Below are 101,458 nucleotides of genomic sequence, written 5' to 3' on the forward strand. Positions count from 1 at the left end.
CGGACTGCCGCGCGCATGCCGCGCGCGGTGCCCGCCACGGCCGTGCCGGCCGTGCGGTCGGCGTGCATGCAGTATGTATGTATTTATCTGAGTAATCCTGATTTACAGGACGGGTTTATCTGCTTGTCCGGCTCAGTTCAGCCGGGTACGGGTGACCTGATCACCCCTCCATCAGCTAACAGTCAATTATGGCCAGTTCCAAAACTTCCTTGCATCAGTCCTCATCTCAAGACCAGACCAAAGGTAAGGTCTCAAGGAGCATTGCCACTGCAGTGAGCGATGTGCCTGCCCATGAGCGCCAGGCTATTGTTCCTGAGGCTGAGATTCTGGACTCTGTGGACTCGCAGGTCATACACTCTGCGGCCCCTGAGGTTCTGGACGCTCATGCTGTAGAGTCAGGGGCAGTGGAGCCAGAGGCGGTGGACTCGGAGGCTGTAGATTCTGAGGCTGTTGTCTCTGGTGCTGTGGATTCTGAGGCGTCAGCGGAGCTTAGCAGTGATGAGCTGTCGCATCTGACTGTAAAGTCCAAGGGCAAGGCCGCCCGTGTGATTGATGCTCAGGTGGTTGATGATGAGGACAGAGGCGCTGACATCAATCCTTCTGTCTTTGACAGCGAGCACTTTGCCAGCGGATCTGACATTACCCTTGATGATTATGGTCGTACCATTGAAGTCAATGAGGCCGAGCGCATCAAGGACAGGCTCAATGAAAGTTTTACCGAGCAGTTTGGTACTGCAGCCTACTCAAGTGCGCTTAAAAAGCCTCGCACCGTAGCAAGTCAGGCTCAGGTTATCGAGGTCAGCGACGAAAGTGATGGCGTGCCTGGGGCAGGTGCAGCAGCTTCCGGTACTGCAGCGGCTGGCGCAGCTGGCGCCGTGCCTGCTGCGCAGACTGTGGCATCAGGTACAGCCCTGGTGCCGGCATCAACCTCACGGGCTCTAACTGTCACCACAGCCAGTGGCCATACAGAGCGTGCGGGAAGATCGGCAGGTCGCAGGTCAGCTGCAGCGCTGCCGGCCCCTGCCGGGGCTGGTGCCGGTGCGGCCCCGGCCCTGCCTGCCCCAGGTGGCAGGAGAGATGGCAGCTCTGAGGCTGCGGTGCGGGCAGCCGGGGCAGCAGGGGCATCGTCCTCAGCTTCAGCTGCTTCCGGGGCTCATGGAGACAGACGTGGTCATGAGCTCTTTGAGGGAGTGGATGTTGAGTCGCTTGCCAGCGGTCTTGATGTTCTCAAGCAGATTCGTGACATCAATGAGCGTCGTCGTAATGCTCCTCATGATGATGAGGATGATGAGGACTCAGATTATCTGGGAGCCTTTGCAGACTTTGATGATGATGGCGATGACAGCGGCCTGTCGGGCATGCACTATGTGCGTGAGGACGATCAGGGTGATGAGGACGAAGATGATGGCTATGGCTCTGCCATGGACAGCGCTGATGCCCATGATGGCTCATCTGCATCTGACCTGTCTGCAGGACGCCGCCGCTCTCATTCAACAGCAGTAGCACGCTCAGCCGGTAATATTGGTGCCTTTATCAGGGCTGCCAATATGGTGCCTATGCTCACCGAAGAGGAGGAGCGTAACCTTGCCCGCCGTCTGCGTGAGTTTGGTGATGTTGATGCAGCCCGTCAGCTGGTGACCTCCCATCTGCGCTTTGTAGTAAGCGTAGCGCGCAAGTTCACCGGCTACGGCCTGCCGCTTGCCGATCTGATTCAGGAGGGCAATATCGGCCTTATGAAGGCCGTGAAGAATTACGATCCTGATGTGGGCCGTGGTCTTGCTGCCTTTGCCTCGAGCTGGATTAAGGCTGAGATCTTCGACTATGTAATCCGTAACTGGCGTGTGGTCAAAGTTGCTACCACCAAGGCTCAGCGCAAGCTCTTTTTCAATCTGCGCAAGAGCAAGAAGCGTCTGGGCTGGCTTTCTGAAAGTGAGCGTCATGAGCTGGCTGAAGGCCTTGGTGTATCTGAAAGTGATGTGGCTGAAATGGAGGCCCGTCTGTCAGGTACCGATGTGGGCTTTGATCTTGATGAGGGCGACAGCAGCGACAAAGGCGTAGCCGTTACCCTTTCTCCTTCATCCTATCTTGAGGATGAAGACTCCAACTTCGCTCAGAAGTTTGAAAACAGCAATTACGCTGCCTGGGAGATCAAGAAATTACGTGAGGCTATGGAATCTCTGGATTCGCGCTCCCGTCATATCATCAAGCGCCGCTGGCTGGATGAGAACAAGGCCACTTTGCAGGAGCTCTCCCGTGAGCTGGGCGTTTCTATTGAACGTGTGCGCCAGCTTGAGTCCAATGCCATGAACAAGGTCAAGGCCATACTGCTAAACGAGGGCGTCAATGACGATCAGGCCACTCTGGCTCTGGAAAACCGCTCAGGCAAGGAGTCCAAAGGACGTGCCGTAGCTGCAAAGCGTACCCGCACAGCCGTCAAAAAGAGTGCTGAGGGCAAGGGCGCCTCGGCGCGCCTCAAGGCTCTGCCGCTGCGCAGCACTCGTACTGCAGCCACCGCTGCAGCTCAAAGCGAAAGCCATACTCCTAAAAAGCGTGGTCGCAAAAAGGGCAGCACCGCAGCCGCTGCGACAGCAGCTGCAGGCACAGTCCGAAGCACCCGCAAGGCCGAAAGCGCCGTATCCGGCTCCCGCAGTGCCGCTGACAGTGATAATCGCAGCACCGACAGCCGTGAATAAAAAGAACCCCGATACGCAGATGCGCATCGGGGTTCTTTTTTTGGGCCAGGCCACTGCCTGGCCATATTGCCAGGCGGCAGCCTGCGTCCGGTGCCCGGGCTGCAGGTCAGGCAGCGGCGCCATCGTTGACGCCGGTGCTGACTGTTGGCCCGGGGGCTGGTTACTTAAGCCAGCTGCTGATGTCCCAGGTGGCGCCAAGGCGCAGATCCTGGTCGTTGCTCAGGGTAAAGGTGCCCTTGTCCAGATCAGGCAGAACTTCACGGCAGGAGAATTCGCTGCCACGGCAGACAAATTCAATGAGCAGGCAAGGAGCATTTTTGCTCATCAGCTCAGCCTTGCTCTTGATCTCATCTAGGCACTCAGGACGGGTCAGGTCCTGGGCTACCTTGTGCTGGCTGCCATTGTCAGCTGTCATGACCGAGGACAGCAGTTTGTAGTCAGGATCGAGCAGATTGATGGTGCGGCCTGAACCGTAGTGAATGAGCAGAGTGGTCCTGCCATTGAGGCACAGTACGCCAATGGTGTTTACATCCTGATGTACAGGAGCATTGAGGTTGCCCTCGTGGCTGTAGATGATGATGGATGGCTCCATGACGCGGCTTGATGAGAGCTTGTCCATTACCTGACGTGATGTGGCACGAACCTGCAGATCAGCCATGATACGGATCAGATCAACACGGTTTACCACCTTCTTGTCCATGACATTGACGTTGGTGCCGTAGGCGCCATTGCAGGTCATGTAGAAGGACTCAGGCAGGCCCATCCACATCTGATCATCAATGTCAGAGGCGCGTGCAACTACAGCTGCAGGAACTGGGGCCTGAGCCTCGGTAAAGCCATACTTTTCACGCAGAGTGGCGTGCAGAGTGCTCTTGTTGAGCAGGTCTGAACAGCTTTCCCACTTATCCATGCCCCAGGTGCGCAGAGCAAGGATTTTCTCGCTCAGGCTGCCTGGCATGTGGCACAGGTTGAGGCAGCGACCAGTGGTATTGCGATAGCTCTGCTCGAGGATCAGGGCACGCTCGCCTGAGGTGATCTCAAGGCCGTCATTGAGACGTACCAGAATGCTCTGCTCGCGCTCATGGCAGCGGTAGTCGCCAGGAGTGCCACTGGCCAGATAGTGCAGCAGCGGATTTACATCCTTGAGCTGGTGGTATTCACTGTAGCGGTTGCCATCAAACATCAGACCTGGCAGGCGGGATTCCTTGAAACCGTAGTGAGTGTAGTGGAAGGCAGCATCAGGGCAGCCATCATCGTTGTACTGAATCTCAGGATATTCGCGGCTGTACCACTGCTCATCAAAATAAGGGCTGTTGCGGACAATGTCAGCAAGAGTTGCCTGATCGTACTCACCGGCGAGCAGCCTGCTTAAGGTAAGGTTCTGGTGGGAAAGGAAATTAACAGACATTTTGAGATCCCGTTATGAGTGAATAATGAGCACAAGGGCTGCCGGCAGGGCTGATTCAAACTGAACTCTGATGTGTTTGAAATTGCGGTTGCGTTCTTTAAATGAGGTCAGTACCTGTAACAGTGAGTCACAGACATCAAAAACACTGTCGGTGCTGAAATTCTGTGGACCCTGATACTTGTCCAGGGACTTTGGAATGGTAAGGGCCACAGTGTGATACTGACGGCGCAGAACCTTATGAGTCTGAGACAGGTTGAGCTGAGCGGCCACCATATCATTGAGGGTTAACTTGACCATCTGGCTCTTGCCTGTGGCAAGGTGCTCAGCCAGGGTTTCTGCAAGATAGAAATCATTGCTTGCAGCTCCCTGAGGTATGCGGTTGGCCCATGCCTGGCCCTGGGCATCAAAGTAAATAAGAGAGCGTGATGGAGCGATAACACCCTTGCGCACAGTTACTTTCTGGGCGTGGGAGGCAATAAATTCGCTTGTTAAGGTGCTCTTTAACATGGCCGGACTGGAAACCATGGCAGTGTACTTTTTGAAAGTGCTGCGGCTCATCATCAGCTCAGTGATGGCGTCACAGTCCATATCAAGAACATTTTCGGTAGTTCCTGAAGGTAAAGAAACAGTGCGGCCATAACTCTGGGACAGAAGCATGGAAAAGCCCAGAGCCAGAGTATCAGGATCAAAGCTCTTGAGGCTGATGCGCTCAAGCTCAGGCAGCTCACCGAGCAGTGCTGCACTGTCCTTGCAGTCGCGCAGCAGTGCCATGGCCAGCGGACGGGCCAGAGCAAGGTGGAAAAGCTCAAGGGCCACGAAGCTGTTTACAACGTCGGCATTGTCTTTTTCCAGAAGGGAGTTGAGATCGGACAGGCTTGAGGAGCGGGCCCTGAGTACATTGAGTACTTCGCTGTCCTGGGCATACCTGGCAATGAGGTCATTGACCGCAGACATACTGTCAATGGCATGGCTTTCCATGCTCTTGTAGTAAGGCTGCAGTACCTGATAAATAGCTGGTTTATTTAGGGAGCTGGTCATACTGTGTCTTTCACTGGCCACAGCTGCAGAGGCTGTGACTTTCACTGGCCACAGCTGCAGAGGCTGTGACTTTACTGAGGGTGGCATCACAAAGCAGGCTCAGGCCTGGGGTGCCTGGTCAGACCGGTAGCATGTGCTGATATCGGCCGCTGCTGTAGCTGCACTGATCTGCACTGCACTGAACAGCATTTAACTGTACAGCCACAGGTGCCCAGTCTTAAGGGACCTGCAGTACAGGAGGTAAGGGCAGCGTTGCTTATGCGGCCGGGGACGGCATGGCTGCCTGAATGTCTTCCATGCAGCTCAGTCCGGGCAGTCTGACTTGAAGTTTTTGATATGGCATGTGACCTGATTGTATCAGATAGCAATGTACATGGCCCATAAGAACGCCATTTGCGCACTGCAGGATGCAGACTGCTTCACAAAATCCCGTACCCCGGCACTATGAGCAGGCTTCCCCATCCTCAATGCCCCTGAGGCCGCAGACGCCGTCACGTCCTGACGCCTGGCTCCTGCCAGAGTGGAGCCGGGCGCAAGGCGCCGTGGAGCCTTGCAGTTTTGGAGTCTGGCGCAAGGCGCCGTGGAGCCGGGGTGCATAGTATAATGACCGCAGCTGTGCCGCACTTGCCTGTCATGCCTGAGGCTCTGCGGTGCCAGGCTTTTTATCTGCGTATTAACCGGGCGTATTTATGGCTCAATTCAAGATCCTTCCGACTACCTGGCTGCTCTCTCCTCTGACCTGCTTTTCCCGTAAAAGGCTGTTTGAGGAGATTTGCTCCATGGTATCAACCATTACTGATATCAGTCCCAATGTGCTGCTCAAGGCTCTCAATGAGCGTGAGGCCATGGGATCAACTGTCTGTGCCCGTGGTATCAGCATTCCTCATGCTGTGGTCGAAGATCTCGAAAGCTCTTTGATGGTACTGACCATTTTGCACGACGAGGTGTCCTATAACCCTGTGGATACAGACTATATGGGTGTGGACATGGCTCTGGCCTTTTTCATCTCTCCCAAAGATGACTATGAAACAGTGGAGCAGATGCTGCGCCTTGTCAGCAAGGAGCTGAACAATACCGAGCTTGCCAACTCCATACGCCGTGTCTGGCAGGACAATGCCAAACTGATGCTGATGATGCAGAAGCTCGATTCCCTGCTCTATCAGGAGCTCAAGGACAGTGTGGCCGAAAAGCAGTCCTCCGCTCCATCAAGTGCCACCAATGTGATCATGCAGTTTATTTCTGATGCCATTAACAACTGACGCCAGGCTGGCACAGTCGCCGCCACAGTAACATCAACAGCTGTGGCTGCAGCAGCTGCTCCAGCTGCCCTGGCTGCGGTCGCAGCGGAAATACTGGCCGGTATGGCCCATCGGGAAGCCGGTGCAGCTGTTTCCTGCCGGCCGGTACTGCCTGGGTGAGCTGCAGTGGGGCAGGCAGGGCTGGCAATTTTGGGGCAGATCGCTTTTTTAACTTACAGTGTGGGGCATATAACCTCTAATTAACCAGGCGCGCATACAATAGATATCAGTTAGAAACATGAGGTACTGATTATGAAGGGGACAAAGGTCAGACTGGTTATTATTTCCGGCCGTTCGGGCTCAGGAAAGACTGTGGCATTAAGGGCTCTTGAAGACCTTGGTTATTACTGCATCGATAATCTTCCTGTGGTCTTTTTAAAGGAGCTTACTGCCATAGCCCCTGATCGCTACCCGCGTCTTGCTGTGTCCATTGATATCCGCAATATCCCTGAGGACGACGGCTATCTGGATGACATTATTGGCGCCATCAAGATAGACCATGGCATCAAGTCCACAGTAATTTACTGCGATGCCGACGATGAGGTTCTGGTCAAGCGCTACTCTGAGACCCGCCGTCTGCACCCTCTGTCCAAAAACTCACTTTCCCTCAGTGAAGCCATTGTGCTCGAGCGTACCCGTCTGTCATCTTTAAGCGGCTACGCTGATCTGCGCATCGATACCTCAACTCTTTCCGTCCATGATTTAACCCGTGAGGTGGTAACAGCCATTTCCGGCTCCCCTCAGCGCCGTCTGGTCATGGTCTTTGAATCCTTTGGCTTTAAAAACGGCATTGCCCGTGATGCTGACTTCGTTTTTGATGCCCGCTTCCTGCCTAACCCTTACTGGGAAAAGGAGCTGCGCAATTACACCGGCCTTGATCAGCCGGTCAAAGACTTCTTTGCCCGCTATGATTCAGTGGCTGCCTATGCCGATCAGATAGAGAATCTTATTGCCTCCTGGCTTCGTGATATCGAGTCGAGCAACCGCAGCTACCTTACCGTCTCCATAGGATGCACCGGTGGCTGCCACCGCTCAGTATTTATCGCCCAGCTGCTGGCTGAGCGTTTCCACAGTCGTGGCATCAGCGTACAGGTGCGCCACCGCTCCCTGAACATCACCAGCAGCTACACAGTTGATGATGACGCCAGCTGTTCCCTTGACGGTCAGGCCCCACTGCATGGGGGCTGTTGCCCTGAGTAGCATGGGCAGCCCCGGCTCCACTGCATGGGGGCTGTTGCCCTGAGTAGCATGGGCAGCCCCGGCTCCACTGCATGGGGGCTGTTGCCCTGAGTAGCATGGCCGGCCCCTGCAGCGCAGCTTCCTTTGCCAGCGCTTTCAGGATCTCAGCCACCGGATGAGCGCAATGCATATGGTCAAAAAGCGCGCAGTTACGGGCTTTGAGCATGGATTTAACCAAAAATTAAAAAAAATTGGATTTTAGTGTTGACAGCATGGGGAGTCGACTGTAAAATGTGCATCGCTTTCAGGCACTAAGGTGTTTGCAGGCAATTTGTTTGATGAAGTTCCTCCTTAGTTCAGTCGGTAGAACGGCGGACTGTTAATCCGTATGTCGCTGGTTCAAGTCCAGTAGGAGGAGCCAAACAAACAAAGCACTTTTTATTTTGGAGTTCCTCCTTAGTTCAGTCGGTAGAACGGCGGACTGTTAATCCGTATGTCGCTGGTTCAAGTCCAGTAGGAGGAGCCAAAATAACCCCATCTGATAATCAGCCTCGAGCTGATTTTTTTGTTTTTGCGCCCTGCAAAAATAAAACAGGCCCCATCATGAGGCCATCCCCATCCTCCCCATAAGCCACCTGCTTTGCACTCCCTTTCCCCATCAAAGTCTTTCTGCCCGCAAGTCCGGGATATACCTTATTGTGCCCATTGTCTTTACACTAAGCCCAGGATCCCCGCGCTCAAGCGCTGCATCCGGCCTTATGGCCGGCCGCTGCGCGTCGCGGCAGCTGCCTGTGCGGACCGCTGCGTATGGCGGCCGCCAGGTCTGGCAAGGCCAGCTGTCCCGGCCAGCTGGCCCGGGCAGCTGAGAGCTGGCCTGGCATCAGGATGCTGTGTCTGAGCTTTGGGCCTCTTTGATGTGGCTGCGGCGCTGGTACCAGTAGAAAATAACGGTGGCGATAAAGCCGACCAGACACAGCCAGCCCTGGAAGAAGAAAGCGTTTTTGAGGTCTCCGCCATCAAGTTCGATAATGCGTCCGGCAATGACAGGGATAGCGGTCATGCCCGCTGCAAACAGAGCCTGGAACAGGCCTATGGCCGAGGATCGGCGATACTGCTCTACACCGACAATGGCCTCGCTGGTGGCTATGGAGAACACAAAGCCAAAGCTCCAGCCCAAAAAGACCTGAATGATGATGAGCAGGTAAATGTGGGTCACTATCACGGACAGGAAGCAGTAAAGTCCCAGCAGAGCCAGAGCTGAACTTACCATGAAGCCCTGAGAGATACGGGTAAAGGGAGGTTTGCCGGAGTAGTAGCTTGAGACCACATTCATAAGAATAAAGACAATGGTCATAACGCCCATTTCATAGGAGGTACCGCCAATACGCAGGGCTGCCTCATTGGAAAAGGACATGATGGTGGTCATGGTTACGCCCTGCTGAATGGAGGCCAGAAAGGCAAAGAACCAGATGCGCTTGCGTGCTGCCACCATCAGCAGGTCTTTTACCGGTGGGCGTACCTTCTGTTCATCAGGCTTCTTAAGGTGAGCACAGGCAGGATCATCTTCCTTGAGGGTAAGGGAGAGCAGCACACCAAGACCGCCGGAAATGGCCGAGCACCAGCACAGGAAATCCATGCCCATGCTTTCAAAAGCCACAGCTGAGGTAATAAAGGCCAGCATGATGCCAAAGTTATTGGCTGCAAAGAGATATCCTATCTGAGTCTGCATGCGCTCAGGGCTGACGTACTTGGTGCTCAGAAGCATAAAGCTGACCCATAGCGATGAAGCCACGCCCGAGAGTACATTGGCAATAAGAAAGCCATTGCCGGTGCTTTCCATAATACGAACCAGAGAGGCGCTGCCAGAGAAGGCGCAGCCGGCCACAATAATAAGCTTGTGACGGCCCAGCCAGTCAGCCAGCATGCCCATAGGAAAGCGCAGACTCATCTGCACGCCGCCGTAGATACCCACAATAATGCCTACGAAATCGGCAGTTACTTTCTGGGCCAGCAGATATGGTGCGGTATTAGGCACATAAATGTACTGGGCAAACCAGAACAGGGCGATGATTATCAGCAATTTGGTGTTCTGACTCATTGGAACTCCCAGATCAGAGGACAGTATCCGCAGCAGGCTCAGAGGATGACAGTGAGCATCAGAGGGCGGCATGGAAGGCATGGGAGCACCAGGATCCCTTGCCGGCAATAGCCACAATGGCCAGGCCGGGCTCAGGGCCGCATGCCATAAGGGAGGATGTAAACGTGACGGTGCTCCGGCCTGTTACTGACAGTAACAGGCCAGACAGCAGCACGCCCTGGCGCAGGCGCAGCTGATGACAGGGGCTCAAGTGCGGCTGACGCTGCAGTGAGCTGGTGCGGCTGACGACAGGGTGCGCAGGCGCAGACGTGGCTGATGCCTGTGGTGAGCTGGCACCGGCGTCTGTCAGACGGCGGCCCCTTTGCGGCGCAGGTGGCGGCGGCGCATGTAGTAGACAGCTGTGGCAATGGCACCGCCTACGGCCAGGACAGACTGGAAGAAGAAGGCCGTATCAAGTGAGGATGTTTTGGCAAAGAGGTAGCCGGCCACAATAGGAACGCCTGTCATGCCAATGGCAAACATGGACTGGAAGATACCAAGGGCTGTGGAGCGTCGGTAGCTTTCAATCTGGCTTAAGGCCTCAGATGAACACCAGGAGAACACAAAGCCGCCTGTAGTGCCCAGCAGCAGCTGGACAGGAATGAGGGCATAGACATTATCAAGCGATACCATCAGCACGCAGTACAGCGCCATACAAAGCTGGGAGGCGGTCATGAGTATGCCAGGTCCGATTCTGATGGCAAAGTGGGTTGAGGACATAAAGCATGAGGCTGTGTAGCTTGCCGTCATGGTCATGGTCATAATGCCTATCTGCCAGGCTGAGGCTCCCAGAGAGTGAGCCACCTCATTGGAAAAGGACATGGCCGTGCCCATCAGAATGCCCTGCTGGATCATGCCTATGACGGAAAAGAACCACAGTCTTCTGTTCCATGCTACATGAAGCAGATCGCTTATCCTTGGTACGCTGATGGAAGTGTCATGATGCTCTTTCAGGGTAAGGGCAAGGACAGTAGCTGCAGTGCCGCCGCATACGGAGAGCAGGCACATGAGGAACATGCCATAGTCCTGATAAAGGGCAGCTGAGGCCAGAAAGCCCAGCAAAATACCGCTGTTACAGGCAGCCAGCACATAGCCCATGCCGCGCTGGAGATTTTCCGAGGTCAGCATCTTGGTATGGAAGAGGATAAAGCACATCCACATGGAAGATGAGAAACCGGAAATGATATTGGCAATGAGGAAGCCCTCGCCTGTAGGCATGTACAGACGGATCATAGACGCCAGAGCTGCTGAGGCGCAGCCGGTAATAATCATGGGCTTGTAGACGCCTATTCTGTCAGAGAATATGCCTACAAAGATGCGGGTAAAGAAAGGAACGGCACCATAAAAGCCTACCACCAGACCTACAAAATCAGCGCTTATCTTCTGTGCCAGCAGGAAAGGGGTGGTATAAGGCACATATACGTATTGGGTAAACCAGAACAGTCCAATAATCAGCAAAAGACGAGCTGTCTGACTCATGATGACCTCTCGGGCGGCTGCCCTTATGAAGCATAGTTTGAAAATCCGCAGAAAATACGGCAGGTACCTGTTTTCAGGATGCCTAGACTAACAGCAAAATGGACAATAATCCATAGCGCTTATCATACCTTTCAATGACGCTTTATTCGTGGGCATGGATGCCCCCTTACGCATCAGGTAACGGACTGTGCAGGCGTAAAAATGGGGCAGCTGATGTGACGGGGCTGTGCGAGCCAGGCAGGCTATGAGTATTATGGCAGTCGCCGCTCGCCGCTCGCAAGGGGCAGTGCATGCTGGCGGAGGAGCTCTGGCTCAGGCACAGGCGCGGGCGGGGCTGTCGGCGCGGGAGGGACCTGAGTTTTAGATGGTGGGCAGAAACGAAAAAACCCGCCTGCGGCGGGTTCTTTCCTCGAATATCAGGAGGCGGGGCCTCCTGCTGTGTATAATGATGACTTTTTGCTGGTCCGGGATAGTTCCCGGATTTCCCGGCTGGGAAACTGTGGTCAGTCTCATCACCGCAGACATCGGTAACGGGAGTATCTGAGACCGTCCTGAAAGCTGGGCCTTACGGGGCCCTGGTGAATAACAGTGGTTGCTTTCCCTGAGAGGGTCTTTGGTACGCGGTACCCGGGGTGCTCAGCAGGGGGTTACTGTCTGTCCGCTTCAGGTGGTGGCGGTATGCCCCGTTTTCCTAATGTCCGGGACGGTGCCGCTTCAGCCATTACTCTGAGCCGGAACTGTGTTTATTCGTGCTTTTCCTTATACTTGACAAGCTGACGATCAACCTTGTCAATTAAGGCATCGATGGCTGCATACATGCTCTCATCTTCTGCTTCGGCGTGAAGTGTGCCACCAGCTACACTGAGATCGGCTTTTGCAATCTGTAAGAGCTTCTCTACAGTTAAGGTAACAGAGATGGAAGTGATAACATCGCCCTTGCGCTCGAGCTTGTTGAATTTGTCGGTGACATATTCATGAAGAGCGTCTGTGACCTTGAGTCCTACACCTTGGATGTTAATCTGCATATTTTGATCCTTAATCCAAACTTGTTGGATACCGAAAGTGAGGCTGACGTCCACCGCTGTTATCATGCCTGAGCATTAAATAGTCCAGAAAAGATATGGTTGGGTGCAGTATGAAAAAGGACTATCCGTAACAGTGGTTCCTACTGCTGGAAACTATCACTCAAAGCGAAGCTTTAAGGCAGTTGGTTGCCTGGTATTCTCCCGTAGTCGCAAAACTGTTTGAAAAATCATAGTCAGCGACGGTGATACCGCAGGCTAATGGGCTCGTCGTGCCCTGGGGGGTGTATTGCAACCTGTAAGTCCATATTAACCAAAATAAGCACCTTGTGTACAAATATGTTCGCAAGATTTGATGTATGTCTCAATATGGTCAAATTGCCTGAAACTTTTGACGAGGCCCGCAGCTGCGCCTTTTGGCTCTCAACTGTGCCTTTGATATGCCAGTTATACCAGCAGTGATAACAGGCTCAGACCAGGAAGTGCGCTCCCGTGTTTTCCTGCAAATACAGTGGTGCTCTCCAAAACAGAGCAGTCTGCACCAGTCCGGTCAGAGCAGGTGCCTGCCAGGCACAGCAGTCTGCATAGGGGGCAGGTGCCCATAGGGCAGAGCAGGCTTCATTGGTCATAGTATGTACCCATAGCCTTAGCCTGAGTATGAGCGCAGCGGGCAAAGCTGGTACAAGGGGTGGCAGCCGGATCAGGCAGCCACCAAAAACAAAGAGCGCCATAAAGGCGCTCTTTGTTTTTAGGATGGCAGGTCGGGATTTATACCAGACGCTTGCGCTGTGAGGATGAGCCAATACCCAGGGCCTCACGGTATTTGGCAATGGTACGGCGGGCTACGCAGAATCCTTTTTCCTTGAGCAGGCTGGCAATCTGGTTGTCCGAGTATGGACGGCGCGGATTTTCACTGCTGACAAGGGACTTGATCTCGGCACGGATAGCAGTTGAGGAGGCGGTACCGCCGCTTTCAGTGCTTACGTGGCTGGAGAAGAAGTACTTGAGCTCGAAAGTACCACGCATGGTGTACAGATATTTCTCTGTAGTCACACGGGAAATGGTGGACTCATGCATGGAGATTTCCTGGGCAATATCATTGAGCACCAGCGGCTCCATACGGTGTTCACCATAATCAAGGAAAGCCTTCTGATGGTCAACAATACAGCGGGCTACCTTAAGCAGAGTGTCATTACGCTTGGCCATACTCTGGATGAACCAGTTGGCCTCCTGCAGATTGGACTTGAAGAACTCCTTTTCGCGCTCATTGCGGGCATAGCAGGCAAGGGAGCGGTACTGCTCGTTAAGGCGCACACGTGGCAGAGCATCAGGGTTGAGAATAACGTCGTAATCTCCGTCCTTGTCCTTTACTACCAGCACATCAGGCACGATGTAATCAGCCTTTTCTCTGATGGCGGTGCGTCCCGGGCGTGGAGTCAGGGACACAATGACGTCATTGACCTTCTTTAAGACATCTTCCTTGACGCCCAGCTTGGAGCAAAGGGAGCGGTAATCGTGGTTGGACAGCAGATCAAGGTACTTGGAGACCACTTCATTGGCCATGCGTACCTCTTCGCTATGATCACGGGTCATCAGATCCTTGAGCTGAATGAGCAGACACTCCTGTACGGAGCGGGCGCCTACACCCAGAGGGTCGTAGTTCTGAATAAGCTTGAGGACGATATTGACGTCATCAATGGTGGCCTCTGGCCAGGTGACATTGATAAGAGCGAGCAGATCATCAAGGCTTTCAGTCAGATATCCTGAGTCATCAATACCGTCAATGATAACTTCAGCAATATAGCGGTCACGGCCCTTAAGCGGAGAGCAGTCGAGCTGCCAGGTCAGGTGATCGTGCAGATTGATCTGAGTTTCGCCCTCGTAGGCACCGTCATCGTCCATTACGGCACCCTTGCTGCGGGTGCGGGCGCTGTAATTGTCCTCACGGCTCAGATTATCAAGATTCTCCTGAGTGGAGGTGCTGCCCGGATCGATCTCAGGCATGGCAAGTTTGTCCGGCAGGTCACCGCCACCGGTATCAGTTACCTGGCTGTAATCGCCCATAGCTGCCAGATCAGCTGCCATATTATGGTCAGCAGATGAGAAGTCATCAAAATCGCCGCCACCATCGTGATCAGGAGCGTACTCGATGCTGCTGCTGCCACGCATGGTGCTGTCACTGCCCATAAGCTCATTTACCGAGGCAATTTCGCTCTTACCGTCATAGCCGGCCATGTCGATATCAGCACCCTGGAAGGAGGCATCGTCGTTGAACGGGTCATAGACCTCACTGTCGTTCTCCATGCGCTCACGCTCAGCCATGGCATCAAGAGACTCCAGGTTGGCATTGGCAATGGACTCGTCAATCTCCAGAAGGGGATTGGTTTCAACGGTCTGCTGAATCTCCTGACGCAGATCAAGAGTTGATAACTGCAGAAGACGGATAGCCTGCTGCAGCTGCGGTGTCATGGTTAAAGTATGGGTCTGGATTGCTCTTAACTGGAGCGAGTTTCTCAAACCGGCCATGGTTCTGATCCTATAAAGAGAAGTTCTTACCCAAGTAGACTTCCTGAACTTTCTTGTTGTTCAGTACTTCCTGTGCCGTACCCTGGGCAATAATTTCTCCAGCGTTCACTATATAAGCTTTGGCACATACGTCTAAAGTCTCGCGGACATTGTGGTCAGTGATGAGCACGCCAATGCCACGGTCTCTCAGGTGCTTGATAATATCTTTGATGTCGGAAATTGATATCGGGTCAACACCGGCAAAAGGCTCGTCCAGCAGGACGAATTTCGGGTTGGCTGCCAGGGCGCGGGCAATTTCCACGCGGCGGCGCTCGCCGCCTGACAGGGCCATACCTGAGCTCTTGCGGATATGCTCGATATGGAATTCTTCAAGCAGCTCGTCTACGCGCTTTTGCATTTCAAGACGACTCTGCTTTTTCTGCAGCTCCATTACACTGAGGAGATTCTCCTCAACGGTAAGTTTGCGAAAAATGGAGTTTTCCTGCGGCAGGTAACCAAGACCTGCCTGGGCTCTTTTGTGCATGGGCATGTGAGTGATATCGACGTCATCGATGGTCACATTGCCGTTTTCTGTAGAGATAATGCCCACAATGATGTAGAAAGAAGTGGTTTTACCGGCGCCATTTGGTCCAAGAAGACCGACAACACTGCCACTTTCGATGCTCAGACTTACATCATTGACCACCACACGGTCCTTGTAGGTTTTTTTGAGGTGATTGGCTTGAAGGAGACTCATAAACGACCTTTCTTGTAACAGGTTATGAGGCCCGCTGACCTTAGGCGGAGCGGGCTTTCAGGAAGGGTCCTTACTGTTTGTTCTTATCTCTGGAAAAATCAGCAGGTACGAAGGTACTTGAGACGCGTCCGCCCTGACTGTTGTTGTTTGATGCTCTCATTTTCTGAGTGCTGATATTATATTCGATACGCTCGCCTGTCATGCGCGACTCACCCTGCCAGATAGAGGCACGGCCGGCCAGAACAATGCGTGTTTCCTCAGGAATGTAGCTCAGCGTACTGGCGCGGGCTTTTATAACGCGTCCGTCATCCTGTTTCTGTTCAAAGGTGACCGGGTTGCCGTAAGCCACAATGGACTTGAGCGCCCCCTTGGGACTGCGTGTTACCTCTACCTTGTCTGCCTTGAGTTTGATTGAGCCCTGGGTGGCTTCCACGTCTCCGGAAAACAGCAGTTTATTGGCCTGAAGATCAGCACTCTGCTCTACTGACTGAACGTTGATAGGCTGAGTATGATCGCTTTTAAGAGCCCAGGCCGGGCTCAGACTTAACACGGCGGCAGCCAAAATAACCCTGCTGCTATGGGTAATAAACTGCATGAGGTCTGTCCTTGATCACAAAAGTCTTGCGGTTGAGATCCACTGAGTAGTCCGATCCTTCATTAACGAAGTTCTGACCTTTGATGGTAATTTTCGATGTCGAACTGATTACATTCTTCTCCATGTCAAAGTAGACATAGGGGGTAGTGATTTCCTTGATGGCAGCCGTAGGAAAGTTGGGCGTCATACGGATATTGCCGTGGAGTGAGGCCTTTTTGTTAAATATAACCTCTCCCTGGTCGGCCCTGAGCTGCCAGCCCTGGGAGACATTGTTCTTCTCGTTATTGTAGAAAAAGCCTATAAGACCGGTGGTCCTTACCAGATCACGGTTTTTGTAAAAACTTACACTGTGGGCAAATATGCTGTGGGTAATAGTACCCTTGTCCGTGTATACCTCGGCAGTGAAGTCACGGGCTTCGAAGGTAGGGTAGCGTACCTGAATTTCGGCATTGCTCAGCTGTCCTGTCAGTGCTGAGTAGCGGTACATGAGTCCGGCTACAATGGACAGCAGGGCGGCAATGATAATAGATCTGAGAGTAACGCTCATTGATGCTGCTCCTGGAGTACAGGTAAAGAACAGAAAAACAGGAGCTGTAAGGTGAGCTGCACGGCAAATGGGACATGGCCCGCATAAAAATGGGCTCCTTATGATAACCGACCGTGATTTTCAGTCTCATCCTCGTGATATGACAGGATGGTTCATATTTCTCCAACAGGTCACTATTCTAGCTAAATTTGACAAATTTTTGGCCCAGAATTTGCCTTAATTTGGGAAATAAAATTGACCCCACCATGCCTGAAATTCATCTAAACACGATAAATATCAGCTTTAATGCGATTTTTTGAACTTGCTGATACTTGATCCTCATCACCTTTTCTTTATGCTCTTTTCAGGCTCAAAACCCCACCCAACTCGTCATACGACTTCAATTTTGCTCCTGTAAGAGCTTTTGAATTGTGTTTTTATGCTTCCGAAAATAACAAAAGGGGGACGTTATGCTAACGTCCCCCTTTTGTATTGTATCTGCACCTGCAGAACCCTTAGCCCTTAGCCCGCAGCCTCAGCTGCACCGGCTGCCCTGGGGCCGCAGTCGCTGAGCAGCCGGTACCGATGCAGGAGCAAGACCGGCAGGCAGTGCTGCAGGTGTTTACTGGGCTGTGGGTTTGTCATCGCCTGTTTTGCCCAGCAGCAGGTCTGGACGGCCGTCAGTGCCCACATGGCCCTGAGCCATCAAAATGAGATCGCACAGCTCGCGGGCGGCACCCTTGCCACCACGGCGTGTCAGTCTGATATCGGCTTTACAGAGCATGTAGTGATAGCCATCTGACGGGCTGGCACTGATGGCGGCATTATCAAACAGAGGAATATCGTTGATATCGTCGCCCATAACGGCTGTCTGCAGGGAGCTGAGGCCGGTTTTTTCCCAGATCTGAGCCAGAGCTGTGGCCTTGTCATGAGAGCCCTGAATGATGTGGGCAATGCGCAGCTCACGGGCACGACGCTCGGTAAGAGGAGAGTTGCGTCCGGTAATGATGGCAACCTCAATGCCTGCCTTATTGAGCAGGGCTATACCCATACCGTCCTGACAGTTGAAGCATTTGAGCTCATTTTCACCGCGATCAAGGAAAATGCCGCCTTCGGTCAGGGTTCCGTCGACATCAAATACTACCAGTCTGATGTTCTTAAGTCTGGCAGCCACGGAGGCATCAATGGTCTGATAGAAGGTAACCAGCGGAGCCTGCTCAGTGCAGTTGTCTCCAGCATTACAGCATTCTTTACTCATCAGTCAGTCTCCTTACTTACATTTCAGGCCGGCCTTATGGCCGACGGGCAACAAAAAGCCATGTTCAGGCTCTGCATGCTGCCGGCCGCCACCTGCGCGGCCATGGCAGCTGCCAGCAGTACTTGCTCATCATGGCCGGCAGAGCTGGCGTGCAGCATGACGTTCGCGCCGCAGAGCTGGCGCATCATTGCAGGCGGACAGCTGGGGGCGCAGTGCCAGCGCAGCAGGGCAGCTGAGCCAGCTGGCGTCCGGAGGATTAGACCAGTCCTGCGCGCAGCAGATCGTGCATGTTAAAGGCGCCAGTTACACGGCCATCTTCATCGAGCACTATCATGGCAGAAATCTTTTTCTGCTGCATGATGTTCAGAGCATCGGCAGCCAGGCAGTCAGGGGCAACGCTTACGCCGCCGTGAGTCATTACGGCGCTGAGGCTGTCATGAACTGACACTTCCTTTTCCAGGGTACGGCGCAGATCGCCGTCGGTATAAACGCCCTTGAAGTGCATGTCCTCATCTACCACGGCTACCACACCAAGGTTCTTGGCTGTCATTTCCAGCAATGCTTCCTTGATGGTGACCTTTTCTGAGCACACTGGTATTTCATCGCCTGTGTGCATGATGTCACGGCAGCGAACCAGAAGACGGCGGCCCAGTGCACCGCCTGGGTGGGACATGGCAAAATCTCTTTCAGTAAAGCCACGGGCCTCGAGCAGGGCAATGGCCAGAGCGTCACCAATGGCAAGTTCAGCTGTAGAGCTTGAGGTAGGAGCAAGGTTTAAAGGACAGGCTTCCTTGCTTACGTGGGCATTAAGGGCCACATCAGCGGCACGGGCCAGGGATGATTCCATCTTTCCGGTAATGGCGATAAGTGGAATGCTGCGACGGCGCAGCAGAGGGATCATCAGCTTGAGCTCTGAACCTTCACCTGAGTTGGAGATAGCGATAACCACATCGCTGTCGCCAATCATGCCAAGGTCGCCGTGAGCGGCTTCGCCAGCCTGAACAAAGAATGACTGGGTGCCTGTTGAAGCCATGGTAGAGGCTATCTTGGTGGCAATATGACCTGATTTGCCCACACCGGTTAAAATCACCTTGCCTTTGCAGTTGATCAGCAGTTCGCAGGCTTTGACAAAGCTGTCATCAATTGATGGTACCAGCTCCAGAATGGCTTCAGCCTCTTCTTTCAGCACCCTTTGACCAGCCTTAATACAAGTCTCTTTAAACATGACTTCCGCCTCAAATTAAAATGCTCATGCCGGGAATACATTTTATCGCCCCGGGTTTATAATGCTAAGCTTTGTCCGTCCGGAAGTCTCTGCCACCGTCCGGAAGCGCCCCATTATAATATTCACAGAATTAACTGTGGCCTTAAATGAGTAATATAGCCGCAAACAGACATCAAATAACAAGGCTGCTCTGCTGATGTCAACAGCAGCTTTATCCCAGGTTCCAGCCGCATTTTGTGCGCTATAATCGCAGCCCACGAACCGGGCTTACATCAACAGATTGCGTAATACTGCTCATTATGCGCATAAGGCCACCAGCCCACCAGCCCGTCAGACCAAACATCAAGAGGACCATAAATCAGGCTGAAAGGCCAAAGGTCCTCAAAGGCTCATAAAGCCGCAAGGCTGTAAGCCATGAGCCATAAGCCATAAGCCATAAGCCACAAGCAATCATGCCATCAATACTATGGCCCATATGCTCAGGTCTGTTCTCGATGAGCTTAATATAGACGTGAGTCTTATTCTTACCCCAGAATCAGGGCTGTATACTTGCTGCAGACCTGACAGCGGCCACAGTCAAGTACGGCACGGCCCGGGACCACATACACAAAACTTTTGCTCATACATTTCTGACTCAGCCAATATCAGCAAAGCAACGACGTACAGACTGCACGCTGAGATTATGACTGAGAACAATGCAGAATACATGGCAGCAAATGAGGACGGGCCTTAAGACACAATTGCAGACTGTGCGCTGTGCCTGATGCAGAGCATCAGACTGTCTGTCAGAGCTGAGTGCACAGAGGTGCATGCATTTCAGACCATATTGTTCTGTCATGATTTTTGGCTAAAGCTGTATTTTCGGTTTTGTAAAGGATTTTTTATATTTCAAACTGATGCCCCCTCGTGCGACATGCGTTGCGCAGCTGTGCTCGCAACAGTGCGCACTGAATATGGCATGCAATATAAGGCGCACTGCTGACAGCAATGGTACTGTGAAGCGCTGTCAGTGTGCTTGCCGGCGGCTTTTTGGGGCATGGCTGCCGGGTTTTGATTATCAGATTTTCCGGGAGTATTCCCGGTTTGTATGGTCTCTTTGAAAAGAGGAGACTGATTGATATAAGTCTTCCTGCCAGGGCTCATGAGTCTGCCTCATGGTGCAGATCTGTTTGTGAGTATGCAGGACAGTTGCGTGGAAAGCATTATGCTGGATATCAAAGGTGATGCACGTAAGGAAAGTGCCGGGGACGTTCTGATAGATGTCCAGGACGTGCACTTTTCCTATGGTGGACGCAAGATCTACAGGGGCATGTCTCTTACCGTTCCCCGGGGAAAAATCACCGCTATTCTGGGACCTTCAGGTACCGGTAAGACTACTTTGCTGCGTCTTATCGGCGGCCAGCTGCGCCCTGACAGCGGCACTATTCACTTTGACGGAATTGACGTTCACAAGCTGGTGCGCAGTGAGCTTTATGAGCTGCGCAAGCGCATGAGTATGCTTTTTCAGAGCGGTGCACTCTTTACCGATCTCAATGTTTTTGAAAATGTTGCCTTCCCGCTGCGCGAGCATACCAGGCTTCCAGAGGTTCTCATTCACGATCTGGTGATGATGAAGCTTGAGGCTGTAGGTCTGCGTGGTGCTGCTTATTTCTCACCAAATGAGCTTTCAGGTGGTATGGCCCGCCGTGCTGCTCTGGCCCGTTCCATTGCTCTTGACCCTGATCTCATCATGTACGATGAGCCTTTTGTGGGTCAGGATCCGATCACCATGGCTGTTCTGGTCAAGCTTATAGCTGAACTCAACGCCTCTCTGGGTCTGACCTCCATCATCGTTACTCATGATGTCCAGGAGGTGCTTTCCATAGCCCATAATGTTGTGATTGTGGCTGACGGTCGTGTTATCGGCTCAGGTACCCCTGATGAGGTGCGCAACAGCTCTGATCCAAAGGTGGTTCAGTTCATTAACGGTGATTACGATGGCCCTTATGCCTTTAATCTCAAGGCTGAAAAGGATTATTTAGAGGATCTGTAATGTTCACTTTTGTAGGTCAGCTTGGCCGGTATGCGATTTCCAAGGTCACCTCTCTTGGTCGCTCCACAATCATGATGTACCACGCTCTGGTAGGTAAGCCTGATTTTGCCAAGCACTTTCCCCTGCTTATCAAGCAGATCTATTTTGTAGGCGTGCAGTCCATTGTCATTATCCTGGTATCAGGTCTTTTTATCGGCATGGTGCTGGGCCTGCAGGGCTTTAACATCCTGAAGGACTTCATGGCCACCAGTTCGCTGGGCCCTCTGGTAGCTCTGGCTATTATCCGTGAGCTTGGTCCTGTGGTAACAGCCCTGCTCTTTGCTGGTCGTGCCGGATCTGCGCTGACCGCTGAAATTGGTCAGCTCAAGGCATCCGAGCAGCTGTCCTCCATGGAGATGATGGCTGTTGACCCGTTGCGTCGTATTATTTCCACCCGTTTCTGGGCCGGTGTTATTTCCATGCCGCTGCTGTCTATTCTTTTCTGTCTGGTAGGCATTTATGGCGGCAAGCTGGTCGGTGTTGACTGGCTGGGTCTTGATGACGGTACTTACTGGTCAGGTATGCAGGCATCCGTAGATCTCTTTGATGATCTGGGCTGCATGATGATCAAGTCAGTAATTTTCTCCATAGCCTGTGTATGGATTGCACTGTTTAACGGCTATGACTCCCGCCCTACTTCCGAGGGTATTTCCAGCGCCACTACGGCAACAGTAGTTCAGTCTTCCCTGGCTGTGCTGGGACTGGACTTCGTTCTTACCGCCCTGATGTTCTAAGGGCCAAAAGTTTTCTGTAATTCATGTTTCCCGGGGTTAACCGGGCAACCTGAGGTATTTTTAGATGAAATTTAGCAAGATTGAGTTTGGCGTTGGCCTTTTCATGGTGCTGGGCATCTGTGCTGCCGTAGTCATGTCCTTACGTGTTGCCGGTCTGGTGCTGGACAGTTCTTCAGACACTTATACCGTTCAGGCAAAGTTCGACAATATCGGCTCTTTGAAGTTACGTGCACCGGTACGTATTGGCGGTGTAGTTATTGGCCGTGTTGACGGTATTTCCCTTGATAAGGAAGACCTGGTTCCTGTTGTGACCATGTCCATTCAGAAGCGCTATGACAACCTGTCCTCCGAGTCCAAGGCCTCCATTCTGACCTCCGGTATTATCGGCGAGCAGTACATTGCCATTGCTCCGGGATTCTATGATGAAGAGCTGGGCTCCACCTACCTCAAGGACGGTGATTTCATTACCGATACCGGCTCTGCCGTAGTGCTTGAGGATCTGATTTCCAAGTTCCTGTACAACAGCAGCGTAGCTGATGCTGCCGACGCTGAGGATAAGGCCGGTGCCTCAGGTGATGACGATGCTGAGGGCGCCGCTGAGGAAGCTGCCCAGACTCAGGCTGCTGTGGACGCTGCCGACAGCGTTGACGCAGACGCCTAATCCCGTCAGCCGCAGCCGCTGCTGCAGCAGCCACATGGCAGCAGCAGCCGTAAGGCGGCCGCTGCCTGCAGCAACTGCCACCTTTGACAGCCGTGCTGCGTGGCTGCGTACAGCCGTTTTTAAAGTCAGTCACCGGACAATTACCAGGCGCAAATGCTCAGTCAATCCCTTAAATGAGCCATGCCGCGCATCCTGTCCGGGACAATTTCCAGCTAAGTTTTCTCTGATAACCTGATACTGTCAGCAAGCCTGACAGCTATGCGAGGACCCGCCAATGAAAAAGTTTTTAGCCGCTGCCGTCCTGATGATGGCATCTGTATTTGCAGTCAGCTCCGTTCAGGCTGCCGATGTGGATCTTAAGGATCCATACAAGATGGTAACTGCCGTCGCTGATAACGCTTTCCAGAAGCTCAAGGCCAACAAGGACAAGATTTCTGACGTCAAGTTCCGCAAGGATCTGGTACGTAACGATCTGCTCCCTTATGTTGATACCCGTTATGCCGGTTTCAAGGTAATGGGCACCAATCTCAAGAAGGCCTCTGCTGCTGAGCGTGATGCCTTTGTTGACGCTTTTGCCGAGTACATCGTTGCTTCTTTTGCCGAGGCTCTGGCAATGTACAACAATCAGGATCTCGTAGCTCCTGAGTACAAGAAGGTTTCTGATTCTGCTACCCAGGTTAATGCCAAGTTCCTCATTCGTGAGGCAGGCAAGAAGGATCTGGAGCTGGTATTCAAGCTGCGCAAGAACACCAAGACCGGTGAGTGGCGTGCCTTTGACCTCGTATCTGAGGGTATCTCCATGCTGACCGCCAAGGAAAACGAGCTTTCCCCTCTTATCCGTGAGCGTGGCATCAAGGCCGTTACCGACCTTATCAACAAGCACAACCAGACCGGCAGCACCGAAGCTATCAAGTAAGCCTGTCTTATGGTCCTGTGCCTGAAAAAGACCCCTATCTCAGCCCTGTTCCGGCAGCGCCTGTAAGCGACAGGAGTATGCCGGTTCAGGGCTGAGCCCTGTTCAGGTGCTGTCAGGTTCAACTGCCGATACGTCCCGGAACAGGGGCATTACCTCAGCCGCCTGCCATGGAGCAATTAACAGCAAACTGTTCACGTTAACCTCACAGAGTGCAGGAGAAGCAGGCAAGTGCGGGGAATGCAGATTATTTCGTTATCTTTGCGTAATGTTGAATATGTCTATTGATGTAAAGAAAATGACCCACGTTGAAGTGGCTCAGCTGTGGGAGCAGCGCTCTGAGATTTTCAAGAGCAGTGAAATTGATCTCAGGGATAATCAGGAGATTGATTCTTCAGGAATCGCCTTTCTGGTTCAGTGGGCCAAGAGCAATGGCAACAGGCTTACTGTCTACAATGCCTCAGAAAATGTGAAGTCACTGATTAAGACTTTCAAGCTCAGCCCTTTATTTGTTATTGCTGAGCGCTGATATTAAGTTGTTCTGACAGCTGTACTGCATTGCCCGGTAAAGCAGTCCGTGCAGTGCAGGCAGGTCCTGATGTACTCAGGGCAGAGCGCCACACAATGGCGCATGGAAATCACAATCCTGGCACGGGCCAGGATTTTTTTTGTCATAAAATTCCGGACTTTCAGGTCTATTATGTAGCACAGATTATCAGGTGCCTGATATTGATAAGAATCAGGGACCATGGCCTTAACTCAAAACAATGCGCATTGGCGGGAGAAAAACATGAGCAGGGAAGAAAAGCTGCAGGACCATGAGTCTGCAAGTCCTGACAGGACTGTACCACCGGCACAGGATGCTGCATCATCGCAGCGCACCGGCTCCGCCGCAGCTGCAGCCTCCGTAAGCGCAGCCGCTGCAGAACCAGCTCCGGCCGCTTCCACCTCCGCCGCACCAGCCCAGGCACAATCCGCCGCACCGGCTGCAGAACCAGCCCAGGCACAATCCGCCGCATCGGCTGCAGAACCAGCCCAGGCACAATCCGCCGCATCGGCTGCAGAACCAGCCCTGGCACAATCCGCCGCACCGGCTGCAACGGCAGCTGCTCCTGCCACCATGACTGCCGGACAGCGCATCATGCGCCTTATCAAGCTCAATATCCTCTTTATCTCCATCAGCCTGGGCCTGAGCACCTACTTCATCTTCCACTATGTGAGCTTTTTACAGCCCATCAAATACCCGATCAAACACTTCTTTGACGGACTGGTGCCATATCTGATTTTTACCCTGCTGTTTCTGGCCTTTTCCAAGGTGGAGCTGCGTCGTATGAAGCCGCGCCGCTGGCATCTTGTCCTGATTACTTTTCAGATAGGTGTGCCTTTCCTGACTGCTCTGTTGATGGTTTACTGGCCAGAGGGTGAGGCAAAGTATCGTCTGGAGCTTGAGGGTATTATTGTCTGTGTTATCACTCCTACAGCAGCTGCTGCCGCAGTTATCACCGGCAAGCTCGGAGGTGATGAGTCATCACTGACCACCTATACCCTGCTTAGCAATCTGGGCGCAGCTGTTGGTATACCTCTGATCTTTCCTCTTATCTCAGCCAATGCCCAGAATGGCTTTTTCCAGGAGTTCATGATCATCATGAACCGTGTTTTCCCTCTGATTGTTCTGCCTCTGATTCTGGCTCAGGGAATACGCTATCTGGTAAAGCCACTCAATACCTTTATCTGTACCCGTCTTCGTGAGTTTAACTTCTATCTGTGGGCCTTTACCCTCAGTACCATTTCAGCAACTGCCATCTCAAATATGATGAACTCAGGTCAGAGCTCTGAAACTCTGACCAACCTTGCCCTGGTGGGACTGGTCTTCACAGCCATACAGTTTGCTTTTGGCAAACTCACAGGCCATCTTGAGGGCCAGCGCATTACCGCAGGTCAGGCTCTGGGCCAGAAGAACATGGTGATAGGCATATGGATCACCCTGGCCTATCTGACCCCTGCTGCATCCATTGCTCCGGGCTGCTATATCCTCTGGCAGAATGTGGTTAACTCCTGGCAGCTGTACTGGCGTGAGTCACGCAAGCTTACTTACACCGACAAAATGTAGCGCATGCCCAAGTCCATAGCCATGCCCCTGCCATGCCCAGGCACATGGCCATGACCATTGCCCTGACCATGGCTGTCCGCGTCGCAATGCCTCGCGCGGTGCTGGGTGCTGATGCAAAAGAAAAAGGGATGACCTGACGGTCATCCCTTTTTTGTATGCTCATAACAGCGCAGTGCTGAATTTATTTGGTGTCTTCTTCAGTGAGCTTGTCGAGCTCGGCTGCGGCTTTGGCAGCAGCGTCTGCTGCGTTTTCATTTTCAAAGATGTCAGCAGCGCAGAAGTTGAAGTTCTTGTCCTGCTGGAGTGGCAGCAGAGCCAGAGCAATATTGTTCTGCTTTAAAGATGGAGCCCAGTCCTTTTTAAACAGGGCCAGAGGAAGCTCTACCATCTCGTACTTGCCCTGGTAGTCATCTGGTGCGTTTTCCAGATAGTACTCAACAAAACGTGGGTGGCACCAGACAGGCAGGAAAATGTGAGGGGTATTGCTGTCATCGCCTTCATCTGGCTGATCTTCAAACATCAGTGGCATGCCCTCATCGCCCTTTTCCTTTAACAGGTAGAGAGTAGCCTGCTCCTGGCAGTGCTTCAGACAGAAAAACTGGCGGTAGTCATCATCAAGAGTTAAGACAGCGTTATACATTTGCTCGGTCAGTTCTAACATCTCTAAACCTCTGAAAGAAGAAGTAACACATGTCAGCCTCTGACATAAAGTGCAGGGCTGGAGCCTGGCAGGTCCGTGAACTCACGGACGGAAAAACAGTGCCCATTATACTTAAGCGGCGAAAAAATTATGACTGTGCGGTGAAAGTTCCCCTGATTCTTTACAGAAAGACCATAAATTCGCTGCCGTTGTGGTGTCCGTTTTGTAAAGCGAAATCAGCGGTATGTTGGAGCCGGCTGCAGTAGTGAAATATTCAAATATGCATGATTTTATGTACGCCTCCTGGACACATCGCAGGTGAGCCTACGTTCCTTTTCTGTCAGAATGAAAAGCTGATGAAATAAGGCTTTTCAAATATTTCAACTGTGCCTCTCATGTATTAATACAAGTAAATATGGACCTGTTTTAAGCAAAATTTGTCGCATCTAGTCTGATTGTGATTTTGCATGTTTTTAATATGTTTATATTTCGATTACGCTACATTGATAAGCAATGTAATCGCCCGTTGATCCCAATGACAGTTGATTCCATGGGTACAAAAGCTCACGTGCAATCACTTTAACTATGCGAAATTTGAAGTAGAAAAAAGGACCTGATCATGGCTGTATATGTAAATACCAATGTGAGCTCACTCAACGGACGTCGCTATCTCAATAATGTCCAGAATCAGCTGACTACTACCTATCAAAGACTCTCTTCCGGCCTGAGAATTAACAGTGCCAAGGACGACGCAGCAGGCCTCCAGATCAGCTCCCGTCTGACCACTCAGATTAATGGCCTCAACCAGGGTAACCGTAACGCTTCTGACGGTATCGCTTTTGCCCAGACTGCTGAGGGTGCCATGGACGAAATCACCGGCATGCTTCAGAAGATCCGTACTCTGGCAGTTCAGGCCAGCAACGGCACCAATACCACCGAAGACCGTCAGGCTCTTGGTAAGGAAGCTACTGCTCTGGCTCAGGAAATCACCCGTATTGCCAAGCAGACCACCTTTGGTGGCAAGTCCATTCTCGACGGTGCCGGCGCCACTGCCATGCTGTCAAAGTCTGGTAATGCTAAAAACAATGAAATTGGTACACTGGTATTACAGGTAGGTGCAAACAAGGGTGATACCATCCAGTTTGACGTTAACAGCATGAAGTTCTCCCATATTCTTTCTATGGGAAACGTTGTTGAAGCAGATCGTAAGGGATTCTGGTCTGCAGCTAACGGCGGTCTGATTTCATTTGACAGCGTAACTGAGGTTCAGAAAGCCATTACTGCTATGGACAAGATGATTGGCGCTGTAGACTCTCAGCGTGCTGGCCTGGGCGCTATCCAAAATCGTTTGGAGAGTTCCATTAGAAACCAGGCAAACGTTTCCGCCAACCAGGCTGATGCCCGCAGCCGTATTCGTGACGCAGACTTCGCCGAAGAGTCTGCCAACCTGTCCCAGCAGTCCATCATTCAGCAGGCTGCTTCTTCCATGCTGATGCAGGCTAACACCCGCCCACAGCTCGGTCTGTCACTGTTAGGCTAATCTTTCGTACAGAATAATGTATGAGGCTGCTCGCAGGAGTAGCCATAAAAAGGCCCTCAGGCATTTTGCCTTAGGGCCTTTTTGTTTCTGATGCGCTTATGTTCTGACCTGGCATGCACAGATCTGCTATGAGCTTGCGAGATACTTGGATGGTAAGAATCAGTAAATATACGGTATTTGTTAAAGAGTTTGTTATATCTATTGCGTTCTGTATTGTTGCATGTTTATAACTTTTTTATATTTGCTATTATCCATCTATGTGTCATGTTCATAAGCCCGTTGATTCTTAATGACAGTTGATTCCATGGGTACAAAAGCTCACGTGTAATCACTTCACTAAGCGAAATTTGAATTAGAAAAAAGGATCTGATTATGGCTGTATATGTAAATACCAATGTGAGCTCACTCAATGGACGTCGCTATCTCAATAATGTCCAGAATCAGCTGACTACAACCTATCAAAGACTCTCTTCCGGCCTGAGAATTAACAGTGCCAAGGATGACGCAGCAGGCCTCCAGATCAGCTCCCGTCTGACCACTCAGATTAATGGCCTCAACCAGGGTAACCGCAACTCCTCTGACGGTATTGCTTTTGCCCAGACTGCTGAAGGTGCCATGGACGAAATCACCGGCATGCTTCAGAAGATGCGTACCCTTGCAGTTCAGGCTCGTAATGGCACTAATACCCTTGATGATCGTAATGCTCTTGCTAAAGAGGCATCATCTCTTGCTCAGGAAATCACCCGTATTGCCAAGCAGACTAAGTTTGGTGGCTCTCTGATCCTTGATGGTGCTGGTGCAAACTCTATTCTTACTAAGGGTGGTACTGCTCAGCAGGGTGTAGATCATATTGGTAAGTTGACCCTGCAAGTTGGCGCAAACAAGGGCGATACTATCAGTTTTGATGTACAAGCCATGAAGTTTTCTCAAATTGCATCTGCTGCTAATGTCAATAAAGGCAATGCTCTTGAGAAGTTCTGGAGTAAAGGTCAGAACAATGGCCCAACAAGAATTTCTTTCTCTGATGTAGCTAATGTTGACATCGCAATCGAATCTCTTGACAAGATGATTGGTGCTGTTGATGCAACCCGTGCTGGCCTGGGCGCTATCCAAAACCGTTTGGAGAGCTCTATTCGCAACCAGGCAAATGTTTCTGCCAATCAGGCTGATGCCCGTAGCCGTATTCGTGATGCAGACTTCGCCGAAGAGTCTGCCAACCTGTCTCAGCAGTCCATCATTCAGCAGGCAGCTACCTCTATGCTGATGCAGGCTAACACCCGCCCACAGCTTGGTCTGTCACTTCTTGGCTAAGGATTAATCACGTATTCATGGGAGACATGATGATGTCGATCTCCCTACATGTACTTGATCAAGAATTAAGATTTAAGAGGTACAACCATGGCTGTATATGTAAATACCAACATCAGCTCACTCAACGGACGTCGCTATCTCAATAATGTCCAGAATCAGCTGACTACTACCTATCAAAGACTCTCGTCCGGCCTGAGAATTAACAGTGCAAAGGACGATGCAGCTGGTCTGCAGATCAGCTCACGTCTGACCACTCAGATTAATGGCCTCAACCAGGGTAACCGCAATGCCTCGGACGGTATTGCTCTGGCTCAGACTGTTGAAGGCGCCATGGACGAAGTCACAGGTATGCTTCAGAAGATCCGTACCCTGGCTGTCCAGTCCGCTAACGGCACCAATACAGCTGAGGACCGTGCTGCACTTAACAAGGAAGCAAACGCACTGGCCCAAGAGATTAACCGTATTGCCGGCCAGACCAAGTTTGGTGGTAAGACCGTCCTCGATGGCGCAGGCAACGGCGACGACATCTACGGCGCTCCAGCAGCTGGCGGTGGTCCGGGTGCTGGTGGTGGTAAATCTGATAAGGGCACTTTAACTCTGCAGGTAGGCGCTAATAAAGGCGATACTGTCAGCTTTGAAGTGAATTCAATGCGTTTCTCTGCAATCGCTCAGCTTGCAGGCGTCCAGGCAAAACTGACAGAGTTCTATGACAAGACTACTCAGTCAGTCAAAATCAGTACTGCTGAGAATGCTAACAAGCTCCTCGAAAATATTGATAAGCTCATTGGCGCAGTCGATGGTCAGCGTGCCGGCTTAGGCGCTATCCAAAACCGTTTGGAGAGCTCTATTCGCAACCAGGCCAACGTTTCTGCCAACCAGGCTGATGCCCGTAGCCGTATTCGTGACGCAGACTTCGCCGAAGAGTCTGCCAACCTGTCCCAGCAGTCCATCATTCAGCAGGCTGCTACCTCCATGCTCATGCAGGCCAACACCCGTCCACAGCTTGGTCTGTCACTTCTTGGCTAAGGATTCATCACGTACTCATGGGAGACATGATTAGGCCGCTCTCCTTACAGATACTTGATATCCAGGATTAAGATTTAAGAGGTACAACCATGGCTGTATATGTAAATACAAACATCAGCTCACTTAACGGACGTCGCTATCTCAATAATGTCCAGAATCAGCTTACTACTACCTATCAAAGACTCTCCTCTGGCCTGAGAATTAACAGTGCAAAGGATGATGCTGCAGGTCTGCAGATAAGCTCCCGTCTGACCACTCAGATAAATGGCCTTAACCAGGGCAACCGCAATGCCTCTGACGGTATTGCCCTTGCTCAGACTGTTGAAGGCGCCATGGACGAAGTCACCGGTATGCTTCAGAAGATTCGTACCCTGGCTGTTCAGTCTGCTAACGGCACTAACACCGCTGAAGACCGTGCTGCTCTTAACAAGGAAGCAAACGCACTGGCTCAGGAGATTAACCGTATTGCCGGCCAGACCAAGTTTGGTGGTAAGACCGTCCTCGACGGTGCAGGCAATGGCGACGACATCTACGGTGCTCCTCCAGCTGCTGGCGGTGCGGGTAATAAAACTGAGAAGGGTACCTTAACTCTGCAGGTAGGCGCAAATAAGGGTGATACTATCAGCTTTGAAGTTAATTCAATGCGTTTCTCTGCAATTGCTGTTCTTGCAGGTGTTAAAGACAAACTTGATGATTTCTACGCCAAGGACAAGCAGGCAATTAAAATCAGTACTGCTGAGAATGCCAACAAGCTCCTTGAGCATATTGATAAGCTCATAGGCGCTGTCGATGCTCAGCGTGCAGGCCTGGGCGCTATACAAAACAGATTAGAGAGCTCTGTTCGCAACCAGGCAAACGTTTCCGCCAACCAGGCTGATGCCCGCAGCAGAATTCGTGACGCAGACTTTGCCGAAGAGTCTGCCAACCTGTCCCAGCAGTCCATCATTCAGCAGGCTGCTACCTCCATGCTGATGCAGGCTAACACCCGTCCTCAGCTGGGTCTGTCACTGTTAGGCTAATCATTCATACAGAATAATGTATGAGGTCGCTCTCAAGGAGTGGCAATAAAAAGGCCCTCAGGCATTTTGCCTGAGGGCCTTTTTGTCACTGCATGGTGTATTTACATAAGTTTTATAAAGCATTGTTATACAAAGCCGATCTGAATTAGCGTTGCTAACTTATAGGTTTGCATCATTTTATGAATGAGTCCGAGATACGTTGCTGGCGAGCTGAAGCGCCTGTACTACAGCTGAGAAAGCTTATGTAATAAGGCTTTCCATGATGAGCGATAAGTACTGTAACTGTATGATCGTTCGTGAGTGTGCAGTGATTACAATAGATGTAGTCATATCTATTGTGCTCTAAATATGTTCGTGTTTATAACTTTTTTACATTTGTCTTTTTCTGCATGGACGGCATGGTTGTAAGCCCGTTAATTTATATGACAGTGAATTCCATGGGTATAAAGCTCACGTGCAATCACTTCACTATGCGAAATTTGAAGTAGAAAAAGGATCTAATCATGGCAGTATACGTAAATACCAATGTGAGCTCACTCAACGGACGTCGCTATCTTAATAATGTCCAGAATCAGCTGACTACCACATATCAAAGACTCTCTTCTGGTCTGAGAATTAACTCTGCCAAAGACGATGCAGCAGGCCTCCAGATCAGCTCCCGTCTGACCACTCAGATTAATGGCCTCAACCAGGGTAACCGCAATGCCTCTGACGGTATCGCTTTTGCCCAGACTGCCGAAGGTGCCATGGACGAAATCACCGGCATGCTGCAGAAGATCCGTACTCTGGCAGTTCAGGCCAGCAACGGCACCAATACATTAGAGGACCGTCAGGCTCTCGGTAAGGAGGCTACTGCTCTTGCCAAAGAGATTACGCGTATTGCTCAGCAGACTACTTTTGGTGGCAAGTCTATTCTTGACGGTGCTGGCGCAAACTCTATTCTTACCAAGGGCAATAAGGGTCAGCAACAAGTAGAGTATATTGGTAAATTAACTCTGCAGGTAGGCGCTAACAAAGGCGATACCATTGACTTTAATGTCAATGCCATGAAGTTCTCCCAAATTCTGTCAATGGGTGGTGTTGAGCCAGGTGGTAATGATGCTAAAGCATTCTGGTCAAAGACTGGCGGTGGCTTAATTTCCTTTGATAAGGTAGATGGTGCTCAGAAAGCAATCGAGATTTTGGACAAGATGATTGGCGCAGTTGACGGCCAGAGAGCTGGCCTGGGCGCTATCCAAAACCGTTTGGAGAGCTCCATTAGAAACCAGGCTAACGTTTCTGCCAACCAGGCTGATGCCCGCAGCCGTATTCGTGACGCAGACTTCGCTGAAGAGTCTGCCAACCTGTCCCAGCAGTCCATCATTCAGCAGGCTGCTACCTCCATGCTGATGCAGGCTAACACCCGTCCACAGCTTGGCCTGTCACTGTTAGGCTAATCTTTCGTACAGAATAATGTATGAGGCTGCTTTTTGAAGTGGCCATACAAAAGGCCCTCAGGCATTTTGCCTGAGGGTCTTTTTGCTGCAGCTCAGACATCCTGTTAAAGGAGTGGTTGAGCTTCATTCGTCTGATAGTGCTTATTCAGCCTTTTTGCGGGAGCGGCTGCCTGTTCTGGTTTTGGTTTTTGTCTTGCTCTCATTAACCTTAGCTGCTGCTTCATCATTTGCTGCAGTTTCCGCAGCATCGCTCTTCTTGCGGGTGCGGCGGACCTGCTTTTCAGCTTGCTCATCCTCAAGCTCCACAGCTGTCTTTACTTTCTTTCCAGACAGGGAGGTCTTCTTGCGGGGGCTGGCAGCTTTCTTTGCTTTAGCTGGAGCTGATGTTGCAGCTGCAGCTGCTGCGTCATCAGTATCTGAAGCTGCGGCATCTGAGGCGACTGCTTCTAAGGCGACTGCATCTGCAGAGGGCTCAGTAGCCTTGGATGCTGGTGCCTTGGATGCTGGTGCCTTGGATGCAGGGGACCTGGAGGCGGCGGCCTGGGCTGTGGTGGTGAATGCGGCCATGGCTTCCTGGTCGGCCATGGTGCCAGCCTTTTCCAGAATAGGCCTTAGGAACTGTCCGGTGAAGGACTGGCTCTGGCCGGCAACTGTTTCAGGAGTGCCGGTGGCAATGATCTGGCCACCGCCGCTGCCGCCCTCAGGGCCAATATCAATCAGGTAGTCAGCGCATTTGATGACATCAAGGTTGTGCTCAATCACGATAACGGTATTGCCGTCATCACGCAGGCGCAGCAGCATGTCCAGCAGCTGGCGTACATCGTGGAAGTGCAGGCCTGTGGTTGGCTCATCGAGCACATATAGTGTGTTCCTGGTTGAGACGCGGGAGAGTTCCTTGGCAAGCTTGATACGCTGAGCCTCACCGCCCGAGAAGGTCAATGCTGACTGACCAAGAGTGATATAGGAAAGACCGACATCCATAAGGGCCTGAAGCTTGCGCTTAATGCGTGGGATAGCCTCAAAGAAGGTGTAGGCCTCCTCCACTGTCATATTAAGCACTTCGCTGATGTTCTTGCCCTTGTAGGTGACCTCAAGTGTTTCACGGTTATAGCGCTTACCCTGGCAGTGCTCACACTGTACGTAGACATCAGGCAGGAAGTGCATTTCTACACGAATGGTACCATCGCCCTGACAGGCCTCACAGCGGCCGCCTTTGACGTTAAAAGAGAAGCGTCCTGCACTGTAGCCACGTGCTCTTGAGGTTTCAGTCTGAGCAAAGAGCTCACGTATGGAGGTGAAGAGATCGATATAGGTTGCCGGATTGGATCGCGGAGTACGGCCAATAGGGCTCTGGTCTATACAGATAAGCTTGTCAAAGTTCTCAAGGCCGGTGATTTCCTCACAGCCAAAACCGCTGTCCGGATCATCAACTCCAGTATTGCGGATATGAGCAGCAACTGCAGGCACCAGGGTGTCGTTAACCAGTGTTGATTTGCCTGATCCTGATACACCTGTGACTACAGTAAAACAGCCGGCCGGGAAAGATGCGGTGACGTTTTTGAGATTGTTGCCTTTACAGCCGCTGAGGGTCAGCCAGCCTTTAGGAGCATGACGGCGTCGTGGTACGGCAATGCTTTTGCGTCCATTGAGATAATCTGCAGTAAGGGAATCAGGACACTTCATAATATGTTCTGGAGAGCCTGCAGTTACAATGTTACCGCCATGGACACCGGCGCCTGGACCGATATCAATAATGTAATCAGCCTGTCTTATGGCATCTTCATCATGCTCTACCACAATGACGCTGTTGCCCAGATCACGAAGTCTCATCAGAGCATTGAGCAGGCGCTGATTGTCGCGCTGATGCAGGCCAATGCTTGGCTCATCAAGTACATACATAACGCCGGTAAGTCCTGCGCCAATCTGGCTGGCAAGACGGATACGCTGGGCTTCACCACCTGAAAGAGTGTCAGCCGATCGGGCCAGATTAAGATAGCCAAGACCTACATTCTTAAGGAACATGAGGCGCTCGCGAACCTCTTTTAAAATACGCTCTGCAATCTGACCATCCTGAACACCAAGGTTTAGCTCAGAAAAGAACTCATGGCACTGACTGATGGACATCTCATTGATTTCAGGCAGAGATTTACCGCCTACAAAGACATTGCAGTATTCCTTTTTCAGACGGGCACCATGACACTCAGGACAGATACGGGCTGTCATCAGACTCTGCAGCTGGCTCTGATATGACTCAGAGTCACTTTCACGTGCCTGGCGCTCAAAATAGTGGATTACACCCATAAAGCTGTGGCCATTGAGTGGCTCACCAGCTGTCTGTGCAGACTGTGAAGAGGCGGCATTCTCCCTGTTACTATCACCCTTAGCCTGAGAGCTGGTGCCGTTAATGCCTCCTGAACTCTTTCCTGAGGTGCCGTAGAGCACCAGTTCCTGATGGCGGCGTGGCAGATCCTTAAAGGGAGCGTAGATATCAATGCCCCAGGCATCGCAGGCAGGAACGAGCAGACGGTAGAAAGACCAGGAACGCTTATCCCAGAGGGCAATGGCGCCTTCTTCAATGGACTTTTCCGGATCCGGTACAACTTTGCTCTCTGAAAATACCATCAGCTTGCCCAGACCATCGCAGCATGGACAGGCTCCGTGAGGGCTGTTGAAGGAGAAGTTACGAGGCTCAAGTTCAGAAATAGAGTAGCCACACTCAGGGCATGAGTACATGGATGAGAGCAGTACTTCATCTTCAGGACGGTGGTCGTCCATCGGTACTACCATGGCAAGACCGTTGGCAGTCTTAAGGGCTGTTTCAAATGATTCTGCAATACGCTGCTTAACATCAGGTCTGACCTTGAAACGGTCGACCACTACCTCAATAGTGTGCTTGATGTGCAGCTTGAGATCAGGAGGATCGCTTAAGTCGCAGATCTCACCGTCAACACGGGCGCGAACAAAACCCTGCTGGGATAGCTCAGCAAAGAGCTGACGGTACTCACCCTTACGTCCTCTTACCACCGGAGCCATAATCATGAGTTTGGTGCCCTCTGGCCAGGCAAGGGTCTGGTCTACCATTTCTGAAACAGTCTGAGCCTTGAGCACTGTGCCGTGCTCCGGACAACGTGCCTGACCAATGCGGGCAAAGAGCAGACGCAGATAATCGTTGATTTCGGTGATGGTACCTACAGTAGAGCGGGGATTATGCGAGGTTGATTTCTGCTCAATGGAAATGGCAGGTGACAGACCATCAATAGAGTCCACGTCAGGCTTGTCCATAAGCTGCAGGAACTGACGGGCGTAAGAGGAAAGTGACTCCACATAGCGGCGCTGACCTTCGGCATAAAGGGTATCAAAAGCAAGAGATGACTTGCCTGATCCTGACAGACCCGTGATAACGCAGAGCTGATCACGCGGTATGGAAACAGTAAGGTTCTTAAGATTGTGGGTGCGGGCTCCGCGAACAACTATTTTGTCCATATGTTCTACCTGTCAGGTAATTAAAGGCCCTGAAAAAGGCCGTCACTGCCATAGTAAGCACAGCAACTGCCCTTTCGGGCTTAAGGATGATGCCGTGTATGCGGTTAGTAATTTTAGGGCAAATATCATAAGGTATTGCATCCCTGGCAATACAGCTGATCAAAAAATGGCAGAGATACCTCTTTTCAGTATTGATTCAGGCGTAAGCGTCCAAAGCTGATGCTAAGAATGATTCATCAATGATGGGCCCAAAATGATGAATGCTTCATAATCAGGCATTCAAGCTGGATGCATGCGGGAGCGGCCATAGCCACCAGGAACGGTGCGGGAGCGGCCATAGCCACCAGGAACGGTGCGGGAGCGGCTATAGCAACCTGGAACGGTGCGGGAGCGGCCGTGGCAATATGCATTCATTTATGCAAGTTAGTCTTGGGCAACCTGGATGCGTCAGGTATGAATACCTGGGATGTCGGGAAGTGCCTGGAGAAAGACCAGGGGTTGCAATTAAGGATTTTCCAAAATGGGTATGACTTTGGCTGAGCAGGATTGAATTATGCCTTATAAAGCTTGAATTTAAGGGATTTGACGTTAAAAAGATCCTGCTTTTTATCCCATGATATCCAGATTTGCCAGCTGTTTTTTGTCAAAAGCTTGCGCTAATATTGTTGCACGTTTGGCGGCCGCTCAACTGTCTTTACAGCTGTTGAAGACCAGTGTCAAAGCTTAACTTTGAGGCTCATCAGGACAGGTACTTCTGATGTACTTGTCGTCAGCTCTGCAGCAGCCGGACGTTTCCTTGGATAAGGAAGTGTTTCCTGGTTGTGCTGTATACAGCCGCCCGTTTGTAATCGCGCCTGTCAGGTGCTAAAAAAGGACATTCCCTATGGCAAAAAGTCTTAACAAAGTCATGATTATCGGCTACACCGCTGATGAGCCTACGATTCGTACTTTCCCAAGCGGAGGCAAGGTTGCTCATGTGACAATAGTAACCAATGAGTCCGTTCAGAACCGTGACACCGGTCAGTGGGAAGAAATTCCTGAGTGGCACCGTGTTACTTTCTGGAACAAGAGTGCCGACAGCATTGAGCGTTATGTCAACAAGGGCAAGCGCATGTATGTTGAAGGCCGCCTGAAAACCTCTTCTTACGTCGATAAGACTACCGGTACCAAGCGCTACTCTACTGAAATTATTGCCAATAATTTCCTTTTCCTCGACGGTGGCCGTCGTGATGATGGTCAGGGGGGCTATAACGGTGGCGGTCAGTATGGCGGTGGCCAGTACGGCGGCGGTCAGTATGGTGGCGGCGGCTACAATAATGGCGGCCAGTATGGATCCCAGGGCGGATATGGTCAGAACCGCGCTCAGTCAGCCAATCCTTATGGCAATGAGTGGGGGCAGGATCAGGGAGGCGGAATGCAGCCTCAGGGGCCAGCTTCTCAGGGCTATGACAGCTTCGGTGGCGGCCAGCAAGCTCCGGCTGCTTCCCCATATGGCGCTCCATCTCAGCCAGCTGAGCCACCCTACCAGCCATATAATGCAGGTTACGCTGCTGTAGCCGGTGCAGCAGCTGCTGCAGGCGGTGCTGCGGCAGGTGCAGCTCCAGCCTCACCTTATGGTGCCCCATCAGGATCTTCATATGATGCTCCAGCAGGATCTCCTTATGCTGCACCAGCTGCCGACGGCGGTGTTCCACCAGCAGGTCCTGCTGGTGCTGCTCCAGCTGCCCCTGGTATGGAAACTGGCGGTGGTGAAGAAGATATTCCGTTTTAATAATCACTGTCTGACACACTGTTCAGACTTGCTGTAAAGACATAAATCGCCCTCAGCAGAACGCAATGCTGTTCTCTGAGGGCTTTTCTCGTCTGCTGTTCTGGAGTCTTTTTAACAAATGGCTTAAGCCCAGGCACTTTTTTGAGAGTATCTCTGCATCCGTGACCATATTCAGCTTTGGTGCTGTGCAATTGAAACAGCCTCTGTCACTAAGTCCTGCCTTATCTAATTCTCCACTCCCATCCCTCCCAAAGCCATCTCACCCCATCCAATCCCATCTGCCCCATACCATATCACCCCATCCCATCTCACCCCATTCAATCCCATCTGACCCATACCATCTCATATCGCACCATTCCATCTCCTCATCATTGTATGGCTGATGCTTTTCGTATCTGTCGAGGGGGTACTAATAAATTTCTTGTTATAAATATTGTGTTGTGATGTGCGACTCTTGCAGGATGATGATGGTTCGGCAGGGCTGTGCGCGCGGGCCTGGTGGAGACAGCTGTTATTTGGCGGGCTTATATTGTCATGTATAAATGTTCTACGCTCAGACAGTAGCAAGAGCGGCGCCTGTGCACCAGTTCAGCAAGCATTTTTATGTTTGTCGGTGCAAATGCGATAAATAAGCGGTAAGAATTATGAGTCATGCCCGCTATCTATTGTCAAATTTGTTGTGATAGTGCTAAGATCTTTGGTATTGCTAATATAGGGTCCAAGTGCCCCTGCAGCACGGATTTTTTATTAAATACCGTGCCTGTGTGCACCGACACTTCGCTGCAGAAAAGCACTGTGCCAGCAATGCCCGGAAGCTGATGTTTATGGGCGTGACTGCACGCGTGTGCTATACTTTGCAACTGCACCTGATCTTAATAAGTATGTGTAAGGTCGCTGATTATGGGCCTCCTGTCGGAGGGTGAGTTTTCAGCAGATATTACACAGCTGCATTTCAGTTCAGGGTGCGGCCTTTTTCTCATGAACACATCTGGTGGTGAGTACAGCCTCAGGCTGATATGTGCACCAGAGCACATCGAAGATGTGTGCAGATATGCCCGCAAGGGTGGTGATCTGGATGCCCGCTGGTTCGGGATGCTGGGAGGGAGAATATGGCTGGTGCCTGGGTGAAGTAATACAGGGTCATATGCATATGCCGGTACTGCAGGTATTGGCAAAGGGCACGACCAGCCCTGCCTGGAAGGAGCGCAAAGCACTTTCTGGCTCAATCCCGCAAGGGAATGTCGAATAAGTAAAACCTAAAGTAGATTGAAAGCATTCTTTGCTCAGCCTGACTCAAAGCAGTTTCAGTCTGAATGCGCTCATGCCTGAAAGCACAGAGCATGGAGCCGGCAGAGAGCTTTTTATTCCGGATGCATCAGGTACTTATGTCTCCTGACTGCCGCCCGTTTATCCGTCATCATGATGCTGTTTGCAGACAGTTTGCTGCAGTGCATCTGCTCCGCATGGGATCGCGCAAGATGCGGAATGGTTTTACGGAACTGAATTTATCTGTGAAAAATGCTGCTTTAATCCGGCCTTATATATGAGCTGGTGTCCGGCAAGGTTCTGCTCGAGGGACGAACCTGCATCGCAGTTGGTGTAACCTTTCGTCTGTTTCATTTTATGAAGTGGATATGTGGTTAATGACGGATGTGGAGATTTGGGCTCGTCAGACAGCGTTCAGGATGGTACGGCCATGAACAATGGACGGAAACAGGGCATGAAACAGGGAATTTATCGGATCCGGAAACCTTTCTGGTACTTGCAGGTCTGAAAGAGATCAGACACAGCTTGCAGATTGCAGAGCTTACAGGTACGTGTTGAGAGAACAACCGGTCGCCAGAGGTGTACATATGAGGCTGATCCTCACGAAGTAAAAGCCGCTTGCCCGCACATGTTATGCCTGCTGACAGAAATGTATGTGCAGAAGATGGAACTGGCTGTTGCATTCACCTGAGTGCAGATGCACAGCTCTACCGTTAGGAAGGGACGTGTTGAGGCCACCTTGCACTGTATCTGCCGGCAGCTGATGCTGCTGTGTATATGCAATGAAAGGAAGCCGCAGACTGCAGTTTAACTGTGGTATCCGTCAGCCGAGGTTCACTTGTATAACTTCTGATGCCGTATTGCCCGGTCTTCCAGGCTTTACGGCAACACGGAAAGCCATCAATACGAGGATTATTATTCAGAGGTTCACACCTGCCATGCTTGCGCATGGGGGACAATACAGCACAGCTTTAATCTTTATATATCTGTCCCACGTTGAGGTGAGCGACAGCTGCCCTGAAGGGCGAAATTCGATAAATCCGGCCTTTTAAAAATATTTTTTTAAGGTGCAGGCACCCTTTTATCGTATGAAATCCTAAAGTGTCTCCTGACAAGGCCATAAGGTCAAAAAGTTCGGGATCGGCGCTCGGATTTTTGTGTGTCCTGAGAACAACAAAACTCTTAGGTCTCACAGCTGTGTAAAGAGAACTTCTGTCTGTTATTCCAGACCCTGAATCTTCTGCACTGACTGTTCAGGCAGTTTCTCCTGTCAAGGGTTTCTCTCCCTGTAATTTCAAATCAATTCCGGCATAGCCAACTATCTTTCGATTTACCGGCCCAAGGTTTACACAAATGTTTAAAAAACTTCGCGCCATGTTCTCCAACGATCTCTCCATTGATCTTGGAACCGCAAACACACTGGTTTACGTTAAAAACAAGGGTATCGTTCTCAACGAACCTTCAGTAGTCGCCGTACGATTCGACAAGAACAGCGGTGCTCAGCGCAAAGTTGAAGCCGTAGGCAAAAGTGCCAAGGGCATGCTCGGTAAGAATCCTGACAATATCGAAGTAGTACGTCCAATGAAGGACGGTGTTATTGCCGACTTCCAGTACACCGCCATCATGCTCCAGCGCTTTATTGACAAGGTGCTGACCGGCTCTCACTTCTTCCCGTTCAAGCCTTCTCCACGTGTTCTGGTATGCGTACCATGTGGTGCTACTCAGGTTGAGCGTCGTGCTATTCGTGAGTCCGTTGAAGGTGCCGGTGCTTCTGAAGTATTCCTGATTACTGAGCCAATGGCTGCTGCCATCGGCGCCGGTCTGCCTGTATCTGAGGCTGCCGGTTCCATGATCGTTGATATTGGTGGTGGTACTACTGAGGTTGCCATTATCTCCCTCAACGGTGTGGTTTACTCAAGCTCAGTACGTATTGGTGGTGACCGTTTCGATCAGGCCATTATCAACTATGTACGTAACACCAAGCGTTACGAAATTGGTGAGGCAACTGCCGAGCAGGTCAAAATCGACATCGGTTCGGCCTATGCTGAGCAGGAAGTTCACGAGAAGGAAGTAAGAGGCCGTTCCGTTGTAGAAGGCGTACCTCGTTCCTTTACCCTGAACACCAACGAGATTCTTGAGGCATTAAGTGATCCTATCAAGGGCATCGTATCTGCCGTTCGTGTAGCTCTTGAGAAGTCTCCACCAGAGCTGGCTGCCGATATCGCCGAGCGTGGCATGATGCTCTCAGGCGGTGGCGCCCTGCTGCATAATCTCGACAAGCTGCTGCGTGAGGAGACTGGTATTCCGGTTATCGTTGCTGACGATCCTCTCACCTGCGTAGCCCGTGGTGGTGGTCGTGCTCTTGAGATGTACGACGCTCAGGACAATGAGATTTTCGACTAGGCCATGTATTTCAGGCAGTTAGCTGCCTGACAGTGATGTTGGGTACATCCTGCCGTGCCTTAAAAGCAAAAAGCCCGACCTGATTTTGTTAGGTTGGGCTGTTTTGTTTGATCGTACTGTATATGAGTTACGGTTAAGTGCGGGACAGGAGTGCGCTCAGGCATACAGCTGATACTGAGTTACAGGTAAGATCAGATCTGCTTTTCATAAAGCTTTTGTCTGATCCTGAGGGCATATATGCCCCGATCCTGATGGCATATATGCACTGTCCTAAAGGCATGCAGGTGCCGATCCCTGGGGACTGCATGCACTGATTTTCAGGCCATGCAGGCACTGAACCTCAGGGCCGCTCAATCCTCAGTGCAGGCATGCACCTGTCCTCAAGTTGCGCATCCGTAGCCGCAATTCAGCTTATCGCTGTTTCAGCTTGCCGCAGATACTTGAGAAAGCCGGTTTAAGATGCTTAAGTCTGGGCCATGGCTGGCCTCGCTCGGGTGTCATGCTGTATCGCAGGTCACAGCCCTGACATCGTTGGGCTATCATGCCAGCCTCCTTCGGTCACTACGCTGTCAGCGCTCAGTTATCACTCAGACCATCAGTCAGATTGCGGAATTTTCAGCCCCCACAGAGGTGGATAATTTGAACAGAGCAGAAACTCCGACCTTGTTTATCACCATGCGTTTCCTGCTGGTAATGGTGCTTTCAATTGTGCTCATCTTTCTTGATGTGCGCATGAAGTTGCTCAGTGATTTCCGCTACTACATTGAAACCGCACTCTATCCTGTTCTGGTCTTTGCTGAGGCCCCGCAGACAGTATCTGAAGCTGTTTCCACCCAGATTAAGACCCGTGCTGACCTCATTGAGGAGAATGAGCGCCTGTCCAATGAGAACTATCTGCAGCGCGTGGATATCATGCGTCTTCAGACTCTGGAGCAGGAAAACGCTGCCATGCGCAAGCTGCTCAACTCCCCTGTCCAGTCCAGCTCCCGCCGCATGTTTGCTGAGGTGATCAGCGTCGACAGTGACCCTTATCTGCAGCGTATTGTAGTTAACCGTGGCACCAGCAGTGGTGTCTATGAGGGCATGCCTGTAATTACCGATGAGGGCCTTGTAGGTCAGGTGGTAAGTGTGGCCTATGCCAGTTCCCGTGTACTGCTCTTTTCTGATCCTTCCAGTGCCATTCCTGTGGTTAATATCCGCAATCAGGTTCGCTCCATTGTCTCAGGTACAGGTATGCACGATGAGCTCATCATCGATAACATGCCACGTTCCGTAGATATCAAGGAAGGCGATCTGCTGGTAACCTCAGGCCTTGGTGGCATTTATCCTGAGGGATACCCTGTAGCCATTGTCAGCTCTGTTGGATTCTCCGATGATCAGCCTTTTGCTCAGATCAAGGCAAGACCGGTAGTAGACAGTGACAAGATCCGTTATGTGCTGATGTACTTCTATCAGACCAGTCAGAACAAGGACACTGAGGAGCTTCAGCCTAAGGAGCAGACTGACAGCAAGCGCAAGCTCAGACAGGAACGCATCAGACGTCTTATCGACAGTCTTACCGATGTGGACCGTACTACAGGATACCGCCCGGCTGAGAAGAAAAATGACAGCAAACAGCAGCTGGGAATGCTTTATAAAACTAAAAGGTTTACTGTTGAGCACAGAGTGCATGACAGTATGAATGATTCTGCATCTGGTCTGTACAGCGGACTTGTGCATATGGCACTACCTGGCCATGCTGCAGGGCAGGGGCATTATTTCTTAAGTGAAGGCAAGACTGCTTCTGTGATGGGTATTTCACCAATGGACAATAGTATTGTGGAGGTTGGTCGTGGCCGCTAATAAAAAGGTCAGTTACCGCAGCTCCTACATGCTGTTCTTTCCGCTGGTTTTCGTCATGATGATCCTGGAAATCATGCGTCTTCCGGCCATCATCGCCGCTTACCGCCCTGATTTTACCGGCATGCTGCTTATATTCTTTGCCGTAGCCGATCCACGTCGCATCAATGTAGGTGCTGCATGGCTCACCGGTCTGGCAGTTGATCTTCTTACCGGCGCACCGCTTGGCATCAACGGTCTGGTACTGGCCTTACAGGTTTACATCATAGTAGCTCACTTCAAGACCTTTTCCACCTTCCTTATCTGGCAGCAGATGCTGGTTATAGGCCTGGTGAACTTCCTCAGTAATGTATGCGTAAACTGGTTTGGTCATCTTATTGGTCAGGGCAGCTACGGCACCAATTTCGCCTGGCAGACTCTGATTACCATACTTACCTGGCCGCTCATGTGTATCTTCTTCAGAATGCTCTGGGATCGCCTGCGCATTTCAAGCTTTACTACCCGCTCAGAGCAGGAGCTGTAGTTTAAGTTTCAGTGCCTGATTTATGAGCAGCTCCTGTCATGGAGAGCATCCACGTGAGTATTAACTTCGGGGCTCAAACTTAGCTGCAAGCTGAGCTTATCAGGCGGCCATTGATATGGGCTCACATGGTGATCGCGTCAGGTGCTCATTGACATGGGCTCACATGCTGAGCGCGTCAGGTGCTCATTGACATGGGCTCACATGCTGAGCACGTCAGGTGCTCATTGACATGGGCTCACATGGTGAGCGCGTCAGGTGCTCATTGACATGGGCTCACATGGTGAGCGGTAAAGTTGGGCACGTCCGGCTGACATTCTTTATGATAATGCGTGGTGATTTTGCATACACTGCCGGGCCGGATGTTCACAGCTGCGCTAAGAGATTTGTACAAGGCAGTCACTTGCCTGCCTTTACAGGCAGGTGATTGGCTGCTTTGATCTGTCTGCCGGATCCAGATAACTGTTAAAACGGATTTACAAATGTCCAAAACCCATGATTTGATTCTTGCCTCCAGTTCCCCACGTCGTAAGGACTTTATCAGCAAGCTGGGCCTGAGCTTTGAAATTATCAAGCCTGATGCTGATGAAAGTGTCATCATAGGTGAGAAGGCAAGCGATTATGTAAAGCGTATTGCTGCAGACAAGGCTCATATCGTTTCCGAGCTGCACCCTGATGAGGTGGTTCTGGCAGCTGATACTGTAGTGGTATGCGATGATCGCATTATTGGCAAGCCATCCAGCCGTGATGATGCCCGTAAGATCCTGCGCATGCTATCAGGACGTACCCATGAGGTCATGACTGCCGTATGCATCATGCGTGGACATGAGGTAAGTGAGATTTTTGAATCTACTCGTGTGACTTTTGCTCAGCTTAGCGATGAGTTAATTAACACCTATGTAGATTCAGGTGAGTGTGATGACAAGTCAGGTGCCTATGCAGTACAGGGTATTGGCTCCATGCTCATTGAAAAAGTAGAAGGTTCTGTAAGCTCTGTGGTCGGTCTGCCTGTATGTCAGGTACGTATCGCCCTGGAGAAATTTGGTATTTTCCCACGCACTGTGGCAGCTGAATAAAGTGCCTGCAGCTGAATACAGCAAGCTGGCTGGCAGTAATGTATGCATGCTGCTGCCTGCTGTCTGCTGCCTTATGTCTGCTGAGTCCTGACTGCAGGCAGCGCAGTCTCTGTGTTTGAGCTCTGTACATTCAGTTTTATAAAGCGTCATTCATGGTGCTGTCTTTTATAGCAGGCAGCCTTGCGATGTGGCGCCTGTGGTATGCATCTGCAGTGAGTTGTAACCTGCGGGGCACATGTGGTCCTGTGTTATGACTGGCACATATCAGGTACAAAGTGGGCAAAGTGCAGCCCCTGAGGTTAAAAAGATGGATAATTTAGCTTTTGTTAAAGAATATCTGCTGAAAAAGGCCGGAATTGATGATGCTTTCCTGGCTGAAAGTCTGGCTGTCCTGCAGGAGCGCAAGCTTGATTTTGGCGATATCTTCTTTGAACACACTGTAAGTGAATCTTTCTATCTTGAAGAAGGTATTGTCAAAGATGGCAGCTACCGCATCTCTTCAGGTGTAGGCGTACGTGGTCTGAGCGGCGAAAAGACCGGCTTTGCTTTTTCTGATGTCATTGAGAAAAACGCCATTCTTGATGCCTGTCGTGCAGCCCGAACCATCAGCAATGGCCACAGCATGTCGCCTGTCGGCATCAATCTCACTCCAAATCACCTGCGTCCTCTTTATGTTCAGGATAATCCGCTGGAGTCATTTACCCGTGATCAGAAAATTGCACTGATGAACCGTGCCAATGAAGTTGCCCGCAGTGCCGATCCACGAGTAGATCAGGTTGAAATCAGCCTTGGTCAGGTACACAGACTGATGCTGGTAGCCAATACCGACGGCTCTGTCAGTGCTGACGTCAAGCCTGTAGTTCAGTTCAATGTCAACGTGGTCATGAAAAAGGGAGACCGTCTCGAGGCAGGCAGCTCAGCCATGGGCGGTGCCTGGCTTATGGACGAGCTGACACGCGATAACGCTTTTGAAAAGGTAGCCCTTGATGCTGTCCGTATGGCCTCAGTAAATATGGATGCCATTCCGGCTCCAGCCGGAACCATGCCGGTAGTTCTGGGTGCAGGCTGGCCAGCCGTGCTGATTCACGAGGCTGTAGGTCATGGCCTGGAGGGTGATGGCAATTACAACCGCACCTCTGCATACTGGGACAAGATGGGACAGAAAGTAGCATCAGATGTCTGTACCATCATTGATGACGGTACCATTGAGGGCCGTCGCGGCTCGCAGAGCTGTGATGATGAGGGTACTGCCAGTGCTCACAATGTGCTTATTGAAAATGGTGTACTCAGGTCCTTCATGCACGATCGCCGCAGCGCCATGCTCATGAATGTAAGCCCTACTGGTAATGGTCGTCGTCAGAACTACTCCAGTCTGACCATCCCGCGTATGACCAACACCTACATGATGCCAGGCCAGTACAAAAAAGAAGAGCTTATTGAGTCCATCGATCGTGGTATTTATGCCGTAAACTTCAGTGGCGGTCAGGTTGATACCACCTCAGGACGTTTTGTGTTCTCAGCCTCTGAGGCCTACCTGGTAGAAAAGGGCCGAATTGTTGCCCCAATCAAGGGTGCCACCCTGATTGGTACCGGCTCAGAGACCATGAAGAAAGTTTGCATGGTAGCTGATGATCTGGAGTTTGACCGTGGTATTGGCTGGTGCGGCAAGGCCGGTCAGAGCGTACGCGTAGGCATTGGTCAGCCTACCATCAAGATCAGCGATATCACCGTAGGCGGATCCAACGCCGAATAATCAGGTCTGACAGCTGGCCTCAAGTAACGACATCACCCCCACGCTGCCCGCATTCCCGCTTTGAGCACAGGCAGCTACAGCGGCAGGGCCGCCCCATGCGGCGCAGCCCCGTGCGGTGCTCCCCATGTGGCGAGGCTGGCTGCATGAGGCACGCATGATGCGAGAGACAGGCTGCATGAGGCGCGCATGATGCGCGAGACAGGCATAATGCCTTACTGTGGTGATGCCCCCATACCGATTAAGTGATGAATCCCGAGAGGAATACAATGGCAGTACAGGAGCATTTTGAGGGTTTTGATACTGAGCCGGATGAGCTCAGTCGCTCTGCCCATAAGCGTGAAGCCCAGGCTATCAGAAAGCTGGCCGATCGTATCGCCCAGCTTGGCGATCAGGCCTTTTCCCGTCTGAGCTTTCCTGATGAAGAGGTCAAGGAAGCCTTTGTAAAGGCCCGTTCCCTGCGCCGTAATTCTGATGAGCGCCGTCGTCAGCTGCAGTTTGCAGCCAAGCTGATGCGTTCATTTGGTCATGAAGAGCTTGAAAGTCAGCTTGAGGGCATGAACAATACCTCAAGTGTAGACCCACGTGCCATGCGCCTTGAAATGCTGCGCGAGTTCCTGATTCATGGCGGCATCAAGGGCGTTAATGCCATGGTTGAGCTTATTCCGTCCATCGACCGCAACAAGCTGCGTACCCTGGTAAAGCGTGCTCATGACGAGCTGTCATCAACTCTGCCAGATCGTCCTGCAGCCCGCGCTCTGTATCAGTTTATCAAGGCTGAGACAGCCCGCGCCGGTGTTGAAATTCCTGACACCATGCTCCGCGCCAGGAGCAACGGCTCATAATTTTTGAGCCGCTGTTGCCACAGAATTAACGCTTTCTAAAACAGGAAAGTTTGCATTTCATGGGGCGCCCTGGAATGAGGCATTCCTTTTTATGCACGCGCTCATGTCAGTGACATGTACCCATGTCAGAGGCGTAGCTCATTTCCGGGACGTGGGCTCATGTCAGAGGTGTAGCTCATTTCCGGGATGTGGACTCATGTCTGAGGCGGGGCCCATGTCCTGGACATGGACTAATGTCCTGATTATGTGGTAATGCCCATGGCGGTGCAGTGGGCTGTGGTGCCCATTATGGAAAGTGCTTTCCATAATGGTAAGTAGAGATTTATTTCTGGAAGTAATTTTCATACCTGGAAGTAACGGACAGTTCTCAGGTTACAAACCTGTCAGCAGCTAGAAGAGATTTTTCCCATGTCATATTTTGCTCAGTTGAAACAGCATCAGCAGCGTTATGAGGAACTGGCAGTCAAGGCTGTAGAAATGGCCCGTGCCCGTGGTGCTGATGAGGTCCGCATCAAGATCAGTGCCGGTAAGGGACTTGATATCTCCTCCCGTCACTGTGAGATTGAAAACATCGAGTTCAATCAGATGCAGGGAATGGGTGTCAGCGTCTTTAAGGACAAGCATGCCGGCAGTGCTACTACCAGTGATTTCTCTGAGGAGAGCATTTCTGCTGCTGTCGACTCTGCTCTCAATCTGTGTGAGTACACCTCACGTGATGAGTGTTCCGGCCTTTGTGAGGATTCTGATCTCTACAAGGGTGATATGGACCTGGAGATGCTTTATGAGCTTGAAGAGGAGCCTGATGAGATTGCCCGTCGTGCGGTAAACCTGGACAAGATGGGTGCTGACAGTGCTGAGCGTCTTCGTGAAAAGGGCCTTAAAGAGTCCGATGGCAGCTCCTGGGGCATGATCTATACCTTAAGAACTCTGGCTACCTCCCAGGGATTCTGCCGCTCTTCCATTGACTCTGATTTCTCCAAGTATCTGTCTCTGGTAGGTGAGCGTGATGGTGTCATGCAGCGCTCAGCCGGCTATTACAGCGGCATTAATCCAGCCCTTGAGTGGTCTGATGAGAAGGTGCTTGATGAGGCTGTTACCAGAACTCTCAACAAGCTCGGTGCCCGCAAGGTCAAGACCGGTCGTTACACCGTTATCCTTTCTGAAAGTGCTGCCAACTCTCTTATCAGCAACTTCATCAGTGCTGCCAGCGGCATGCTCATTTACCAGAACTCATCCTTCCTCAAGGACATGCTCAATGAGCGTATCTTCCCTGAGTTCCTGAGCATTTACGAGGATCCGTGGATTAAGGGCGGTATTGCTTCTGCTGCCTTTGACAGCGAAGGTGTAGCTACCCGTCCGCTTAACATTGTTACAGACGGTGTGCTCAGAGAGTATTTCATCGACTCCTACTCAGCCCGCAAGCTCAAGATGGCCTGCAATGGTCATAATGACCCATGCTATAACCTCTTTATCAATGCTGATGATGCTCACACCTGCTCTCTTGAGGAGATGATGAAGCAGGCCGGCAGTGGTCTGGTTATCAACACTCTTATGGGGCAGGGTGTAAACATGGTCAACGGTAACTTAAGCCGTGGTGCCAGTGGTTTCTATTTTGAAAATGGCGAGCGCGTTCATGCTGTAGACGAGATCACTATTGCCGGTAATCTCAAGGATATCTTCGCCTCCATTGCCATGATTGGTACCGATCGCGATGAGCGTCGCCGCATTCAGACCGGTTCCATCATGCTCCCTGAAATCACCGTTTCAGGTATCTAAGGAACAGCCCGTGCGCCGGCCGGCAGCCAGCGCGGCGGCAACCGCACCTGGCAGGCCACATCTGCCGCGCTGCAGCCGCAGCGGACAGGACCATGATGGCACCATGTGCAAAGATGAAAAAAGGGACAGCGCATCAAGGCGCTGTCCCTTTTTTTCATCACAGCCCGAGATAAATCCCGGGAAGTGTCATTACTTGAGGGTAATGATGGACTTGCCGGTCATCTCGGCTGGAATCTCCATGCCCATGAGGTAAAGCATGGTAGGAGCGATATCGCACAGACGGCCACCCTCACGCATTTCAGCGGCACGGCCCATGTAGATAAATGGAACTGGCAGGTTAGTGTGGGCGGTAAATGGCTGACCTGTAACCTCGTCCTTCATCTTCTCGCAGTTGCCGTGGTCAGCAGTGATAAGGCACTCGCCGCCTACCTTCTTGAGGGACTCAACTACGCGGCCAATGCAGTGATCAACGGCCTCAACAGCCTTGATGGCAGCCTCGTAAACGCCGGTGTGACCAACCATGTCGCCGTTAGGGTAGTTACAGATAACTACGTCGTACTTGCCAGACTCAATGGCCTCACAGAGCTTGTCGGTAAGCTCGGTGGAGCTCATCTCAGGCTGCAGGTCGTAGGTGGCAACAGCAGGGCTCTTAACCAGGATGCGATCCTCACCTGGGAATACGGTCTCAACACCACCGTTGAAGAAGAAGGTGACGTGAGCGTACTTCTCGGTCTCGGAGATACGCAGCTGAGTTTTGTCGTGAGAGGACAGCCACTCGCCCAGGGTGTTCTTGAGGGACTCTGGTGGGAAGGCACAGGCAGTCTTGATATCAGCAGCATACTGGGTCAGCATGACAAAGCTGGAGAACTTAGGAGTGTGCTTGCGTGCAAAGCCGTCAAAGTCAGGGTTAATGAAGGTGCGGGTCAGCTGACGGGCACGGTCGGCACGGAAGTTCATGAAGATCATGGCGTCGCCGTCTTCAATAACCACCTTCTCGCCAATTACGGAAGCCTTTACGAACTCGTCGTTCTCATCACGGGCGTAAGCAGCCTCGATGGCATCCTTGATGGTTGGGAAGGATGGGAACTGGCTGATACCCTGGGTAATAACGTCATAGGCCTGCTCTACACGGTCCCAGCGGTTGTCACGGTCCATGGCGAAGTAACGGCCTACTACGGTAGCAAAACGGCCCTTGCCAAGCTCTTTGAAGAGGTCTTCAAACTTGCCAATGAACTCCAGAGCTGAACGTGGAGCAACGTCACGGCCGTCGAGGAACGGATGGAAATAGATCTTCTCAGCACCGCGCTGGGCAGCCAGACGGATCATGGCAAGGATGTGGTCTTCATGGCTGTGTACGCCACCTGGGGACATAAGGCCCATGATGTGAACGGCCTTACCGGCAGCAACAGCCTTGTCTACGGCATCACATAAAACCTGGTTCTTGTAGAACTCGCCGTCCTCAATGGCCTTACCGATACGGGTCAGCTCCTGATAAACGATGCGGCCGGCACCGATATTGGTGTGACCTACTTCGGAGTTACCCATCTGACCGTCAGGCAGACCTACATCGACGCCGGAGGCAGCGATGTCAACATGAGCGTAATCAGCGCACAGGCCATCAAGTACAGGGGTCTTGGCATTGGTAACAGCGTTGAAATTGTTATCTGGGTTTTCACCCCATCCGTCCATGATAATAAGGGCAAGAGTCTTCTTTTGTGCCATTTTTAATATCTCTACCTAAACTTGATCTCTGACCAGTTCAACCATGACCCGCTCTGACTCTGCAAGCTGTTATGCAGAGTATAACCGTTGCCCTGGGCAACAGCTTCGCGCTCCCCGGGAGCAGCAGGTTCCGGCTGGATTTTCGGTACGGCTGCATGCCTGGGGCCTTGCCCAAAGCTCTGCAGCATCCTGATAAAGGGCTGTACCTGAGACTGAAAAGCCTTATGTCTGGTCGGATTTGCCAATGTGAAGTTCACACACACACAACTCAGCTCCTGATGGCGGCCATCAGGACCTGATATCAGAACTGCATAGCAGTGTATGCTGATGGATAATTTTATCAGAAAAGCACCCTGAATGGCTTAAATTTGACGCTTGCAGGCAAATATAGTTGGTCATGCAGCCATATGAAAATATCCTGATTTTTCCGCCCGCAAACTGACTTTTTACTGTCTTTTCAGTCCTGTCCCAGCCCGCTCTTTTCAACATCTATAAAGATATGACTAAGACCATAGAGCGCCCCCCGGTGTTGAGTCACTCAACATATTTGCAGTAAACCCCTCCCGCCCTGTCTTACCCTTCTACCATACTTCGATCACCTGGCTCCACCCGGCAGGCATCGTCCTCAGGCGCCACCGCCGTGCACTGCTACCCGTACTGACACACCAGGCAGTGCAGCACAGCCAGCCCCAGTCCCATTAAGCCTCTGTCCCGTTATGCCCCAGTCCAGGGCTGACGGCGCTCAGAGCTGTCTGACAGTTGCCTGGCGTCAGGCAGCTCTGGCAGTGCAGCTGCGACAGTCAGGATGGCTGACTGTGAGTGCTGCTGTGGCGGAGCATAATTATGATGATTTTGCTGTGACTTACTTCAAAATTCATGAGAACACTCACAAAATCACGTGGTCATGGCCTTAAATTGCGTATTTTCAGTTAAAAGCTGATAAATTGTCGGATGCGGTTGTATGAGCAGCTGTTGCTGCGATTACAGTCGCCAGCTGTCAGAAAGATTTTCCTGATAAGGGTACATTGACTTATCATAGTGCCCCAGGTCATGGAAAGCCGTGGAAATCAAAGTATTCTTAACAAAAGAATGCTTTATGCTAGAATAATCCACTATTTGCAGACCGGAGCGAAATCCGGGTGTTTTGAGGTAAAAAATCGTGGATTTCATTTCCGAGTTCATCAACGAGTTTCCTGGATTCTTTCAGCGCCACTACTTTATGGTAGGCGCATGGGCAGTTGTCTTAGTTTTGCTGATTGCAGTTCAGTTCAAGCTGTTAACTGCACGTATTCCAAAGGCCACCTCAAATCATGCTGTAACCCTGGTCAACAGACAGGAGGGTGTCTTCCTGGACATCCGCAGCGCCGAAGCCTTTAACAATGGCCATATTGCCAACGCATTACACGTAACTGCTGCCGACATCAAGGCCGGTAAGATTGCCCGTATTGAGAGCATGCGTGAACGTCCGGTAATCATCGTAGGCAAGGACAAGTTTGACAGTGAATGCTTCAACAGTGGTCGCTTCCTGAAGAAGCAGGGCTTTACTAAAGTATTTATTCTTGAGGGTGGAGTCATGGACTGGACTGCTGCCAACCTGCCTCTGTCCAAGAAGAAATAATCTAACGAATTCCAAAAAGACCAAATTTAAGGACACAAGCAATGTCAGAGAATGCAAATGAGCAGGCACAAGCCGCTGCCACTCGTCCTCTTTTCGATTTAATCCGTGTATACGCCAAGGACTCTTCCTTAGAGACCCCACACAGCCCTGTTGTTTTCCAGAGCCAGTGGAAGCCTGAGCTGCAGGTCAAGTTCGATACCAAGACCACCAAGATCGCTGATGATCAGTTCGAGGTTGCCTTACGTATCACCGTTACCTGCAACAACGAAGGCAAGACCGCTTTTATCTGTGAGGTAACTCAGGCCGGTGTCTTCTTATTACGTAACATCCCTGGCGACGCAGGTGAGTTCTTATTAGGCGGCACCGCTCCTAATATCCTCTTCCCATATGCCCGTGAGTTCATCGCCAGCCTGGTATCACGTGCTACCTTCCCTCAGTTAAACCTCGCCCCAATCAACTTTGAGGCCCTGTTCCGTGCCCGCAAGGCCCAGCAGGATGCTCAGTCTGGCGAAGCTGCCAAGGAAGAAGGCGAGGACAAGTAATTTTCCTCTGACCATACCATCAGGTATGGTTCCTGGCACATGGTCTTTTCAGGACCTGACACAACGGCGCTCCAGGTATTTGCCTGAGCGTCGTTTTGCATTATGGGCCCCTCAAAGTGGCTGGTCCCAGCCCTCCCTCAGGGCCTTTCTTGCAGAGTGCATGGCCGCCTTGCATGCTGCCAGGGCGGTCATGCTGCTCTCAGTTGCCTTTTAGCATGGGCAGAGGCCGCACTGTCAGTGCAGACCGGGCTGCATCTGACCCTTGCACCGCACCTGACACTTGCACCGCAGCTGCCCATTGCACAGCATCTGCACCTTGCACCGCAGCTGCCCATTGCACAGCATCTGCACCTTGCACCGCAGCTGTCCATTGCACAACATCTGACCCAGGCAGTGCTTTTGTGGCGGAGCGGCGCTGCTGAAATATGGGCGGCTGTCAGGGGCCTTATTGTGCTATTTTTTGTCGAATGATCTTTTTGGAGCGCCCGGCATGGCGGCAATTGACTTATACTAACCGGGCTGTGCGTACCTCTGCAGGAGTATGAATCCTGGAGGGCGTATACCAGGGTAAACCTGGCAGAATTTTCAGCCGCTGAAGTTACGGCCCTGTGGGCTTACTCAGGGCAATTTGGATTTTTCCGATATCAAACTGGAATCTATTAATGAGCAAGATCACTGTTAGTTCAGAAGCCCAGGCATATTTACTCAGCATCATTGAGAAGCAGAAGATCGATGGCCTTGCCATTCGTCTTACTGTTAACAATCCTGGTACTCCTGGTGTTGAGAGCGGTATCCTGTACTGTCCAAAAGAGTACATCACCACTAACGACCTTCACTTCAAGATGGAGGGTTTTGAGGTGGTAATGGACAGTGACATTGCTGATTTCCTCGATGAAACCGTGATTGAGCTGTCCAAGGATGATTCAGGTGAGGATCTGCTGACCCTGCACGCTCCAAACCTCAAGCGCAAGCTGCTGGGCGACGATGCTTCCTTAAAGGATCAGGTAGCCTACTACATTGAGCGCTTTGTCAGCCCTTCACTGGCAGGCCATGGCGGTGCTGTAAAGCTTGTCGAGCTTACCGATGACGGCATTGCCCGCGTTGAGTTCTCCGGCGGCTGCAACGGCTGCTCCCTCGTTGGTGCCACCCTGCACGACGGTATTGAAAAGCAGCTCAAGGTTGCCTTCCCTGGCCAGATTAACGGCGTAGAAGACGCTACCGACCACACCAAGACCGAAGAGAGCTTTGCTTAAGTTCTGACTTCGTTTCTGGTCAGTTATCTGACTGGACACCGTACCGGTTTCAGGCATGGAGCCGACGATGCGGTCCTTGCGGCAGCCTCATCATGCTGCATTTAAGAAAAAGGGCATGTCACAAAGTGACATGCCCTTTTTCTATTGCTGCTGTCTTCAGCCTCTATTCGGTGGTGATCTGGCGGCTTAGCAGATCATAGGCGGCCTGAGGGCCTGGTTTGTGATTAATAAGCACCTCATAGAGCTCAAAACAGATAGGCATTTCAACCTGGAGTCTGCGGGCCAGATCTGCAACTACGCTGACCATGTGACAGCCCTCTACTACCTGTCCTATTTCTCTGAGGGCCTCATCTATTTTCATGCCTTTGCCCAGCATATAGCCCAGACGGCGGTTACGGGACTGATTGTCAGTACAGGTAAGCATGAGATCGCCCAGTCCCGACAGGCCCATAAAGCCCCGTTCGCTGGCACCCAGAGCCGTACCCAGACGAATTATTTCAGCAAGGCCACGGGAAATAAGAGCGGTACGGGCATTGGCACCAAAACCCAGACCATCGGACATGCCTGCACCAATGGCAATTACATTCTTTACGGCGCCGCCCAGCTGCAGCGCGGTCAGATCATGGCTCTTGTATACACGGAAGGTCTTGGTATGCATGAGCTGACACAGCTCTGTAACGAAATTTTCATCATTGCCGGCACAGGCTATGGCGGTAGGCATGCCTGAGGCCAGCTCTTTGGCAAAGGTAGGTCCTGACAGTGAGGCAATAGGCAGGACAGGGTAATCAGGTGAGGTCATATGTTTAATGATGACCTTGGAGAGCAGCTCTCCTGAGCTGTCCAGGCCCTTGGTGGCCCATGCAAGGCGCTGATGGGGCTGCCAGAAAGGTTTGATTGCCTGAAGGGTGTCGACAAAGGCACTTGATGGCACGACCAGCAGCACATCGCGGGCAAAGCTCAGTGCCTCCTGCAGTGAGGCTGTGACATGCAGACTTTCAGGAAAGGTAATGCCAGGAAGATAGCGCTCATTCTGGCGCGACTGCTCCATGTGACTGGCCTTTTGCCCGTCACGGGCATGCAGCATGACCGGAAATCCTTTGGAAGCGACAGCCATGGCAAGGGCGGTTCCGTAGGATCCCGCGCCAATGACGGTCAGTGCTTGCGATAGGTGCATAAAATGCCTCTTGATTTGTTTGAAGTTACCGTAGCTGTAAGACCGGCCGGCAGCACCGCCGCTGCCCCATCCCCATGAGCCTGAACAGTACGGCTTATGGCAGCGGCTACAGGGCCTTGATGCCATGATGCCATGATGCCATGATGCCATGAGGCCATGCCTGCCACGTTGCTCATGCTGTCAGCAGCGCATTGCGGTGACAGTATTGCTCTTTGAGGGCAGTCATGCCCTTTAAGGGCTGCGATGCCTGCTGTGTCAGCCCAGATGCGGCTACGCTGTCCTGTGCTGCGGCACTGTGCCTGTACACAGGGCGCTGATCATGGTTCTCACATGCTCCGGTTGCAGCTGCGCCGCCTTTGGTGCTGCACTATTTTAGCGGCAAAGTTTACAAGTCCATACAAAAGGCCGCGCTTTTGTGCGCACCGTCCTGCATCTGAGGTTGTGCTGCCCCATAAAGGCACGGTCTTACTGACTGTGCTCAGTTGCAAAATGCCTGTTGCTGTTGCGTCTTTTTAGACGCACTCAGGTGAAGCGGGCTGAGCAGGCTGCGCAGGTGGTCAATATTGACCGGAGGCTCAGGCGGGGTGGGTGGGGCGTTTTGCAGCGCTTTGTTCAGCAGGCTGGATTGTGGCGCGCAAAGAGTTATTTAGATGTATACATGATGGTTTATGAGCATCAATATGAGGCTGTCCTGTATCCAGGTGGTATGACATCCAGGGGATATAAGGCAACTGTCATACATGTGCAATTTTCATCAAGGGCTGCCCGGCAGGCCTCTGAGCAGCTGTAGTTTATGGGGTAAGTTTCAGGTGGTGGGACGGGATGCCTGAGGGCTGAAATTGCGCTGTGGCGCGGCATTGGGTCGACTGTGAAGAGACGTGGTCGGGAGGCTGATGTCGGCAGCGCGATCCGGCTTTGGGTATGTATCTTGGTATTTGCCTGGACAAAATACGCAAACCCTGCACAGATTTGGGGTCTTTTATTTTTCAAATAAGATGATCAAGTTCTATCAATTAAGGATTTTTTTAGGCTAAAATAGCTTTGGTTCAAAAGTATTGTTAGAAATGGCTTCTAACACTCATTCGTGGAGAAAAAAATGAGCTTAATTGAAAGTTTAGCCAAGTACGGTATCACCGGTGCTACCGAGATTGTCCACAACCCATCTCACGAGACTCTGTTTGCTGAGGAGACCAAGGACTCCTTACAGGGCTTTGAGAAGGGTGTTGTCACCGAGATGGGTGCAGTCAACGTAATGACTGGTATCTACACTGGCCGCTCTCCAAAGGATAAGTTCATTGTAAAGAACGAGGCCTCCAAGGAAATCTGGTGGACCTCTGACGAGTTCAAGAATGACAACAAGCCTGTAACTGAAGAAGCCTGGGCCCAGTTAAAGTCCCTGGCTGGCAAGGAGCTCTCCAACAAGCGTTTATTCGTTGTTGATCTCTTCTGCGGCGCCAACGAGAACACCCGTCTGAAGATCCGTTTCGTTATGGAAGTAGCTTGGCAGGCTCACTTTGTTACCAACATGTTCATCCGTCCTACCGAGGAAGAGTTAAAGAACTTCGAGCCTGACTTCGTTGTTCTGAACGCCTCCAAGACCAAGGTTGAGAACTACAAGGAGCTGGGCCTCAACTCCGAGACCGCCGTTGTATTCAACCTTGCTGAGAAGATGCAGGTCATCATCAACACCTGGTACGGTGGTGAGATGAAGAAGGGCATGTTCTCCATGATGAACTTCTACCTCCCATTAAAGGGCATTGCTGCCATGCACTGCTCCGCCAACACCGATCTCGAAGGCCAGAACACTGCCATCTTCTTCGGTCTGTCCGGCACTGGTAAGACCACCCTGTCCACCGATCCTAAGCGTCTGTTAATCGGCGACGACGAGCACGGCTGGGATGACGACGGCGTATTCAACTTCGAAGGCGGCTGCTATGCCAAGGTTATCAACCTCTCCAAGGAGAATGAGCCTGACATCTGGGGTGCCATCAAGCGCAACGCCTTATTAGAGAACGTAACTGTTGATGCTTCCGGCAAGATTGACTTCAGCGACAAGTCCGTAACCGAGAACACCCGTGTTTCTTACCCAATCTACCACATCAACAACATCGTTAAGCCAGTTTCCAAGGCTCCAGCTGCCAAGCGTGTAATCTTCTTATCCGCTGACGCTTTCGGTGTATTACCACCAGTATCCATCCTCTCCAAGGAGCAGACCAAGTACTACTTCCTCTCCGGCTTCACCGCCAAGTTAGCTGGTACTGAGCGTGGTATTACCGAGCCTACCCCAACCTTCTCCTCCTGCTTCGGTGCTGCTTTCTTAACCTTACCTCCAACCAAGTACGCTGAAGTTCTGGTTAAGAGAATGGAAGCTTCCGGCGCTAAGGCTTACCTCGTTAACACCGGCTGGAACGGCAGTGGCAAGCGTATCTCCATTAAGGATACCCGTGGCATCATCGACGCCATCCTCGACGGCTCTATCGATACCGCTTCTACCGCTACCATTCCTTACTTCAACTTCACCGTACCTACCGAGCTCAAGGGTGTTGATACCAAGATTCTGGATCCACGTAACACCTACGCTGATGCCTCTGAGTGGGAAGTTAAGGCCAAGGATCTGGCTGAGCGCTTCCAGAAGAACTTCAAGAAGTTCGAGAGCCTCGGTGGCGACCTGGTTAAGGCCGGCCCACAGCTCTAATCTGCTTTCAGCTTAGTCAGGGGCTGCAACCTCTGATACTTTGAAAGTTAAGATAAAAAAAGCCCGGGAGACTTTGTTTCCCGGGCTTTTTTTATCTCTGATTTCCGCGCACAGACACCTGCAGGCCTCCAGGGGCCCGTCCAGCCTCCACCGCAACCTCTTTCACTAGCTGTCGGCTGCTGGCCCTTTGCCCTGGCTGCCGCCGGCAGCTGCCAAATGCAGCCGCCTGTGCCATTCAGGCCCTGGATCCAGGCTAATAATCAAGACAAGCCACACGACGTTGTGCATACCCGGCACAGGCATGCTTGCAAGTGCCATCTGTTGATGATGCTGCAGTCGCACGGCGCGCCGCACAGATGCGCTGCCGGCCTATATAAAGATGCAGATGGGAGCACTGGGTCAATGGCGTGTGAACGGCGGCGCACAGGCAGGCTGGCACCTGAATGATTGTGCACAGGCAGGCCTGCATCTACATGGTTAAGTACATGCAGGCCTGCATCTGAATGCAGATAGCGGGAATGATGCTGGTGGGGATGGCAATGACAGGCTGGGGGCTTATAATGCAAGGGGCAGCTTATAACTGTAAAGCTGCGCCAGTATCCAGGTAAGCCGGAGATCTCAACCATGGCTAAAAAGCCTTACATCACTGCTCAGGGATATGAGCTTCTCAAGAAAGAACTTGACTATCTGTGGCTGGAAAAGCGCCCGGATGTAACTGCCAAAGTATCATGGGCAGCAAGTCTTGGTGACCGCTCTGAGAATGCTGATTATCAGTACAACAAGCGTCTGCTGGCTCAGATCGATCGCCGCATTCGCTATCTACGCCGTGTGCTCAATGATATTCAGGTGGTCGAGTTCAATATCCAGCAGGAAGGCAGGGTCTTTTTTGGAGCCTATGTTGAAATTGAAGCTGATGATGACGAATCCATCATGCAGATCCGCATTGTAGGTGGTGAGGAGATCTTTGGCCGCAGCAACTACATTTCGGTAGATGCCCCTATGGCAAAGGCCCTGCTGGGCAAGTCTGAGGGTGATGATGCCGTGGTACATACCCCTAAGGGCAATCGCACCTGGTATGTCAACAAAATCAGCTACAAGTGCCCTCAGTGGTTTACCGAACAGCCTCCAGTGATTAACGATCATGACACCATGGACGATGAGGATGATGCTGCCGGGGCAGAGGAGCTCAGCCCCGAGGATCTCAAGAAGCTTGAGCAAAGCTATATGAGTACCCTGGTCAAATAGCACACTGATACAGCCGTCCTGTATGACGCGGTCGCCTGCATGGGCCGCATGCCCCAGTGCGCAGGGCGTGTCCTGCAATGGCGTCGCGTGACTGTCTGTCAGACGAGGGGCCTGCACGGCAGTCATGCAACTGCCTGTCAGGATATGTGTCCGCCGCAGGAGGCATGCGAGCACCTGTCAGGATACGTGTCCGCCGCAGGAGGCAAGCGAGCACCTGTCAGGATACGTGGCCGCCGCAGGAGGCATGCGAGCACCTGTCAGGATATGTGTCCGCCGCAGGAGGCATGCGAGTACCTGTCATGATATGTGTCCGCCGCAGGAGGCATGCGAGTACCTGTCAGGATGCCTGTCCGACATATGCTTTATGCAAAGAAAAAGGCAGCCCGCCGGGGCTGCCTTTTTCTTTGTATCAGGCATCTTTTTCTACTACCTGACCGCGTTTGCTGTGAGGAATAATGCTGCCGTACTTGCGGCACAGAGCAAAGTTGATAAGACCTACAGCTGTGTTCTTGTCGCTGAAGCGCTCCAGGAAGTGCACATTCTGCTCACGAAAGCGCAGCAAAATCATGCGGGCCGGGTAGCGACGGGTAGCTGGAATCTGGTAGAAACCGGTTATAGGGTCATAGCCGGCCTTGATGTTGCCGTCAAAAGGGTTCTGGGAAGAGCCGCTTTGAGGATACTCGTGACCTTCAAAGGCATAGTCATCACCAGGATTCTCTTCACTGTAGCTGCCATCTTCAGGGTTTTCTTCCTGGTTCTGGCGACGGTGACGTCTTTTGCGGCGGCCGTCAGCGTCTACATAAATTTCATCTTCGGCGTCTGCAATACCATGCTGCTGAGCTGACAGCAGGGAGTTTTCACCATCGGTATTTCCACGGCGGTCACCAATATGAGACTGAGCCTTGGAGCCATGAGACTCATTGAGCTGAGGGATACTGGACTTTCTCTGGGTATCACGGCGTGCCTCATCTACCTCCTTTTGAAAAGGTGGCGGAGCAACGCTTACAGCAAAAGTGGAAGCTACATCCATCATAGGATATCCTCGGGGCCTTCTAACCTCAGTACAAGCAGTTGGCTGTCAAGAAATTCTGCCGTCTGGACTTTATTTTTTCAGGAATAAAACGGGCAGACTGATAAAGACACTTTAAGGTAATCAGCAGTGAAAATTCAAGTTATTTCGGTCACAGCTGAGACCTGGTCGATATTAATCACATATTTGGCGCAATATTTGGCGCAGATGCCATCACTTTTATCGATAAAAGGGTTTTGTTGCCATCACCCGTATTTTTGTCATTGCACCTTTCACATTTGAACAGGCTGGCACACAGGCAGTGCAGAGGCGCCTGCAGGGGCATCTGTACAGGCAGCGCAGGGGCAGCTGTACGGGCAGCCGTAGTGCTGTTCTCAGCTGCGCCTGCGGGATGACCCTGCGCTGCAGTCATATTCCTTTGTAAATTACGAAGCGCCATTATCCTGGAGAGCATCAATGGCGTTGCTGCAGCCTCCTGCCCTGCTGCTGCAGCAACATCTGGCCGTGCCTGCGGTCGTTGCTGTTGCCGCTGGCGCTGCCGCTGCTTGCGCAGATTTATGCGCTGCAGTCATCGTTGCTGCTGCCGCCGCCGTTGCCGCAGCCGCCGCTGGCGCTGTTGTGTGGGCTTGTGCCTGGACTGTTACGGCCGGGCATGGCGCCGGTTTCATTGTACTCATTCTGATTTGACTGACTTCTCAGCTCTGATATGTCCAGATTCTCAAGGAAAGTGGTAACTACTGATCCAAAAAGCTCCGGCTCAGTAAACATAGGGCTGTGAGATGAGTGCTGGAATACGAAACTGCTGTGGTTTGGATACTGCTCAAAGTAAGCACCCAGTGAGCATGGTACCAGAGGATCATTACGCCCAAACAGATGCAGTGACGGCACCTTAAGGTGCTCCATTGAAGGACGCTCATCAATAAAGGTAACCATGCGTATGCCGGCCATCAGCACCTCATAGGGAATATTAGGGCGGTGCTTTAAAAAAGATGCCGCATGCTGCGAAGCGCAGCTGCACTCCCCCTGCAGCGGGGAAGAGACAATCATACGGTAGAAAATATTGAGTATGCGCTTCATACGGTGCTCATTGAGCTTGGTATTGCATTTGAGCACCTTTACCGCGCTCATGCCCTTCCAGTTAGGATCGGACGGGAAGCGTGGTGAGCCGCATACTGTAACCAGAGAGCGGATAAAAGGACGTGATTTGCTCAGGGCAGCAAGCAGATTGACAGGACAGCTTGGCCCCTGACCTGCAGGTATGGATGCGCATGCGGCGCTGCCCGAGCCTCCCTGATGTTCACGTACTGCCTGCTCGGCAGCAAGGGCAGCCTGCATTACTGACGTGTGAGGTGTCTGCAGCGTGGTCAGCGGGTGATGGGCACTGAACTCATCAAGGGCGCGGATATTGGGATTGGACAGAATGCCGCTGCGAAATGAGCTGATGTTGATGCAGGGATTGTACAGAGTGCTGATGGCACGCAGAGCGTAAATGGAGCCAAATGACCATGACATCAGATCGCAGCCCATAGGCAGGGTGTTGAGCAGCAGATAGTTGGTAGCTGAAAAGTCATCAGCAATAGAGGCCAGATGACGGCTTTTGCCGTAGCCTGGCAGATCAATAAGGTAGATGTCGCGATCAGGGAACATTGAGGCCAGAGGCATCATGCATGAACTGTCACAGCCCCATCCATGAATAATGGCCAGAGGTGCTCCTCTGGTATTTCCTGCGCGGGTATAGCCCAGTCGATGCATAGGTAATCTTCCCTGTAGTGATTCCTTACGGACCTTATCAGCTCCCTGGACTCTCCAGTCCCGGCATTACCAGGTCGCCTTTGCCAGGCCGCCTTTGCCTGCAGTTGCTCAGGCAAGGTCAGCGCCTGGGGCATGAGTCAGGGGCTAAGAGATATTGTTTGCCATTGCTCTATTGCAAGGCAGACCTGGATATAAATATCACGGATTAACGCATATGCATTAGCAATGTTGTCATCTAACGTGATGCTTATCGAATTTAGATGCCATTATGGGGCGGCTGTGACCACTTGCTATGCACTCAGCACTGTTCACTCCTGCACGGAACAGGGCCTGCCCGACTGGCTGGCTCAGTACGCAGGCAGTCCGGCAGTGGCTGCAACATCCCGGCGGCTGCAGCCGGCGCATCCACAGAATGAGCTGCCGCAGGTGATTGCAGGCTGTATGCCGGGTATTGAGATGTGCTTATGGGAAAGGATAGCGTGTGCCGGGAAACTCAGGCATCACTTAAGCTTTCATCTTTTTTGCGACGGCTGCTGCGCCTTGATTTGGGAGGGGTAATCATGCTGATATCCATGCCCGGGGTGATGCGGGTCAACTCAAAGGTGGAGGGGCCGGTACGCTTTACAATGTAGTTTCTGAATGAAGGGTTTTCCTCAAGAAAACTCTCATAAAGGCGTACGTACCCAAGCCCGTCTTCAGAGTCGATGCGACCAATGGTCTTCCTGTGCCTCGAGAATGACATGCCTATTTCCTTACCGTCTTTGTTGATATGGTCAGGAACCCATACATTAAGGTAGGTGCACAGATAGAAACCTTTGCCACTTGCTACTCTGGTTATGATGGTTTTTGGCAGTGTGGGCACAGCTGTGCTTTTGTTTTTTCTGATAGCTGCCATGGCATAGTCCCCCAATAAAGCTAGGTATATCAGTCATTATACGCCCGTATGATATGTTGTGAGCAAAAAATCTGTACTGATGGATATGTATTAAAAAAAAGAGGCAGATCCCTCAGGGGATCTGCCTCTTTTTTCTCAGGCTGAACAGCCGCGTTATCAGCTTTTCAGGCTGTATCAGCAGTTTTTAGCCTTGCGGTAGTTGATGATGTCCTCAATGGAAACTACAGTCATATCGTGCAGCTGGGCAAAGGCGCAGACACGTGGCAGACGGGCCATGTCGCCATCAGGGGCGCATAACTCACAAAGTACGCCGCACTCGCCAAAGCCGGCCATACGTGCCAGATCAACAGTGGCTTCAGTATGACCTTCACGCTCCAGTACGCCATTTGGACGGGCTACCAGAGGGAACATGTGACCAGGAGCAGCAAGGTCAGAACGCTTTGCATCCTTGCGCAGAATGGTCTTGATGGTCTGAATACGGTCAGAGGCGGAAACACCGGTGGTGACATTCTCAACTGCGTCTACGGAAATAGTAAAGGCAGTACCGTAGGTAGAGGTGTTCTCGGTTACCATCATAGGCAGACCAAGCTCATCGGCACGCTCTTTCTTAAAGCATACACAGACGATACCGGAGCACTCGCGAATCATAAAGGCCATCTGCTCAACAGTCATGGTCTCTGCAGCGAATACCAGATCGCCCTCGTTTTCACGGTCTGCATTGTCAACGACTAACACGCCACGACCCTTGCGCATGGCGTTCAGAGCAGCTTCAACACGCTCGATGGAATCACTGCCGAAGCTTTGAAGTAAATTAATGGACATCTTAATATCACTATATTTGAATGGGGTTACAGCCTGAGGATAACCAGCGGCTGGCCTTGAATATGTGCACTTTTGGTTCGTTGTGCTCTCGCAGACAATTATAGGAGCTACAGTCGTGATGCGCAAACAGGCCCTGATTTTCTAAAAAAGATCCTCAAAAACAACCAGATACCTGGATATGTTGCCAGGAGCAACAGTACTTTTCGTCGACTTTATCCTCGAAAATGAGACGAAAAAGCCCCTGTGTCCTGCTGTCTGTTTGCCGCAGCACTGCTGCCGACCACTACGGCCAGCAGGCACGGCCAGCAGGCACTGCCAGCAGGCAGCGCAGAGCTGCTGGGCAGCTGGCCCATGCAGTACTGCTGCCCGGTGCAGATTAGCCCTGCAGCACGGGCCACATGCCCATGGACTGGACTTCACCTGTCATCATGTGAATGTGGTGCTGTTAGCTCAATTGTGTGACTAGAAGTTCATGCTGTCAGGCGGCTGCAAAGTTTGCCTTAGCAGCTATTTAAGCGCAAGTATCAGTTGAGCTGCCTGGGACATCTCTCGCAAATTAACTGCCTTTTCCATGGGTTGCCTGGCAGGTGAGAGTACACAGGCAGGGGACAGGTCTCCTGGCAGAAGTCAGATAAATATATGAGCTGGAGCCTGTTGGGTATGCATGAAAAAGCCCTGAGCGCAAAGTGCGGTTCAGGGCTTTTTCATGCTGCATCAGCTCCTGCAGCGCCGGGACTGCTGCATTAGCCTTGCTGATTATCTGGTGCCTGGGAAGCGACGGGCGTCGAGCATGATCTGCTTCATTTCCTTTACGGCCTGAGGCAGACCGACAAAGATAGCGCGGGCGATAATGGCATGACCGATATTGAGCTCTTCCATCTCAGGAATGGCGGCTACGGCAGCGACATTGTCGTAGGTAAGGCCGTGACCTGAGTTTACATGCAGACCGCGTGAGCTTGCGTAGGCAGCCATTTCAGTGAGAACGGCAATGTGCTCATCGCGCTCCTTGCGAGTGGTTGCATTGGCATAGGCACCGGTATGGAACTCGATATATGGGGCACCGGCGGTGACAGCAGCGTCAACCTGCTCCTTAACCGGGTCAATAAAGAGGGAAACCTCAGTACCGACTTTGGCAAGGCGCTCAACAGCCTGAGCTACACGGGAGATATCACCGGCAACATCAAGGCCGCCCTCAGTGGTAACTTCCTCACGGCGCTCAGGTACCAGACAGGCTGCCTGAGGAGCCAGAGCTACAGCAATAGCCATGACATCATCAGAGATGGCCATTTCCAGGTTGAGTTTGGTCTGGACTGTTTCACGGATAATACGCACATCGCGGTCCGTGATATGGCGACGATCTTCTCGTAAGTGGGTGGTAATGCTGTCAGCACCACCCAGCTCGGCCAGAGCACAGGCGGTAACAGGATCAGGATAGCTTACGCCACGGGCATTACGCACAGTGGCTACGTGGTCAATATTGACGCCTAAATAAATGTTGCGCATATCAAATCTCTAGATCATTACCGGAAAAGATACAGTTGCAGGAAGATATCCATGCTCTCTGGGGGCATTTGGCCGCCTGCAGCCTGCTGCAGCTGCCCTGCACAGCTGCAGCGGAGGCCAGCTGCCTGCAGCTGCCATGTTCAGCTGCAGAGGCCACAGTAGGCTGGCAAAGCCATGCCCTGCCGCTGCACACTTACTTTTAACAGCCCATGATGCAGCAGCGGTGAATATGTATTGTACCGCCACACTGGACAAATTCAGCCTGACATGGTCTTTTGCATTATAAGTGCGCGGTGCACCAGCCTGGCCGGCCCTGTCCCAGGGGCCGGGCAGATACTTGGACAGGGCCCGGGCCGCAGGTGCTCCAGAGTGTGGTGCGGGCGCCGTCAGGCTGCGCTGCCCTCCTTGCCTGCAGCTTCAGGGGCCGGCGCACTCAGAGGCAGCAGCAGAATAATGGCTCCGGTCATGGTTACGGCATTTACATAAAGCAGAGCCTTATCAAGGCCAATCATGTCGCCCAGATAGCCTGTAAGTACCGATACTATATATCCGGCACCAAAGGTAAAGCCCAGCATCATGGAGGCGGCGAAAGCAGCGCTTCCTGAAAGCAGACGCTGAGACCAGACAATGCCGCCGGGCGTGGAGCCGTAGGCACCGGCACCGCACAGGAACAGGGCTGCAAAGGATATCAGTGAGGTATCAATTCGGGTCAGAAATACTGCTGATGCAATCAGGGCTACAAAGTAGGAGCCCAGAGTAACAGCCTTAGGTCCAATAATATCGGTAAGGGAGCCTCCTGCCAGACCGCCTGCTACGCAGCCCAGCAGCATGACCATAAGACAGCTGGTACTGGTAATGGTGCTGTAGCCCTCGCCTGTCATGAGCAGAGTAAGGAATACCACAAAGGAGCAGTAGGTACAGGAGCGCAGGGCAATGGAAGTGATAAGAATGATAAAAGGACGGCAGTGCAGCAGCGATTTCAGACTAAGTTCACGGCTGAGTTCAGGGCGGGCGGTAACAGCATTGTGCAGACGCTGACGGTAGATGAGGATAACGGTGATGATGGCCGGAATGGACATGAAAATCAGGGATGACTCACCAAACCAGTCAAACCATGCGGCCACGCAAAGAGGAGCAATGGCAAAGCCTATATTTCCACCTGCAATGTAGATACTGGTGCCAAGTCCCTTGCGATCCTCAGGGACAATGCGGGATACAACAGCGGCGCTTAAAGGATGGAAAGCAGAAGAACACAGGCCGCAGAGCAAAATGATCATCAGAAGCCCCACAAGGTTGGGACTTAAGGTGGTTCCTGAGGCAAACAGAGCCCCGGTCAGAATGGACAGAGGCAGCAGGTAATTGAGGTGACGGCGGTCAGCAGCAATGCCTATTGGGGCCTGTACAAAGTTCATGGTCACCATGAAAGCCATGTAAATAGCCGCACTCTGGGTATAGGAGATGTCATAGCGCATGGCCATAACAGGCAGCAGCACAGGCAGGAAGGCTGTATAGTAATCGCTCATGAAGTGACTTACGCTCATCAGGCAGACATTGAACCATGAACGATCCGGTGCGCGCCGTGATTCATGGGAACTGTTGTCGATGGCAGTGGCGTTGATGTTCGACTCGCTCACGTAAATGCTCCATTTGATATCTGTTTGCAGGCGCAGTGCCCGCTGCACGCAGGCTGCATGCCGCGCAGGCTGCATGCCGCGCAGCGCGCGCAGCGCATGGCGCCACGCCGCGTCAGCGGGGGGCTGAGCAGGCGGCAGGCGGGAGTAATTCAAGAAAAAAAAGCCAGACTGCAGGGCTGGTGAGCATGCAGTCTGGCTGGCAGGTCTCCAGGTGGACCTGAAAGATGGCGGTCAATGATGAGCCGCATCATGATGATTCTGGGAGATGTGTCAGTGGACGGCTGACCTGACCTCCGTAAGCGGACGGCGGTCAGGCAGCTGTTTAAGCTCGCTTAGCTGTCGGATGGCTGATGGAGGCTCTCGCGTGCTGCTGCAGTCTCAATAGCTTTTTCCTTTTCAGACTTGTTGAGAATCTCCTGAACCTCCTCCTGAACTACGTGATAGACACGGCCGCAGCTGTTGCAGGTCATGTCGATACCGTCCGGATCGGCAGCAATTTCAGCAAGATCATCAACAGGCAGGCCGCTGATGGCATTGATGATACGCTCGTGAGAGCAGATGCACTTGAAAGCTACGCTCTCAGGATCAAAGACGCGGATTTTATCATTCCAGTAAAGACGTCTGAGGCTTTCATTAAGGCTCAGATCAAAGAGCTCATCGGCTGACAGAGTAGCGCACAGAGTATTGAGGTGATCAAGGGACTCAAGATTGTTGTCAATCTCAGGAATGATCTGCAGCAGAATACCGCCGGTCTTGCAGGCGCCAATGTCGTTGTAAAGACGAATGGTGGTTGGCAGCTGCTCGGAGTCCTTAAAGTAGCTTTCCAGGGCCTGAGAGATGCTGTCCTTGTCAAGAGAAACAATACCCTGATAGCGGTTACCACCCTCAGGGAATGCAGAAATGACCAGAATGCCGCCCTCGCCTACCAGCTCGCGGAAAGTGGCTGTATCAAAGTCATCGCGTTTGTCCCATGAGACATTGCCGTAGAAATTCAGGTTTTTGTCAATGTTGATAAAGGCAAAGTTCATTGCCTTAGGGCCTTTGCCACACTGAATCTGGACAGTAACAGTGCCGTCAGCCTTCAGGGTAGCTGCAATCAGCACGGCAGCTGAGGCCAGTTCCAGCATCAGAGATTTGATGCAGTCAGGATAGTGGTTGATGTTCTCAAGCAGCTTTTTGACCGGCTCATGCATGTGCATGATTTCGCCACGTACACCGTGCTCTTCAAAAAGGAAGCGGACAACGCTGTTATCCTGCTTTTCCTCTTCAATAACAATGGCCTTTTCGCTGTTGTTCTGATCGCTCATAAAGTTTCAGCGCACCTTACCTTAAAGAGCCGCAATGGCATCAGTACGGATCAGGTGCCTCCTCTGGATAAACTGTGGTAATGGCTGCTCTTCATAAGTGAAGAGTGCAGGTTATGGTATGGCTCAAAATGCTGTATAAAACCAGCAGTAATGCAAGACAGTGCTCAAATCAGTGCGGGCCGCAGCTACAGCGGGCGCATGATGCTGATGCAGCTGGCGCATGCTGACCCGGCGGGGCATGGTGCTGGTCCAGCGGACTCATGACGCCGTTATGTGGCGGTGTATGATGCAGGCGGCCCATGCTGATGCGGCCGGTGCATGATGCAGGCTGCTTATGCAGGTGCTTGATGCAGGTGGCGCATGCTGAGGCGGTCAGTGCCGGTTCAGCTTTCCATGATCTGTCTTATTGACTCGAGCTCACGACGCTCTTTTTTATTTGGTCTGGTGTCAGGGTGAGGGTTAATGAGAGCAGCCATTTTGTTAAGTCTGGCCTCCTCCTCACGACGGGCAATACTCTCAGCCGTCTCCTCATATAAGGTGGCCGCTACCGGGGCCGGGCCTCTTACATCGGAAATGCCTTTGACAATAATTTCTCTGCGGGAAAAACCCTGAAGCAGTCTGATGGTGGCTCCGGTTTCCACAGAGCGTGATGGTTTGGCACGGGCGCCGTTATATTCAACTTTTCCGCCCTCGACCATCTGGCGGGCAAGGGAACGGGTCTTGTAAAAGCGTGCGGCCCACAGCCATTTGTCAATACGGACAGATCCGTCATTACTGGACTTGCTGTCCTGATTTTTGTTCTTGCTCACTTGTACAGCTCTGGTTGCTGAAAATAAGCTGATTATAGCAATTTTGCCCGCCTGCAGGCCCAAAAATGCCCTTTATGCTGCCTGTCAGTGGCTGCTGAGGGAACAGTATATTAAGAGAGTATTAAAGGTAAAGTAGACAGTGATCCATATTAGGTCACAGGACCTGGCCTGCAGTAATATTGGTGATAACTGTCGTATGATCCACAGCTGTTTATGGAACGCAGGGTAAACATTTGCCTGCGTGTTTTACTGTCAGAGGAACTTGTCAGAATGGACTTGAGTGCACTTAACAGGACCCTGCCGCAGGTTGCCAACCGCAAGGTAAGTCAGGCATCGCGCATTTTCAGAATTGAGAGCATGGATCTGACTTTCTCCAATGGTGCCAAAGCAACATATGAGCGCATCATGGGAGGCCGAGGTGCCGTCATGGCTGTTCCTTTTGATGGTACCCACTTTTATCTTACAGTCGAGTACGCAGGTGGCGTCATGGCCTATGTACTTGGTCTGGTCAAGGGCAAGATTGATGAGGGCGAGACCAGCGAACAGGCCGTAGTGCGTGAACTTGAAGAGGAAATTGGTCTGGGCAGCCGCAAGGTAACCCTGCTCAAAAAGGAAATGACCGTTGCTCCAGGCATGCTCGATCTGCGCATGTACCCTTATCTTTGCGAGGATCTCTATCCTTCACAGAGCAAGGGAGATGAGCCTGAGCCTATTGATGTGGTCAAACTGACCCCGGCCGAGGTCAGAGAGCTCATTATGGATCCTGACAGTGTTCTTACTGAGGGACGTACTGTAGCTGCCCTGGTGCTGGCATTGAACAAAGTGGGTGCATTGTCATAAAGCATGCGCTATATTAGTGCTGATGCGCTTGAAACAGGCAAATAGTAAGATAATGGCAGGGAGCAGTGCAGGCGTACTTTAATAAGGACATAAAGCCTGATAAACACGTGTTCCCGGAATAATTTCAGCGATATTGCGCTCTGAAGCTCAGCTCAGTGGGCCTAAAATTAAGGCTCCATAATGATGCACAAACTGCCTTTGACCTGGCGTTGCATGAACGCCCCTGGCAGCCTGTGCAGATCCCCAGGGATCATGTGCACCATTATGCATTGAGTATTAAAGGAGCTGAGGCAGCGCTTTTTGTTTTTATTCAGGACGGCATTATTTAACAAAGAACATATCAGGAGTGTTGCAATGCAGCATCTTTTAACGGGTTTTGAGCTCGATCAGGACGGATACCACAAACTTATTTGCCTGGCCCAGGACATGAAGGCCAATCCAAAAGCCTGGCGACGAGAGCTCGACGGCATGAGCGCAGCCCTGATGTTCGAGAAGCCTTCCCTGCGTACCCGCACCACCTTTGAACTGGCCATGTTTAACCTTGGCGGTCACGGAGTTTACCTTGACCTTGGCAAGGGTGACCTTGGTGTACGTGAGACTGTTCCTGACTATTCCCGCAACCTTTCGCGCTGGGTCGACTGCATGGTTGGCCGAGTTTATCTGCAGACCACTCTTGAGGAGCTGGCTGCTACCGGCTCAGTACCGGTAATCAACGCCCTTTCTGATCTTTACCACCCGGCTCAGGCCATGGCCGACTATATGACTGTCAAGGAGCACCTTGGCAAGATCGAGGGAGTAAAGGTTGCATACCTTGGCGATGGCAACAATGTAGCTAACTCCCTGCTGGTAGCCGGTGGTATTCTCGGTGCCCATGTTACCTGTTTCTGCCCGCTCAACTGCGGCCCTGATGTCCAGGTATTCAAAATGGCTCAGGAGCAGGCAGCACGCTATGGCTCCCGCCTTGATGTTACCAATGATCTTTCCTTATTAAAGGATTATGATGTGCTCTATACCGATACCTGGGTATCGATGGGCGATGACACCCCTCTTGAGGCTGTCAAGAAAGTATTTATGCCTTACCAGATCAACAGCGCCCTGGTAGAAAGCTCAGGCGCCCGTGTGGTAATGCACTGTCTGCCGGCTCACCGTGGCTACGAAATCACCGATGAAGTAATGGATGGTGACAAGTCAGTAGTCTTTGATGAAGCCGAAAACCGCTTACATATTCATATGGCTCTTCTGGCCACTTTGCTCAATCCTAACAGAGGTTAATTCAGATGCAAAAAGAGAAAAAGCAGTACAAGAAGGTGTTATTAGCCTATTCCGGCGGTCTTGATACCTCAACCATCGTTCCATGGTTAAAGGAAAACTATGGCTGTGAGGTTGTCTGTTTTGTAGCCGACGTTGGTCAGGAGCGTGATGATCTCGAGGGTATCGAGGAGAAGGCCATCAACTCCGGTGCCGTAAAGTGCATCATCAAGGATTTACGCGAAGAGTTCGTTCGTGACTATGTATTCGAGACCTTCAAGACGGGTGCTTTATACGAAGAGTCTTACCTGTTAGGTACTGCCATTGCCCGTCCTGTAATCGGCAAGGCCATGGTTGATGCTGCTCTGGCTGAGGGCTGTGATGCTATTTCCCACGGTGCTACCGGCAAGGGCAACGACCAGGTTCGCTTTGAAAGCGCTGTAGCCGCTCTGGCTCCACACCTTGACGTAATCGTTCCATGGCGTGAGTGGGATTTACGCAGCCGTGAAGACTGCCTTGCCTACCTCGAGGCCCGCAACATTCCTTGCAAGGCTACCTTAAAGAAGATTTACAGCCGTGATGCCAATGCTCTGCACATTTCCACCGAGGGTGGTGAGCTTGAGCACACCTGGAATGCCGCCTCTGAGAACGTATGGACCTGGACTGTTGACCCTGTGAAGGCTCCAGACACTCCAGAGACCTTTGAGCTGACCATTGAGCAGGGCATTGTTACCGAAATTGACGGTAAGAAGGTTTCCGCTTTCGAGTGCCTCGATGAGCTCAACACCCGTGGTGCCCGTAACGGTATAGGCCGTATCGACATCACCGAGAACCGTCTGGTAGGCATGAAGTCCCGTGGCTGCTATGAGACCCCTGGCGGCACCATCATTCACAAGGCCTTACGTGCTATCGAGCAGCTGGTCCTGGACAAGACCACCCGCATTTACCGTGACCACCTGGCCATCGAGTTTGCCCAGCTGGTATACGACGGCCGCTGGTTCACCCGTCTGCGTGAAGTTCTTCAGGCCGGTGCCGATGAGCTTGCCAAGGACATCAATGGCAAGGTTGTAGTCCGCTTATACAAGGGCAACTGCGACATCATCCAGAAGGACAGCCCTAACAGCCTGTTCAACTTCGACTTCGTAACCTTCGGTGCTGACAACGTATACGATCAGGCTGACGGCAAGGGCTTCATCCAGCTCTACTCTCTGCCAGCCCGTATTCGTGCCTTAAACGCTGAGCACAGAAAGCAGAAGTAAGGCTCAATACCGCATTTTTTCCTGATTTAAATCAGGCATGACAGGCTTGGTCCGGGTTATCCTGGACCAAGCTTTGTGTTCTCAAGAGTACCTAAATTTCAGTACAGCAGCGGACGCTGACCATTGAAACTGTACAGTGGTAATGCGTACCGTTTTCAGATCTGAGGCTCCTCAGGGAGCTCCCTGTACAGGCAGCCTGGTAATGCCATGCAGCCCTTAACGGTCACTGACCATAATGATCTGGCTGTTAATCCATTTGTAGAGGAAAGCAATATGGCTTTATGGGGTGGTAGATTTACCCAGGACAGCGATGCCCGCTTCAAGCACTTCAACGACTCCCTGGTATTTGACTATCGTCTGTTCCACGAGGATGTGGAGGGCTCACGAGCCTGGGCTCAGGCTCTGGTAACTGTAGGCGTGTTAAGTGAGCAGGAATGCGCCGATCTGACCCGTGCTCTCAACGAGCTTGAGCAGGAAATGACCGGCCGTGAAAATGAAATTGCCGTAGCTGGAGATGAGGATATTCACTCTTATGTAGAGCGTCGTCTCATTGAAAAGGTAGGCTCTCTGGGCAAGAAGCTGCACACCGGCCGTTCCCGTAACGACCAGGTAGCTCTGGATCTCAAGCTCTTCTGCCGTCGCGCCTGTGATGAGATCTTAAAGTCTATACGTGGCCTGCAGCGTGCTCTGTTAAAGACTGCTGATGAAAACCAGGGCGTTATTTTCCCAGGTTATACCCATCTGCAGCGTGCTCAGCCAGTGACCTTTGCTCACTTCTGCCTTGCCTATCTGCAGATGCTCGACCGTGACTTTGTCCGTCTGTCCAATGCACGTGATCTGCTCAATATCTGTCCACTGGGCTCAGCTGCTCTTGCAGGTACAGCCTATCCTGTAGATCGTGAAGCTCTGGCAAGAAGCATGAACTTCAGAGCAGCTACCCACAACTCTCTTGATGCCGTATCTGATCGTGACCATGTTATGGAGCTGCTCTCCTGCGCCTCCATCAGCCTGGTACACCTGTCCCGTCTTGCTGAGGATCTGATTATCTACAATTCAGGCGAGGCCGGTTTCATTGAGCTTTCTGACAAGGTAACCTCAGGTTCTTCACTCATGCCACAGAAGAAGAATCCAGATGCTCTGGAGCTTATTCGTGGCAAGGCCGGCCGTGTTGTTGGTGCCCTGATGGGTATTATCACCACTGTAAAGGCTCTGCCTCTTGCCTATGACAAGGATCTTCAGGAGGACAAGGAAGGTCTGTTTGATGCCATGGATACCTGGCATGAGTGCCTTGATATGATGTCTCTGGTCTTTGAGGACATCAAGCTCAACAAGGACAGGATTCTTGCTGCTGCCCGTGGCGGCTACTCCAACGCCACCGAGCTTGCCGATTACCTGGTTTCCAAGGGTGTTCCATTCCGTGAGGCCCACGATATCGTGGGTCAGGTAGTTCTGTACGCTATCGATCAGGGCAAGGCTCTGGAGGAGCTTGATATTGCCCAGTACCAGAAGTTCAGCTCTGCTATTGGTGATGATGTCTATCCTGTTCTTCAGTTTGACAGCATTCTGGCCAAGCGTAATGTTCTGGGCGGCGTAGCTCTTGAGCAGACCCGTGCTGAAATTGAGGCCTTAAAGAAGCAGCTGGCCTGATAACAGCCCCGGGCCGATAGCGGCCGCAGGCTGATAACGGCCCGATCCCGCAGGTCTGCCTGACCTGCAAACGATAAGCCCGCTGATCAACACCATGATGATCAGCGGGCTTTGTTTTTGCGCTGCCGCGCCGCCATGAGGCTTTGCCCCGCACTGGCTGCGCTGGCGCCATGCGCGCTGGTGCAGGCAGCGTCATCTGAGCTGTCTGCACAAGTTGTAGTGACTTTAGCGGTGGCCTGTGGAGCCAAAGCCGCTGGTGCCGCGCTCGGAGGCATGGAACTCGTCAACTTCCTTAAAGGTGGCGCGTACTACAGGCAGGAACATCATCTGAGCAATGCGGTCACCTGCATGGACAGTAAAAGGCTCGCTGGAGCGGTTCCACAGTGGTACCTTAAGCTCGCCCTGATAGTCGGCATCAATAAGGCCGGTGAGATTGCCAAGAACAATGCCCTGCTTATAGCCAAGTCCGGAGCGGGGCAGTATGGTTGCACAAAGGAAAGGATTGTTAATGAAGATGGCAATGCCTGTTGGTATCAGCTCACACTGGCCAGGTTCAAGTACCTTGTCCTGAGCGACCATGGCGCGCAGGTCTACAGCTGCAGCCATGGCGCTTTCATACTGAGGCAGAGGGAAGGTGCCATCCTTAAAACGCTGATCGAGTACCTTAAGCTCAATTTCAGCCTCCAGCTGCCATGGCTTTGCCTGACAGCTGTCCTTATCGTTAATGCCGCTCATGTTTTTCTCCTGGCAAATCAGTGTTCCTCATACAGCTTTATATGCATGGCCATAAGCACAGCCTGTGACGTCAGCTGCCAGCGCTGATTATAAAAAAACCTGACCCCGTGAGGTCAGGTTTTTTTTAAGGCGCATGCCAGCAGCTCAGCCGACAGCGGCTGTGCCGTAGCCGGCGGCAGCCTCCAGCATGGCCGGCCGTGTGACGGTCCGGACCCGGGAGGCAGACTGGCCTGCGGGCTAGTCGTTCTTGCGGCTGTGAGTGCTCTTGAACTCGTTGATGATGAGTTCCATGAGCAGATCAGCAAGCTTAATCTTGCTCATGCGGTCAAACTCGGCAACCTTGCCCTGGCTGCTGTAAACAGTAGCGGCATTTTCATTGGAACCAAAGCCGATCTCGGTGCTGCTGACGTCGTTGCAGACAATCAGATCGAGCTTCTTGCGTGAGATCTTCTCACGGGAGTTTTCCTCGAAATTGCTGGTTTCAGCAGCAAAGCCTACGGTAAATGGACGCTCTTCATCGAGGTGGCCCACGTAGGATACGATGTCCTCATTACGTACCAGCTCAAGGGTAAGGAACTCGCCATGATCTTCTTTCTTGAGCTTGGTGCTCATAGGCTCAATCAGACGGTAGTCAGCCACGGCGGCACAGCCGATGAAGATATGGGCCTGACCTACCTGAGACTTTACGGCATCAAGCATCTGGCTTGCGGTGGAAACATCAATACGCTTGACGTTGTTTGGAGTGGCAAGACTTACAGGGCCGGAGATCAGGGTGACATCAGCGCCCATGGTTGCAGCCATCTGAGCAAGGGCATAGCCCATCTTGCCGGAGCTGCGATTGGTGATGACACGGGCAGGATCGATAACTTCTTCGGTAGGACCGGCAGTAATGACAATCTTGAGACCAGCGCCATGGGATTTAGGCAGCAGCTTGGTCTGAGTAAGAGCTGCAGCCTCCTGTGGCTGTGGCAGGCAGCTGGTGGTGTTGATGTCATAAGGAATGGCAATATGCTCATTTAACAGTGAGCAGATATAGGAGTAGATGTCCTCAACATTGCGCATTCTGCCCATACCGGTGTCGCCGCAGGCCAGCTCGCCCTCTTCAGGGGCGATGATGTACATGCCGCGCTCCTGCAGGGTCTTTAAATTGGCCTTGGTAGCTGCATTGAGCAGCATGCGGGTGTTCATGGCCGGGGCAATGACTACAGGACAGGCTGAAGCCAGCACAGAGGTGGTTACGGCATTGTCAGCAATGCCTGCAGCAAACTTGGCAATGGTATTGGCTGTAGCCGGGGCCACTACGTACAGGTCGGCATCATTGGTAATGGCAATGTGGTCTATGCCCTCAGCATCTTCAAAGACGCTGGTCATGACCTCATGATGGGTAAGAGCTGCGTAGGTAGCCGGAGTTACAAATCTGGTGGCGGCCTCAGTCATTACGACACGGACGGATGCACCATTTTTAACTAACATACGGCACAGCTCGCAGGCCTTATATGCAGCAATGCCACCTGTTATGCCCAGAACTATCTTGCGATTTTGAAGCATTAATTGGCTCATGTAGTTCTCCTTAAACGTGATCCTCTCAGACCGGGTCGGATGGACAGTATCAGTACTCGTCTGTGAGCTTTAAGAGCGCACTGCATGAACATGCTGTGCCTGCTGTGCTCAAAGCCGGGCAATAAATAAACATTTTTCAGGTACGCGACCTGGCACTCTGACAGCCAGGCAGCCGTCAGCGTCAGTCAGGACACGGACAGCCAGGCAGCCGTCAGCGTCAGTCAGGACACGGACAGCCAGGCAGCCGTCAGCGTCAGTCAGGACACGGACAGCCAGGCAGCCGTCAGCGTCAGTCAGGACACGGACAGCCAGGCAGCTGCCAGCGTCAGCCAGGATACGGACAGCCAGGCTGCTGTCAGTCTGTGACCTGCTCTAATGATTCTGCGGGTCAATACCCGTATGTTCCCGCTTTTCAGTCATAAGCTCAAACATGAGCACGCCATAATCTGACATCTGTACCATGACATATGCTGTCTGCGTACTGCAGCTTCAGGCTTTTAAAAGCATCATGCCCTTGCTGACATGATCAGATGCTGAAGTTGTCAGGCTGACTGAAGGGGAAACGGTACCATGGTACCGCCGTGGACTTGCCTCCTGCTGATCCAGGGATCATTTCTCTACTAAATATATATGGAGCCGCAAGGAGGGATTTCAAGCACCACAGTCAATTTTAATGCCATATTGACCGCCTTGCCATGTAAGCAGGCCGCCCTTAGGCTGATAACGTGAGGCAGTCCAGAGTTTTGGCCCTTTATGCACCTGACAGGGCTGCCTTAGCAAGCCATCGCTGCCTTCAGCTGCAGCCGCAAGTCGCATCAGCCGCAACTGCCGGAGCAATCATTCTGCAGCCGTCTGGGGCTGCTGCAGCTGTCCTTGCAGCGCCAGGACGGATCTGCGCAAAATAAAGGGGCCATGGTCATCAAGACCATGGCCCCTGATATGCGCTGTCAATGGGCAGCTGCGTACACACATCATCAAAGGTGCGTTACATAACCTGTTGGCAAAAGGATCTGATTACTTACGCTTTTTGGATGTCTTGCGTGTGCCCTTGTCATTGCCTGATGCTACGGCATTTTCCATGGCAAATCTGACGGCACCTGTCATGCTGCGCACCATGTTCTCGATGTACTCCATCTGATCTTTTACAGAGAAAAACTCCTTGGTGATATCACCAAGCTCGCCTTTCTTATGAGCATCCTGGAGCATCTGTTCAAATCCGTAAGAGGCACACTTGTCAGTGATAACACTCTCATTGTAGTTCTCGGTAAGGGCAAGCAGAATGCGCAGGTGATGCATGGCCTGCTCTTTGACTGCATTACGGTCCTTGACCAGAGGTCCAAGTGCAGAGTCAATGTGCAGCGGCACCTCAAGAGCCAGCAGCTTTTCATAGTCGGCCTTGATCTTCATGAAGTCAGCCGTGACCATCTTGAACTGGAAGAGATAGCGGGCGCGGGCCAGCATGCTCATCTGTCGGGTACGCTTGAGAACATACTTGAGGAAGTAATTGCAACCCATATAGCCGGCAAAGCACAGCACGCAGTAGCTCAGCAGTATGCCCAGGAGCATGCCGCTTGCCAGGAACATGTTTTCCTCAGTCTGAACTATTGAAAACATGGCCAGCGGGGTAAAGGTGGAAAGACCGCCCAGGAAGCCAATGTTTACAAAGCAGTGGAAGAACTTGTTATCTGACCAGATACGGTAGTTATACAGAGCATATGAAATACCAAGCAGCACGCAGGCGGCGATATTTCCCGGTGTGTAGGCATGCAGACTGTTGCCATCAATAAAGTAGCGGGTAAGACAGCCAAAACCGCCGCCAAAGAAGATCAGCATATAGAACATTATTCTGTCCATTTATCTGCCCTCCTTTACCTTGTCAGATTCTTTGTCAGTACCAGCTCCTGCAGAGTCGCCTGAGCTTTCTCCCTTGTGCGCGCCGTCATGATCATGACCATCATCGCTGCCATGCTCAGCATCACTGGCAGCAGCGCTGTCACCAGATGCTGAGCCTTCTGCTGCACCTGCGTCCTTGCCGTCGGCAGCTGCTGCATCCTTTGCTTTGGCCTCAGCTTCCTTGAGGGCTATATCCTCAGGAGATCCTGGTATTGGGGCATGGTAGTGTTCATGAACGAAGCTCTCGTCCATAAACTGCTGCTGCAGAGCTCTGGTCTGCTCAAGGAAGAGGGCTGCATCACTGCTCTGGACGTGAGACTTCTGTACAGCTTCACCGAGTTTGCTGCCAATGCCGGCACCAAGGATTCCGGTAATAGTAGTGAGCATGATATAAGCTGCAGTAATAAGGATGACCTTCTTTCTGTGCCTGTTATCAAACCAGTGGTTGAGAACATCACCGGTAAAGGCAGAAAGTGTACCCATGCCCCCTACCAGACCAACAGAAAGGGTAGTGCTGATATCAGGAGGCAGGGTCATGCTGAGAATAAAACCGCCCAGAAGAGCTGCAATCAGATTGATGAGCAGAGTCGACAGCGGGAAGAAAAAGACGGACGGCATGGCGAGGATAAAGATTACCGCTCCTCGTACCACAGCGCCTATACCGCCAAAGGTAAATACAGTTACTAGAACTTGCCAGGTCATAATCTTAACTACTCCAGTAGGGACAGTTTGTCCCCGTTATGGCCTGAGCACCAGTGAGCTCAGGATAAACAGGCCTGCTAATTATATTGCGCTTTTCCTGGAATTGTCTCACTGCCCTCCAGTGGCATCAGCAAAGCCCTGAGCTCTCATGATTAAAGCAGGTGGTCTTATTCTGTTAATGCTCACTACCCATATCATGCCCCGGACGGCAGGCCGGCTGACTGCCATTGCGCCTGGTGCCTTACTTTCATAGGCCCGGGACCTTACTGCCATCCTGCCCGGACCTTACCATGGCGGCCGTGCAGTCTTTTCCTGACCTGCAGCCAGTGCTGGTGGACAGTCTGTGCTGAGCTGCGCTGTTTTGCCAGGTCACAATGGCCTGCAGCTGCGGTTATAGTGGCCCGGGCTGGCCTTGTGAATGTGGGTAAATACCAGAATTTCAGGTAATTTAAATGTGCAAAATCGCCCTGGCTGATCCTGGCTGAACCCGTGCCTCTGGTGCAATTGAAAATCATTGTTCAGCCAGGATGGGAAAACAGCATGGAAATGAGATCCTGACATGTCATCAAAACCTGGATTTTTTCTGATTTTCTTTTGATCTTTACAAAGCTATAGTCTATAATCTCAAAGCTAATTTTTCGGTAACTGGAACACAAATCCTCTGGGCCGCGCCCGGACGGGTTTTTTTGTTTTACAGCCTGGGGTTAACCGGAGTTAACCTGAACTGTCAGGACGCTTGCCTGTAACTTATAACGGGCCTTTCCCTGGCAGCAGTGCGGTCATCAAAGGGCAGATGAACCGGCTGGTATCTGACTGTATGTCAGGGCTCTGAGAGAATCAGAGTGGCAGGCTGATCCAGACGGCAATACTGCAGGCAGAACCTGCTGTGCAGTGCCGCAGGCCCGGCTCATGAAGCTGCAGGCCGAAAGAAAACATCAGTGTCCCCATTACCAATAGAGCGCGGACGAAGCTCGTTTGCCTGTGCGGAGTCTGGGAAGAGTGCTCAGGCTCGGTGAATCTGGATCGGTCTGAATACCTATGCCAGTTCAGCACCAGGAATCCTCCGAAGAGAACGGCAGTGCAAGCTGTCGGCTCAGTAGAGAATCTCCGTCGTTTACGGCTGAGATAACGTCTATAAAGCTACCTTTCATCAAAGGCTGGTATCAGCTGATATCAGAGGTTAGACGCAGGCTTGGGAAAGCGTGCGTAATGGCAAGCTGCACTATTGCAGGCCATAAACCGGGCATCACCAGACGCACTTTAGCGTGTGTTTCTCAGGTTTACAGCCGCCGCATCCAAATGACAGGGAAGCTCTTTTCAATTCACTAAGGTACATAATGCTCTGCCTGCCGGCAAATTCGATACAATGCGATCAATCCGGCTTTTTCATGGTAGAATAGCGCCCGTTTTTTGTTGTACCTTTTAAATGGTTACAGCTCTCTTTGGTGCTGTGACCCGTATAAGTATATTTGGAGTGTGACAAAACATGTCCAGAGTTTGCCAAGTTACGGGCAAGCGCCCGGCAGTGGGCAACCATCGTTCCCACGCTAAGAATGCTGCTAAGCGCCGCTTCCTCCCAAACTTAAAGTATCACCGTTTCTGGGTTGAGAGTGAGAGCCGCTTTGTAAGACTGCGTGTTACCACTAAGGGTATGCGTACTATTGACAAGTTAGGTATTGATGCCGTTCTTGCTGATATGCGCGCTAACGGCGTTAAGATCTAAGGGAGTGTATCATGGCTAAGAAAGGTGGTCGCGAGAAGATCCGTTTAAATTCTTCAGCAGGTACCGGTCATTTCTATACTACTACTAAGAATCGTCGTACTACTCCAGGCAAGATGGAGATCATGAAGTACGATCCAGTAGTACGTAAGCACGTTCTGTACAAGGAAGGCAAGATCAAGTAATTGATCTTCCTTACCCGGAACCACAAAAAAGGCAGCCTTATGGCTGCCTTTTTTGTGTCTGCTGAATGCAGAAAATCAGTGTTGATCTGCGCTATCAGGACGCAGACAATCGACCCGCTCAAGCCCTTGCACTCACAATGCGTCCCGGCATCAGCGCCGCCAGCTCCGAAAGCTCCGCAGCTGCGCACCACCTGAGTCTGCATGCCCCCGAGCGGCTATGGCATGACTGGGGCCAGCCAATGGCTCTGTTGAGGCTCTGCGGGGAGCTGGTAACAGCTGACAGACCTTTAACCGGGAGAGAATACTTGAGCGTGATTATTAAGAGCAAAAAGGCAGCCAGAAGGCTGCCTTAATTAATTGGGAAGAAAATATTAGCAAGATAGTCCGAACAGCAAGCTGCCTCGGTCATGACTTTTATTTAGCCTGAGCTGGTGCAGCGGCTGGAGCCTGGGCTGCAGGTGCAGCTGGAGTGGCAACCTGAGCCGGTGCGGCCCTTACAGCAGCTGGAGCAGCCTTTACTGGGGCTGGTGCAGCAGCTGGAGCAGCCTTTACTGGGGCTGGTGCAGCAGCTGGGACCGCCTTAACAGGGGCTGGGGCAGGAGCGGCAGCTGGAGCAGCCTTTACTGGTGCATGAGCAGCAGCTGGGGCGGCTTTAACAGGGGCTTGGGCAGCCTTAACATGTGCAGGAGCGGCAGCAGGAGCAGCCTTTACTGGTGCAGGAACAGCGGCTGGGGCGGCTTTAACAGGGGCTGGGGCAGCCTTTACTGGGGCTGGTGCAGGAGCGGCAGCTGGGGCAGCCTTTACAGCAGCTGCGACGCCGGCTGCAGCTGCGGCAGGGGCTGCAGCGTCAGCTGCAGGAGCAGCGGAGACCTGTGGTTCCTGGGCTTCAGCATCCTGCTGGTAGCTCTGAGAGTCGCGGAAGAAATCGTAGTAGAGCATGTACAGCAGAGCTGAGGACCAGGAGAAGTTAGGGGCACCCTGTGGAGCACCGTTGAGAGGGTTGTAATTTTCCTGAATTGGGCGATCGCCTGTCAGTCCATAGGCATTCTGGAAGAAGCGGTCAGCAAGCTCGAGGGCCTCCTGACGGTAGCCATACTGCTCCATACCCTTAAGGCCAAAGTAGACCTGATCTACCCAGACACGGCCGCGCCAGTAGATGTCAGGACCGAATGCAGGGTTATCAAGGCTGGCGGTGCCAAGAGGAACGAAGGTGTTGAACTTCTCAGGATCCATCATCACCTTGACTACGGCATCTGCCTGCTCGCGATCGGCTGCACCATTGAATAATGGAGACCAGCCCTCAGGGCCCATACCGCGCTTGACCAGAGGCTCACCGGCACAGCCGTTGGCCATTGGTTCATCATTGATGGCAATGTCATAGTAGTAGCCGCTGTCCTTGTCGAACATACACTTGTTGATGTAGTCCTTGATATTGCCGGCCAGAGCATCAAACTTCTTTGCGTCCTCATAACGCTCAAGCACAGTGGCCATCGCGGCCAGAAGCCTGTTGTCAGAGAACATGTAGGAAGCCTGATCTACAGATTCCTGCATCAGGGAGTAGCCAAGGGCCTGTCCCTTTTCATCGAAGTTCTGGGCAAACTTGACGGTCCAGTCATTGCGATTGCCTCCGGCCTCGATGTAGGCAGCAAGCTGCTCTTCATCAATAAAGCCGAAGTTTGCAGCATCGTCACGGCCGCTTTCCCATGAGGCAGCAACCTGAGCTGGCAGATCAATATTCTTGTAGCCGCCAATGGCAGTAACCACATTGTAGGCATCAATGCCGTATACAGTCAGGCTAATGGTACCGTCCTCAGCAGGAGCTGCAGCCTGGCTGCCAATGCTGTTGAGCAGACGGGAGATGCCTGGATTACGTCTGGCAGTTTCCTTGAAGTCCTGATAGTAGGAGCTGAATGCGCCCACAATCTTGTTGGCGTTCTGGCGGTCATTATCATCAGCGTGGCTTGCAGCAACCTGAGTCAGCTGTCTTAACATCTCTGCAGTCAGAATTGACTTGAGAGTGGAGACTTCGGCCATGCCCGGATAGGTAACAGTAAATATCATGTCACCGTTGGCATCATTGTGGGCCTTGTCCAGAGTTGCTCCGTACTCTGGAATACCATTGCCGTTGTGGTCACGGTTGCGCAGCCACCAGTTGTGGTAGGCAACAAGCTTTGGATAAATTTCCTCAAGCCATGCCTGGTCCTGCTCAACCTTGTAAACTTCCCATACAGCCCATGCAGCAAGGCTTGGCTTGGTGTTACGCTCATTCCAGTTGGAGCCGTCACCACCACGCTCAGGGCTGAAGTTGTAGGCTACCAGATCAGGAATAAAGCCCTCATCCTGAGGACGTACCGGGTCATCAGCCTTGATCTGATGCTCAAAGACTGCGCGGATATTGCTCTTGGCAACTTCAGTGTTGAAGTGTGCCATGGCAAAGGCCTGCTTCCAGGTGTCCCATGGCCAGGTCTGATTGCCGGAGAACCAGCGGGCAGTAACAGAAGGAGTAACGGTGTCGTAGCTTAAGGCACCTGCGGCACCACGCCAGTTACCGTTAAGAGTTTCAATGGCCTTTACAGCTACTCTTTCCTGACGATCTGAGGCTTCATTATTAGTAAGGCCCTTAATCAGGTAGCCCTGCCAGCGCTCACGGGCAGCCTCAATGCGTGCATCAGCATTTGCCATGATGTCGGCAAACTGCTCATGGGTCTTTCTGTCTTCATCAGAAAGGAAGTAGGAATAGGCGGTGTGGAAGGTAAGAAGGGTGTCCTTGACGCGTGCTACCTGTTCGTAGCTCAGACCGTCAGAGGTAATAACAGCAGCACCGGCCGGAGCACTGCGGCAGATCTCATAGGTCGAGGTGCCGGAGGTCATAAGGGAGCCGGACTGTCTTACTTTGGAGAGGTGTACGGTAACGCCGTTTAATTCATTACCAGCGATATTGCGGGTCAGCTCAGGATACTTCTGAGCTACGGTCAGACCACTGGTGTCCTTGCCGTCGACACCTTCATATCTGTCCATCAGGGCACCGCTCCAGGAAAGAGTGAGGTTAAGACCCTTTGGATTGTGGACAGTGGTCTTCATTAAAGAGGTACGTGGGTTTACGAATACCAGCTCCATGTCGATGGTCAGAGACATAGGAACGTTGACCAGCTTCTGCTTTAACTCGCCTGGATATGAGCTGGCACTGAATTCAAAATCAACCAGCTTGCCATCGGCATATACCTTGAGCTGATCGAGGTTGGAGGCCAGGAAGTTTATGTATTCTTCAGTAAGGACGGCTGGTCCAGGAAAGCCGCCTGCTGATGCCTTGTCTACAGGCAGCAGGTGACCGTGCCAGGCGCCCATGTCAAACAGCGGGCTGAAGCGCTGATGAGCGTCGCTGTCAAAATCATGCATGAAAGCAGGTACACCACGACGGTCAATTACATTTGCATAATTGCCCATAGCCATGACCTTGTGAGCCTGTGGCCTGACAGTCTGATCCGGAACTGCTGCCTGTGCGGTGCCGACAAAAGCATTGCTGGCCATTGCCAGTGCTGCCGGTATTGCCATTGCAAGAACGGATTTCCTTAAATTCATCAGCTTTAATCTCCCTGTTTGGTAAATGCTCTTCAAGAATATATAGTGCGTAAATGTTTTTAACCAGTCCAGGCATTCAGGAACATGACGGAGCTCCATGAAATTCATGGGCAGAATAACCCTGTCTCAAATAAAAATCTGCTTTGCAGCCGTCTAATGTAAGCGTTTACATGAAAGCGCGGACCAGGTCAAAAAAATAGAGCACTTACGTTTAGAAGTAGATGAACTGCTCGAGGAAGATCATGGTTTCTTCAGGGCGGTTCTTGCTGGCGCCGGTGTAAGTTCTGATATCAAAGGCGCTGGCCATGCTGCCGCCCATGTACTCCCACCAGAAGCCTCCGTTTACAAATGAGGAGGTAGTGCTGTCGTACTCGCCAAATTCGCCATCAGGATCGCCCTGGATCTGATCGAAGTTTCTTACATAGTGAGTGTAAGAGGCTGACAGCCAGAACTTGGTGAACATCTCATACTTGATGGATGCTATTACACCGGTTTCATCGCCTAACATGGACATATCTGACTTGCCGCCACGACCGGTGTGGTGCCAGACACGCAGGCCGTAATCACCCATGAGTGCAGCCAGGGTAAAGTAAGCGCCGGTACCGTCAGTCACTTCAGAACCGAACATTACACCGTAGCCATCAGCCCAGTCATAACGCGCATAGCCATTGATAACAGCTGTTGGATAGGTAAATTTGTCAGAAGAGCTGTCATGCTTGCCTGTATGGATCAGAGCGTCGTCTTCTTCATTGAAGTCGCCGGCATCAGAGGCAGCAACGGACCATTTGAACTTGCCCTTGAGGTTTTCTACCTTAACGTAGTTAAACAGATCAGGAGTGATAGGGTGGCCATAGCCAAATTCAGGAGTAAAGTCAGTCCAGTAGGCCACGTCATCAAGAGGTGAGGAGCCGAAAACACCGTACTGGAGCCTGGTTCCATTATCGAACTCATAGCCCAGATACAGGCTGTTGGTGCCCATTTCAAAGCCACCATAGCCATGTCCAGGCACATAGCTCTCGCCATCTCTGGTCTGAACAGGGTTTGCGGCTACATACCACAGGCTGTACCAGCCGCCGTACTTGAGCTCCAGACCGGCTTCCACGTAGTTATTGGCCTCATACTTGTGGGCATACTCGCCGCCGGTTTTCATATAACCGCCAAGACCAATCTCACCGTAGATTTTCCAGTCAAACTTGCTGTCCTTGAGCTTAAGCTCTGGAGCAACACGTTCATGGTCGCCATCAGTGTTATGGGTTACAGCTGATGAGGTGGCCATAGGCTCGGTTGAGGCCAGAAAAATGTTGTCCTGACGGCCGGCAATATCGGCAGCAGCAACCTGTGAGGCCATTAATTCTGAGCAGGCTGCAAGAGCCAGTGCCAGAGCAGTTTTTCTTAAATTTGCTGATGCAGTAGTGAGGTGTGGCAACGTTTACATTCCTCGCTATAAATAAATCGCAATGGCTCTGCCGCAGCAGTTCCGATTGCGATGTCCAGAGCGCTCCTTGTCAGCTGTTCTGACAGGGCTGCCTGGTAATAAACACACACACACACACACACAGCCTTGATCATTCTCAGGCTGTCCAAACACAAAACTGTAATTAAAATAGCACGTGCAATATCTGCAAAATTGTGAACTTGAGCAAAGTTTGAATCTATCGTTGTTTATTTTTTCCAAACTAAAAATAACTTTGTTTTATTATTTATAAGTCAGAAATTTTGCCACCAAAAACCGACATAATATATTTAAAAGTGACATTGTATTCGTCATTTTATGATAACAAGCCTTGAAAGCAGGCCATTTTATGATCCAGTGTCGGCCTCACACCTGAACCTGAGCTTTCATTCATTTTTTATTTTTTTAATCAAAACATTTTTAATTTAGATGTTTATAGCTTGGGATTATTGTCTTCAAATGCATCGAAATATATAAGAATGTTTGCATTTAACAGGTGCCAGCTCTGCACGAAAAGGGCTGTAAAAAGTACGGAAAAATACAGCTGAAAAAACTGTACAGCACTGCACACCATGGGCAGTTATTTTTGCCTGGCAAGTGAGAGCAGGGCGGGGAGCAGTTAAGGCCAGCAGGGTTTACAGGCCTGTCAATGTATGCAGGAGTATCATTTGTGAACAGATGTTCCATGAGCAGTTGCGCAGAATTCTGGGGCGTTTTGACGGGATGAACTCAGCAGGTTCAGAGATTTCAGGGCGATATCGGGGCTACAGCTGCACATACTAGTCATATGCGGTCACATTCATACAGAACATAACTGCAGCATTGGACAGTACCACAGCCCGTTGCTTCGGCCACTGCTCCGACTGCAGCCTGGCTATTGTTACAGCCGCTGCTAAGACCGTGGCCGCTCCTGTTGCTCCGATTATCGCTACTGCTCTTGCATTGAACATTACGACTGTTGTTGAGCCGACTGCCGGATGCTGTAAGGCGGAGGCTCATGATGCAGTCATGGCGTCGGCATGGCAGAGGGTCTGATCAGGTGGGTGGTGCTCAGGTATTGGGATCGGAAAGTACTTAAATGCATCATGGTGGAGCTATGAGATGGCCAGAATAAGGGGCAGATGCTATTAATTTTCAGCTGGAATGAGAAAGGGATCTGATCTTGCCATGGTTTGATATGTTATTAGCATTTATGGCCTGTCTGTATGTAAACAGATTTAATGAGGCCTTTTTCAGGCCATGCATGCTTTAATCCTGTGTTTATAAGCGGCATGGCGGCCCAGGTTATGTTCTGTAGGCGGGGGAGTTTATGCCTGAGTTACCAGAGGTTGAGGTCACTAAAAGAGGTGTAGAAAAGGTTCTTGTGGGCCATACCATTACCGATATGTTTATCGGCAGCCTCTCTTTGAGAGTTCCTATGAGCCAGGACCTTAAAAAGCTGGTGGGTGCAAGAATTGAGCGTCTGCAAAGACGAGGCAAGTACATCATCGTCTTTACCGACAAAGGCTCATTCATTATTCATCTGGGTATGACCGGTCACCTGAGTATTGTCGACAGCAGCAGCGACCGCGTACTGCACGATCACTTTGAAATCATGCTCGACAGCGGCACCAGCGTACGCTACAACGATGCCCGCCGTTTTGGTCTGGTGGTTTACATTGGTCCTGATGAAGACCCTTATCAGTACAAGGCTCTTACTGAACTTGGCCCTGAACCACTTGAAGACAGCTTCACTACTGAGGTACTGCTCCATAATCTGAGCAGACGCAAACTCTCTATCAAACAGGCTCTGATGAACTCGGCTGTAGTAGTAGGTGTTGGCAATATATACGCATGTGAAGTGCTCTTTGCCTGCCATATCGATCCGCGCCGTCGGGCCAGTTCCATCACCAGAGATGAAGCTGAAGATCTGGTCAAAAACATCAAGGAAACTCTCACTGAGTCCATTGCCAGTGGCGGTACCACCATTCGTGACTTTGAAGGTGCTGATGGCAAGCTGGGCTATTTCGTGCAGAACCTCAAGGTCTATGGCCACTGTGACGAGGAGTGTCCTTGCTGCGGTGGGAGAATCAAACGCATTGTTCAGGGTAACCGCTCAACCTTCTTCTGCCCTGAATGCCAGAAGTAGTCGCTCAGAGCCATTGTTACCCGGTTTCCCTGGCGTCACACAACCGGCTGCCCGGCGGCTGCACAACCGGCTGCCGCCAAGCACCGCAGCACAAAAACACAAAAGCCGACCCTTGAGGTCGGCTTTTGTGTCTGTGCCCCACGGCACTGACCATGCGGTGCTGGCTGCGACTGCATTTGCAGCCGCTGCTGTCAGTTGTCAGATCAGAGACATTCTTTGATGGCTTCGACCACCGGCTCAGGAACAAAAGGCTGAGCATTGCCCTTGTGGATGATGATTTCGCGTACCAGTGTTGAGCTGATGAATGAAAGGTTGCCATTAGATGGCAGCATTACAATTTCCAGATCAGGTACGGCAATGCGGTACATGCCGGTAAGCTGCATTTCATAGTCGTAATCAGCCACGGTACGAACACCACGGATCAGTACTGTAGCCTTATGCTCTGCCAGGAAGTCTACCAGCATGCCTGAAAAGCCCATGGCTGAGACATTTTCGAGCTCACTGGTGCATTTTTCTATAATTTCGACGCGTTTTTCCAGAGAAAACAGCGGTTTTTTGGACGGACTGGCTGCAACAGCGACTATTACCCTGTCAAACAGTCGGGCGGCGCGTCTGATAATGTCCATATGACCAAGAGTTACAGGGTCAAAAGTTCCAGGAAAAACAGCAATATTCATAAGGGCCTCAAAATCAGGGGCAGTCCAGAGGGGCAAAGCAGGAGCAAAAGGACATAGCTGGCATGGAGGCTTAGCTTGCATTGTGGCACTCCATGCCGTGCAATATGGCCGGCCGGGGCCTTTCAGTCCATGCCCGTACGGGCGGGCCGAACAGCCTTATGGTGGTCAGATGCGGTAGACATCAATGGCGCGCTCAAAGGAGGCCTGCACCATGTCCAGGGTGATCTGATCCATTGCTCCGTCCTGACGGACACGATAGCGCCATGGAATCTCTCCATTTTTGATCTCCTGACGGGCCAGACGGTGATATACGGAGACGTTAAGGTCCATGAAGTTCCATGGGCCTACTCTGTGATCGTCATGGCGGGCAAAAAGACCGATTACCGGGGTGCCAAGGGCTGAAGCAAGGTGCATACTGCCTGAGTCAGGTGCCAGCACCAGGCGGCTTATGGAAAGCATGGCTGCCAGTTCGCGCAGTGTGGTTCGACCGCACAGATTGACTGCCTCAGGACACTGGGCGGCTATGGCCGCACAGGTCTCATGTTCTATCTGGGTATTACCGCCAAGCAGTACCGGGCACATGCCGTGATCAAGGGAGTGACGGGCCATGGCCACATAGCCCTCAACATTCCAGTTTTTGCTGGCATTGGCCGAGCATGGGCAGATAGCAAAGACCTTTTCGTGGGCAACGAGGCAGCGGGCGCGGTCTACTATGTAAGGATCGAGATTGAAGTTCCAGTAAGGCTCAGCTACAGGAAGGCCGCAGGCCTGAGCAAAGGCCATGAATCCTGCCAGAACATGAGGGTTTTCAGGGGAAGTAACCTTACGGTTTACAAAGAACTTCTGGCCCTCACGGGAGCGCTCACTGTCATAGCCATAGCGGCTGTCAGCTGCAATGGCAAGTGAGCACAGCGATGACTTGATGGAGGTCTGCATGTTGAGCAGTACATCGAAGCTGCTCTTTGCCATGCCTGCAAGCTCATCTTTCATCTCACGGCGCAGCTGCAGTGCCGCTGACAGGACATTGCCCTTGAAATCAACGCGGTGCATGGACACAAGATCATGATCCTGCTCATCACAAAAGAGCGGGGCAAAACGCCTGTCTATTACCCAGGTAAGACTGGTGCCAGGCCAGGTCTGCCTGATGGCGCCAATCATGCCAAAGGCATTAATACAGTCGCCCAGAGCTGACAGACGTAAGATACAGACAGACTTGTTATGCTCCATGAGTCCTCCGCAGAGCGTTTGATCCGTTATCAGACAGGCACAAAACCCTCTGACATTACCTTGCAGCCATGATTTAACGGCGGCTGCTGCTGGGCGGCATTATAACATGCACCCCTCGGACCTCCTGGCAATGAGTACTGGCTCCAGGCACGGCCTGCGGCACCAGGCACGGCCTGCGGCACCAGGCACGGCCTGCAGCACAATGCAGGCTGCAGCAGGCATACAGCACGGTGCAGTTGCTTGTCCATGGCTCCTGCAGAAAGCTGGTACACAGCCACGCTCTCTGGCATGCACCAGGCTGGGGCCTGCAGACGAGTATTGCACTTGCAGGTCACAAGGTGGCTGTCTGATTTGTAAAGCAGGTACCTGGTTTCCCGGCTGTGCAGTCTTTGTGGTGTGCGGTGGGGCGGCAGTTGTAACAGGCTGTGAGGCAAGGGCTTTTTAACGGGCATATAAAGGGGCAGCCGGGCACAAGGCAAGGCCGTATGATAATATGTGCACTCTGTTCCATAATGGCTGTCATTGCGGTTTTTTCAGGCCGCTTTCCGGGGCTGTTGCCAGAATATTTAAGGACTGTTGTCTGAGAGTTTCAGGGCTGTCATCTGATGATTTCAAAACAGTTTGACTCATGCTTTATGGACAAATTATTTCAGGGGAGAGCGGTAAAGCTTCAGGCCTGCAAGAGCCTGTTCATGCTGTCTTAAAACTCTTCTGAAGGGCCCTGCTGTGATGAGGGCCAGGGGGCAGCGTAAGAGGGCCTTAAATGGTCCTGGGCTGTCATGGGCAGTTTGAATGACGGTCAGACAGGACTCATCTGGAGAGTTCCGTGGCTTTGTCAGTGGAGAGTTTGTATGTTTCAAAAGAATTTTTACCTGGCTATGTGGCTGGGTATTCTCAATCTTCCGCTGGCTCTGTATTTCGGTCTTGCCTATGCTCCGGCTCCTGGTATTGTGCCGGGCTTTGTGATTGCAGCATTTGGTGCCGCTGTCTTTGGCCATTTCTTTCTGTATTTTGCCCTGTCCTCCCTGGTACTGATTCTGCCGGTATTTGCGGCCCGCCCCCAGGTAAGGTGGATACGGTTCAGCTATGCTACCGCAGTGCTGTCGCTGCTGCACATCATCATTGCAGCCGACGCCGGTGTCTATGAGGTCTACCGCTTTCATATCAACTATGCCATGCTCGATCTCTTCTTTAATACAGGAGGAGAGGTCATTTCATTTTCAGCTGAGACCTGGGTTGCCATATACGTTCAGGCCATAGTCTGCGTGGTTTACAGTGCTGTAGTGCTGGGACTGTCCATGCTCCTTGCCTACCATGGGGTCAAGTGCCGTCTGTTTATCACTCTGGCGCTGCTTTCCTATGCCGTAGCCAATCTGGTCCATGCCTACTCATCGGCCCGTCAGGTTCTGCCAGTGGTCGAGCTGCAAAGCCGCATTCCTCTGTACAGTCCTCTGACCATGAACTCTCTGCTGCTGCGTCTGGGCGTTATCACCAGAGATGATCTCAACGCTACCAGGGCAGCACCGATTTCCTCCGGTCTGTTTGACTACCCAAGAAAGCCGCTTTACTACTTTGAAAACGTACGCGAGCCATACAATGTGCTCGTTCTTACCGTTGCCACTTTGCGCCACGATGTGTTTAACGGGAAGAACATGCCTCAGACCTGGAAATATGCCCAGGATGCATGGATCTTCCAGAATCATTATTCATCATCAAATGCTGCCCGGGGCGGAATTTTCGGTCTGTTCTACGGTATCCCTCCTTCATACTGGGAGGTGGCTTTGTCATCAGGCATTCCGGCAGCTCTGATAACAGCTGGCAGGGACAGAAATTACGATCTGGGAGTATTCAGCTCATCCAGCCTCATCAGATCCGAGTTAAACAAGACAGTATTTTCAGGTGTTGAAAACCTGAGGTTACGTTCAAAGGGCGGCAATGCCATAGAGCGCGATCTCGATGCCATGAAAGACTTTGACTCTTTCCTTGGCGGTCTGGACAGTTCAAGGAAGTTCCTGTCCTTTATTTATCTGGACAGTGTCAACTCCTATGACTATCCGGATGGCTCACCTGAGCCTTTCCAGCCGGTGCTGGGAGCAGTACATCAGCTGGAGCTGAACAATGACACTGATCCGGCTCCTATTTTCAACCGCTACCGCAACGCGGTCTACTATGCTGACGGTAACGTAAGAAAAGTACTGGACATGCTGGAAAAGCATGGCCGGGCTGACAATACCATTGTCATCATCACCTCTGATCATGGTGAGGAGTTTAATGACAACAGGGACAATTACTGGGGACATGACAGTAACTTTACTGATGCCCAGGTAAAGGTTCCGCTCATCATCAGATGGCCGGGCAAGGGCTCAGGTAAGGTTGAGGAAATGACTTCGGCCTACGATATTACTGCCACCCTGTTGCCTCATGTTTTTGGCGTGCGCAATCATGCTTCTGACTACACAGTGGGTCAGGATCTCTTCAATGCCATACCAAGGAAGTATGTTCTGGCAGGTTCTGACCTGGAAAATGCCATTATTGAGAGCGATCGCATTGTTCTTATTGACAGAGTAGGTATGCTTGTTTTCAAGAACAAACGCTATCAGTCTGCCCGGGATCGCAGTCGTGATGCCTGGCTGTTTGAGGCTATCAAGGACATGTCATTCTATATGACCCGTGATGACGCAAAGGCACGTCAGCGCCTTACTGCAGGGGCTCCTGAAGCGGCAGCACCGGCTCCTGATGCTGGCGCACCGGCTCCTGATGCTGGCGCACCGGCAGCAGCGCCAGCAGCTGCAGACGTTGCTGCAGATGCCGCTGCAGAGGCAGCCGGTGGGGCTCAGATGGCGGCCCCTGAAGCAGCACCAGCTGCTGAGCAGGAAGCTGTGGCCAGTGAACCGGCAGCATAGGATGTAATATGCCTGAGCGGCTCATGCTTTCGGGCTTTGTCTATTAAGGGGCAGATGCTGCAGCCTGCTGATACTTTGCCGTTATAAAGATAGCGGCTCCAGTATACAGGCCAGGCTGCTGGTGCCTGTAAACATAAGGACAACAGTCACAGGCGCTGCCAGGAGGGAAAAGACCTCATCAGGGCCTGCAGACAGGAACTTTTACAACTGTATATCAGGGATTCCCGTCTCTGCAGTAACTGGCATATGAGTCCCTGATGCCAGGGCTCCATGCAGATGTTCCTCTGTCATAAGGAGTAAAACGAATTACGTCTGGTGATCCGGTCAGGCCGGAAAACAGGGTGTATAACAGCAGGCACATGGCAGTGTGCCCTGCCCTAAGTATTGTCAGGTACAAAAGGCAGCAAATTTCACCGGCATTCACCTCTGACAGTGAGTGCACACATAACTTGGCTGACAGCCCTTTTAGATGCAGATAGCACAGAGTACATGTGACAGGCAGTCCCTGTGATGCGCTGCAGGTGTGAAACCCATCAGCTGTGACAGACAGTGGATGTCATACACACCGGCAGTGATGCGCAGCGGGTGTGAAAGACATCGGCTGTGACATAAGGTGCATCGATGCCCTGTCAGCAGGCGGTTTTCTCATGGCAGCGGCTGTGAGCCAAACCAGTTGCCCGGCCAATGCCTGGCAGAATTGAAACAGAGGAATATTTCTGGCCATGTACAGGAACAAAGAATTTCTCAGACCTGGAGACTACCTGGCTCTCTTAGCTATTGCCATCGTCTTTGTCCCGCTGTCACTGGTATATGAACTCAACCAGGTATACAGCGGCGATCAGCTGCAAATGGCTCTCAAGGGCTTTCATGCCTACTTCAATGACGAGTATCTGCCTTTTGGTAACGAAGCGAGCTCTATGGGTAATGTACCGGGCATGCTCTCATCATGGCTGATTGGATTTCCGCTGAAGATTTATGCCGGCATTGAATCTGTCATAGCCCTGCAGCTGATTATCAGACTGCTGGCGGTGTTTATCTTTGCCAATGCTCTGGCACAGATCTTTGGCCGCGTCATTGTGGTTCTGGGAACTTTCCTTTTTGCTCTGAGCCCATGGTACATGTACATGACCATGCTCTATAACCCGGCCTATATTCACTTTGGTTCTGCCATTGTCTTCAATGCGCTGGTGCGTCTGCGCGTCGAGCGCAACAATCCTGTCAGCAGCGGTGGTGGCCGTATCATGAGCTCCATGTTTGTGATTCTGGGCATTGGTTTCATACTGCAGCTGCACTACTCATGGACAGTGATTGCCGCTATCTGCTTTTTCATGTGGCTGCGCAGGGATATCAAGGTCAGCTACACAGGTCTGACTCTGGGTTTTGCCATTTTTGGTGCCTCCATGGTCCCATATGTCCAGGAGATCATGGTCAATCCAACGCTGCTCAGTCCCCGCGATGATTATGCTGTCGATCGCTACATTGGATATGGCTTTACCCATGTCTATCCAATACTCAAGGGCATTCTCTACTGGCTGCGCTTTGGCTCTCTGATGGTTACCAACAAGGCCATTACAACCAACGAGCAGTTTGGTGAACCTGAGGGCATATGGGAGTTTTTATCCTGGGGATGGATTGGCATTGCCTCAGTTATTGGTGTGGCTTCTGTGCTGTTTTCAGCCTACGGTAACTACTTTGTTATCACCCGTTTCCGCTCCTCTGCCAGTTCGGAAAGACTGCATTTTGTCCGTGGCATGACCATCAGCTGTCTGTTTGCGGTGATTGTGGCCGCCGGTGCCAGTCCTGTAGTGCTCAATTTCTGGCAGATCTCAGCCATCATGCCTTTTGCTCTGATGCCAGTACTGGCTTTTATCTCGGTACGTCATCAGTACATTCGCACTTACACCATTACTGCCATATTGTTCTTTGCTGCGGCCAACTCCATTGCAGCTGTCAACTCAGACAAGTTCCACTACAGCTACCGTCCGGTACAGGGCTTTTACGAGGACTGCCTCAGAGGCTTTGGCAAGGACAAGTGCGAGCCTTTTGCCGCCCATCTGACCGCTGCGGATCAGGCAGAAAGTCAGAGCAGACACCCTGAGCTTGATCACGAGTCCATTAATCGTGTAATCAAGGGCCAGATTCCTCTGCCTCCTCGTCTTGCAGCCCAGAAGGCTGAAGAAGAACGTGCAGCCCGGGAAAAAGCAGCGGCTGAGGGTGCCGCAGCGGCCCCGGCAGCTGCTGACGATGCTGCAGCAGGTGCTGAGCCCTCCTCAGATGAAGCTGCAAAGGCCTCTGAGGATGGCAAGGCCGGCGCAGCTGAGGGCAAGGCCGGCGCATCTGATGCTGCAGCAAAGAATAAGGATGACAAGGCTGCCTTAAAGGAAAAGGCAGGAGTAGACAGCAAGGCAATGGCTGAGGCTGAGGCAAAGATAAAGGCTGCAGAGGCTGATGCCAAAGCCAAGGCCAAAGCTCATGCCGAGGCAAAAGCAGCAGAGGCAAAAGCCAGAGCTGAGGCTGAAAAAAAGGCCGCTGCTGATGCCAGAGCTAAAGCTGAGGCTGAGCGCAAGGCACAGGAAAGTGAGCCTGAGGTTAAGGACAAGCCTGAAGACGGTGCCAACAGCGCCTGGGGTGAGATTGTGATTGACACCAGTGATGCCGAAAGTGGCGAGCTGATTCTTCGTTAGCTGGAGGAAAACGTAACATGAGCAGGTATCAGATGCCCGATCGTGATGATGAAATCCGTGAGCTCAGCTTTGATCGCCCAGGAGGTCGGGTAAAGTTTCTGATCAGTCGTCGCAGTGGCTTCAACTTCAGTACCAGCTATGAGGTCATAAACCGTTTCTTTGAGCATGAGTACATCGACAGGTCTGCCTCCAGGGTAATTACCAAGGGCGGACGTGGTGAGACTTTGCTTTACACCCTGCCTTACAAGCTTATCGGCGGACTGTACGGTCCCAAGAAAGATCTTGATCTGGCCGCCTCCATTCAGGCTCAGAGAAACGCCGGTATTATCAAGAAAGAGGGCAATCTCGTATTGCCTGATCTTGAGAATATCCGCGAAGAGTACCACCTGGTGCTGCGTCACTACTGCCGTGGTGGCATGGCCCGCTTCTTCAAGGACAGCTTCTGGCGCTTTGACAGCTGGGCCTGCAGAGCCCGCCTTGAATTTGAGCTGTGCACTGAGCTTTACCGTCGTGGTCTGCCGGTTCCACGTCCGCTGATTGCCCGTGAGATTTGCGGCAGCTTTTTTATCACCAACGATATTGTGGTCGAGCAGATTCCTGGTACCCGCAACATAGCCGAGGTGCTTGAGCAGGAAGAGGACATTACTGACAGTTTGCGCTGGTCTATTGGCTCTACCCTGGCAAAATTCTTTGCCGAGGGCGTATGGCACAGCGATCTCAACATCCGCAATATTCTTGTCGACGAGCAGGACAAGTGCTGGATTATCGATTTTGACAAGTGCGAAATCCGTAATCCGCTCAGCGACAGCGACAAGGTCGAAATGCTCGAACGCCTCGAGCGCTCCTTTAACAAGGAGAAGCGTTTGCGTGAGCTTGACAGGCTTGACGTTGACGCCATCATGTACGACATCAGAGCGGCTGTGGCCTATGTTCCTGATGAAAACGATATTCTTGATGAGGACGACCAGGGGGAGGATGAGGACGATGATCTTCAGACCTCCAGGCCAGCAGCTGAATCTGTACGTGCAGCCGCTGATACTGTGCAGCCTGCGTCTGCCCGGCACAGTGTCCCTGAACGTTCATCAGTACCGGGCATTCCGGCAGCTCTCCTGAGCAACAGGGACAAATCAGAACCCAGGGCTGAGTCCGTAAGCTCAGCTGACGCTGCAGAAGCCGCTGACGCTGCAGAAGCCGCTGACGCCGACAGGAACGAGTCGACTGTCACCCCAGACCAGTCAGTCTCCACCTCCGCTGACAGCGCCGCATCTGACGCCGCACATGCTGACTCAGGGGCCGGGGCAGAGAAGGCTGACATCCTTGATTCCGATGCTGCAAGTGATGACAAGGTTGATGCTTCCATAGACGATGCAAAGGATGACAAGGCCGTGGCCGCTGAGTCAGATGATGCAAAGGACGTCAAGGCCCAAAAGGAAAGCTCCTCTGAGTCAGACACTTCTGGTGCTGACCAGGATGATGACGACAGGGAGCAGGACGAAAAGCCTGTGACTGACAGGGAGCGGGACGAAAAGCCTGATGATGACAAGGCAGAGGATGCCGGGACTGAAGCTGACAGGTCTGAGTCAAAGGAAGAGACTGATAAGGCCGCTGAGTCGGCTGATGACAGCGACAGCTCTGACGATGAGAAGTCATCTGGTGGTCGCAGGTCATCGCGTCGTCGCCGCTCAAGAAAATAATGGCCGGGGCTGCTGCACATGACAGCAGCCTGATGGGCACAGCGTTTGAGAGATCCTGTGCCGACTGGCTTTTGAGCTGATACTGGCCACGGGTTTTACTGCAGGCCTGTCATGTATGTGCCGCAGGGCTGCTGCACATGTGCCGTGGATGTGCCGAGGGGCTTGTTCAGATGTGCCGTGGATGTTACCGGGGCTGGCCGTGGATATTAGTCAGCCCGTAATGGCTGTTTTGTTCCCTGAGATCAGGCTATAGATATACATACAGTGACAGGCTAAAAGTACTGCCAAAGGCGATGCATTTGCCCTTTTATTCCGTTCGTTACTGTGTTTTCTTTGCGTGATAATCAAAAAAAAGATAAAATCAGGAAATGATCATTCTGCATAAACGGCCTGATAGCCGGGAGCAGAAGATAGTGGAACATACATGGGAATAGCAGGAAAAGACAAGTTTACCAGTTTACCTGTAAGTGCTGCCCTGTTGAGGTATGACCAGACGGGCTTGATGCCGGTCAGTGCACGCCCCTTTTCCATCAAAGGTACATATTTGTGTTTATCCTTGTAGCGTACCTGTAACGTTTCCAGGCAGAGCAGTCTCAGCTTCCTTTTGTCAGTCAGTCGCCCAGGTGTCTGTGATTAGTATCTGACAGAGACTTTCCTTTCACTCAAAGTGAGGACAGGCCTGCAATGAGCTTGCAGGACCGTTTGCATGCTTAACCAGGGTCAGCGCGCCCTGAAGTCTCTCTGATTTTGTAATTCGTGTTTAGGAAGTGGATGCTGTTTTTGCTATGCCACTTTGGACTTGAAGATGAAAACATTAATTATTGTGGATCATCCGTACTACGATCAGTCAGTGGTAAACCGCCGCTGGCTCGATGAAGTTCGTAAGTATCCTGAAGAGTTCCTTGTACATAATTTACAGAGCTCTTATCCTAGAAGCGCCATTGATCCGGCATTAGAGCACTCCATTATCGATAACAACGGTACTGTAGTGCTGCAGTTCCCGTTATTCTGGATGAACAGCCCTCCAATGCTCAAGTCATGGGTCGATTCAGTGCTGACCCCGGGATGGGCTTTTGCAGGCGGCAAACACATGACCGGACGCAAGGTTGCCTTTGCAGTAACCTGTGGCTCTCCAGAGAGCGTATACGGTAAGGATGGCGATCTGGGCTACTCAGTCGAGGACTTCCTCAACTCATACATTGCAGCTTTCAAGCGCTGCCACGCTGAATATGCCGGACTGTACACTTTCTACAACGCAAAGCCAGCCAAGGGTGCCCCAGACAGCGCTGCTGTAGCTGAAAGTGCACGTGGCTATGTTGAGTTCCTGCGTTCCGTAAGCGTTTAGGAACACAGCCCCAGGGCATTACCATGACAGCAAAATAAAAGCCGGATTCCAGTGAATGGATCCGGCTTTTATTTTGTCCTGATTTGGTCCCGCTGTGCTCGCATCTGCCTCGTAGCAGGAGCGAATTGCCTTGAGAAAGCCATGTGTACCCTGGGGTCGGCCCTGTCATTTCCACTTGCCCCGGCTCAGAGTCACAAGGGGAACTGACAGGGTATACATATGAACACCTTGCAGCGTACAGTTGCCTTAACGTCTGTCAGGGCGGCAGCCTGAAGTCTTATCTGTCTGGCTTCAGGGAGCAGCCATGGTTATGCTGAGTCAGGCTGAGACATCCCTGATCAGGGCGTGTCAGAATGAGACACCCTGATCAGGCCGTGTCAGGATGAGCCATACCTGGTCATGCTGAGTCAGGATGAGTCAGGCCAAGTCTTATGACACAGGCCTGCTGCTCCGAATAACTGCAGACTGTCAGCTCAGGCGGCTATGTGCTCAGGGCGGGAACGGGTGTTGAAGTAGGCTACAGACTCACGCAGTGAGCGCAGTACTGTTACAGTACTGTCGATAATAGCCTGAGTTCTGCAGGCCTCTTCGTTGATATTGGTGGTAATACCACTGATATCGTGGATATGGGAGGTAATCTCATTTGTGGAGGCTGTCTGCTGCTCAGCTGCAGTAGCAATCTGCATAATCTGAGTAGCTACCTGATCCATGTGGGTAATCATCTCGCGCATGGTGCTCTCCACCTCAGCTGTGTCCTTGGAAGTTGACTCCATGAACTCTACAGAGGCGTGGATAGACTCAGCTGCGCTGGCTGCATCCTTTTGAATGTCAGCGACCATGCCGGCAATTTCCTGGGTAGAGGCGCTGGTGCGGCTGGCAAGGGCACGAACCTCATCAGCTACTACGGCAAAGCCTCGTCCGGCTGCACCGGCACGGGCAGCTTCAATGGCGGCGTTAAGGGCCAGCAGATTGGTCTGGGCAGCGATTTCCTCAATGGTGTTAACAATGGAGTTAATGTCCAGGGAGCGTTTGGCCACCTTCTCAACAGCCTTTGAATTGGCCTGCACAGCTGTACTCTGACGACGGATAGCGCCTATAGTTCCCTGAATGCGGCTTACACCTGAGTCAATAATTTCCTTGGTCTGCATGGACAGATGGGAGGCCCCTTCACAGTTGTTGGCAATTTCCTGAGTGGTGGTCAGCATCTGCTCTGAGGCATTGGCTGCGGTATTGGTACGGATTTCACAGGTTCCTACCTTGCCGGCAATTTCATGAGAAAGATTGATGATATTGCGCAGTGCACCTTCGGTTTCTGCTGTTTTTTCCTGAACATCAAAAATGGCCTTGTTCAGCCTGTTTCGCATTTCACGCATCTTGTCGATGATATGGCCAAAATCATCGTTATAGCTTGAGCCTATAGGGAAATTGAAGTTGCCGTCGCACATTTCATCAATGAACCTGCTTTGGCGGACAATACAGCTGTTGATGTACGAGCAGATGATATAGGACAGCACAATACCAAAGATCACAGCTCCAATGCCTACACCAATGGAGATCCAGGCATAGTCCATATCGGTTGCCCTGGTGGTCAGACTGATAACCAGAGCGCTTTCAATCTTGGCAATGGCAATACAGCCCTTGAAGATTTCAGCTACCAGAGGACGTGAGTCGCGCAGGTACTGCTTAAGACCCAGCTCCTTGCCCTTGCGGGCTGTTTCCATGTGGATTTTGAAGTTTGGTGAAAGTCCATTGGAGAAGCTGATGACATCGCTTACCTGCCTTGTATATTCAGGAGGTGCTGGCAGATCGCCAATCATGTTGGGATTAAGGGTACGGGCTATCTTCAGATAATCATTCAGGGCCCTTTCCGCCTCAACGAAATACTCGTCGATATTCTTTACATCTACAGGGCTTACCTTGTTAGGGGTTTCTGACAGGTAGAAGAGGGAAATGTTGTCAAAGCGACGCAGATAAACCTGCATTTCACCAAGGCGATCAGAGGACTTGCCCAGAATCAGGGCCACCTCTTCTGCTACCTTAACGCTTTTGTAAACTGACCAGAATGACATGGCAGATACCAGCAGAGTCAGACTGATAAGTACTGTGGAAAGAATAATAAGCTTTACCTTGCTGGTAAGGTTATAAAACCACACAAACATTTTGCACCTCACTCCAAATCCTGTCTGGTAATACTTAATTAAGAAATGCCGCTCAGCTCTCAGCCACCAGCCCATGGTACATGGGCCATAGCCATTGCCATGGTCATGATCCATATGCTGGCTGCTCTGCAGGGGCAGGCACTTTCGAGCCGGAGTACATGACATGGGTAGCCGGTGGCTGCACCTGTTTATGTATTGTTCTTTATATACGGTTATGGAAAGCGTGTTATCTTTTGTCAGCACTGACCTTTTGAGCCTTAAGTGGTCACAGCTGACAGGAGCAGACAAAGTACTGCCATGGCCGTACAGCCCTTAATCTGAGGCGGTAAATTTCCATGCATGAGCACATTGAGCTTATTGATGCCTGATGTTACTGCTGCGGCATAGCCTAATGACTTGATTCTTGCTAGTATGTTGGTCATAAAGGTTCCTTAACTGTGATTGTTAGTTTTTTTAACAGTTTAACAAGGAGCCTTTTTCTATTTATGGCCTGTTTATCAGGTTTTTAC

Annotated in this window: 69 protein-coding genes, 2 tRNA genes and 4 pseudogenes; 40 read left to right on the forward strand and 35 right to left on the reverse strand. The window is 51.8% G+C overall.

Annotated features, from left to right (window positions below; genetic code table 11):
• Positions 1–1,463: 1,463 nt before the first annotated feature.
• Positions 1,464–2,318 (forward strand): annotated as a pseudogene (gene rpoH, locus MXE39_RS02455) (RNA polymerase sigma factor RpoH); the annotation flags it as partial.
• Between the two features lie 535 nt (positions 2,319–2,853).
• On the opposite strand, the gene MXE39_RS02460 reads toward rpoH, so the two are convergent.
• Both MXE39_RS02460 and MXE39_RS02465 read right to left on the reverse strand, forming a co-directional pair.
• Entirely contained in the window at positions 2,854–4,101 is a 1,248-nt protein-coding gene (locus MXE39_RS02460) for a hypothetical protein (protein WP_246977012.1), read from the reverse strand.
• Between the two features lie 12 nt (positions 4,102–4,113).
• The gene (locus MXE39_RS02465) at positions 4,114–5,139 is read right to left on the reverse strand and encodes a hypothetical protein (RefSeq protein WP_246977010.1); all 1,026 of its coding nucleotides are present in this window, start codon (positions 5,137–5,139) and stop codon (positions 4,114–4,116) included.
• A gap of 689 nt (positions 5,140–5,828) precedes the next feature.
• Between MXE39_RS02465 and MXE39_RS02470 the strand changes: the two genes are divergently transcribed.
• The 4 genes from MXE39_RS02470 (at position 5,829) to MXE39_RS02485 (ending at position 8,142) form a co-directional block, all read left to right on the forward strand.
• Positions 5,829–6,398 (forward strand): PTS sugar transporter subunit IIA, encoded by a 570-nt coding sequence (locus MXE39_RS02470; protein WP_246977008.1) that lies wholly within the window; start codon positions 5,829–5,831, stop codon positions 6,396–6,398.
• A 291-nt stretch (positions 6,399–6,689) separates the two neighbouring features.
• Positions 6,690–7,637, forward strand: a complete 948-nt coding sequence (gene rapZ / locus MXE39_RS02475; RefSeq protein WP_246977006.1) for an RNase adapter RapZ — start codon at positions 6,690–6,692, stop codon at positions 7,635–7,637.
• A 324-nt stretch (positions 7,638–7,961) separates the two neighbouring features.
• Positions 7,962–8,037 (forward strand) — tRNA-Asn (locus tag MXE39_RS02480).
• Between the two features lie 29 nt (positions 8,038–8,066).
• A tRNA-Asn gene (locus MXE39_RS02485) sits at positions 8,067–8,142 on the forward strand.
• Between the two features lie 354 nt (positions 8,143–8,496).
• Here the strand turns inward: MXE39_RS02485 and MXE39_RS02490 are convergent.
• From MXE39_RS02490 to MXE39_RS02535, 10 genes are all read right to left on the reverse strand, one after another.
• Positions 8,497–9,714 (reverse strand): MFS transporter, encoded by a 1,218-nt coding sequence (locus MXE39_RS02490; RefSeq protein WP_246977004.1) that lies wholly within the window; start codon positions 9,712–9,714, stop codon positions 8,497–8,499.
• Between the two features lie 345 nt (positions 9,715–10,059).
• Entirely contained in the window at positions 10,060–11,232 is a 1,173-nt protein-coding gene (locus MXE39_RS02495; RefSeq protein WP_246977002.1) for an MFS transporter, read from the reverse strand.
• A gap of 743 nt (positions 11,233–11,975) precedes the next feature.
• Positions 11,976–12,257, reverse strand: coding sequence for a ribosome-associated translation inhibitor RaiA (gene raiA / locus MXE39_RS02500; RefSeq protein ID WP_246977000.1), 282 nt, complete (start codon positions 12,255–12,257; stop codon positions 11,976–11,978).
• A 765-nt stretch (positions 12,258–13,022) separates the two neighbouring features.
• Positions 13,023–14,771 carry an RNA polymerase factor sigma-54 gene (rpoN, locus tag MXE39_RS02505; RefSeq protein ID WP_348647405.1) on the reverse strand — a complete coding sequence of 583 codons (1,749 nt, stop codon included), beginning with the start codon at positions 14,769–14,771 and terminating at the stop codon, positions 13,023–13,025.
• Between the two features lie 19 nt (positions 14,772–14,790).
• Positions 14,791–15,516 (reverse strand): LPS export ABC transporter ATP-binding protein, encoded by a 726-nt coding sequence (gene lptB / locus MXE39_RS02510; protein WP_246976996.1) that lies wholly within the window; start codon positions 15,514–15,516, stop codon positions 14,791–14,793.
• Positions 15,517–15,586: 70 nt separating this feature from the next.
• Positions 15,587–16,111 (reverse strand): lipopolysaccharide transport periplasmic protein LptA, encoded by a 525-nt coding sequence (gene lptA, locus MXE39_RS02515; RefSeq protein WP_246976994.1) that lies wholly within the window; start codon positions 16,109–16,111, stop codon positions 15,587–15,589.
• Positions 16,092–16,658 (reverse strand): LPS export ABC transporter periplasmic protein LptC, encoded by a 567-nt coding sequence (gene lptC, locus MXE39_RS02520; RefSeq protein WP_246976992.1) that lies wholly within the window; start codon positions 16,656–16,658, stop codon positions 16,092–16,094. Before lptC ends, lptA begins: the two co-directional genes overlap by 20 nt.
• A 601-nt stretch (positions 16,659–17,259) precedes the next feature.
• On the reverse strand, positions 17,260–17,895 hold the full coding sequence (locus MXE39_RS02525) for an HAD hydrolase family protein (RefSeq protein WP_246976989.1): 636 nt from the start codon (positions 17,893–17,895) through the stop codon (positions 17,260–17,262).
• 23 nt (positions 17,896–17,918) lie between these two features.
• Positions 17,919–18,083 (reverse strand): hypothetical protein, encoded by a 165-nt coding sequence (locus tag MXE39_RS02530; protein WP_247073753.1) that lies wholly within the window; start codon positions 18,081–18,083, stop codon positions 17,919–17,921.
• A 68-nt stretch (positions 18,084–18,151) separates the two neighbouring features.
• On the reverse strand, positions 18,152–19,120 hold the full coding sequence (locus tag MXE39_RS02535) for a KpsF/GutQ family sugar-phosphate isomerase (protein ID WP_246976988.1): 969 nt from the start codon (positions 19,118–19,120) through the stop codon (positions 18,152–18,154).
• A gap of 1,204 nt (positions 19,121–20,324) precedes the next feature.
• Here MXE39_RS02535 and MXE39_RS02540 point away from each other — a divergent pair.
• The 6 genes and pseudogenes from MXE39_RS02540 (at position 20,325) to MXE39_RS02565 (ending at position 25,609) form a co-directional block, all read left to right on the forward strand.
• Positions 20,325–21,152 carry an ATP-binding cassette domain-containing protein gene (locus MXE39_RS02540; protein ID WP_246976986.1) on the forward strand — a complete coding sequence of 276 codons (828 nt, stop codon included), beginning with the start codon at positions 20,325–20,327 and terminating at the stop codon, positions 21,150–21,152.
• A complete protein-coding gene (gene mlaE / locus MXE39_RS02545; RefSeq protein ID WP_246976984.1) occupies positions 21,152–21,925 on the forward strand; it encodes a lipid asymmetry maintenance ABC transporter permease subunit MlaE in 774 nt (257 codons plus the stop codon). Before MXE39_RS02540 ends, mlaE begins: the two co-directional genes overlap by 1 nt.
• Before the next feature lie 64 nt (positions 21,926–21,989).
• Positions 21,990–22,478: pseudogene (mlaD, locus tag MXE39_RS02550) on the forward strand (outer membrane lipid asymmetry maintenance protein MlaD); the annotation flags it as partial.
• A gap of 382 nt (positions 22,479–22,860) precedes the next feature.
• The gene (locus MXE39_RS02555) at positions 22,861–23,502 is read left to right on the forward strand and encodes an ABC transporter substrate-binding protein (protein WP_246976982.1); all 642 of its coding nucleotides are present in this window, start codon (positions 22,861–22,863) and stop codon (positions 23,500–23,502) included.
• Positions 23,503–23,776: 274 nt separating this feature from the next.
• Positions 23,777–24,028 (forward strand): STAS domain-containing protein, encoded by a 252-nt coding sequence (locus MXE39_RS02560; RefSeq protein WP_246976980.1) that lies wholly within the window; start codon positions 23,777–23,779, stop codon positions 24,026–24,028.
• A 261-nt stretch (positions 24,029–24,289) separates the two neighbouring features.
• Positions 24,290–25,609 (forward strand): hypothetical protein, encoded by a 1,320-nt coding sequence (locus MXE39_RS02565; protein WP_246976978.1) that lies wholly within the window; start codon positions 24,290–24,292, stop codon positions 25,607–25,609.
• Positions 25,610–25,790: 181 nt separating this feature from the next.
• Here the strand turns inward: MXE39_RS02565 and MXE39_RS02570 are convergent, their stop codons facing one another.
• Entirely contained in the window at positions 25,791–26,270 is a 480-nt protein-coding gene (locus MXE39_RS02570) for a DUF2750 domain-containing protein (RefSeq protein ID WP_246976976.1), read from the reverse strand.
• A gap of 598 nt (positions 26,271–26,868) precedes the next feature.
• Here MXE39_RS02570 and MXE39_RS02575 point away from each other — a divergent pair.
• The 5 genes from MXE39_RS02575 to MXE39_RS02595 all read left to right on the forward strand — a co-directional run bounded on the left by MXE39_RS02575 (position 26,869) and on the right by MXE39_RS02595 (position 32,581).
• Positions 26,869–27,789, forward strand: coding sequence for a flagellin (locus MXE39_RS02575; protein WP_246976974.1), 921 nt, complete (start codon positions 26,869–26,871; stop codon positions 27,787–27,789).
• A gap of 372 nt (positions 27,790–28,161) precedes the next feature.
• Positions 28,162–29,100 carry a flagellin gene (locus MXE39_RS02580; protein WP_246976972.1) on the forward strand — a complete coding sequence of 313 codons (939 nt, stop codon included), beginning with the start codon at positions 28,162–28,164 and terminating at the stop codon, positions 29,098–29,100.
• An 87-nt stretch (positions 29,101–29,187) separates the two neighbouring features.
• Positions 29,188–30,126, forward strand: coding sequence for a flagellin (locus MXE39_RS02585; protein ID WP_246976970.1), 939 nt, complete (start codon positions 29,188–29,190; stop codon positions 30,124–30,126).
• Between the two features lie 89 nt (positions 30,127–30,215).
• The gene (locus MXE39_RS02590; RefSeq protein WP_246976968.1) at positions 30,216–31,145 is read left to right on the forward strand and encodes a flagellin; all 930 of its coding nucleotides are present in this window, start codon (positions 30,216–30,218) and stop codon (positions 31,143–31,145) included.
• A 503-nt stretch (positions 31,146–31,648) separates the two neighbouring features.
• Positions 31,649–32,581, forward strand: a complete 933-nt coding sequence (locus MXE39_RS02595) for a flagellin (protein ID WP_246976966.1) — start codon at positions 31,649–31,651, stop codon at positions 32,579–32,581.
• Positions 32,582–33,175: 594 nt separating this feature from the next.
• On the opposite strand, the pseudogene uvrA reads toward MXE39_RS02595, so the two are convergent.
• Together uvrA and MXE39_RS12915 are read right to left on the reverse strand one after the other, a co-directional pair.
• Positions 33,176–36,064 (reverse strand): annotated as a pseudogene (uvrA, locus tag MXE39_RS02600) (excinuclease ABC subunit UvrA); the annotation flags it as partial.
• A 279-nt stretch (positions 36,065–36,343) separates the two neighbouring features.
• Complete coding sequence (locus MXE39_RS12915) at positions 36,344–36,478, reverse strand: hypothetical protein (protein ID WP_281503357.1); 135 nt, start codon at positions 36,476–36,478, stop codon at positions 36,344–36,346.
• Between the two features lie 469 nt (positions 36,479–36,947).
• Between MXE39_RS12915 and MXE39_RS02605 the strand changes: the two genes are divergently transcribed.
• From MXE39_RS02605 to MXE39_RS02640, 8 genes are all read left to right on the forward strand, one after another.
• The gene (locus tag MXE39_RS02605) at positions 36,948–37,835 is read left to right on the forward strand and encodes a single-stranded DNA-binding protein (RefSeq protein ID WP_246976964.1); all 888 of its coding nucleotides are present in this window, start codon (positions 36,948–36,950) and stop codon (positions 37,833–37,835) included.
• Between the two features lie 2,619 nt (positions 37,836–40,454).
• Entirely contained in the window at positions 40,455–41,504 is a 1,050-nt protein-coding gene (locus MXE39_RS02610; protein ID WP_246976962.1) for a rod shape-determining protein, read from the forward strand.
• A gap of 639 nt (positions 41,505–42,143) precedes the next feature.
• A complete protein-coding gene (gene mreC, locus MXE39_RS02615) occupies positions 42,144–43,346 on the forward strand; it encodes a rod shape-determining protein MreC (protein ID WP_246976960.1) in 1,203 nt (400 codons plus the stop codon).
• Positions 43,336–43,866, forward strand: coding sequence for a rod shape-determining protein MreD (gene mreD, locus MXE39_RS02620; RefSeq protein ID WP_246976958.1), 531 nt, complete (start codon positions 43,336–43,338; stop codon positions 43,864–43,866). The genes mreC and mreD overlap by 11 nt, the downstream gene beginning before the upstream one ends.
• A 479-nt stretch (positions 43,867–44,345) precedes the next feature.
• Positions 44,346–44,939, forward strand: coding sequence for a Maf family protein (locus MXE39_RS02625; RefSeq protein ID WP_246976956.1), 594 nt, complete (start codon positions 44,346–44,348; stop codon positions 44,937–44,939).
• A gap of 307 nt (positions 44,940–45,246) precedes the next feature.
• Positions 45,247–46,692: a metalloprotease TldD gene (gene tldD, locus MXE39_RS02630; protein WP_246976953.1), complete on the forward strand. Its 1,446-nt coding sequence runs from the start codon at positions 45,247–45,249 to the stop codon at positions 46,690–46,692.
• Between the two features lie 266 nt (positions 46,693–46,958).
• Positions 46,959–47,534 carry a ribosome biogenesis factor YjgA gene (gene yjgA / locus MXE39_RS02635; RefSeq protein WP_246976951.1) on the forward strand — a complete coding sequence of 192 codons (576 nt, stop codon included), beginning with the start codon at positions 46,959–46,961 and terminating at the stop codon, positions 47,532–47,534.
• A 408-nt stretch (positions 47,535–47,942) separates the two neighbouring features.
• Positions 47,943–49,310, forward strand: coding sequence for a metallopeptidase TldD-related protein (locus tag MXE39_RS02640; protein ID WP_246976949.1), 1,368 nt, complete (start codon positions 47,943–47,945; stop codon positions 49,308–49,310).
• Between the two features lie 189 nt (positions 49,311–49,499).
• On the opposite strand, the gene gpmM is transcribed toward MXE39_RS02640, so the two are convergent.
• A complete protein-coding gene (gpmM, locus tag MXE39_RS02645) occupies positions 49,500–51,032 on the reverse strand; it encodes a 2,3-bisphosphoglycerate-independent phosphoglycerate mutase (RefSeq protein ID WP_246976947.1) in 1,533 nt (510 codons plus the stop codon).
• 1,159 nt (positions 51,033–52,191) lie between these two features.
• Here gpmM and MXE39_RS02650 point away from each other — a divergent pair.
• The 3 genes from MXE39_RS02650 to MXE39_RS02660 all read left to right on the forward strand — a co-directional run bounded on the left by MXE39_RS02650 (position 52,192) and on the right by MXE39_RS02660 (position 54,445).
• Positions 52,192–52,650, forward strand: coding sequence for a rhodanese-like domain-containing protein (locus tag MXE39_RS02650; RefSeq protein ID WP_246976945.1), 459 nt, complete (start codon positions 52,192–52,194; stop codon positions 52,648–52,650).
• A gap of 41 nt (positions 52,651–52,691) precedes the next feature.
• On the forward strand, positions 52,692–53,192 hold the full coding sequence (gene secB / locus MXE39_RS02655; RefSeq protein ID WP_246976943.1) for a protein-export chaperone SecB: 501 nt from the start codon (positions 52,692–52,694) through the stop codon (positions 53,190–53,192).
• Between the two features lie 662 nt (positions 53,193–53,854).
• The gene (locus MXE39_RS02660; RefSeq protein WP_246976941.1) at positions 53,855–54,445 is read left to right on the forward strand and encodes a NifU family protein; all 591 of its coding nucleotides are present in this window, start codon (positions 53,855–53,857) and stop codon (positions 54,443–54,445) included.
• A gap of 163 nt (positions 54,446–54,608) precedes the next feature.
• On the opposite strand, the gene MXE39_RS02665 is transcribed toward MXE39_RS02660, so the two are convergent.
• Positions 54,609–55,619: an NAD(P)H-dependent glycerol-3-phosphate dehydrogenase gene (locus tag MXE39_RS02665; protein ID WP_246976939.1), complete on the reverse strand. Its 1,011-nt coding sequence runs from the start codon at positions 55,617–55,619 to the stop codon at positions 54,609–54,611.
• Positions 55,620–56,715: 1,096 nt separating this feature from the next.
• Here MXE39_RS02665 and pckA point away from each other — a divergent pair.
• Positions 56,716–58,314 (forward strand): phosphoenolpyruvate carboxykinase (ATP), encoded by a 1,599-nt coding sequence (gene pckA, locus MXE39_RS02670; protein ID WP_246976937.1) that lies wholly within the window; start codon positions 56,716–56,718, stop codon positions 58,312–58,314.
• A 624-nt stretch (positions 58,315–58,938) separates the two neighbouring features.
• Positions 58,939–59,421, forward strand: a pseudogene (gene greB / locus MXE39_RS02675) (transcription elongation factor GreB); the annotation flags it as partial.
• A gap of 547 nt (positions 59,422–59,968) precedes the next feature.
• Here greB and MXE39_RS02680 read toward each other — a convergent pair.
• From MXE39_RS02680 to hslR, 8 genes are all read right to left on the reverse strand, one after another.
• Positions 59,969–60,592, reverse strand: a complete 624-nt coding sequence (locus MXE39_RS02680; RefSeq protein WP_246976933.1) for a hypothetical protein — start codon at positions 60,590–60,592, stop codon at positions 59,969–59,971.
• 552 nt (positions 60,593–61,144) lie between these two features.
• Complete coding sequence (locus tag MXE39_RS02685; RefSeq protein ID WP_246976931.1) at positions 61,145–62,341, reverse strand: alpha/beta fold hydrolase; 1,197 nt, start codon at positions 62,339–62,341, stop codon at positions 61,145–61,147.
• Between the two features lie 493 nt (positions 62,342–62,834).
• Positions 62,835–63,236 (reverse strand): hypothetical protein, encoded by a 402-nt coding sequence (locus MXE39_RS02690; protein ID WP_246976928.1) that lies wholly within the window; start codon positions 63,234–63,236, stop codon positions 62,835–62,837.
• A gap of 174 nt (positions 63,237–63,410) precedes the next feature.
• Complete coding sequence (ribB, locus tag MXE39_RS02695; protein ID WP_246976925.1) at positions 63,411–64,058, reverse strand: 3,4-dihydroxy-2-butanone-4-phosphate synthase; 648 nt, start codon at positions 64,056–64,058, stop codon at positions 63,411–63,413.
• 756 nt (positions 64,059–64,814) lie between these two features.
• Entirely contained in the window at positions 64,815–65,561 is a 747-nt protein-coding gene (pdxJ, locus tag MXE39_RS02700; RefSeq protein ID WP_246976922.1) for a pyridoxine 5'-phosphate synthase, read from the reverse strand.
• Between the two features lie 386 nt (positions 65,562–65,947).
• On the reverse strand, positions 65,948–67,195 hold the full coding sequence (locus tag MXE39_RS02705) for an MFS transporter (RefSeq protein ID WP_246976919.1): 1,248 nt from the start codon (positions 67,193–67,195) through the stop codon (positions 65,948–65,950).
• A 332-nt stretch (positions 67,196–67,527) separates the two neighbouring features.
• On the reverse strand, positions 67,528–68,502 hold the full coding sequence (locus MXE39_RS02710) for an Hsp33 family molecular chaperone HslO (protein ID WP_246976915.1): 975 nt from the start codon (positions 68,500–68,502) through the stop codon (positions 67,528–67,530).
• Positions 68,503–68,885: 383 nt separating this feature from the next.
• On the reverse strand, positions 68,886–69,311 hold the full coding sequence (gene hslR / locus MXE39_RS02715; protein ID WP_246976912.1) for a ribosome-associated heat shock protein Hsp15: 426 nt from the start codon (positions 69,309–69,311) through the stop codon (positions 68,886–68,888).
• A gap of 270 nt (positions 69,312–69,581) precedes the next feature.
• Here hslR and nudE point away from each other — a divergent pair, with 270 nt between their 5' ends.
• The 4 genes from nudE to argH all read left to right on the forward strand — a co-directional run bounded on the left by nudE (position 69,582) and on the right by argH (position 74,305).
• A complete protein-coding gene (gene nudE, locus MXE39_RS02720) occupies positions 69,582–70,151 on the forward strand; it encodes an ADP compounds hydrolase NudE (RefSeq protein WP_246976909.1) in 570 nt (189 codons plus the stop codon).
• Between the two features lie 354 nt (positions 70,152–70,505).
• Entirely contained in the window at positions 70,506–71,423 is a 918-nt protein-coding gene (gene argF / locus MXE39_RS02725) for an ornithine carbamoyltransferase (RefSeq protein ID WP_246976906.1), read from the forward strand.
• A gap of 5 nt (positions 71,424–71,428) precedes the next feature.
• The gene (locus MXE39_RS02730) at positions 71,429–72,658 is read left to right on the forward strand and encodes an argininosuccinate synthase (RefSeq protein ID WP_246976903.1); all 1,230 of its coding nucleotides are present in this window, start codon (positions 71,429–71,431) and stop codon (positions 72,656–72,658) included.
• A gap of 273 nt (positions 72,659–72,931) precedes the next feature.
• Positions 72,932–74,305, forward strand: a complete 1,374-nt coding sequence (gene argH, locus MXE39_RS02735) for an argininosuccinate lyase (RefSeq protein ID WP_246976900.1) — start codon at positions 72,932–72,934, stop codon at positions 74,303–74,305.
• A gap of 225 nt (positions 74,306–74,530) precedes the next feature.
• Here the strand turns inward: argH and dut are convergent, their stop codons facing one another.
• From dut to MXE39_RS02755, 4 genes are all read right to left on the reverse strand, one after another.
• Positions 74,531–74,992 carry a dUTP diphosphatase gene (gene dut, locus MXE39_RS02740; RefSeq protein ID WP_246977083.1) on the reverse strand — a complete coding sequence of 154 codons (462 nt, stop codon included), beginning with the start codon at positions 74,990–74,992 and terminating at the stop codon, positions 74,531–74,533.
• 285 nt (positions 74,993–75,277) lie between these two features.
• Positions 75,278–76,600 (reverse strand): bifunctional phosphopantothenoylcysteine decarboxylase/phosphopantothenate synthase, encoded by a 1,323-nt coding sequence (locus MXE39_RS02745; protein WP_246976897.1) that lies wholly within the window; start codon positions 76,598–76,600, stop codon positions 75,278–75,280.
• Between the two features lie 1,014 nt (positions 76,601–77,614).
• Positions 77,615–78,454 (reverse strand): CrcB family protein, encoded by an 840-nt coding sequence (locus MXE39_RS02750; RefSeq protein WP_246976894.1) that lies wholly within the window; start codon positions 78,452–78,454, stop codon positions 77,615–77,617.
• Positions 78,455–79,195, reverse strand: a complete 741-nt coding sequence (locus MXE39_RS02755) for a CrcB family protein (RefSeq protein ID WP_246976891.1) — start codon at positions 79,193–79,195, stop codon at positions 78,455–78,457.
• A gap of 1,486 nt (positions 79,196–80,681) precedes the next feature.
• Here MXE39_RS02755 and rpmB point away from each other — a divergent pair.
• Together rpmB and rpmG are read left to right on the forward strand one after the other, a co-directional pair.
• Positions 80,682–80,918: a 50S ribosomal protein L28 gene (gene rpmB, locus MXE39_RS02760; RefSeq protein WP_027939686.1), complete on the forward strand. Its 237-nt coding sequence runs from the start codon at positions 80,682–80,684 to the stop codon at positions 80,916–80,918.
• Positions 80,919–80,929: 11 nt separating this feature from the next.
• Entirely contained in the window at positions 80,930–81,100 is a 171-nt protein-coding gene (gene rpmG, locus MXE39_RS02765; protein ID WP_027939687.1) for a 50S ribosomal protein L33, read from the forward strand.
• 414 nt (positions 81,101–81,514) lie between these two features.
• On the opposite strand, the gene ygjK is transcribed toward rpmG, so the two are convergent.
• Both ygjK and MXE39_RS02775 read right to left on the reverse strand, forming a co-directional pair.
• Positions 81,515–84,679, reverse strand: a complete 3,165-nt coding sequence (gene ygjK, locus MXE39_RS02770) for an alpha-glucosidase (RefSeq protein WP_246976888.1) — start codon at positions 84,677–84,679, stop codon at positions 81,515–81,517.
• A gap of 211 nt (positions 84,680–84,890) precedes the next feature.
• On the reverse strand, positions 84,891–86,027 hold the full coding sequence (locus tag MXE39_RS02775) for a hypothetical protein (protein WP_247073755.1): 1,137 nt from the start codon (positions 86,025–86,027) through the stop codon (positions 84,891–84,893).
• 1,414 nt (positions 86,028–87,441) lie between these two features.
• Here MXE39_RS02775 and mutM point away from each other — a divergent pair.
• Positions 87,442–88,260 (forward strand): bifunctional DNA-formamidopyrimidine glycosylase/DNA-(apurinic or apyrimidinic site) lyase, encoded by an 819-nt coding sequence (mutM, locus tag MXE39_RS02780; protein WP_246976883.1) that lies wholly within the window; start codon positions 87,442–87,444, stop codon positions 88,258–88,260.
• Between the two features lie 203 nt (positions 88,261–88,463).
• Here the strand turns inward: mutM and coaD are convergent, their stop codons facing one another.
• The gene (coaD, locus tag MXE39_RS02785) at positions 88,464–88,937 is read right to left on the reverse strand and encodes a pantetheine-phosphate adenylyltransferase (protein ID WP_246976880.1); all 474 of its coding nucleotides are present in this window, start codon (positions 88,935–88,937) and stop codon (positions 88,464–88,466) included.
• A gap of 165 nt (positions 88,938–89,102) precedes the next feature.
• Positions 89,103–90,164 (reverse strand): glycosyltransferase family 9 protein, encoded by a 1,062-nt coding sequence (locus tag MXE39_RS02790; protein ID WP_246976876.1) that lies wholly within the window; start codon positions 90,162–90,164, stop codon positions 89,103–89,105.
• Positions 90,165–91,015: 851 nt separating this feature from the next.
• On the opposite strand from MXE39_RS02790, the gene MXE39_RS02795 reads away from it, so the two are divergent.
• The 4 genes from MXE39_RS02795 to MXE39_RS02810 all read left to right on the forward strand — a co-directional run bounded on the left by MXE39_RS02795 (position 91,016) and on the right by MXE39_RS02810 (position 98,790).
• Entirely contained in the window at positions 91,016–93,067 is a 2,052-nt protein-coding gene (locus MXE39_RS02795) for a sulfatase-like hydrolase/transferase (RefSeq protein ID WP_246976873.1), read from the forward strand.
• A 722-nt stretch (positions 93,068–93,789) separates the two neighbouring features.
• The gene (locus MXE39_RS02800) at positions 93,790–95,751 is read left to right on the forward strand and encodes a hypothetical protein (RefSeq protein ID WP_246976871.1); all 1,962 of its coding nucleotides are present in this window, start codon (positions 93,790–93,792) and stop codon (positions 95,749–95,751) included.
• 17 nt (positions 95,752–95,768) lie between these two features.
• Positions 95,769–97,445, forward strand: a complete 1,677-nt coding sequence (locus MXE39_RS02805) for a 3-deoxy-D-manno-octulosonic acid kinase (protein WP_246976868.1) — start codon at positions 95,769–95,771, stop codon at positions 97,443–97,445.
• Between the two features lie 805 nt (positions 97,446–98,250).
• Positions 98,251–98,790, forward strand: a complete 540-nt coding sequence (locus MXE39_RS02810; protein WP_246976865.1) for an NAD(P)H-dependent oxidoreductase — start codon at positions 98,251–98,253, stop codon at positions 98,788–98,790.
• A gap of 473 nt (positions 98,791–99,263) precedes the next feature.
• Here MXE39_RS02810 and MXE39_RS02815 read toward each other — a convergent pair whose 3' ends face one another.
• The gene (locus MXE39_RS02815; protein WP_247073757.1) at positions 99,264–100,949 is read right to left on the reverse strand and encodes a methyl-accepting chemotaxis protein; all 1,686 of its coding nucleotides are present in this window, start codon (positions 100,947–100,949) and stop codon (positions 99,264–99,266) included.
• Positions 100,950–101,206: 257 nt separating this feature from the next.
• Positions 101,207–101,371, reverse strand: coding sequence for a hypothetical protein (locus MXE39_RS02820; RefSeq protein WP_246976859.1), 165 nt, complete (start codon positions 101,369–101,371; stop codon positions 101,207–101,209).
• Positions 101,372–101,458: the final 87 nt, after the last annotated feature.

Origin of the sequence: Anaerobiospirillum sp. NML120511 (genome assembly GCF_023050955.1) — a bacterium.
Classification (GTDB): Bacteria; Pseudomonadota; Gammaproteobacteria; order Enterobacterales; family Succinivibrionaceae; genus Anaerobiospirillum.

What these genes read in the sequence shown, in the direction of transcription:
- MXE39_RS02460 (WP_246977012.1), bottom strand. Translation starts at nt 4,101, where the DNA reads ATGTCTGTTAATTTCCTTTCCCACCAGAACCTTACCTTAAGCAGGCTG.
- MXE39_RS02465 (WP_246977010.1), bottom strand. Translation starts at nt 5,139, where the DNA reads ATGACCAGCTCCCTAAATAAACCAGCTATTTATCAGGTACTGCAGCCT.
- MXE39_RS02470 (WP_246977008.1), top strand. Translation starts at nt 5,829, where the DNA reads ATGGCTCAATTCAAGATCCTTCCGACTACCTGGCTGCTCTCTCCTCTG.
- rapZ (WP_246977006.1), top strand. Translation starts at nt 6,690, where the DNA reads ATGAAGGGGACAAAGGTCAGACTGGTTATTATTTCCGGCCGTTCGGGC.
- MXE39_RS02490 (WP_246977004.1), bottom strand. Translation starts at nt 9,714, where the DNA reads ATGAGTCAGAACACCAAATTGCTGATAATCATCGCCCTGTTCTGGTTT.
- MXE39_RS02495 (WP_246977002.1), bottom strand. Translation starts at nt 11,232, where the DNA reads ATGAGTCAGACAGCTCGTCTTTTGCTGATTATTGGACTGTTCTGGTTT.
- raiA (WP_246977000.1), bottom strand. Translation starts at nt 12,257, where the DNA reads ATGCAGATTAACATCCAAGGTGTAGGACTCAAGGTCACAGACGCTCTT.
- lptB (WP_246976996.1), bottom strand. Translation starts at nt 15,516, where the DNA reads ATGAGTCTCCTTCAAGCCAATCACCTCAAAAAAACCTACAAGGACCGT.
- lptA (WP_246976994.1), bottom strand. Translation starts at nt 16,111, where the DNA reads ATGCAGTTTATTACCCATAGCAGCAGGGTTATTTTGGCTGCCGCCGTG.
- lptC (WP_246976992.1), bottom strand. Translation starts at nt 16,658, where the DNA reads ATGAGCGTTACTCTCAGATCTATTATCATTGCCGCCCTGCTGTCCATT.
- MXE39_RS02525 (WP_246976989.1), bottom strand. Translation starts at nt 17,895, where the DNA reads ATGAGTAAAGAATGCTGTAATGCTGGAGACAACTGCACTGAGCAGGCT.
- MXE39_RS02530 (WP_247073753.1), bottom strand. Translation starts at nt 18,083, where the DNA reads ATGATGCGCCAGCTCTGCGGCGCGAACGTCATGCTGCACGCCAGCTCT.
- MXE39_RS02535 (WP_246976988.1), bottom strand. Translation starts at nt 19,120, where the DNA reads ATGTTTAAAGAGACTTGTATTAAGGCTGGTCAAAGGGTGCTGAAAGAA.
- MXE39_RS02540 (WP_246976986.1), top strand. Translation starts at nt 20,325, where the DNA reads ATGCTGGATATCAAAGGTGATGCACGTAAGGAAAGTGCCGGGGACGTT.
- mlaE (WP_246976984.1), top strand. Translation starts at nt 21,152, where the DNA reads ATGTTCACTTTTGTAGGTCAGCTTGGCCGGTATGCGATTTCCAAGGTC.
- MXE39_RS02555 (WP_246976982.1), top strand. Translation starts at nt 22,861, where the DNA reads ATGAAAAAGTTTTTAGCCGCTGCCGTCCTGATGATGGCATCTGTATTT.
- MXE39_RS02560 (WP_246976980.1), top strand. Translation starts at nt 23,777, where the DNA reads ATGTCTATTGATGTAAAGAAAATGACCCACGTTGAAGTGGCTCAGCTG.
- MXE39_RS02565 (WP_246976978.1), top strand. Translation starts at nt 24,290, where the DNA reads ATGAGCAGGGAAGAAAAGCTGCAGGACCATGAGTCTGCAAGTCCTGAC.
- MXE39_RS02570 (WP_246976976.1), bottom strand. Translation starts at nt 26,270, where the DNA reads ATGTTAGAACTGACCGAGCAAATGTATAACGCTGTCTTAACTCTTGAT.
- MXE39_RS02575 (WP_246976974.1), top strand. Translation starts at nt 26,869, where the DNA reads ATGGCTGTATATGTAAATACCAATGTGAGCTCACTCAACGGACGTCGC.
- MXE39_RS02580 (WP_246976972.1), top strand. Translation starts at nt 28,162, where the DNA reads ATGGCTGTATATGTAAATACCAATGTGAGCTCACTCAATGGACGTCGC.
- MXE39_RS02585 (WP_246976970.1), top strand. Translation starts at nt 29,188, where the DNA reads ATGGCTGTATATGTAAATACCAACATCAGCTCACTCAACGGACGTCGC.
- MXE39_RS02590 (WP_246976968.1), top strand. Translation starts at nt 30,216, where the DNA reads ATGGCTGTATATGTAAATACAAACATCAGCTCACTTAACGGACGTCGC.
- MXE39_RS02595 (WP_246976966.1), top strand. Translation starts at nt 31,649, where the DNA reads ATGGCAGTATACGTAAATACCAATGTGAGCTCACTCAACGGACGTCGC.
- MXE39_RS12915 (WP_281503357.1), bottom strand. Translation starts at nt 36,478, where the DNA reads ATGAATGCATATTGCCACGGCCGCTCCCGCACCGTTCCAGGTTGCTAT.
- MXE39_RS02605 (WP_246976964.1), top strand. Translation starts at nt 36,948, where the DNA reads ATGGCAAAAAGTCTTAACAAAGTCATGATTATCGGCTACACCGCTGAT.
- MXE39_RS02610 (WP_246976962.1), top strand. Translation starts at nt 40,455, where the DNA reads ATGTTTAAAAAACTTCGCGCCATGTTCTCCAACGATCTCTCCATTGAT.
- MXE39_RS02625 (WP_246976956.1), top strand. Translation starts at nt 44,346, where the DNA reads ATGTCCAAAACCCATGATTTGATTCTTGCCTCCAGTTCCCCACGTCGT.
- tldD (WP_246976953.1), top strand. Translation starts at nt 45,247, where the DNA reads ATGGATAATTTAGCTTTTGTTAAAGAATATCTGCTGAAAAAGGCCGGA.
- yjgA (WP_246976951.1), top strand. Translation starts at nt 46,959, where the DNA reads ATGGCAGTACAGGAGCATTTTGAGGGTTTTGATACTGAGCCGGATGAG.
- MXE39_RS02640 (WP_246976949.1), top strand. Translation starts at nt 47,943, where the DNA reads ATGTCATATTTTGCTCAGTTGAAACAGCATCAGCAGCGTTATGAGGAA.
- gpmM (WP_246976947.1), bottom strand. Translation starts at nt 51,032, where the DNA reads ATGGCACAAAAGAAGACTCTTGCCCTTATTATCATGGACGGATGGGGT.
- secB (WP_246976943.1), top strand. Translation starts at nt 52,692, where the DNA reads ATGTCAGAGAATGCAAATGAGCAGGCACAAGCCGCTGCCACTCGTCCT.
- MXE39_RS02660 (WP_246976941.1), top strand. Translation starts at nt 53,855, where the DNA reads ATGAGCAAGATCACTGTTAGTTCAGAAGCCCAGGCATATTTACTCAGC.
- MXE39_RS02665 (WP_246976939.1), bottom strand. Translation starts at nt 55,619, where the DNA reads ATGCACCTATCGCAAGCACTGACCGTCATTGGCGCGGGATCCTACGGA.
- pckA (WP_246976937.1), top strand. Translation starts at nt 56,716, where the DNA reads ATGAGCTTAATTGAAAGTTTAGCCAAGTACGGTATCACCGGTGCTACC.
- MXE39_RS02680 (WP_246976933.1), bottom strand. Translation starts at nt 60,592, where the DNA reads ATGATGGATGTAGCTTCCACTTTTGCTGTAAGCGTTGCTCCGCCACCT.
- MXE39_RS02685 (WP_246976931.1), bottom strand. Translation starts at nt 62,341, where the DNA reads ATGCATCGACTGGGCTATACCCGCGCAGGAAATACCAGAGGAGCACCT.
- MXE39_RS02690 (WP_246976928.1), bottom strand. Translation starts at nt 63,236, where the DNA reads ATGGCAGCTATCAGAAAAAACAAAAGCACAGCTGTGCCCACACTGCCA.
- ribB (WP_246976925.1), bottom strand. Translation starts at nt 64,058, where the DNA reads ATGTCCATTAATTTACTTCAAAGCTTCGGCAGTGATTCCATCGAGCGT.
- pdxJ (WP_246976922.1), bottom strand. Translation starts at nt 65,561, where the DNA reads ATGCGCAACATTTATTTAGGCGTCAATATTGACCACGTAGCCACTGTG.
- MXE39_RS02710 (WP_246976915.1), bottom strand. Translation starts at nt 68,502, where the DNA reads ATGAGCGATCAGAACAACAGCGAAAAGGCCATTGTTATTGAAGAGGAA.
- nudE (WP_246976909.1), top strand. Translation starts at nt 69,582, where the DNA reads ATGGACTTGAGTGCACTTAACAGGACCCTGCCGCAGGTTGCCAACCGC.
- argF (WP_246976906.1), top strand. Translation starts at nt 70,506, where the DNA reads ATGCAGCATCTTTTAACGGGTTTTGAGCTCGATCAGGACGGATACCAC.
- MXE39_RS02730 (WP_246976903.1), top strand. Translation starts at nt 71,429, where the DNA reads ATGCAAAAAGAGAAAAAGCAGTACAAGAAGGTGTTATTAGCCTATTCC.
- argH (WP_246976900.1), top strand. Translation starts at nt 72,932, where the DNA reads ATGGCTTTATGGGGTGGTAGATTTACCCAGGACAGCGATGCCCGCTTC.
- MXE39_RS02745 (WP_246976897.1), bottom strand. Translation starts at nt 76,600, where the DNA reads ATGAGCCAATTAATGCTTCAAAATCGCAAGATAGTTCTGGGCATAACA.
- MXE39_RS02750 (WP_246976894.1), bottom strand. Translation starts at nt 78,454, where the DNA reads ATGGACAGAATAATGTTCTATATGCTGATCTTCTTTGGCGGCGGTTTT.
- MXE39_RS02755 (WP_246976891.1), bottom strand. Translation starts at nt 79,195, where the DNA reads ATGACCTGGCAAGTTCTAGTAACTGTATTTACCTTTGGCGGTATAGGC.
- rpmB (WP_027939686.1), top strand. Translation starts at nt 80,682, where the DNA reads ATGTCCAGAGTTTGCCAAGTTACGGGCAAGCGCCCGGCAGTGGGCAAC.
- rpmG (WP_027939687.1), top strand. Translation starts at nt 80,930, where the DNA reads ATGGCTAAGAAAGGTGGTCGCGAGAAGATCCGTTTAAATTCTTCAGCA.
- ygjK (WP_246976888.1), bottom strand. Translation starts at nt 84,679, where the DNA reads ATGAATTTAAGGAAATCCGTTCTTGCAATGGCAATACCGGCAGCACTG.
- MXE39_RS02775 (WP_247073755.1), bottom strand. Translation starts at nt 86,027, where the DNA reads ATGGCCTCACAGGTTGCTGCTGCCGATATTGCCGGCCGTCAGGACAAC.
- mutM (WP_246976883.1), top strand. Translation starts at nt 87,442, where the DNA reads ATGCCTGAGTTACCAGAGGTTGAGGTCACTAAAAGAGGTGTAGAAAAG.
- coaD (WP_246976880.1), bottom strand. Translation starts at nt 88,937, where the DNA reads ATGAATATTGCTGTTTTTCCTGGAACTTTTGACCCTGTAACTCTTGGT.
- MXE39_RS02790 (WP_246976876.1), bottom strand. Translation starts at nt 90,164, where the DNA reads ATGGAGCATAACAAGTCTGTCTGTATCTTACGTCTGTCAGCTCTGGGC.
- MXE39_RS02795 (WP_246976873.1), top strand. Translation starts at nt 91,016, where the DNA reads ATGTTTCAAAAGAATTTTTACCTGGCTATGTGGCTGGGTATTCTCAAT.
- MXE39_RS02800 (WP_246976871.1), top strand. Translation starts at nt 93,790, where the DNA reads ATGTACAGGAACAAAGAATTTCTCAGACCTGGAGACTACCTGGCTCTC.
- MXE39_RS02805 (WP_246976868.1), top strand. Translation starts at nt 95,769, where the DNA reads ATGAGCAGGTATCAGATGCCCGATCGTGATGATGAAATCCGTGAGCTC.
- MXE39_RS02810 (WP_246976865.1), top strand. Translation starts at nt 98,251, where the DNA reads ATGAAAACATTAATTATTGTGGATCATCCGTACTACGATCAGTCAGTG.
- MXE39_RS02815 (WP_247073757.1), bottom strand. Translation starts at nt 100,949, where the DNA reads ATGTTTGTGTGGTTTTATAACCTTACCAGCAAGGTAAAGCTTATTATT.
- MXE39_RS02820 (WP_246976859.1), bottom strand. Translation starts at nt 101,371, where the DNA reads ATGACCAACATACTAGCAAGAATCAAGTCATTAGGCTATGCCGCAGCA.